The 112,383-nt window shown below is 70.9% G+C and carries 97 protein-coding genes, 2 pseudogenes and 2 riboswitches (1 of these 101 only partly in view); of the genes and pseudogenes, 49 read left to right on the top strand and 50 right to left on the bottom strand.

Annotated elements, in window-relative coordinates:
• A protein-coding gene (locus AAHF99_RS20085) for a DEAD/DEAH box helicase (protein WP_342166242.1) crosses the window boundary here: on the top strand, positions 1-1,453 show its 3' portion. Its footprint begins 191 nt before the window's first position; 1,453 of the gene's 1,644 nt are visible here — the last part of the coding sequence; the start codon falls outside the window, past its left edge; it ends in the stop codon at positions 1,451-1,453.
• Positions 1,454-1,599: 146 nt separating this feature from the next.
• Here AAHF99_RS20085 and AAHF99_RS20080 read toward each other — a convergent pair whose 3' ends face one another.
• The 3 genes from AAHF99_RS20080 to AAHF99_RS20070 form a co-directional block, all read right to left on the bottom strand.
• Positions 1,600-2,760, bottom strand: coding sequence for a hypothetical protein (locus AAHF99_RS20080; protein WP_342166241.1), 1,161 nt, complete (start codon positions 2,758-2,760; stop codon positions 1,600-1,602).
• 32 nt (positions 2,761-2,792) lie between these two features.
• Complete coding sequence (locus AAHF99_RS20075) at positions 2,793-3,212, bottom strand: hypothetical protein (RefSeq protein ID WP_342166240.1); 420 nt, start codon at positions 3,210-3,212, stop codon at positions 2,793-2,795.
• 200 nt (positions 3,213-3,412) lie between these two features.
• The gene (locus tag AAHF99_RS20070) at positions 3,413-4,666 is read right to left on the bottom strand and encodes a sensor histidine kinase (RefSeq protein ID WP_342166239.1); all 1,254 of its coding nucleotides are present in this window, start codon (positions 4,664-4,666) and stop codon (positions 3,413-3,415) included.
• 171 nt (positions 4,667-4,837) lie between these two features.
• On the opposite strand from AAHF99_RS20070, the gene AAHF99_RS20065 reads away from it, so the two are divergent.
• The 5 genes from AAHF99_RS20065 (at position 4,838) to AAHF99_RS20045 (ending at position 9,967) form a co-directional block, all read left to right on the top strand.
• Positions 4,838-5,080 carry a hypothetical protein gene (locus AAHF99_RS20065; RefSeq protein WP_342166238.1) on the top strand — a complete coding sequence of 81 codons (243 nt, stop codon included), beginning with the start codon at positions 4,838-4,840 and terminating at the stop codon, positions 5,078-5,080.
• A 128-nt stretch (positions 5,081-5,208) separates the two neighbouring features.
• A complete protein-coding gene (locus tag AAHF99_RS20060) occupies positions 5,209-5,700 on the top strand; it encodes a (2Fe-2S)-binding protein (protein ID WP_243956785.1) in 492 nt (163 codons plus the stop codon).
• Entirely contained in the window at positions 5,697-6,737 is a 1,041-nt protein-coding gene (locus AAHF99_RS20055; protein WP_342166237.1) for an FAD binding domain-containing protein, read from the top strand. The genes AAHF99_RS20060 and AAHF99_RS20055 overlap by 4 nt, the downstream gene beginning before the upstream one ends.
• 10 nt (positions 6,738-6,747) lie before the next feature.
• Positions 6,748-8,988: a xanthine dehydrogenase family protein molybdopterin-binding subunit gene (locus AAHF99_RS20050; protein ID WP_342166236.1), complete on the top strand. Its 2,241-nt coding sequence runs from the start codon at positions 6,748-6,750 to the stop codon at positions 8,986-8,988.
• 43 nt (positions 8,989-9,031) lie between these two features.
• Positions 9,032-9,967, top strand: coding sequence for a dihydrodipicolinate synthase family protein (locus AAHF99_RS20045; RefSeq protein ID WP_342166235.1), 936 nt, complete (start codon positions 9,032-9,034; stop codon positions 9,965-9,967).
• A gap of 6 nt (positions 9,968-9,973) precedes the next feature.
• On the opposite strand, the gene AAHF99_RS20040 is transcribed toward AAHF99_RS20045, so the two are convergent.
• Positions 9,974-11,230, bottom strand: coding sequence for an efflux RND transporter periplasmic adaptor subunit (locus tag AAHF99_RS20040; protein ID WP_342166234.1), 1,257 nt, complete (start codon positions 11,228-11,230; stop codon positions 9,974-9,976).
• 143 nt (positions 11,231-11,373) lie between these two features.
• On the opposite strand from AAHF99_RS20040, the gene AAHF99_RS20035 reads away from it, so the two are divergent.
• The 4 genes from AAHF99_RS20035 (at position 11,374) to AAHF99_RS20020 (ending at position 15,832) form a co-directional block, all read left to right on the top strand.
• Positions 11,374-12,600 (top strand): oxalate decarboxylase family bicupin, encoded by a 1,227-nt coding sequence (locus tag AAHF99_RS20035; RefSeq protein WP_342166233.1) that lies wholly within the window; start codon positions 11,374-11,376, stop codon positions 12,598-12,600.
• Positions 12,601-12,672: 72 nt separating this feature from the next.
• Positions 12,673-12,972: a hypothetical protein gene (locus AAHF99_RS20030; protein WP_342166232.1), complete on the top strand. Its 300-nt coding sequence runs from the start codon at positions 12,673-12,675 to the stop codon at positions 12,970-12,972.
• 96 nt (positions 12,973-13,068) lie between these two features.
• The gene (purD, locus tag AAHF99_RS20025) at positions 13,069-14,337 is read left to right on the top strand and encodes a phosphoribosylamine--glycine ligase (RefSeq protein WP_342166231.1); all 1,269 of its coding nucleotides are present in this window, start codon (positions 13,069-13,071) and stop codon (positions 14,335-14,337) included.
• A 7-nt stretch (positions 14,338-14,344) separates the two neighbouring features.
• Positions 14,345-15,832, top strand: a complete 1,488-nt coding sequence (locus tag AAHF99_RS20020; RefSeq protein WP_342166230.1) for an MFS transporter — start codon at positions 14,345-14,347, stop codon at positions 15,830-15,832.
• A 4-nt stretch (positions 15,833-15,836) separates the two neighbouring features.
• On the opposite strand, the gene cysG is transcribed toward AAHF99_RS20020, so the two are convergent.
• The 8 genes from cysG to AAHF99_RS19980 all read right to left on the bottom strand — a co-directional run bounded on the left by cysG (position 15,837) and on the right by AAHF99_RS19980 (position 27,113).
• Complete coding sequence (cysG, locus tag AAHF99_RS20015) at positions 15,837-17,306, bottom strand: siroheme synthase CysG (RefSeq protein ID WP_342166229.1); 1,470 nt, start codon at positions 17,304-17,306, stop codon at positions 15,837-15,839.
• A gap of 187 nt (positions 17,307-17,493) precedes the next feature.
• Positions 17,494-20,154 (bottom strand): nitrate reductase, encoded by a 2,661-nt coding sequence (locus AAHF99_RS20010; RefSeq protein ID WP_342166228.1) that lies wholly within the window; start codon positions 20,152-20,154, stop codon positions 17,494-17,496.
• A 17-nt stretch (positions 20,155-20,171) separates the two neighbouring features.
• Complete coding sequence (locus tag AAHF99_RS20005; protein ID WP_342166227.1) at positions 20,172-21,773, bottom strand: sulfite reductase subunit alpha; 1,602 nt, start codon at positions 21,771-21,773, stop codon at positions 20,172-20,174.
• Positions 21,770-23,560 (bottom strand): NirA family protein, encoded by a 1,791-nt coding sequence (locus tag AAHF99_RS20000; RefSeq protein WP_342166226.1) that lies wholly within the window; start codon positions 23,558-23,560, stop codon positions 21,770-21,772. Before AAHF99_RS20000 ends, AAHF99_RS20005 begins: the two co-directional genes overlap by 4 nt.
• A gap of 10 nt (positions 23,561-23,570) precedes the next feature.
• Complete coding sequence (locus tag AAHF99_RS19995) at positions 23,571-24,839, bottom strand: NAD(P)/FAD-dependent oxidoreductase (RefSeq protein WP_342166225.1); 1,269 nt, start codon at positions 24,837-24,839, stop codon at positions 23,571-23,573.
• A 337-nt stretch (positions 24,840-25,176) separates the two neighbouring features.
• A complete protein-coding gene (locus tag AAHF99_RS19990) occupies positions 25,177-25,326 on the bottom strand; it encodes a hypothetical protein (protein ID WP_243956807.1) in 150 nt (49 codons plus the stop codon).
• A gap of 160 nt (positions 25,327-25,486) precedes the next feature.
• Complete coding sequence (locus AAHF99_RS19985) at positions 25,487-26,476, bottom strand: CmpA/NrtA family ABC transporter substrate-binding protein (RefSeq protein ID WP_342166224.1); 990 nt, start codon at positions 26,474-26,476, stop codon at positions 25,487-25,489.
• Positions 26,477-26,525: 49 nt separating this feature from the next.
• The gene (locus tag AAHF99_RS19980; protein ID WP_243956812.1) at positions 26,526-27,113 is read right to left on the bottom strand and encodes an ANTAR domain-containing response regulator; all 588 of its coding nucleotides are present in this window, start codon (positions 27,111-27,113) and stop codon (positions 26,526-26,528) included.
• 257 nt (positions 27,114-27,370) lie between these two features.
• Here AAHF99_RS19980 and AAHF99_RS19975 point away from each other — a divergent pair, with 257 nt between their 5' ends.
• The 7 genes from AAHF99_RS19975 to AAHF99_RS19945 all read left to right on the top strand — a co-directional run bounded on the left by AAHF99_RS19975 (position 27,371) and on the right by AAHF99_RS19945 (position 37,847).
• Entirely contained in the window at positions 27,371-27,997 is a 627-nt protein-coding gene (locus AAHF99_RS19975; protein ID WP_342166223.1) for a hypothetical protein, read from the top strand.
• A 63-nt stretch (positions 27,998-28,060) separates the two neighbouring features.
• On the top strand, positions 28,061-29,920 hold the full coding sequence (locus tag AAHF99_RS19970) for a glycoside hydrolase family 15 protein (RefSeq protein WP_342166222.1): 1,860 nt from the start codon (positions 28,061-28,063) through the stop codon (positions 29,918-29,920).
• A gap of 21 nt (positions 29,921-29,941) precedes the next feature.
• Entirely contained in the window at positions 29,942-32,017 is a 2,076-nt protein-coding gene (gene tkt, locus AAHF99_RS19965; RefSeq protein ID WP_342166221.1) for a transketolase, read from the top strand.
• Positions 32,018-32,086: 69 nt separating this feature from the next.
• The gene (locus AAHF99_RS19960; RefSeq protein WP_342166220.1) at positions 32,087-34,936 is read left to right on the top strand and encodes a bifunctional transaldolase/phosoglucose isomerase; all 2,850 of its coding nucleotides are present in this window, start codon (positions 32,087-32,089) and stop codon (positions 34,934-34,936) included.
• Positions 34,937-34,968: 32 nt separating this feature from the next.
• Entirely contained in the window at positions 34,969-35,949 is a 981-nt protein-coding gene (gnd, locus tag AAHF99_RS19955) for a phosphogluconate dehydrogenase (NAD(+)-dependent, decarboxylating) (protein WP_342166219.1), read from the top strand.
• A 7-nt stretch (positions 35,950-35,956) separates the two neighbouring features.
• Entirely contained in the window at positions 35,957-36,682 is a 726-nt protein-coding gene (gene pgl / locus AAHF99_RS19950; RefSeq protein ID WP_342166218.1) for a 6-phosphogluconolactonase, read from the top strand.
• Positions 36,683-36,764: 82 nt separating this feature from the next.
• Entirely contained in the window at positions 36,765-37,847 is a 1,083-nt protein-coding gene (locus AAHF99_RS19945) for an HD-GYP domain-containing protein (protein ID WP_342166216.1), read from the top strand.
• Here AAHF99_RS19945 and AAHF99_RS19940 read toward each other — a convergent pair.
• Positions 37,840-38,937 (bottom strand): 2'-deoxycytidine 5'-triphosphate deaminase, encoded by a 1,098-nt coding sequence (locus tag AAHF99_RS19940; RefSeq protein ID WP_342166215.1) that lies wholly within the window; start codon positions 38,935-38,937, stop codon positions 37,840-37,842. The two genes, AAHF99_RS19945 and AAHF99_RS19940, sit on opposite strands and share 8 nt — an antisense overlap.
• Positions 38,938-39,153: 216 nt before the next feature.
• On the opposite strand from AAHF99_RS19940, the gene apaG reads away from it, so the two are divergent.
• From apaG to speG, 3 genes are read left to right on the top strand one after another with little or no spacing between them, the layout of a single operon-like run.
• Entirely contained in the window at positions 39,154-39,546 is a 393-nt protein-coding gene (gene apaG, locus AAHF99_RS19935) for a Co2+/Mg2+ efflux protein ApaG (RefSeq protein WP_243956838.1), read from the top strand.
• A 54-nt stretch (positions 39,547-39,600) separates the two neighbouring features.
• A complete protein-coding gene (gene argE, locus AAHF99_RS19930) occupies positions 39,601-40,770 on the top strand; it encodes an acetylornithine deacetylase (protein ID WP_342166214.1) in 1,170 nt (389 codons plus the stop codon).
• The gene (speG, locus tag AAHF99_RS19925) at positions 40,767-41,336 is read left to right on the top strand and encodes a spermidine N1-acetyltransferase (protein ID WP_342166213.1); all 570 of its coding nucleotides are present in this window, start codon (positions 40,767-40,769) and stop codon (positions 41,334-41,336) included. The genes argE (AAHF99_RS19930) and speG overlap by 4 nt, the downstream gene beginning before the upstream one ends.
• A gap of 63 nt (positions 41,337-41,399) precedes the next feature.
• Here speG and AAHF99_RS19920 read toward each other — a convergent pair whose 3' ends face one another.
• The 4 genes from AAHF99_RS19920 to AAHF99_RS19905 all read right to left on the bottom strand — a co-directional run bounded on the left by AAHF99_RS19920 (position 41,400) and on the right by AAHF99_RS19905 (position 45,610).
• A complete protein-coding gene (locus AAHF99_RS19920) occupies positions 41,400-42,317 on the bottom strand; it encodes a nucleotidyltransferase and HEPN domain-containing protein (protein WP_342166212.1) in 918 nt (305 codons plus the stop codon).
• Between the two features lie 45 nt (positions 42,318-42,362).
• A complete protein-coding gene (locus tag AAHF99_RS19915; RefSeq protein ID WP_342166211.1) occupies positions 42,363-43,349 on the bottom strand; it encodes an Hsp33 family molecular chaperone in 987 nt (328 codons plus the stop codon).
• Between the two features lie 64 nt (positions 43,350-43,413).
• Positions 43,414-44,394 carry an ornithine carbamoyltransferase gene (gene argF / locus AAHF99_RS19910; protein ID WP_342166210.1) on the bottom strand — a complete coding sequence of 327 codons (981 nt, stop codon included), beginning with the start codon at positions 44,392-44,394 and terminating at the stop codon, positions 43,414-43,416.
• 25 nt (positions 44,395-44,419) lie between these two features.
• Positions 44,420-45,610 carry an aspartate aminotransferase family protein gene (locus AAHF99_RS19905; protein ID WP_342166208.1) on the bottom strand — a complete coding sequence of 397 codons (1,191 nt, stop codon included), beginning with the start codon at positions 45,608-45,610 and terminating at the stop codon, positions 44,420-44,422.
• 240 nt (positions 45,611-45,850) lie between these two features.
• Between AAHF99_RS19905 and AAHF99_RS19900 the strand changes: the two genes are divergently transcribed.
• From AAHF99_RS19900 to AAHF99_RS19875, 6 genes are all read left to right on the top strand, one after another.
• On the top strand, positions 45,851-46,327 hold the full coding sequence (locus AAHF99_RS19900; protein WP_243956858.1) for a RidA family protein: 477 nt from the start codon (positions 45,851-45,853) through the stop codon (positions 46,325-46,327).
• A complete protein-coding gene (locus AAHF99_RS19895) occupies positions 46,324-47,073 on the top strand; it encodes a glycerophosphodiester phosphodiesterase family protein (protein WP_342166207.1) in 750 nt (249 codons plus the stop codon). Before AAHF99_RS19900 ends, AAHF99_RS19895 begins: the two co-directional genes overlap by 4 nt.
• Positions 47,074-47,146: 73 nt before the next feature.
• A complete protein-coding gene (locus tag AAHF99_RS19890; protein WP_342166206.1) occupies positions 47,147-47,437 on the top strand; it encodes a type II toxin-antitoxin system ParD family antitoxin in 291 nt (96 codons plus the stop codon).
• Positions 47,434-47,739, top strand: a complete 306-nt coding sequence (locus tag AAHF99_RS19885) for a type II toxin-antitoxin system RelE/ParE family toxin (protein ID WP_342166205.1) — start codon at positions 47,434-47,436, stop codon at positions 47,737-47,739. The genes AAHF99_RS19890 and AAHF99_RS19885 overlap by 4 nt, the downstream gene beginning before the upstream one ends.
• Before the next feature lie 59 nt (positions 47,740-47,798).
• A complete protein-coding gene (locus tag AAHF99_RS19880; RefSeq protein ID WP_342166204.1) occupies positions 47,799-49,019 on the top strand; it encodes a GNAT family N-acetyltransferase in 1,221 nt (406 codons plus the stop codon).
• Positions 49,019-50,179, top strand: coding sequence for a M20 aminoacylase family protein (locus AAHF99_RS19875; protein WP_342166268.1), 1,161 nt, complete (start codon positions 49,019-49,021; stop codon positions 50,177-50,179). Before AAHF99_RS19880 ends, AAHF99_RS19875 begins: the two co-directional genes overlap by 1 nt.
• 179 nt (positions 50,180-50,358) lie before the next feature.
• Here the strand turns inward: AAHF99_RS19875 and AAHF99_RS19870 are convergent, their stop codons facing one another.
• From AAHF99_RS19870 to AAHF99_RS19845, 6 genes are all read right to left on the bottom strand, one after another.
• Complete coding sequence (locus AAHF99_RS19870; RefSeq protein WP_342166203.1) at positions 50,359-51,981, bottom strand: TadG family pilus assembly protein; 1,623 nt, start codon at positions 51,979-51,981, stop codon at positions 50,359-50,361.
• On the bottom strand, positions 51,978-52,445 hold the full coding sequence (locus AAHF99_RS19865; RefSeq protein WP_342166202.1) for a TadE/TadG family type IV pilus assembly protein: 468 nt from the start codon (positions 52,443-52,445) through the stop codon (positions 51,978-51,980). Before AAHF99_RS19865 ends, AAHF99_RS19870 begins: the two co-directional genes overlap by 4 nt.
• 114 nt (positions 52,446-52,559) lie before the next feature.
• Positions 52,560-53,669: a molybdenum ABC transporter ATP-binding protein gene (modC, locus tag AAHF99_RS19860; protein ID WP_342166201.1), complete on the bottom strand. Its 1,110-nt coding sequence runs from the start codon at positions 53,667-53,669 to the stop codon at positions 52,560-52,562.
• The gene (modB, locus tag AAHF99_RS19855) at positions 53,666-54,361 is read right to left on the bottom strand and encodes a molybdate ABC transporter permease subunit (RefSeq protein ID WP_342166200.1); all 696 of its coding nucleotides are present in this window, start codon (positions 54,359-54,361) and stop codon (positions 53,666-53,668) included. The genes modC and modB overlap by 4 nt, the downstream gene beginning before the upstream one ends.
• Positions 54,358-55,170, bottom strand: a complete 813-nt coding sequence (modA, locus tag AAHF99_RS19850; RefSeq protein WP_342166198.1) for a molybdate ABC transporter substrate-binding protein — start codon at positions 55,168-55,170, stop codon at positions 54,358-54,360. Before modA ends, modB begins: the two co-directional genes overlap by 4 nt.
• A gap of 93 nt (positions 55,171-55,263) precedes the next feature.
• Positions 55,264-55,476: a hypothetical protein gene (locus AAHF99_RS19845; protein ID WP_342166197.1), complete on the bottom strand. Its 213-nt coding sequence runs from the start codon at positions 55,474-55,476 to the stop codon at positions 55,264-55,266.
• A 206-nt stretch (positions 55,477-55,682) separates the two neighbouring features.
• Here AAHF99_RS19845 and AAHF99_RS19840 point away from each other — a divergent pair, with 206 nt between their 5' ends.
• The 3 genes from AAHF99_RS19840 (at position 55,683) to AAHF99_RS19830 (ending at position 60,694) form a co-directional block, all read left to right on the top strand.
• The gene (locus tag AAHF99_RS19840) at positions 55,683-56,621 is read left to right on the top strand and encodes a 50S ribosomal protein L11 methyltransferase (protein WP_342166196.1); all 939 of its coding nucleotides are present in this window, start codon (positions 55,683-55,685) and stop codon (positions 56,619-56,621) included.
• Positions 56,622-56,661: 40 nt separating this feature from the next.
• Positions 56,662-58,488, top strand: coding sequence for an aminopeptidase P family protein (locus tag AAHF99_RS19835; RefSeq protein ID WP_342166195.1), 1,827 nt, complete (start codon positions 56,662-56,664; stop codon positions 58,486-58,488).
• Between the two features lie 73 nt (positions 58,489-58,561).
• Complete coding sequence (locus AAHF99_RS19830) at positions 58,562-60,694, top strand: protein-disulfide reductase DsbD family protein (RefSeq protein ID WP_342166194.1); 2,133 nt, start codon at positions 58,562-58,564, stop codon at positions 60,692-60,694.
• A 4-nt stretch (positions 60,695-60,698) separates the two neighbouring features.
• Here AAHF99_RS19830 and phoB read toward each other — a convergent pair whose 3' ends face one another.
• The 6 genes from phoB to pstS all read right to left on the bottom strand — a co-directional run bounded on the left by phoB (position 60,699) and on the right by pstS (position 66,127).
• On the bottom strand, positions 60,699-61,394 hold the full coding sequence (gene phoB, locus AAHF99_RS19825) for a phosphate regulon transcriptional regulator PhoB (protein ID WP_243956897.1): 696 nt from the start codon (positions 61,392-61,394) through the stop codon (positions 60,699-60,701).
• Positions 61,395-61,505: 111 nt separating this feature from the next.
• On the bottom strand, positions 61,506-62,219 hold the full coding sequence (phoU, locus tag AAHF99_RS19820; RefSeq protein ID WP_342166193.1) for a phosphate signaling complex protein PhoU: 714 nt from the start codon (positions 62,217-62,219) through the stop codon (positions 61,506-61,508).
• Positions 62,220-62,250: 31 nt separating this feature from the next.
• Positions 62,251-63,066 (bottom strand): phosphate ABC transporter ATP-binding protein PstB, encoded by an 816-nt coding sequence (pstB, locus tag AAHF99_RS19815; RefSeq protein ID WP_342166192.1) that lies wholly within the window; start codon positions 63,064-63,066, stop codon positions 62,251-62,253.
• Positions 63,067-63,102: 36 nt separating this feature from the next.
• Positions 63,103-63,996 (bottom strand): phosphate ABC transporter permease PstA, encoded by an 894-nt coding sequence (gene pstA / locus AAHF99_RS19810; RefSeq protein ID WP_342166191.1) that lies wholly within the window; start codon positions 63,994-63,996, stop codon positions 63,103-63,105.
• 13 nt (positions 63,997-64,009) lie between these two features.
• Positions 64,010-64,984 carry a phosphate ABC transporter permease subunit PstC gene (pstC, locus tag AAHF99_RS19805; RefSeq protein ID WP_342166189.1) on the bottom strand — a complete coding sequence of 325 codons (975 nt, stop codon included), beginning with the start codon at positions 64,982-64,984 and terminating at the stop codon, positions 64,010-64,012.
• Between the two features lie 102 nt (positions 64,985-65,086).
• On the bottom strand, positions 65,087-66,127 hold the full coding sequence (gene pstS / locus AAHF99_RS19800; RefSeq protein WP_342166188.1) for a phosphate ABC transporter substrate-binding protein PstS: 1,041 nt from the start codon (positions 66,125-66,127) through the stop codon (positions 65,087-65,089).
• Positions 66,128-66,448: 321 nt separating this feature from the next.
• On the opposite strand from pstS, the gene AAHF99_RS19795 reads away from it, so the two are divergent.
• Positions 66,449-66,694, top strand: a complete 246-nt coding sequence (locus AAHF99_RS19795; RefSeq protein WP_342166187.1) for a hypothetical protein — start codon at positions 66,449-66,451, stop codon at positions 66,692-66,694.
• A 7-nt stretch (positions 66,695-66,701) separates the two neighbouring features.
• On the opposite strand, the gene AAHF99_RS19790 is transcribed toward AAHF99_RS19795, so the two are convergent.
• The 5 genes from AAHF99_RS19790 to AAHF99_RS19770 form a co-directional block, all read right to left on the bottom strand.
• The gene (locus tag AAHF99_RS19790) at positions 66,702-66,899 is read right to left on the bottom strand and encodes a hypothetical protein (protein ID WP_342166186.1); all 198 of its coding nucleotides are present in this window, start codon (positions 66,897-66,899) and stop codon (positions 66,702-66,704) included.
• Between the two features lie 140 nt (positions 66,900-67,039).
• Positions 67,040-68,707 carry a DNA repair protein RecN gene (recN, locus tag AAHF99_RS19785; RefSeq protein WP_342166185.1) on the bottom strand — a complete coding sequence of 556 codons (1,668 nt, stop codon included), beginning with the start codon at positions 68,705-68,707 and terminating at the stop codon, positions 67,040-67,042.
• Between the two features lie 137 nt (positions 68,708-68,844).
• Positions 68,845-69,966 carry a DSD1 family PLP-dependent enzyme gene (locus AAHF99_RS19780; protein ID WP_342166184.1) on the bottom strand — a complete coding sequence of 374 codons (1,122 nt, stop codon included), beginning with the start codon at positions 69,964-69,966 and terminating at the stop codon, positions 68,845-68,847.
• 25 nt (positions 69,967-69,991) lie between these two features.
• Entirely contained in the window at positions 69,992-71,122 is a 1,131-nt protein-coding gene (locus tag AAHF99_RS19775) for a threonine synthase (protein WP_342166266.1), read from the bottom strand.
• Positions 71,123-71,201: 79 nt separating this feature from the next.
• Positions 71,202-72,461 (bottom strand): D-amino acid dehydrogenase, encoded by a 1,260-nt coding sequence (locus AAHF99_RS19770; protein WP_342166183.1) that lies wholly within the window; start codon positions 72,459-72,461, stop codon positions 71,202-71,204.
• A gap of 66 nt (positions 72,462-72,527) precedes the next feature.
• Positions 72,528-72,643: riboswitch (glycine riboswitch) on the bottom strand.
• 1 nt (position 72,644) lies between these two features.
• A riboswitch (glycine riboswitch) is annotated at positions 72,645-72,746 on the bottom strand.
• Positions 72,747-72,880: 134 nt separating this feature from the next.
• Between AAHF99_RS19770 and AAHF99_RS19765 the strand changes: the two genes are divergently transcribed.
• Positions 72,881-73,348, top strand: coding sequence for a DoxX family protein (locus AAHF99_RS19765; RefSeq protein WP_342166182.1), 468 nt, complete (start codon positions 72,881-72,883; stop codon positions 73,346-73,348).
• Between the two features lie 3 nt (positions 73,349-73,351).
• Here AAHF99_RS19765 and AAHF99_RS19760 read toward each other — a convergent pair whose 3' ends face one another.
• Entirely contained in the window at positions 73,352-73,960 is a 609-nt protein-coding gene (locus AAHF99_RS19760; protein ID WP_342166180.1) for a glutathione S-transferase, read from the bottom strand.
• 75 nt (positions 73,961-74,035) lie between these two features.
• Positions 74,036-75,208: an acetylornithine deacetylase gene (gene argE, locus AAHF99_RS19755; protein WP_342166179.1), complete on the bottom strand. Its 1,173-nt coding sequence runs from the start codon at positions 75,206-75,208 to the stop codon at positions 74,036-74,038.
• 135 nt (positions 75,209-75,343) lie between these two features.
• Between argE (AAHF99_RS19755) and AAHF99_RS19750 the strand changes: the two genes are divergently transcribed.
• Both AAHF99_RS19750 and AAHF99_RS19745 read left to right on the top strand, forming a co-directional pair.
• On the top strand, positions 75,344-75,979 hold the full coding sequence (locus tag AAHF99_RS19750) for a L,D-transpeptidase (RefSeq protein WP_342166178.1): 636 nt from the start codon (positions 75,344-75,346) through the stop codon (positions 75,977-75,979).
• A 133-nt stretch (positions 75,980-76,112) separates the two neighbouring features.
• Positions 76,113-76,343, top strand: coding sequence for a hypothetical protein (locus AAHF99_RS19745; RefSeq protein WP_342166177.1), 231 nt, complete (start codon positions 76,113-76,115; stop codon positions 76,341-76,343).
• Between the two features lie 7 nt (positions 76,344-76,350).
• On the opposite strand, the gene ggt is transcribed toward AAHF99_RS19745, so the two are convergent.
• Both ggt and AAHF99_RS19735 read right to left on the bottom strand, forming a co-directional pair.
• Entirely contained in the window at positions 76,351-78,123 is a 1,773-nt protein-coding gene (ggt, locus tag AAHF99_RS19740) for a gamma-glutamyltransferase (protein WP_342166176.1), read from the bottom strand.
• A gap of 59 nt (positions 78,124-78,182) precedes the next feature.
• Complete coding sequence (locus AAHF99_RS19735) at positions 78,183-79,193, bottom strand: 1-aminocyclopropane-1-carboxylate deaminase (protein ID WP_342166175.1); 1,011 nt, start codon at positions 79,191-79,193, stop codon at positions 78,183-78,185.
• Between the two features lie 142 nt (positions 79,194-79,335).
• Between AAHF99_RS19735 and AAHF99_RS19730 the strand changes: the two genes are divergently transcribed.
• The 12 genes from AAHF99_RS19730 to AAHF99_RS19675 all read left to right on the top strand — a co-directional run bounded on the left by AAHF99_RS19730 (position 79,336) and on the right by AAHF99_RS19675 (position 92,484).
• Positions 79,336-79,815, top strand: coding sequence for an Lrp/AsnC family transcriptional regulator (locus tag AAHF99_RS19730; protein WP_342166174.1), 480 nt, complete (start codon positions 79,336-79,338; stop codon positions 79,813-79,815).
• A gap of 134 nt (positions 79,816-79,949) precedes the next feature.
• Positions 79,950-80,891 carry a glycosyltransferase family protein gene (locus AAHF99_RS19725; RefSeq protein WP_342166173.1) on the top strand — a complete coding sequence of 314 codons (942 nt, stop codon included), beginning with the start codon at positions 79,950-79,952 and terminating at the stop codon, positions 80,889-80,891.
• Positions 80,888-81,814, top strand: a complete 927-nt coding sequence (locus AAHF99_RS19720; protein ID WP_342166172.1) for a glycosyltransferase family 2 protein — start codon at positions 80,888-80,890, stop codon at positions 81,812-81,814. Before AAHF99_RS19725 ends, AAHF99_RS19720 begins: the two co-directional genes overlap by 4 nt.
• Positions 81,815-81,834: 20 nt before the next feature.
• The gene (locus AAHF99_RS19715; protein WP_342166171.1) at positions 81,835-82,602 is read left to right on the top strand and encodes a glycosyltransferase family 2 protein; all 768 of its coding nucleotides are present in this window, start codon (positions 81,835-81,837) and stop codon (positions 82,600-82,602) included.
• A complete protein-coding gene (locus tag AAHF99_RS19710; protein WP_342166170.1) occupies positions 82,599-83,312 on the top strand; it encodes a TVP38/TMEM64 family protein in 714 nt (237 codons plus the stop codon). Before AAHF99_RS19715 ends, AAHF99_RS19710 begins: the two co-directional genes overlap by 4 nt.
• Entirely contained in the window at positions 83,312-84,730 is a 1,419-nt protein-coding gene (locus AAHF99_RS19705; protein WP_342166265.1) for a DUF2142 domain-containing protein, read from the top strand. Before AAHF99_RS19710 ends, AAHF99_RS19705 begins: the two co-directional genes overlap by 1 nt.
• A 60-nt stretch (positions 84,731-84,790) precedes the next feature.
• Positions 84,791-85,207: a DUF4864 domain-containing protein gene (locus AAHF99_RS19700; RefSeq protein WP_342166169.1), complete on the top strand. Its 417-nt coding sequence runs from the start codon at positions 84,791-84,793 to the stop codon at positions 85,205-85,207.
• 74 nt (positions 85,208-85,281) lie between these two features.
• Complete coding sequence (thrC, locus tag AAHF99_RS19695; RefSeq protein ID WP_342166168.1) at positions 85,282-86,694, top strand: threonine synthase; 1,413 nt, start codon at positions 85,282-85,284, stop codon at positions 86,692-86,694.
• 7 nt (positions 86,695-86,701) lie between these two features.
• Positions 86,702-88,000, top strand: coding sequence for a M16 family metallopeptidase (locus AAHF99_RS19690; protein WP_342166167.1), 1,299 nt, complete (start codon positions 86,702-86,704; stop codon positions 87,998-88,000).
• A gap of 119 nt (positions 88,001-88,119) precedes the next feature.
• Positions 88,120-91,017: an EAL domain-containing protein gene (locus AAHF99_RS19685; RefSeq protein ID WP_342166166.1), complete on the top strand. Its 2,898-nt coding sequence runs from the start codon at positions 88,120-88,122 to the stop codon at positions 91,015-91,017.
• Positions 91,018-91,086: 69 nt separating this feature from the next.
• Positions 91,087-91,431 (top strand): hypothetical protein, encoded by a 345-nt coding sequence (locus AAHF99_RS19680; protein WP_342166165.1) that lies wholly within the window; start codon positions 91,087-91,089, stop codon positions 91,429-91,431.
• A gap of 120 nt (positions 91,432-91,551) precedes the next feature.
• Positions 91,552-92,484 carry a ferredoxin reductase domain-containing protein gene (locus AAHF99_RS19675; protein ID WP_342166164.1) on the top strand — a complete coding sequence of 311 codons (933 nt, stop codon included), beginning with the start codon at positions 91,552-91,554 and terminating at the stop codon, positions 92,482-92,484.
• 4 nt (positions 92,485-92,488) lie between these two features.
• Here AAHF99_RS19675 and AAHF99_RS19670 read toward each other — a convergent pair whose 3' ends face one another.
• From AAHF99_RS19670 to AAHF99_RS19645, 6 genes are all read right to left on the bottom strand, one after another.
• Positions 92,489-97,750, bottom strand: coding sequence for an alpha-2-macroglobulin family protein (locus AAHF99_RS19670; RefSeq protein WP_342166163.1), 5,262 nt, complete (start codon positions 97,748-97,750; stop codon positions 92,489-92,491).
• Between the two features lie 83 nt (positions 97,751-97,833).
• Positions 97,834-99,861 (bottom strand): protein meaA, encoded by a 2,028-nt coding sequence (locus AAHF99_RS19665; RefSeq protein WP_342166162.1) that lies wholly within the window; start codon positions 99,859-99,861, stop codon positions 97,834-97,836.
• Positions 99,862-100,002: 141 nt separating this feature from the next.
• Positions 100,003-100,644 carry an SGNH/GDSL hydrolase family protein gene (locus tag AAHF99_RS19660; RefSeq protein ID WP_342166161.1) on the bottom strand — a complete coding sequence of 214 codons (642 nt, stop codon included), beginning with the start codon at positions 100,642-100,644 and terminating at the stop codon, positions 100,003-100,005.
• Complete coding sequence (parC, locus tag AAHF99_RS19655; protein WP_342166160.1) at positions 100,644-102,890, bottom strand: DNA topoisomerase IV subunit A; 2,247 nt, start codon at positions 102,888-102,890, stop codon at positions 100,644-100,646. Before parC ends, AAHF99_RS19660 begins: the two co-directional genes overlap by 1 nt.
• 41 nt (positions 102,891-102,931) lie before the next feature.
• Complete coding sequence (recO, locus tag AAHF99_RS19650) at positions 102,932-103,651, bottom strand: DNA repair protein RecO (RefSeq protein ID WP_243956991.1); 720 nt, start codon at positions 103,649-103,651, stop codon at positions 102,932-102,934.
• A gap of 58 nt (positions 103,652-103,709) precedes the next feature.
• Positions 103,710-103,859 (bottom strand): hypothetical protein, encoded by a 150-nt coding sequence (locus AAHF99_RS19645; RefSeq protein WP_342166271.1) that lies wholly within the window; start codon positions 103,857-103,859, stop codon positions 103,710-103,712.
• Positions 103,860-104,010: 151 nt separating this feature from the next.
• Between AAHF99_RS19645 and AAHF99_RS19640 the strand changes: the two genes are divergently transcribed.
• The 3 genes from AAHF99_RS19640 to AAHF99_RS19630 all read left to right on the top strand — a co-directional run bounded on the left by AAHF99_RS19640 (position 104,011) and on the right by AAHF99_RS19630 (position 106,533).
• A complete protein-coding gene (locus tag AAHF99_RS19640; protein WP_342166159.1) occupies positions 104,011-104,547 on the top strand; it encodes a hypothetical protein in 537 nt (178 codons plus the stop codon).
• Between the two features lie 345 nt (positions 104,548-104,892).
• The gene (locus tag AAHF99_RS19635) at positions 104,893-105,534 is read left to right on the top strand and encodes a DUF47 domain-containing protein (RefSeq protein WP_342166158.1); all 642 of its coding nucleotides are present in this window, start codon (positions 104,893-104,895) and stop codon (positions 105,532-105,534) included.
• Positions 105,535-105,543: 9 nt separating this feature from the next.
• Positions 105,544-106,533: an inorganic phosphate transporter gene (locus AAHF99_RS19630; protein ID WP_342166157.1), complete on the top strand. Its 990-nt coding sequence runs from the start codon at positions 105,544-105,546 to the stop codon at positions 106,531-106,533.
• 31 nt (positions 106,534-106,564) lie between these two features.
• Here the strand turns inward: AAHF99_RS19630 and AAHF99_RS19625 are convergent, their stop codons facing one another.
• From AAHF99_RS19625 to AAHF99_RS19600, 6 genes and pseudogenes are all read right to left on the bottom strand, one after another.
• Positions 106,565-106,822: a hypothetical protein gene (locus tag AAHF99_RS19625; RefSeq protein WP_342166156.1), complete on the bottom strand. Its 258-nt coding sequence runs from the start codon at positions 106,820-106,822 to the stop codon at positions 106,565-106,567.
• Complete coding sequence (locus AAHF99_RS19620; RefSeq protein WP_342166155.1) at positions 106,822-107,094, bottom strand: PepSY domain-containing protein; 273 nt, start codon at positions 107,092-107,094, stop codon at positions 106,822-106,824. The genes AAHF99_RS19625 and AAHF99_RS19620 overlap by 1 nt, the downstream gene beginning before the upstream one ends.
• Before the next feature lie 97 nt (positions 107,095-107,191).
• Positions 107,192-107,851: pseudogene (locus tag AAHF99_RS19615) on the bottom strand (MgtC/SapB family protein); the annotation flags it as partial.
• Positions 107,852-108,030: 179 nt separating this feature from the next.
• The gene (gene glpT, locus AAHF99_RS19610) at positions 108,031-109,371 is read right to left on the bottom strand and encodes a glycerol-3-phosphate transporter (protein ID WP_342166154.1); all 1,341 of its coding nucleotides are present in this window, start codon (positions 109,369-109,371) and stop codon (positions 108,031-108,033) included.
• Positions 109,372-109,601: 230 nt separating this feature from the next.
• Complete coding sequence (glpD, locus tag AAHF99_RS19605; RefSeq protein ID WP_342166153.1) at positions 109,602-111,128, bottom strand: glycerol-3-phosphate dehydrogenase; 1,527 nt, start codon at positions 111,126-111,128, stop codon at positions 109,602-109,604.
• Positions 111,129-111,224: 96 nt separating this feature from the next.
• On the bottom strand, positions 111,225-111,986 hold the full coding sequence (locus AAHF99_RS19600) for a DeoR/GlpR family DNA-binding transcription regulator (protein ID WP_342166152.1): 762 nt from the start codon (positions 111,984-111,986) through the stop codon (positions 111,225-111,227).
• A gap of 313 nt (positions 111,987-112,299) precedes the next feature.
• Here AAHF99_RS19600 and AAHF99_RS19595 point away from each other — a divergent pair.
• Positions 112,300-112,383: pseudogene (locus AAHF99_RS19595) on the top strand (IS5/IS1182 family transposase); the annotation flags it as partial.

The raw sequence follows: 112,383 nt of genomic DNA, 5'->3' as shown, positions 1-112,383 counted from the left end.
CGAACTCGTCGCGCAGAACCTCGCCGAGTTGCAGCGCCATTGGCCGGAGGCGCCGGCTGGGGTGTTTTCCGCCGGGCTCGGGCGGCGGGAGGCGGGGGCGCAGGTGCTGGTCTGCTCGATCCAGTCCGTCGCGGACAGGCTGGATGCGATCGGCCCCCGCGACCTCGTGGTGGTGGACGAGGCGCACCTGATCCCGCGTTCGGCCGAGACCCGCTATGGCCGCTTCCTTGCGGGGCTTGCCGCCCTCACCCCGGCGATGCGCGTCGTGGGCTTCACCGCCACCCCGTACCGGCTCGATTCCGGGCGCCTCGATGAGGGGCCGGGCCGGCTGTTCTCCGGCATCGCCTACGAGGCCGACACGGGCGATCTCATCCGCCGGGGCTACCTCGCGCCCCTCGTCTCCAAGGCGACCCTGACGCAGCTCGACGTGACCGGCGTCGGCCGGCGCGGGGGTGATTACATCCCCAGCGAGCTGGAAGCCGCCGTCAACCGCGACTGGATCACCCGGGCCGCCGTCTCCGAATTGGCCGAGTACGGGAGCGGGCGCCGCTCCTGGCTCGCCTTCTGCGCGGGCCTCGCCCACGCCGCCGCCGTGCGCGACGCCGTGCGGGAGGAGGGCTATTCCTGCGAGACCGTGGAGGGCGGCACGCCGAAGCGCGAGCGCGACCGGATCGTGGCGCAGTTCCGGGCCGGTAAGATCCGCTGCCTCGCCTCGGTGGGCGTGCTCGGCACCGGCTTCAACGCGCCGGAGGTCGACCTCGTGGCCCTGCTCCGGCCGACCCGCAGCACCGGCCTCTACGTACAGCAGGTCGGGCGGGCGCTGCGCCGGGCGCCGGGCAAGGACGATGCGCTGATCCTCGACTATGCCGGGCTGGTGCGGATGCACGGCCCGGTGGACGCGGTCACGATCCGCACGGCCGAGGCGGTGCGCGGCGGGGCAGGGGGCCTGCGTGCCAAACCCTGCCCCGGCTGCGGCGCCCTGATCGCCCTCAACGCCTCCACCTGCGAGACCTGCTGGACCGAGCCGGAGGCCGAGCGCGAGCCCGGCCACGAGGCCAGCGCCGAGGACGAGTTGGCCATCCTCACGGAGGCCGCCCTCGCCCCGGTGCCCACCTCGGACGGCGCGTGGCATCCGGTGACGGAGTGGAGCCTGGAGCCGGTGCCGGGCGGACTCGACGTGGTCCTGGCCTGGGCGGAGGGCGCTTGGCGGGTCCGCCTTCAACCGGAGGGACGCGGCTACGAGCGCGAGAAGGCGGTCCTGTGGTGGCGCGGCCTCGGCGGCGGCCGCGACGCGCCCCTCGACGCGGCCGGCTTCCTCGACGGCGCCGACACCCTCGACGCGCCGGCCTCCGTGCGGGTGATCGACAAGGCGCTGTCGCGGGAATTGTCCTGCCGCGCCGCCGACGGGCGCATCCTCACCGACACCCACCGCCTCGCCGACCGCGCCGCCTGACGCCACGGGGCAGGGGGACCGAACCGCCCTCACCCGGTGACAGGCTATGGTTAACGGCATTAACCATAGCCCTTCCCAGGGGCCGCCCCCACGCCCTCAAGTTCCATAATATATCTTATGCGAAATCCGGATCCGGGTGTCCGGGCCTATGCCAGCCGAGCCCTGAGCCGGGCCCAGAGGTCCCCTCCGGTGTACGGCTTTGGGGGGGGTGGCAGGTGCGGTTCCGCCCCCTGCTCCGGGATCGGCCCCTGGACGAAGCGTCCGCCCGCCGACCAGAACGCGTCGCGGTCGGTGCCGACCATGGCGAGGCCCACCGGCTCGCGCTCCGCATGGGTGAGGCGGCCCGAGGCCCAGACGGGCTGCCAGCATTCGCGCCGGGCGAGGTCGGCGTCCCGGCCGGCGAGCCGCGCATAGCCGGCGGCGGCGAGGACGCGCTCGCCGCCGAAATCCGCCGGGATCCAGACCCAGCTCGAGAACACGTAGATCCCGTTTGGGTCGAAGGCGGACGGGTCCACCATCCGGGTGAAGCCGTTGAAGCCCGCCTCCGGCCGGCGTCCGGCATGGCGCCGCAGGCCACCGGGCAGGGGCATCGCCTCCGGAAAGGCGCCCGCCCCGAGATCCGTGGGGTCCCTGCCCCGTACCAGCGCCCAGGCCCCGTCCACGAGGTGCATCCAGGGCTCCAGATCCACCTCCCAGGCCTGCTCCGTCGGGGCGAAGCGGCGCACCCTCCCCGCGATCAGGCGCTCCCCGATCCGCCGCACCGGCTCCGGCCGCCATCCCGGCCCGGCCTGCGTGACCTTCAGGAGCGTCGAGGGTCCATGCGCCCAGACGGCCTCGGCGAGGCGCGCGAAATCCGCCTCCGGCTCGTAGTCGCCGACCTTGCGCACGAGGATGAGCGCGCCCTCAGCCAACTCGTCGAGCATCTTGCGCTTGAGATGGGCGAGGCGGCCATATTCCCGGGCGAGAAGCGCCTCCGGCTCCGCGGAGCCCGGCGCCTGCCCGGTATTGGCCCAGATGTTGTAGGCCCGGCTGTGGCAGTAATAGGCGCCGCCCTGGCTCACCGAGAGGTGCAGGTCGCCGGGCGCACCGAGATCCGCGAAGCCGCAGCGCAGGCCCCGGATCAGGTCCTCCATCGGCGTGTAGGCGAAGCGCAGCAGGCCGGAGGGCTCGACGCCCCCGTAGCGCTGCACGAAGCCGAACTCGCAATTGTCACCCAGGCTGCGGAAGCCGTGGAGCCGCTCCGCAAGGGAGACGGCCGCCGCATGGTCCATCCCGGTCACCCGTTCCGCGTGTGTCACGGCGTGCATCGGGTGTCCGGGTTGTCTTGTCCAGTGCAGCGCTACCGCACCGAGAGTTTCACATCCGATTCGTAGCCGGTGCCGTCGGCGTTGATGACGAGGATGCGGAAGGTGTCCGCGCCCTCGTAGCCCTCCTCCCCCTCGTAGATCATCCGCTTGCCCGGCACCTTGCGGGTGTTGCACTCGGCGAGCGGCGAGGTGGCGACGAATTGCGGGAAGGATTGCACCGTCTCAATGGTCACACGCCCGTGGCGCGGCGGCGTCAGCAGGCGGATCACCACCGGCCCCTGCGCGGTGCAATCGGGGAAGAGCGAGGCGTAGAAGGCGATGGTCCGCGCCTCCCCCCGGGGGACGATCCGTTCGAGGTTGTAGGTGCTCGGCGCGGGGGCGGGGGGCGGCGGGGCGACGGCCGGGTCTGCGCCGAGGGACGTGGCGAGGGCGGCGGCGAGCCGGATCATCATTTGGGGAGCCTCTTCGGTCGGGGAGGGCTTCCCGATACCGTCCGCATTCCGGCGCCGCCAGATTATCCGCCCCCGAGCCCCCCTCCCCGGCCCGAAAAATTCGCCGGGATCGACATTTCGGCGGGAAACGTGAAGAGCAATGCAATCAGAGGTTTAGAGACCGATCCTCGCGCGGCCTGCGAGCGGTGGCCTCGCGCGAATCAGCCGAGACCCCGCTCCAGCGGCACGACGAGGCGGAAGGTCGTGCCCTGTCCGGTCGGGGGGAGGGTCAGCGTGCCGCCGAGCTGCCGGGCGAGGCTGCCGACGACGCGCATCCCGAGGCTCTTCGAGGCCCGACCGATCTCGAACCCGGCCGGCAGGCCGACGCCGTCGTCGGCCACTTCGACGGTGAGCGTCCCGGCCTCGTGCTCGGCGCGCACGCGGATCTCGCCGCCCGTGGGGAAGCGGTCGATGGGGTAGGCGTATTTCAGGGCATTGGTAACGAGCTCGTTCACCCAGAGGCCGATGGGGATGGCGAGGTCGGCCGAGAGCTTCTGCGGCGCGGTCGTGCAGGTCAGGCGGTGCGCCGGGGCGCCGCTCGCGAGGTTCAGGATTAGCTTGTCGAGGAAGGTGGCGAGGTCGATCTCGCCCGGCACCGCCTCCCCTGCCCCATCCCTGTCCTCGACATCGCCCTGGCGCCACAACTGGTCGTGGACGGTGGCGATGGCCTCCACGCGGCTGCGGGCGTCCTGCAGGGCGGCCGACACGGCGGGCTCGCCCTCGGCGGAGCGCGCCTGAAGGGTCAGCAGGCTCGCGACGATGGCGAGGCTGTTCTTCACCCGGTGGCTCATCTCGCGGGCGAGAAGGTCCTGCCGGGCGAGGGAGGCGCGCAGCAGCTCCTCCGTGCGGTGGCGCTCGATGGCGCTGCCGAGGAGGTTGGCGAAGCCCTGCATGAAGGCGATGTCCGCCTCCTCGAACATGCCGTCGCGGCTGTCGTCCACTTCGAGCACGCCGAAGGCCCCGTCGCGGTTCTCGATCAGCACGTTGATCGCCCGGCGGATGCCGTGGTCGGCCATGAGCTGGGGCGTGCGGAAGCGCGTCTCGTCGGCGAGGTGGTTCGAGATGACCGGCCGTCCGGTCTTCAGGGCGAAGCCGGCGGGCGAGGCGAGGTCGGCGCCGATCGTGGCGTGGCCGATCACGTCGGGCTTCCAGCCGACGCCCGCCCGCACGAGGAGCGTGTCCTCCCGCCGGAGGTATTCCAGCGCCTTGCAATACTCCGCGCCCATGCCCTGCGCGCACAATTCGGTGGCCCGCTGCAGCAGGAGGTCGAAATCCTTGCCGCGCAGGGCCTCCACGCCGAACTCGGACAGGATCACCTGCTGGCGCAGGCGGGCCTCGACCTCGGCCGGAGTCGCGGGCGCGGGGGCGGCCTCCGGCGTCGTTTCGATGCGCGGCTCGTGGGGGCGGGCGGACATGGCGGCGTGAGGGTACCAGCAGGGTGGGGCGGGAGCGATATCGCGGAATGGTGGCGAACTCACGCTCCGCGCGGCGTTTCGTCCTGCCCGGGACCCCTGGCGCGGGAGCGGCGTTCAGCCGGTTCGATCACTCGACCCAGGATCCAGACGACGATGGCCGATGTAAAGGGCTTGTCCGATAACGCACTCTCGATCCTGGCCTTCGCGGCCTACCACCGGCTGGTGAGCGGCGAGCGCGTGACCTCCGTTATCCGCAAGGACGGCGCCGGCCACGAGGCCGACCCGAAGGGCGTCGAGGAACTGACCGAGCGCGGCCTCGCCACGGCGGGCGAGACGGAGATCGAACTCGGCACCGAGGCACAGGAGGCCGTCGAGACGCTGGTCACGGCGCTGCGCGGGACGGTCGGGCGCTGAGCGCCGGGGGCCCATGCCCCCGCCCCCTCCGGTGATCTAACGCACATTTCTCAAACGACCGGGCTCGCCGGTTCGGCTGGCATGTCTACTTGTAACCGTTCCAGCCTGCAGGCCAGCGGATCCGCATCATGACGATACCCATCAGGCTTACCCTGAACGGGAAGCCGCATGCCATCGACCTCGACGATCCCCGCATCACCCTCCTCGACCTCCTGCGCGAGCGCCTTGGCCTGACTGGTGCCAAGAAGGGCTGCGACCGGGGCCAGTGTGGCGCCTGCACCGTCCTCGTGGACGGCAAGCGGATCAATTCCTGCCTGCAGCTCGCCGTGAGCCTCGACGGCGCCGAGGTGCTGACCATCGAGGGCCTGTCCGAGGGCGACGCCCTCCATCCGGTCCAGGCCGCCTTCATCGCCCATGACGGGTTCCAGTGCGGCTTCTGCACGCCGGGCCAGATCATGAGCGCCGTCGGCCTCATCCGCGAGGGTAAGGCCGGGACCGACCCCGAGCGCATCCGCGAGGGCATGAGCGGCAACCTCTGCCGCTGCGGCGCCTATGCCGGCATCCTCGAAGCCGTGAAGGACGCCAGCGGCCGCATGGAGCAACGGGAGGACGCCGCGTGATTCTGTTTGATTACACTCGCGCCGCGACCGTCGCCGACGCCCTCGCCGCCGGCCGCCAGCCCGGCGCCGCCTTCCTCGCCGCCGGCACCAACCTCGTCGACCTGATGAAGGGCGGCGTCACCAACCCCGAGCGGGTCATCGACATCACCCGCCTCCCCGGCCTGTCGGGGATCGAGGCCAAGCCGGACGGCTCGCTGCGCATCGGTGCGCTGGCCCGCAACAGCGACGTCGCCGACGACCCGCATGTGGCCAAGACCTACCCGGTGGTGGCCGAAGCCCTGCTGGCCGGCGCCTCGGCGCAGTTGCGCAACGCCGCCACCGTGGGCGGCAACCTGATGCAGCGGACTCGCTGCCAGTACTTCACCGACGCAGTCTCCCCCTGCAACAAGCGCCAGCCGGGCTCCGGCTGCGCGGCGCTCGGCCATGCGACCCGCATCCACGCCGTCCAGGGGTGGAGCGAGCAGTGCATCGCCACCCACCCGTCCGACTTCTGCGTGCCGCTGGCGGCGCTGGACGCCTCCGTCGAGATCGAGGGGCAGGGGGGCACGCGCAGCGTCAAGCTCACCGAGTTCCACCTGCTTCCGGGCGACCACCCGGAGCGGGAGACGGTGCTGGAGCCGGGCGAGCTGATCACCGCCCTCACCCTCCCCGCCGAGGCGGCCAAGTTCGCGGGCAACGCCCGCTATCTCAAGGTCCGCGACCGCACCTCCTACGCCTTCGCGGTGGTGTCGGCGGCCGCCGCCATGATCCTCGACGGCGGCAAGATCGGGCAGGCCCGCCTCGCCTTCGGCGGGCTCGCCCTGAAGCCCTGGCGGGTCACGGAGGCGGAAGCCTCGCTCGCCGGCAAGGCGCCCTCCCCCGAGGCTTACGCCGAGGCCGCACGGATCGCGCTCGACGGCGCCAAGCCGACCGGCGAAGCCAATGCCTTCAAGATCGAACTCGCCCGCCGGGTGGCGGTGCGGGCCCTCACCCTGGCAGCCGCCGGAACGCCCGCGCGTCTCCCGGCTCTCCCCGCCTCCCCCTTCGGCATCGTCTGAGGATCGCATCATGACCTCGACCATCGAACCGGTCCGCCACGGATCGAGCATCGGCCAGCCCCTCACCCGCCGGGACGGCCCCCTGAAGGTGAAGGGCCAAGCGCGCTTCGCCGCCGACAACCTGCCGCCGGGCACCCTGCACGCGGCGCTCTGCGTGTCGAAGATCGCCCGCGGCCGGGTGAAGAGCCTCGACGTCGCGGCGGCCGAGGCCCATCCCGGCGTCGTCAAGGTGATGACGCCGGAGAACGCGCCCAAGCTCTCCAAGGACCCGGACCTGAAGGACGTGCCCTTCACGTTCCGGATCGACGTGCTGCAGAACGACAAGGTCCGCTACGCCAACCAGCCCATCGCCGTGGTGATCGCGGAGAGCCTGGAGGCGGCGACCGAGGGCGCGCGGCTGCTCGCCCCGACCTACGAGGAGGAGACCCCGCGCATCGGCCTCGATGCCGGCAAGGTCTTCACCCCGGATTCGGTCGGCGTCGGCGCCCCGCCGGAGCAGGTCGATGGCGACGTCGAGGCGGGTCTCGCCTCGGCGGCCAAGACCTTCACCGGCACCTATGAGACGCCCGCCCAGTACCACAACGCCATGGAGCCGCACGCGGCGGTGGCGAGCTGGGACGGCGACAAGCTCCACCTGTTCATGCCGACGCAGGGCCTCGCCATCGCGCAGGGGCGGCTTGCGGGGCTCTTCGGCATCAAGCCCACCGACATCCACATCGACAGCCCCTATCTCGGCGGCGGCTTTGGCTCGAAGGGTGTCCCGGCCGGGCCGCAGGTGCTCGCCTGCATGGCGGCGCGGCTCACCGGCAAACCGGTGAAGCTCGTGCCGACCCGCTCGCAGATGTACGGGCCGATGGGCCATCGCGGCCCGACCCGGCAGACCCTGCGCCTTGGTGCAGACGAGGCCGGCAAGCTCACGGCGCTGGACCACCACGTCCTCACCGCCTCGTCGAGCTTCGACGACTTCTTCGAGCCGGCGGGCCGGGTGACGACCACCCTCTACGCCAGCAAGTCCACCGCCATCCGTCACGAGGCGGTGCGGCTCGACACCGGCACGCCGCTGTTCATGCGCGGCCCCGGCGAGGCGTCCGGCAGCGTCGCCATCGAGAGCGCGCTCGATGAACTGGCCTTCGACCTCAACATGGACCCGCTGGAGTTCCGGCTGGCCAACTACGCCGAGGTCGAGCCGTTCTCCGGCAAGCCGTTCTCCTCGAAGGCCCTGCGGGAATGCTACGCCCAGGGCGCGAAGGCCTTCGGCTGGGCCGGGCGCCCGCTGAAGCCCCGCCAGACCCGCGACAAGGACGGGTTCCTCGTCGGCACGGGTGTCGGCACCGCGACCTTCCCCGCGCTGATCTTCGAAGGCATGGCGCGGGCCGAGATCCGGGCGGACGGCTCCGGCACGGTGGAGATCGGCGCCCTCGACATGGGCCAGGGCGCCTGGACGGCGCTGGCGCAGATCGCCGCCGACGGTCTCGGCCTCGGCATGGAGGAACTGACCTTCAACATGGGCTCCTCCGACCTGCCGAATACCGGCATCGCGGGCGGCTCGGGCCACACCGCCACCGCCGGCAACGCGATCCACGCGGCGGCGCAGGACGTGATCGGCCAGCTCACCGAGTTGGCGGTGAACGACCAAGCCTCGCCGCTGTTCGGCGCGGGCAATGCGGGCGTGACCGCCGCAGGCGGGCGCCTGACCCGCCGGGACGACCCGAGCCGGAGCGAAACCTTCTCCGCGATCCTCAACCGGGCCGGCCGGGCGAAGATCGAGGGCAAGGGCAAGGCCGGGGCGGATGCCGCCGCGCAGAAATCCTACGCGATGCACGCCCACGGGGCGGTCTTCGCGGAGGTGAAGGTCGATCCCGATCTCGGGCAGGTACGGGTGAGCCGCCTCGTCGGCGCCTTCGCCGCCGGGCGGATCATCAACCCGCACCTCGTGCGCAGCCAGTATTACGGCGGGATGATCTGGGGCCTGTCCTTCGCCCTGCACGAGAAGGCGGAGATGGACCCGCGCACCGGCCGGTTCCTCAACGACAACCTCGCCGAGTACCATGTGCCGGTGAACGCCGACATTCCAGCGATGGAGGCGATCCTCATCCCCGAGGAGGATTCGGTGGTGAACACGCTGGGCGTGAAGGGTGTCGGCGAGATCGGCATCACCGGCACAGCGGGCGCCATCGCCAACGCGGTGTGGCACGCCACCGGCATCCGGGTTCGGGACATCCCGATCACCCTCGACAAGCTGTTGGGGTGAGCTTTACTCCTCGGCCCGCCCCCACGGCGAGCCGAGGATCCCCATGCCCCTCACGAGCGACATCTGCGGCGTCGTGCCGATCGCGCCGACGCCGTTCCATCCGGATGGGCGGATCGACGAGACGTCCCTCGACCGGATGGTCGATTATTTCGAGGGCGTGGGCGTCGATGGGCTGACGATCCTCGGCCAGCTCGGCGAGGCCGGGAAGCTCGACCATGCCGAGGGCATCGCCGTCGCCCGGCGGGTGATCGGTCGGACAACGCGGCCGGTCATCGTCGGCGTGACGGCGCCGGGCTTCGCGGCCATGCGCTCGCTTGCCCACGAGGTGATGGAGATCGGCGCCGCCGGGGTGATGGTCGCGCCCCCGAACTCCCTGCGCACGGACGATCAGGTCGCCGGCTATTTCCGCAATGCGGCCGAGGCCTTGGGGCCGGATGTTCCCTTCGTGCTTCAGGATTACCCGCTGACCTTCTCGGTGGTGATGACCCCCTCCGTGATCCGCCGGATCGTCACCGAGAACCCGACCTGCGTGATGCTCAAGCACGAGGATTGGCCGGGGCTCGAAAAGATCACCACCCTGCGCGGCTACGAGGCGGAGGGGTCGATGCGGCGCATCGCGATCCTCGTCGGCAATGGCGGCCTGTTCCTCGACTTCGAGGCCGAGCGCGGGGTCGATGGCGCCAACACCGGCTATGCCTTCCCGGAGATGCTGGTGGACGTGGTGCGCCTCACCAAGGCGGGCCGCCGGGACGAGGCGCACGACCTGTTCGACGCCCACCTGCCCTACCTGCGCTACGAGCAGCAGCAAGGACCGCTGGGGCTGGCGGTGCGCAAGTACGTGTTCATGCGCCGGGGCATCTTCGCCTCGGACGCGCAGCGCAAGCCGTCGCAGGCCCTGAGCGCGGTGGCGAAGGAGGAGGTCGAGTACCTGCTCGCCCGCCTCGCCCGCACCGACGAGCGGGCGCGGCTGCCGCGCTAGGCGGGCTCAGGTCCCGGCCTTGCGCTCCTGGCGGGGCTTGGCCGGGTCGCCGTCGCGCAGCGACGCGGGCGGGGAGACGACGACCTGCTCGCCGCCCTCCAGCCCGGCGTTCAGTTCGAGGCCGCTGTCGCCCTGGCGGACGATCGTCACCGGGCGCATCCGCACCACGAAGGCCTCGTGGCCCGTCGGCTCCAATACCGCCACCCGCGTGCCATGCTGGTCGAAGATCAGGCAATCGTTCGGCACGCTCACCACGGGGGCGGGCCTGGGGATCGAGAGCGTCACCGTGATGTAGAGGCCGGGCTGCAGGGCGTGGTCCGGGTTCGGGATGTCCACCTGCGTCACGAGGATCCGCGAGGCGTAGAGCAGCGCCGAGGACGAGCGCGAGACCGTGCCGGGGAAGACCTTTCCGGGGATCTGCGCCACCTCGATCCGGGCCTGGAGCCCGTCGCGCACCCCATCGGCCGCGTAGAGGGGTACGTTGACCGCCATGCGCAGCACGTCGTCCCGCGCCAGGGTGGCGAGCGGCGTGCCGGTGTTGGTGTCGGCCGTCACGGCGTCGCCGATATCGACGTTGCGGGTGGTGACGACCCCGTCGAACGGCGCGCGGATCTCCTCGAAGCTCGTGAGCACCTTCAGCCGGGCGACCTGCGCCTCCTGCGCGGCGATGTTCGCCTCCGCGACCTTCACGTTGGCCTGCGCAGCGGCGAGGTTGGCGCCCTGCGTCAGCACCCCCGCCCGCGCCGTATCGGCGTTCTGCGCCGTGGCGATGCCCGTGCCGGCCAGCGTCGTGGTGCGCTTGTTGTTGACGTCGGCGAGGTGCCGGTTCGCCTCGGCCTGATCGACCATCGCCTTGGTCTGGGCGAGGGCGGCCTGCAATTGCACCACCTGCGATTGGGCCTGCGCCAGTTGCTGGTCGAGGTCCGGGGCGCTGATGCGGAACAGGAGGTCGCCCTTGCGCACCCGCGAGCCGATATCGACCCGCCGCTCGGCGATGTAGCCGGTGGCACGGGGATAGAGGCTCGCCGTGTCGAAGGCCTGCGTCGTGCCGGTCTGGGTGAGGTCGAGCCTGTCGCCGGCCCGCTTGGCGGCGGCGACGCGCAGGGTCACGGGGCCGCGCTGCGCGGTCTCCGGCGGCACGTCCGCCCGCGAGGGCTCGGACCATGTCCGGTAGCCGACGAAGCCCGCCCCGGCGAGGGCGGCGAGGACGAGCCACGACGTGCCGCGCCATCCCTTCCCGCCGGTTGCCCCGTGGTCCGCCATCGTTCCCGCCGCTGTGAATCCAAGAGTCCAAGATAGGGCAGGCGTGTTTCCACGCGGTGTCCGCGACGAATTTGCCCCGCGCCGAACCGGGATGGGGGCTCGGCCGTTTCCGGGCCTTTCGCAGAGAAGCCACGGATCCCCCCATGACCAACCTGTCCCGACGCGGCCTGATCGCCGCCGCGGCCGGAACCGCCCTGGCCGCAGGCCCGGCCGGTGCGCAGGCCCCCTCCCCCGCAACGCCCGTGCCGGAGCGCGGCGGCAAGGGCGCCGACATCCTCGGTCCGAAGAACGGGCCGCGCGAAGCGGAGGACCCCTACACCGTCGCCCCGCCGACCACCGACCACGGCACGATGCCGAACCTGAAATGGTCCTTCGCGGACAGCCACATGCGGCTGGAGACCGGCGGCTGGGCCCGCCAGACCACCACCCGCGAGTTGCCGATCTCGAAGGCGATGGCCGGCGTGAACATGCGCCTCAAGGCCAATGCGGTGCGCGAGATGCATTGGCACAAGGAGGCCGAGTGGGCCTACATGATCAAGGGCCGGGCGCGGATCACCGCCGTCGACCAGGACGGGCGCACCTTCGCCGACGACGTGGGCGAGGGTGACCTCTGGTACTTCCCCTCCGGTATCCCCCACTCGATCCAGGGCCTCGAAGGGCCGGAGGACGGGTGCGAGTTCCTGCTCGTCTTCGACGATGGCGGCTTCTCGGAGGATTCGACCTTCCTCATCACCGACTGGCTGGCGCATACCCCGCGCGACGTCCTCGCGAAAAATTTCGGCTTGCCGGAGAACGCCTTCGACGGGATTCCCGAGAAGGAGCTTTATATCTTCCCCGGCCCGAAGCCGGGTCCGCTGGCGGACGACAAGCTCGGCGGCGCCGGCCCGGTGCCGAAGGCGTTCAGCCATAAGATGCTCGCGCAGGAGCCGATCCGCACCAAGGGTGGCACGGTGCGCATCACCGACTCGTCCAACTTCCCCGCCTCCCTCACCATCGCGGCGGCGCTGGTGGAGATCGAGCCGGGAGGAATGCGTGAGTTGCACTGGCACCCGAACGGCGACGAATGGCAGTACTACCTGTCGGGCAAGGGCCGCATGACGGTGTTCGGCTCCGAGTCGAAGGCCCGCACCTTCGATTATCAGGCGGGCGACGTCGGCTACGTGCCCTTCGCCATGGGCCATTACATCGAGAACACCGGCACCGAGACGCTGACCTTCCTGGAAATGTTCAAGAGCCCGCGTTACGCTGACGTCTCGCTGACCCAGTGGATGGCGCTCACCCCGCACGCCCTGGTCCAGGCGCACACGAAGATGGACAGGGCGCAGATTGATGGCCTGCCGACCCAGAAGCACCCCGTCGTGCCCGGTTGACGCGGCCCGGAACCCGGGGCGGCGCGGTGGCGTCGTCCCGGTATGAACGCCCTCTCGTCGCGGGAGAAACCCATGCGCATCCCCCTCGCCCTCGGCGCCGCCCTGCTCGGTCTCACCGCCGGGCCGGCCCTCGCCCAGGTCCAGCTGTCGAACCCCAACGCCGCCAACGAATCCTTCGCCCTGCAGAGCCAGTTCCGCACCCTGAACCAGCAGCAGACCTCGCAATTCAACGTCCTGAACATGCAGGCGCAGCGCAACGTGCAGTTCGCCCCGCCGGCCCCCTTCGCGGGCGGCTATCCGGTGGTGCGGCACGGCCATGGGTCGTTCAAGGCCCGGCGCGGCCTCAACACCAGCATCTGCACCGGCTGCTGATCTGGAGCCGTTCCGGCGCGGGGCGGGACAAGTCGCGATTTTCCCTTCCCTCGCCGGCGCGATCGGTTCAGAACCGGGTGCGATGATGGCTCGCACATGAAAATCCTCCTGATCGGTTCCGGCGGCCGCGAGCATGCTCTCGCTTGGCGCCTCTCGCAGAGCCCCCTCTGCGCCCAGCTCTTCACCGCCCCCGGCAATCCCGGCACGGCCCGCCACGGCACCAACCTGCCGGACCTCAAGGTCGCCGACCATGCGGCGGTGGCCGCGTTCTGCCATGCCGAGCGGATCGGCCTCGTGGTGATCGGCCCGGAGGCGCCCCTCGTGGCGGGCCTCGTGGACGACCTGACGGAGGCCGGCATCCGCGCCTTCGGCCCGACCCGCGATGCCGCGCGGCTCGAAGGCTCAAAGGGCTTCACCAAGGACCTCTGCGCCGAATACGGCATCCCCACCGCCGCCTTCGCGCGCTTCACCGCCCTCGAGCCGGCGCTCGCCTATGTCCGTGAGCGCGGCGCGCCCATCGTGGTGAAGGCGGACGGCCTCGCCGCCGGCAAGGGCGTGACGGTGGCCGAGAGCGTCGAACAGGCCGAAGACGCGCTGAACGCCCTCTTCGCCGAGCCCGGCGCCGAGGTGGTGGTGGAGGAATGCCTGTTCGGCGAGGAGGCGAGCTTCTTCGCCCTCTGCGATGGCACCCGTGCCATCGCCATCGGCACCGCCCAGGACCACAAGCGCGTCTTCGACGGCGACCGCGGCCCGAACACCGGCGGCATGGGCGCCTACGCCCCGGCCACGGTGGTGACGCCGGCCATCGAGGCGCGGGTGATGGCCGAGATCATCGCCCCGACGCTCGCCGGGATGCGCGCCAAGGGCTGCCCCTTCACGGGCATCCTCTATGCCGGGCTGATGCTCACCGAGGACGGCCCGAAGCTCATCGAGTACAACACCCGCTTCGGCGACCCCGAGGCGCAAGTGCTGATGCCCCGCCTCGCCTCCGACCTCGTCCCCGCCCTGCTCTCGGCCTGCGACGGCGACCTGACCGGCGTGACGCTCGAATCCGACCCCAGCCACACCGCCCTGACGGTGGTGATGGCGGCGGCCGGCTATCCCGGCGCGGTGCTGCGCGGCTCGGTCATCCGGGGCATCGAGGCCGCCGAGGGTGAGGGCGTCCACGTCTTCCAGGCGGGCACCCGCGCCGAGGGCGACCGGATCCTCGCCGATGGCGGGCGCGTTCTGGCCGTGACGGCGTTAGGCGACAGCGTGACGGAGGCCCAGGCCCGCGCCTATGCCGCCGTCGCGCGGATCGACTGGCCGGAGGGCTTCTGCCGCCGGGACATCGGCTATCGCGCCGTCGCCAGGGAAGCCTCATAAGGATCAGATGGCGGACCAGACGACGGGGACTAACGCGGCCGGCCGGTTGGCCCGCCACGAGATCCGGGCGATCGTCGCCGGCCTGATGGCCGCGATGCTGCTCGCCGCCCTCGACCAGACCATCGTCGCGACCGCGATGCCGACCATCGGCCTCGACCTCGGCGATGCCGTCAACCTGCCCTGGATCGTCACCGCCTATCTCCTCGCCTCGACGGCGGTGACGCCCCTCTACGGCAAGCTCAGCGACATCCACGGGCGGCGGGTGATGCTGCTCATCGCCATCGTGGTGTTCAGCCTCGGCTCGCTCGCCTGCGCCCTCGCCCCGACGATGATCGCCTTGGCGCTGGCCCGCGCCCTTCAGGGGATCGGCGGGGGCGGGCTGATCGCCCTGTCGCAGACGATCCTCGCCGACATCATGACCCCGCGCGAGCGGGCCGGGTATCAGGTCTACATCGCGGGCGTCTTCGCCGCCGCCTCGGTGGCCGGGCCGCTCCTCGGCGGCGTGCTGGCCCAGCATTTCCACTGGTCGCTGATCTTCTGGATCAACCTGCCCATCGGCTTCCTGGCCTTCTGGCTCACCAACGACAAGCTGAAGCTGCTGCCGCGCAACGAGCGCAGCCACCGGCTCGATTATCCCGGCGCGGTGCTCCTCGTGCTGGGCTCCACCGCCCTCCTCCTCGCCCTCAGCCGGGGCGGCGTCCACGAGCCGTGGACCTCGCCCCTCGTGCTCGGCCTGCTCGCGGCCTCCTTCGTCTTCAGCGGCGGGTTCGTCTATCGCCTCGCGACGGCGGCCGAGCCGCTGATCCCGGCGGCGGTGCTGGCCGACCGGGTCGTCGCCTGCGCGACGCTGGCCGCCTGCTTCGCCATGGGCACCTTCATCGGGCTGACGATCTACGTGCCGATCTTCCTCGAAGGCGTGGTCGGCCTCAGCGCCAGCCAATCGGGCCTCGCCCTCGTGCCGCTCATGGTCGGCACGGTGACGGGCGCGACCCTGTCGGGCCGGTCCATGCTGTATTTCCGGCACTACAAGCGCGTGCCCCTGGTGATGATGGGCGTCAGCTTCGCCGCCTGCCTGACCCTCGCCCTCTACGGCGCCGGCCTGCCGTTCTGGCTGATGGAGGTGGCCCTGGCCTTCCTCTCGATCGGCCTCGGGACGATCCTGCCGCTCTCGACCATCACGATCCAGAACGCGGTGGCGCCGCACCAGCTCGGCATCGCGACGGCGGCCATGAACTTCTTCCGCTCGCTCGGCGGCGCGCTGATCGTGGCGGTGTTCGGCACCATCGTGCTCGGCGCGGCGGCGGGGGGTGCGACTACCGACGTCGAGAGCCTGCTGCGCGGCGCCGACCCGGCGCTGCTCGCGGCCACGTTCCGCCACGTCTTCCTGGCGGCCTGCCTGTGCCTGATCCTCGCCTTCGTCTTCCTCGCGCTGTTGGAGGAACGCCCCCTCGGGGAGCGGCCCACGCGGGCGGCGCGGGAGGCGGCGGCCGAGTGAGCGCCTAGCTCGCGACCCGCTCCGCCTCGGCCACCCGCCCCTCCTCGGCCTCGGCGAGCGCCCGCCCGACCATGAGCAGGGCGGGGCCTTCGAGACCGGCCGCCTCCACCTTGTCCGCGAGGTCGGCGGCGGTGCCGCGCACCACCGCCTGGTTCGGCCGCGTGGCGTTGAAGACGAGGAGCGCGGGCGTCTCGGGCGCCAGCCCCTCCTCCACCGCGCGCGCGAGCAGGGCACCGAGGGTGCGCTTGGGCATGTAGACCACGGTGGTGACGCTGGAATCGCCCAGCGCCGACCAGTTCAGATCCTCCGGCAGGCCGCCCTTGCGGTCGTGGCCGGTGACGTATTGCAGCCGTCGCGCCGCGTCGCGATGGGTGAGCGACAGGCCCAGCGAAGCCGCAGCCCCCTGTGCCGCCGAGACGCCGGGCACCACCGTGACCGGGATGCCCGCCTGTCGGCAGGCCTCGATCTCCTCGCCCGCCCGGCCGAAGACCAGCGGATCGCCCGACTTCAGCCGCACCACCTGCTTGCCCGATTTCGCGAGCTGGACCATCAGCGCGTTGATGTCGTCCTGGCGGCAGGAGGGGCCGTGCCCGGTCTTGCCGACGAGCATGGTCCGCGCCTCGCGCCGCGCGTAGTCGAGGATCGCCGGGGCAACGAGGTCGTCGTAGAGGATCACGTCGGCGTTGCGCAGCGCCCGCAGCGCCTTGAGGGTCAGGAGTTCGGCATCGCCCGGCCCGGCGCCGACGAGGGTCACGGCCCCGCCCTTCGGGGCGGCCTCGGTCTGCCCGAGGAGTTCGGCGAGGTCGCCGGCCTCCGGCGTGCGGTCGGGCTCGGCGAAGGCGCGCTCGGTGAAGCGCTCCCAGAAGAAGCGCCGGTCGGCGAAGCCGGGGAAGCGGCCCGTGACCTGCTCCCGCCAATCCCGCGCGGCCGCCATCCAGCGACTGAACCCACGCGGCAGCATCGCCTCGATCCGGGCGCGGACGGTCTGGCCGAAGACCGGGGCGGCGCCCTCCGTCGAGATGCCCACCACCAGCGGCGAGCGGTTGACGATGGCGCCGAACTTCACGTCGCAGAGATGCGGGCGGTCCACCGCGTTGACGATGGCGCCGGTGGCGCGGGCGGCGGCGACGAAGGCCACCGCGTCCACCTCGTCCTCCATGGCGCCGACGCAGAACGCCGCGCCCCAGAGGTCGTCGGCGGTCCAATGGCGCTCGTGCAGGGTGACGGTGCCGTCGACGATCTCGCCGGGCACGCCGCGCAACTCGTCCGAGGGCTCGGGGGCGTAGACGTCGACATGGGCGCCGGCGGCGGCCAGCACCTTCACCTTCCACGGCGCCCCGCCGGAGGAGCCCGCCAGCACCACGCGCTTACCGCGCAGCGGCACGAAGACCGGCAGCACCGCCAGCGGTTCGAGCCCGGCGGACCGGGTCTCGCGGGGGGCACGGGTGGGGCGGGGGGTGGAGGGATCGCTCACTGGTCTTTGTCCGGATCCTCGTCCCATCCGCCTCCTCATCCTGAGGTGCTGCGCAGCAGCCTCGAAGGAGGGCTCCAGGGATCGCGGTGGATGCTGGAGGTCTCCTTCGAGGCCCGCTGACGCGGGCACCTCAGGATGAGGTTCAGAGGGGGACGAGCGTGTCTTTCAAAATGAAGTCTACCACCAATCACGCCGCTTTTGGGGTCTCGACGGTCAGCAGCTTGCGGATCTCTGGGATGCACGAGCCGCAATTCGTCCCGGCCTTGCAGACGGCGCCCACCGCCTCCACGCTGCCCGCCCCGGCGCGGATCGTGGCAGCGATGACGTCGAGGCCGACTCCGTGGCAGGCGCAGACCACCGGCCCCGCGCCTTCCGTCGCCGCCCGGCCCGAAAGCAGCGCCCGGCGCTCGGCCACCTCCGGCTCCGTTCCGGCGAAGAGGGCCTTGGCCGCCTCCCAATCGGGCCGCGTCTCGTAGGGCCCCACCGCGATGCTCGCGACGAGCCGCGCCCCGTCATAGACGGCACAGCGGTAGCGCCCGCGGGCGTGGTCGGCGTATTCCGCCACCTGATAGCCGGCCCCCTGGACCAGCCCGCGCAGGGCGAGCGCCACTTCGCGGGAACCGTCCTGGGTCGCGAATTGCACGCCCCAGCCGCCGGGGATCGCGGCCTTGGCCCACCACCAGCCCTCGGGCATCGGCACCGCCTCGCGCGAGAGCACGAAGCCCCGCGCCCGGTAGGACACGGCCGCGATGGCGGCGGGCGTCGCCTTCAGTTCGGGCTGGCCGGAGACCGGATCCGGCACGCCGCGCACCAGCGCGCCCACCCGCGCCGTCGAGGCGTAGGCGGCGTTCCAGTGCATCGGCATGAACAGCTGGCCCGGCGACACCGCATCCGTGACCGTCACCTCAAGCTCGGCATGGCCGTGCACGGTGGCGACGCGGGCGATCCCGCCCTCGTTCAGCCCAAGCTTTCCCGCGTCGTCCGGGTGGATCTCCACGAAGGGCACCGCCCGGTGGGCCGAGAGGCGCTGGCTCTTCCCCGTCCGGGTCATGGTGTGCCAGTGGTCGCGCACCCGGCCGGTGTTGAGCACGAAGGGGTGCTCGCCGCCCGCCGCCTCGGCGAGACCGGGGGGCTGCACCGCCACGAAGCGGGCGCGGCGGTCGAAGGTGTAGAACCGCCCGTCCGCGAAGAAGCGCGGCTTGCCCTGCCGCCCGCCCTTCCGGGGCAGGGGCCATTGCACCGGCGGGGCCGCGGCGTAGGCCGGGTCCGCGATGTCGGTGAGCGCGCCGATGTCGAAGTCGCGAGTGCCGTTGTTCTCGAAGGCCGAGAGGCCGGCATGCTCGCGGAACACGGCGGCGGCGCTCTCGAAGGCGAAGGCCTTTCCGTGTCCGAGCCGCCGGCCGACCTCCGCTAGCACCGCCCAATCGGGCCGCGCCTCGCCGGGGCTCGGCAGGAAGCGGCGCTGGCGCGAGATCCGGCGCTCGGAATTCGTGACGGTGCCGTCCTTCTCGCCCCAGCCCTGCGCCGGCAGCAGCACCGTGGTGCGGGCCCTGGCCTTGGCCGTGTCGGCATCGGCCATGATGTCGGAGACAATCAGGAGGTCGAGGCCTTCCATCGCCGCGCGGACATGGTTCGCCCGGGGCATCGACACGAACGGGTTCGTGCCCATCACCCAGAGGGCCTTGATCTTGCCGCTGCGCACCGCCTCGAACAGGGCGACCGCCTTCATGCCCTCGCCGGTGACGATGCGCGGCGCGGCCCAATAGCGGCGCACCCGGTCGACCTCCTCGGGCGCGAAATGCATGTGCGCGGCGAGCATGTTCGACAGGCCGCCGACCTCGCGCCCGCCCATGGCGTTGGGCTGGCCGGTGAGGGAGAACGGCCCCTGCCCCACCCCGCCGATCCGGCCGGTGACGAGGTGGCAATTGATGATGGCGTTGCCCTTGTCGGTACCCTGCACCGACTGGTTCACGCCCATCGAGAAGGCGGTGACGACCCGCCGCGTCCGGGCGAAGAGATCGTAGAAGGCGGTGATATCGGCCTCCGTGAGGCCCGTCGCGGCGGCGATTGCGGCGAGGTCGGGGGCGATCTGGCGGGCGCGGTCGAGGGCGCCGTCGAGGCCCGCCGTGTGCTCGTCCACGAAGGCGCGGTCGCGGAAGCCGTTGTCGGCGAGGTGGACGAGGAGGCCGGAGAACAGCGCCACGTCGCTGCCCGGCGTCAGCCCGAGGAACAGGTCGGATTCCTGCGCCGTCTGGGTGCGGCGGGGGTCGATCACCACGAACTGCGTGCCCCGCCGCGTCTTGGCCTCGGCCATGCGGCGGAACAGGACGGGGTGGCACCACGCGGTATTCGAGCCGACGAGGACGATGAGGTCGGCCTCGTCGAGGTCTTCGTAGCAGCCGGGCACCGTGTCCGAGCCGAAGGCCCGGCGGTGGGCCGCCACCGCGCTCGACATGCACAGGCGCGAATTAGTCTCGACATGCGGCGTGCCGACGAAGCCCTTCGCGAGCTTGTTGGCGACGTAGTAATCCTCGGTGAGCAACTGGCCGGAGAGGTAGAAGGCGATGGCCTCCGGCCCGTGGGCCTCGGCGATCCGCGCCATCTCCGAGGCGACGGTGCCGAGCGCGGCATCCCAGGAGACCCGCGCCCCGTTGAGGTGCGGGTGGAGCAGCCGGTTCTCCAGCGACAGCGTCTCGCCGAGCGCCGAGCCCTTGGAGCAGAGCCGGCCGAGATTGGCCGGATGCTCCGGGTCGCCCGCGATGGCCGCGCCCCCCTGCCCGTCCGGCGTCGCCAGGACGCCGCAGCCGACGCCGCAATACGGGCAGGTGGTGCGGACCTCAGCGGTCATGGCGGGTTCCTCGCGCGTCAGTACACGTCGGCTTGGTAGCGTCCGGCCTTCTTGAGGGCGCCGAGATAGGCGACCGCGTCCTCGGGGCTCTTCTGGCCGTGGGTGGCGGCGACGTCGATGATCGCGCGCTCCACGTCCTTGGCCATGCGCTTGGCATCGCCGCAGACGTAGAAATGCGCCCCGCCTTCGAGCCACTTCCACAGGTCGGCGCCGTTTTCGCGCATCCGGTCCTGGACGTAGGTCTTCTCCGACCCGTCGCGGGACCACGCGAGCGACAGGCGGGTCAGCACCTTGTCGTCCTTCAGCTTGGTCAACTCGTCCTTGTAGAAGAAGTCCGACGCCTGCCGCTGGTGGCCGTAGAACAGCCAGTTCCGGCCGGGGGCCTGCGTCGCCGCGCGCTCGCGCAGGAAGGCCCGGAACGGCGCGATCCCGGTGCCGGGGCCGCACATGATCACGTCCTTCGACAGGTCCGCCGGCAGGCCGAAGCCGTGCGCCTTCTGGAGGTAGATCTTGACCTTGGTCTGCTCGGGCAGACGCTCGCCGAGATGGGTCGAGGCGACGCCGAGCCGCAGCCGCGAGCGGTGGTTGTAGCGCACGGCATCGACGGTGAGCGACACCCGGCCGACATCCATCTTCGGCGAGGACGAGATCGAGTAGAGCCGGGGCTGCAACTCGTCCAGCGCCTCGAGGAAGACCTCCGCGTCGGGCCGCGCGCCCCGGAACTTGTGCAGGGCGCCGAGCACGTCGAGATAGGCGGCATCGCCATCCGGATCCTCGCCGGAAGCGAGCGCCTGCGCCTTCTTGCGCGCCTCGCCGGAGGTGAGGAGCGACAGCAACTGGTAGAGGTTGTCCGGCGCGGCGCCGAGCGCATAGTTGATGAGCAGATGGTCCCGCAGGGTCCGCTCGCCGATCATCCGCTCCGGCCGGGCGCCGAGTTCGGCGATCACCGCATCGACCAGCGCCGGGGCGTTGGCCGGGAAGAGCCCGAGGGAATCGCCGACCTCGTACTGGATCGGCGTGCCGTCGAGGCCGATCTCGATGTGCCACGTCTCCTTCTCGCCCCCCGGATCGTTGAGGCGGCGGCGGGAGAGGAACAGGGCCTCGACCGGGTTCTCGCGGCAGAGCCCGAGGGGGCCGATCTCCAGCGCCTTCGCCTCGGCGGCGGGCGCGTCGGACGCCGGAGCGGAGCCGCTGGCCGCGCCGAACTCCTCGTCCAGCTTCTTGAGCATCCGCAACGTCTCCTTGCCGCCGGGCTGGCAGAGGTTCAGTCGCGCCTCGTTCTTCAGGAAGATCGCGTTGGCATAGTCCGCGCAGTTGTAGCCGCACTGGCCGCAATCCTGCTGCGCCATCGCGGCCATCAGCTTCTGGGGCTCGGGCCGCTCCTTGGCGAGGTTCATCCGGTCAGGCAGCGGCATCGACGGGTCGTGCCAGGGCGCGTCGTCGTTGTCGGCGAGCTTGGGGCCGGACGCGGGTGCCTCGCCCGGCGCCAGCGCCGTGGCGCCCTCGACGGCCGGGCCGAGCAGGGCGGCGAAGTAGCCCGAGAGCCACGCCCGCTGGTCGGGGTCGAACGGGGCGGTCTCGGGGATCAGGACGAGCGGGGGCGAGACATGCTGGGTCATGCGGCTTCCCTCAGGGCGGGAACGGATTCGGCGGCGTCGCGCAGGGCCTCCGGTCCGGTGCGGGCGGTGAATTGCTGGAAGGTCTCGTCCGGGCCCTGGCGGCCGTCGAGATAGGTGCGCAGCAGCGCCTCGACGCGCAGCGGCGCCTCCTCGGCCTTCACGGCCTTCCAGATCTCAGTACCGATCTTCGGGGTCTCGGCGAAGCCGCCGCCGACCACGATGTCGTAGCCCTCGACGGTGTCGCCCTCCTCCGAGACGACGACCTTGGCGCCGATCAGGCCGATATCGCCGATGTAGTGCTGGGCGCAGCTATGGTGGCAGCCGGTGAGGTGGACGTTCACCGGCACGTCCAATTCCTTCACCGTGCGCTCGACATGCTCGGCGATGAGCATGGCATGGCCCTTGGTGTCGGAGGCGGCGAACTTGCAGCCCCGCGCCCCGGTGCAGGCCACGAGACCCGCCCGGATGCCCTCGGCCTTGATCGACAGGCCGAGCGCCGCGACGCGCTCCTCCACCTCGGCGAGCTTGGAATCCGGCACGCCGGAAAAGACGAAGTTCTGCCAGACGGTGAGGCGGATCTGCCCGTCGCCGCACTCCTGGGCGATCTTGGCGAGCGCCCGCACCTCGTCGCTCAGCATCTTGCCGACGGGGAGCACGACGCCGACCCAGTTCAGGCCTTCCTGCCTCTGCTTGTGCACGCCGACATGCGCGTAGCGGTTCGTCGGCTTGCGGGGGGCGATATGGGCCGGATCGACCCGCTCCAGCTTGCGGCCGAGCTTGTCCTCGACGGCGGCGAGGTACTTGTCGAAGCCCCAGGCGTCGAGGACGTACTTCATCCGCGCCTTATTGCGGTTCGTCCGGTCGCCGTTCTCGATGAAGACGCGGATGATCGCGTCGGCGACCTGATTGCACTCCTCCGGCTTGAGCACCACGCCGGTATCGCGGGCAAGGTCCTTGTGGCCGGAGATGCCGCCCAGCACGAGGCGCATCCAGATGCCCGGCGCGACGGCGGCGCCCTCCAGCACCTCGACGGCCTGGAAGCCGACATCGTTCGTCTCCTCCAGCACAGCCATGACGCCGCCGCCGTCGAAGGCGACGTTGAACTTGCGCGGCAGGCCGTAGAGCGAGCGGTCGTTGACGATCCAGTTGTTCCAGGACTTGGCGAGCGGCCGCGTGTCCAGGATCTCCTGCGCGTCGATGCCGGCGGTGGGGGAGCCGGTGACGTTGCGGATGTTGTCCGCCCCCGCCCCCTGCGCGCCGAGGCCGATATCGGCGAGCCCGTCGAGGAAGGGCTGGGCGTGCTCCGGCGTGATCTCGCGGACCTGCAGGTTCGCGCGGGTGGTGACGTGGACGTAGCCGCCGCCATGGGCGTCGGCGAGGTCGGCGACGCCCGCGAATTGCCAATGGTGCAGCACCCCGTTGGGGATGCGCAGGCGGCACATGTAGCTCACCTGATTGGGGGCGACCCAGAACATCCCGTGGTAGCGCCAGCGGAAATTGTCCTCCGGCTTCGGGGCCTTGCCCTGGGCGGCCTCGGCCTTCAGCCGGTTGTGGCCGTCGAAGGGGCTCTCGGCCCGCTTCCACTTCTCCTGCTCGCAGAGCTTGCCGCCGGCCTTCACCGTGGCGTCCTGCGCCTTGAGGTGAATCGCGTCCGGGCCGGTGGGCTCGGGTGCCGGGGCGCCAGCCCCCTGTCCACCCGCGAGGCCGCCTGTCACCCGCGCCGCGCCGATGCCGGCCGCGAAGCCTTCGAGGTAGCGCCGCTGCTCGGCGTTGAATTCGTCCGCCATGCCGGTCTCCTTACGCCGCGAGGGATTGGGGCGCCGGGCGCCCGAACATGAGATCGTCCACGTCGCCGACCGGCTCGCCGGAGCGGATCAACGCCTTGCAGGAGGCCTGCTCGGCGATGTCGCCGACGAAGACCGCGCCGACGAGGCGACCCTCCCGCAGCAGCAGCTTGCGGTAGAGGCCGGCGCCGGGATCGAAGAGGGTGACGGCCTCGGCATCGGCCGGGGTGTCCACGAGCCCGGCCGAGAAGACCGGGAGCCCCGAGATCTTGAGGCTGGTGGCGAGGTGCGTGCCCTCGTAGGCGGCAGGTTGCCCGGAGAGGTGGCGGGCCAGCGTGTCGGCCTGCTCGTAGGACGGCTCCACGAGGCCGTAGACGAGGCCCCGGTGCTCGGCGCACTCGCCCAGCGCGAAGATGCGCGGGTCGGAGGTCGCCATGCGGTCATCCACGAGGATGCCCCGGTTCGTCGCGAGCCCCGCGCCCTGCGCCAGCGCCAGGGACGGGCGCACGCCCACCGACATCACCACGAGGTCGGCGGGCAGGATTGTGCCGTCCGCCAGACGCAGGCGCTCGACCCTGCCGTCGCCCTCGACGGCGGCGGTGTCGGCTCCGAGGATCACGCGGACGCCGCGCTCCTCCATGGCCCGGCGGACGAGGCCGGCGGCCTCGTGATCGAGCTGGCGCTCCATCAGCCGGTCCATGACGTGGAGGAGCGTGGTGTCGATGCCGCGCTTGGCGAGGCCGGCGGCGGCCTCCAGGCCGAGCAGCCCGCCCCCGATCACGATGGCCTTGGCATGTTCCACGGCGGCCTTGCGGATCGCCGCCACGTCGGAGAGGTCGCGGAAGGTGATGACTCCGGGCAGGTCCATGCCGGGCTTCGGCAGGCGGATCGGCAGGGAGCCGACCGCGAGCACCAGCGTGTCGAAGGGCAGGACATGCGCGTCGCCGACGATCGCCCGGCCGTTCTCCCGGTCGATGGCGGTGACGGGGGCGCCGGTGATGAGGCGGATGCCGTGGCTCTCGTACCAGTCGAGGCCGCGGAAGGCGGTGGCGGCCTCGTCGATCTCGCCGCCGAGCAGCGAGGAGAGGAGCACGCGGTTGTAGGCGGCCTGGGGCTCGGCGCCCACGCAGGCCACGTCGTAGAGACCGGGGCAGCCCTCGGTCAGGCGCTCCAGGAAGCGGAGCGAAGCCATGCCGTTGCCGACGACGACGAGGCGCTTGCGCCCCTGTGCGTCCGTCGCCCGCGAAACCGGCAGTGCGGAATCCCTATGGTCAGTCGGCATCGTTCGGTCGCGTCTCGAACCTCGAATCCAGGGATCGTCGGCGGACCGCCCACGAAAAAGCCGCTGCCGGGTCATGGCCCGGGGCAGCCGGTCGGGAGCCCCAGGAGAACCGGATCAGCGGCCTCGCTGACGGCGCTGCCCGTCGCCGTTGACGGACGCGAGGTGAATTGCAGGACCCGTGCCAAATGCCGGGACCGTCGCGCGAAGGTCGCCGTCCGCTCTTGGCGGGTCCGGTCAGGCTTCAAGCGAAACGGGAAAGGCGGGCTGCTTCGCGCTGCACAAAAAGCAGGCGGCTGACTGCCGAACGATCAGCGGGACGCTGAGCGGAGAAAAACGGTCAGAGGAGGGTCGAGAGGGCGACGAGCAGGCCGACGGTCGGCATGGCGCCGACGACGATAGCCCAATACCAGCCACTCGGCGCGCTGAGGCGGCGGTTGTCGTTGGCGGCGCGGGGAGCGCGGCGTCCGGTGCGGACGTAACGCTGCAACTCGACCCTTTCGGGAAGAGCGGGAGGGAGCGACGCTGCGTCGAATTTGCGGCAACCGGGCATGGTAGCTGCTCAACGGCGCAAACCGCCGGCTGTTCCGTGCGCGTCACGCATAACCACGGCGCCAGCCCGCCACCCGACGCGGGGCGGGCGGTGCCCGTTACGCAAGGGGTCGGTAGAGCGCCCGCGCGGCCTCCTCCTGGGCCGGATCCGCATCGATCTGACCGGCGGCGCGCATTTCTCGCAGCAGCCAGTCGATCCGTTCCGGCGCCTGGGCCTGGGCCGCCTCGCCGAGGTGCAGGTGGCCGAGAGCGCGGCCGGTCCCGTCCGTGCCCTTGCCCTCGAAGGCGCGGGCGACGAGGCCGAGTTCCCGGTCGCGATGGGCGCGGCGCCCGAGCCGGTGGATGAGTTCGTCGCGGTGATCGGGATCGGCGCACCACAGCCCCGCCCGCGCGACGGCCCGGACCAGGGGCGCCCCGGCCTCGCCGACGCGGCCGGAGACGGCGAAGACCTTCTCGGGGGCGTCCGGGGCGATCTCGGCGCCCAGCGCGACGACCCGCCCGACGCCCGCCGCCATCGCGACCTCGTTCCAGGGCGCCCCCGCGCAGAACCCGTCCACGAGCCCCCGCGACAGCGCCTCGACCCCGTGCTGCGGCGGCACGACGACGGTGCGCAGCGCCGCCGGATCGAGCCCGCCCGCCTGGGCGAAGAGCCGCACCTGATAGGTGTGGCAGGAGAAGGGATGGACGATGCCGAGCGTCACCGGCTTGCCCGCCTGCCGCCGTGCGGTCGCGACGCGGGCGAAGGCGCGGGCGACGCCGCGCCAGTCGCCGCCGAACCCGTCCTCCCCGGCGACGGCCGCGCTCAGGGCGTTCGACAGGGTGATGGCGTTGCCGTTGAGGCTGAGCGGCAGGCCGATGGCGAGGTCCGAGGGGGGGCCCGACAGGCCGAGGGCGCTGGCGAGCGCCAGGGGCGCGAGCATGTGGGCGCCGTCGAGATGGCCGAGCGCCAGCCGGTCGCGCAGGGTCGCCCAGGAGGGCTCGGCCGAGAGGTCGAGGTCCAGCCCCTCCTCCCGCGCGTAGCCGAGTTCCTGCGCCAGGATCACCGGCGCCGCGTCGCAGAGCGGGACGTAGCCGATCTGGAGCCTCATCACGGCGCTCCCCGGCGGCCTGCCCCGGCCGCGCCTGCCACGATCACGTTCATCCCAGGAGGTCCGCCGTGGTCACGATGGCGCGGGCGATGTCCGCGATCTTACGCTTCTCGTTCATCGCCTTGCGCCGCAATTGCCGATAGGCCTCGTCTTCCGAGAGCCCCTTGAGGTTCATGAGGATCCCCTTCGCCCGCTCGATGAGCTTCCGGTCGGCGAGCTCGCCCCGCGCCTCGGAGAGTTCCCGCTGCAGCCGGGCGAAGGCGTTGAAGCGCAGGATCGCGATGTCGATGATCGACTTGATCCGCTCGGGGCGCAGGCCGTCGACCACGTAGGCCGAGATGCCGGCATCCACGGCGGCCTCCATCATCGTGGTGTCGGAGCGGTCCACGAACATCGCCACGGGCCGCCCGGCATGGCGCGAGACGCCCGACATCTGCTCCAGGATGTCCCGGCTCGGGCTCTCCAGATGGATCACCACCACGTCCGGCTTGAGGGCGCTCACCCGCTCCTGAAGGTCGGCGGTGTCGGGCAGGACGACGATCCGCCCGATGCCGGCGGCGCGCAGCCCCTCTTCGAGGATCGCCGCGCGGGCCTGGCTCGGATCGATCACGGCGACGGTGAGACTCGATTCGGTCATCGCGGCCCGTTCTGGGGCGGGGTTCACCCGTGCCCTACGGATGCGGGGCCGCGCTGACGGACGCAAGGGACATGCCTTCGGCCAAGCTTGGCGCGTTGTCGCTGGCGGATACCCACAGGCAAAGATCCGGTCTAGCTTCTGCCGCAATGTCGCGGCCTTGTGTGACCTTCGGAGCGTGAGAGAGGGTCGAGAAGCGGATGCGCGGGCCTGATCGTACTTCGGTGGCGACGCCTTGCCGGCCTCAGGACCGGCCGGCCATGGCCGATACCGGCGGCCGCGTGACGATGCCGTTCCTGCCCACGCTGGCGACCGTCGTCGTCCTGGCGGCGGCCTCCCTCCTCTGCCCCAAGGGCGATGCCCCGGCGCCGGGCGCCGCCGCGCGGATGATCCCCGCCTCCGGCGCGGCGACCCTCGCCATGTCGGCGCCGGCCACGCCCGCCGCCGAGCCGGCCCCGCGCCCTCCCGCCGTGATCGCCTTCGGGGAGATCTTCCCCCTGACGGCCGATCCGAGCGTCACCTCCGCCCTCCCCGCGCCGTCGCAGAGCGCCGCCGCGACGCAAGCGCCGCGCCCGGCCCGCCGGATCGCCTCCTCCGTGCGCCGCCCCTGCCCCGGCAAGCGCTGCCAGGAGACCGCCCCCCACGACGCCATGGCGCAGGACAACCCCTTCCGGGCGGCGCGCACCGCCTCCGAGGAGCCGGCCACCCCGTCCACGGTGCCGACTGCCCTCCCCTTCGCCGAATCGGTGGTCGAGGCGGTGGTGCCCGTCGCCCGCGAGGTCGGCGCGCGGGTCGAGCGGATCTCCGGAAGCGCGGGCGATCTGGTGCGCGGCGGGCAGGCCGTCGTGAAGGGTTCCGTCGCGGTGCTGACCGACCGCCTGTTCTGACGCCCCTGGATACCGCGCCGCATCATCCTAGTTCGCGCTCAATCGCGGACCGGGGGTAGGCCTGTGGCCGAACGTATCGAAGACTATGCGCTTATCGGCGACGGCCGCACCGCCGCGCTGGTGAGTCGGACCGGCAGCGTCGATTGGCTGTGCTGGCCGCGTTTTGACGCCGCCGCCCTGTTCACCGCCCTCCTCGGCACCAGGGATCACGGTTTCTGGGAGATCCGCCCCGAGGCGGCCCATGTCGAGACGAGCTGGGCCTATCGCGAGGGCAGCCTCGTCCTCGAGACGCGGCACAAGACCCGCCAGGGCGAGGTGCTCGTCACCGATTTCATGCCGACCGGCGACGGGCCGCACCTCGTGCGCCTCGTGAAGGGAATCCACGGCCGGGTCGCCATGCGCTCCGAGATGGCGGTGCGGTTCGATTACGGCTCGGCGGTGCCCTGGGTCTCGCATTCGGAACTCGGCGACCTGCGGGCCATCGCGGGACCGCACAAGGTGGTCCTGCGCACCGATGTCGACCTGCACGGCACCGACCGGCAGACGACCCTGGGCGAGTTCACGATCCATGCCGGCGAGCAGCGCCGCTTCGTCCTGAGCTACGGGGCCTCGCACGAGCCCGACCCGCCGCCGATCGAGCCGTGCCAGATGCTGGCCGACACCGACCGGGCGTGGCGCGACTGGTCGAAGCGCTGCGCCAAGGGCACGCCCTGGGACGAGCTGCTGCAGCGCTCCCTCCTGACCCTCAAGGCGTTGATCTACCATCCGACCGGCGGCATCGTCGCCGCGCCGACCGCCTCCCTGCCGGAAGGCTTGGGCGGCGAGCGGAACTGGGATTACCGCTTCTGCTGGCTGCGCGATTCGACCCTGACGCTCATCGCCCTGATGGACGGCGGCTACATCGAGGAGGCGCGCAACTGGCTGAACTGGCTGCTGCGGGCGGTGGCCGGCAACCCCGAGCAGGCGCATATCCTCTACGGTATCGCGGGCGAGCGGCTCCTGCCGGAGATCGAGCTCGACTGGCTGCCGGGCTACGAGAATTCCCGCCCGGTGCGCATCGGCAACGCGGCGGCCGCGCAGTTCCAGCTCGACGTCTACGGCGAACTCTTCGACGCGCTCTATCAGGCCCACGCCCGCGGCCTGCCGGTGAGCGAGGACGGGCGCCGGGTCGGCCTCGCCCTCCTCGGACACCTGGAGAAGGCGTGGCGCAAGCCCGACGAGGGCATCTGGGAGGTGCGCGGCGGCTCGCGCCACTTCGTCCATTCGAAGGTCATGGCCTGGGTCGCCTTCGACCGGGCGCTGCGGATGCACGAACTCGACGAATCGGGCGCGACCCACGAGCAGGCCGAGCGCTGGCGGGCGATCCGCGACGAGATCCACGCAGAGGTCTGCGAGAAGGGATTCGACCGCGATCTCAACAGCTTCGTGCAATATTACGGGGCGAAGGCGCTGGATGCGAGCCTGCTGCTCATCGCCCATACCGGCTTCCTGCCGCAGCACGATCCCCGCGTGGTCGGCACCGTCGATGCCATCGGCAAGGGACTGATGCGCGACGGCTTCATCCTCCGCTACGAGACCCAAGGCTCGGCCACGGACGGATTGTCGGGCAACGAGGGAGCCTTCCTGCCCTGCACCTATTGGTATGCCGACAACCTCATCGGCCTCGGCCGTCGCGAGGAGGCCCGCGCGTTGATCGACCGCCTGATCGGGATTTGTAACGATCTCGGCCTCGTGAGCGAGGAGTACGACGTGCAAGCCAAGCGTCTTGTGGGTAACTACCCGCAGGCGTTCACCCACGTGGCCCTCGTCAACACGCTCCTCAGCTATGCCCATGGCGAGGGGCCCGCCGAGAAACAGGGCGCTAAGTCTGATGGGGCGCCGCCCGCGGTCCACCGCCACCAGGCGGCCCAGCGGTCGCGCTAGAGAACAGGACGACGTGATACCATGAGCGGAGCCGACACACCCGCCCGCGCCGAGCTTGCCGAAATCGACAAGCTCAGCATCGACACGATCCGCACGCTGGCGATCGACGCCGTGCAGAAGGCGAATTCGGGCCATCCCGGCGCGCCGATGGCGCTGGCCCCCGTCGCCTACACCCTGTGGAACCGCTACCTGCGCTACGACCCGGCGCATCCGCACTGGCCGAACCGCGACCGGTTCGTGCTGTCCTGCGGCCACGCCTCGATGCTGCTCTACGCGCTGCTGCACCTCGCCAACGTCGCGGAGAAGGACGGCGGCAACGCGCCGGCCGTGAGCCTCGACGAGATCAAGCGCTTCCGGCAGATCGACAGCCGCACCCCCGGCCACCCGGAATACCACTTCACCACCGGCGTCGAGACCACCACCGGGCCGCTCGGCCAGGGTGTCGCGAACTCCGTCGGCATGGCGATGGGCGGCCGGTTCCTGGGCCGGCACCTCAACCGGCCGGGGCTGAACCTGTTCGACTACAACGTCTACGCCATGTGCTCGGACGGCGACCTGATGGAGGGCGTCGCCTCGGAGGCCGCCTCCATCGCCGGCCACCTGCGGCTCGCGAACCTCTGCTGGATCTACGACGACAACACCGTCACCATCGAGGGCCACACCGAACTCGCCTTCGGTGAGGAGGTCGCCACCCGCTTCCTCGCCTATGGCTGGCAGGTCCTGCGCGTCGCGGACGCCAACGACCTCCACGCCATCACGGCGGCCCTGGACACCTTCGTCTCTAGCCAGGACCGGCCGACGCTCATCATCGTGAAGTCGGTGATCGGCTTCGGCGCCCCGAAGAAGCAGGGCACCTCGAAGGCCCACTCGGACGCGCTCGGCGAGGACGAGGTGAAGGGTGCCAAGCGCGCCTACGGCTGGCCGGAGGATTCGCAGTTCCTCGTGCCCGACGGCGTGCACGAGAATTTTCGCGATGGCATCGGCAAGCGCGGCGCCGCCCTGTACGACGAATGGCAGGCGCTCTTCACCCAGGCGAAGGAATCCGACGCCGCCCACGCGGAACAGCTCGACGCGTTCCTCGAAGGGCGTCTCCCCGAGGGCTGGGACAAGGACATCCCGGTCTTCGAGGCGGACGCCAAGGGCGTCGCCACGCGCGAATCGTCGGGCAAGGTGCTGAACGCCATCGCCCAGCACGTCCCGTTCCTGCTGGGCGGCTCGGCCGACCTCGCCCCGTCGAACAAGTCGAACCTGACCTTCGAGGGCGCGGGCTCGCTGACCCCGCTCAACCCTGGCGGGCGCAACATCCATTTCGGCGTGCGCGAGCACGCGATGGGCTCCATCGTGAACGGCCTCGGCCTCGTCGGGCTTCGGGCCTACGGCGCGACCTTCCTCGTCTTCGCCGACTACATGCGCCCGCCGATCCGGCTCGCCGCGCTCATGGAACTGCCGATCTTCCACATCTTCACCCACGACTCCATCGGCGTGGGCGAGGACGGGCCGACCCACCAGCCGGTGGAGCAACTGCTCTCCCTGCGCTGCATCCCCGGCCTCGTGACCATCCGCCCGGCGGATGCCAACGAGGTGGCGGAAGCCTACCGGGTCATCTTCTCCCTGAAGAACCAGCCCGCCGTGCTCGCCCTGTCGCGGCAGGCGCTGCCGACCCTCGACCGGTCGAAGTACGGCGCCGCCTCCGGCACCGCGAAGGGGGGCTACGTGCTGGCCGATTGCGAGGGCACGCCGGAGGTGATCCTGATGGCCTCTGGCTCGGAGGTGCAGCTGTGCCTCGGCGCCTACGACGCCCTGACGGGCGAGGGCGTGAAGGCCCGCGTCGTGTCGATGCCTTCGTGGGACCTGTTCGAGCGGCAGGACGAAGCCTACCGCCACACGGTGCTGCCGCCGGCGGTGAAGGCCCGCGTCGCGGTCGAGCAGGGCAGCGTGATCGGCTGGGACCGCTATGCCGGCTCCGAGGGCGCGATCATCGGCATGAGCACCTTCGGCGCCTCGGCGCCCCTGAAGGATCTCCTGACCAAGTTCGGGTTTACCCCCGAGAAGGTTCTGGAGGCCGCGAAGGCGCAGGTGGCCAAGCACAGGGGGTAATCATCCCCCCTCCTCTCCTCCCCGTCGCGGGGAGGAGAGCGCGAACCAATCGGACAACGAGGCTCGGACATGAACGCGCTCAAGGCCCTGCACGACCAACAGGATCAGGCCGTCTGGCTCGACTTCGTCGCCCGGGGCTTCATCGAGAAGGGTGAACTCAAGAAGCTCGTGGAGGAGGACGGCCTGCGCGGCGTCACCTCCAACCCGGCGATCTTCGAGAAGGCCATCGGCCACTCGGAGGAATACGATGCCAGCCTCAAGGCGGTGCAGGAGACCGGCGACAGCCGCGTCATCGACCTCTACGAAGGCCTTGCCATCGCCGACATCCAGGCCGCCGCCGACGTGCTGCGCCCGGTCTACGAGGCGAGCGACGGCGCCGACGGCTACGTGAGCCTCGAAGTCTCGCCCTACCTCGCCCTCGATACCCAGGCGACGCTGGACGAGGCCCGCCGCCTCCACAGGGCGGTCGCCCGCGACAACCTGATGGTGAAGGTGCCCGCCACCCCGGAGGGCATCCCGGCGATCAAGCAGCTGACCGCCGAGGGCATCTCGATCAACGTCACCCTGCTGTTCTCGCAGGAGGCTTACGAGACCGTGGCCCGCGCCTTCGTCGCAGGCCTCGACGAGCGGGCGAAGGCCGGGCACGACGTCTCGCGCATCGCGAGCGTGGCGAGCTTCTTCATCAGCCGCATCGACGCCCTGGTCGACAAGATGCTCGATGAGAAGATCGCGCAGGCGAACGACCCGGACGAGAAGATCGCGCTGACCTCCCTCAAGGGGAAGGTCGCCATCGCGAACGCCAAGCTCGCCTACCAGCGCTACAAGCGCATCTTCGCCGAGCCGACGTGGCAGGCGTTGGCGGAGAAGGGCGCCAAGGCGCAGCGCCTGCTCTGGGCCTCCACCGGCACCAAGAACAAGGCCTATTCCGACGTGCTCTACGTCGAGGAGCTGATCGGCCCGAACACCGTCAACACCATGCCCCCCGCCACCATGGCCGCCTTCCGCGACCACGGCGAGGTCCGCCCGACCATCGAGGAGGACGTGCCCGGCGCCGAGGCGGTGATGGCGAGCCTCGCCCGCGCCGGCATCGACATCGAGGCGGTGGCGCGGCAACTGGTCGAGGAGGGCGTGCAGCTCTTCATCGACGCCGCCGACAACCTCCTCGGCGCGGTGGCCGGCAAGCGCGCGGCCCTGCTCGGCGCCCGCCTCGACCCGCTGGCGCTGGCCCTCGACGACGCCCTGGCCGCCGACGCGAAGAAGGCCGTCGAGGCCTGGCGGGCGAGCGGCGCGATCCGCCGACTCTGGGCCCGCGACGCCACGGTCTGGACCGGCGCCGATGAGGCGAGCTGGCTCGGCTGGCTCCACATCGTGGAAGAGGAACTGGAGAAGGCCGCCGACTACGCCGCCTTCGCCGAGTGGGTGAAGGCGCGGGGCTTCACCCATGCGGTGGTGCTAGGCATGGGCGGATCGAGCCTCGGCCCGGAGGTCCTGAGCCTCACCTACGGCCAGCGGCCGGGCTTCCCGGCGCTCCGCATCCTCGATTCCACCCATCCGGACGAGGTGCGCGCCGTCGAGGCCGAGATCGACCTCGCCAAGACGCTGTTCATCGTCTCCTCGAAGTCGGGCTCGACCCTGGAGCCGAACGTTTTCCGCGACTACTTCTACGACCGCATGAAGCAGACCGTCGGTGACAAGGTCGGCGAGCATTTCGTCGCCGTCACCGATCCCGGCTCCGACATGGAGAAGGCGGCCAAGGCCCAGAACTTCGCCAAGATCTTCTATGGCGTGAAGCAGATCGGCGGGCGCTACTCGGTGCTCTCGGCCTTCGGCCTCGTGCCGGCCGCCGCCATGGGCCTCGACGTCAAGGACGTGCTCGAGCGCGCCCGCATCATGGTCCGCTCCTGCGGTCCCGCCGTGCCGCCGCATGTGAACCCCGGCGTGCTGCTCGGCACCGCCATGGGCGCGGCGGCGCTGAAGGGCCGGGACAAGGTGACGGTGATCGCCTCCCCCGGCGTCGCGAGCTTCGGCGCCTGGGCCGAACAGCTGATCGCCGAGTCGACCGGCAAGGTCGGCAAGGGCCTGATCCCGGTGGACGGCGAGCCGGCGGGCGTGCCGGCGGTCTACGGCCACGACCGGTTCTTCCTGTACCTGCGCCTCGATTCCCAGGCCGACCCGGCCCAGGACGCCGCCCTGTCGGCCTTGGAGAAGGACGGGCACCCGATCGCCCGGATCGGCCTCGACGGCGTCGAGCAGTTGCCGCAGGAATTCTACAGGCTGGAGATCGCCACCGCGGTCGCCGGCGCGCTGCTGGAGATCAACCCGTTCGACCAGCCCGACGTCGAGGCGAGCAAGATCGAGACGAAGAAGCTCTTCGCCGAGGCCGAGCGCACCGGGGCGCTGCCCGACGAGACGCCGCTCTTCGAGGACGAAACCCTCGCCCTCTACGCCGATGCGAAGAACGCCGAGGCCCTGCCGCAGGCGGTCGATGGGCTCGATGCGGCGATCAAGGGGCATCTCGCCCGGATGAGGAGCGACGATTACGTCGCGCTCCTCGCCTACCTGCCGCGCAACGAAGCGCACCACGCCGTGTTGCAGGAAGCGCGGCTCACGGTGCGGGACGCGCGCAAGGTGGCGACCTGCCTCGAATTCGGGCCGCGCTTCCTGCACTCGACGGGGCAGGCCTACAAGGGCGGGCCGAACAGCGGCGTGTTCCTGCAGATCACGGCCGACGCCGCCGAGGACCTGCCGATCCCCGGCCGGTCCTTGGGCTTCGGCACGGTGGTCGCGGCGCAGGCGCGGGGCGACTTCGCCGTGCTCGCCGAGCGCGGGCGCCGGGCCCTGCGCGTCCACCTCAAGGCCGGACAGATGGAAGCCGGGCTGAAACGTGTCGCGGCGGCGCTGAAGGCGGCCGTCGCCTGAACTCAGAGTCACTGGCTGCGGAGGCCACCACGATGCAACTCGGCATGATCGGCCTCGGCCGGATGGGCGGCAACATCGTCCGCCGCCTTCTGCGCGGCGGGCATACGGCCGTGGTGTTCGATCAGAACGCCGAGGCCGTCGCCTCCCTCGTGAAGGAAGGCGCGGTCGGCGCGACGAGCCTGGAAGATTTCGTCTCCAAGCTCGACGTGCCGCGCACCGCCTGGGTGATGCTCCCGGCGGGCAAGATCACCGAGGAGACGGTGCAGGCGCTGGGCAAGCTGATGCAATTGGACGATTGCATCATCGACGGCGGCAATTCCTTCTTCGGCGACGACGTGCGCCGGGGCGGGGAACTGAAGCCGAAGGGCATCCACTACGTCGATGTCGGCACGTCCGGCGGCGTCTGGGGCCTGGAGCGCGGCTATTGCATGATGATCGGCGGCGATGAGTCCGCCGTGGACCGGCTCGATCCGATCTTCGCGACCCTCGCCCCGGGGATCGGCGACGTGACCCGCACCCCCGGCCGCGAAGGGCGCGACGCCCGTGCCGAGCACGGCTACATCCATGCCGGGCCGACCGGCGCGGGCCATTACGTGAAGATGGTCCATAACGGCATCGAGTACGGGCTGATGCAGGCCTACGCGGAAGGGTTCGACATCCTCCGCCACGCCAATTCCGAGAACCTGCCGGAGGAGCGGCGCTTCGACCTCAACCTCGGCGACATCGCCGAGGTCTGGCGGCGTGGCAGCGTGGTCTCGTCCTGGCTCCTCGACCTCACCGCCCATGCGCTGGCCGGCGACGAGGACCTGACCGACTTCTCCGGCTGGGTCGAGGATTCCGGCGAGGGCCGCTGGACCATCAACGCCGCCGTCGAGCAGGCCGTGCCGGCGACCGTCCTCTCGGCCGCCCTGTACCGGCGCTTCCGCTCCCGGGAGGACGCCTCCTACGCCGACAAGCTCCTCTCCGCGATGCGCAAGGGCTTCGGCGGCCACCAGGAACCGAAGAAGTCGTGAGGGCCGCATGGTGCGGGTGCCGAAGGGCGCGCAGGTCCTGCCCGATGCCGAGGCGGTGGCCCGCGAGGCCGCCGAACGGCTGATCGCGGCCTGCGGCGAGGCGCAGGGGGAGCGGATCGCGATCTGCCTCTCCGGCGGCTCGACGCCTAAGCGCCTCTATGCCCTGCTCGCCGGCCCCGACTACGCCGCGCTTGTGCCGTGGACGAGGATCCATTGGTTCTTCGGGGACGACCGGGCGGTGCCGTGGGACGACGCCCGCAGCAACGTGCGCATGGTCCGCGAGGCCTTCGGCCACGGCAGCGAAATCCCGCCGACGCATCTGCACTTCATGCCGTCGGACGAGGGAATCGAGGCCGGCGCCAAGGCCTATGAGCGGACCCTCCGCGATTTCCACGGCGCGGACGCCCTCACGGCCGAACGGCCGCTCTTCGACCTTGTGCTGCTCGGCCTCGGGGACGATGGGCACACCGCCTCGCTCTTCCCCGGCAAGCCGGAGGCGGGGGAAGCGACCGCTTTGGCCGTGCCGGTGCCGGAGGCGGGGCTGGAGCCCTTCGTGCCGCGCATCAGCCTCACCGTGCCGGCGCTGACCTCCGCCCGGCACGTGCTGTTCCTCGTGACCGGCGCGGGCAAGCGCGCACCGCTGGCCCGCCTCGCGGCGGGCGAGGATCTGCCGGCCGGGGCGATCCGGGGGCCGCAGGTGGTGTGGCTCCTCGACGAGGCGGCGGCGGGCTGAGCCGCCGTTACGCCTTGGCAAGGTAAAACGGGTATTGTCGGATTCGGAGTCGCAGGGCCCGACCGGCCGTCCCTGGAGAGCCATGCAAGAGGGCACGCTCGTATTGTTCACCGACCGGGCGACGCAGCGCCTGGATCTCGTGCGGGCCCTGGACGAGGTCGTCCCCTGCCACGTCCGCGATGCCGCCTCGGTGCTGCCGGCCGGCGATTGCGTGGGCTTCGTCGCCGATATCGACCTGTTGCAGCCCACCCAGTTGAGGGGCCTGCGCGCCCTCATCGCGGAGGCGCCGCAACTGCCCCGCCTGTTCCTGATGCGCAGCATGGGCGAGCGCAGCCTCTCCACCGCCCGCAGCCTCGGCGCGAGCCTCTGCCTCCCCTTCGACACCGCCGCCGACACCGTCGCGGAGGCGATGCGTGTCCACCTGACGAACCCGTTCCCCGGCATGGTGCGCGTCCCCGCCCCCGAGCGCGGGCGGCCCCTCGTGATCGCCAAGGCCGCCGACGAGGCGGGCGCCGTGCTCGCCGGCCTCCTCGATTCCGCCCGGCAGACCGGCACGGTCGATCCGCGGCTGGTCGATCACGGGCTCGATCCGATCCTCGGTGCCGTGGGCGAGGCCGGGCTCGGGGCGTGGCTCGACACGGTGCGCGCCTACGACGACGCCACCTACCAGCATTGCCTGCTGGTGGCGGGGCTGGCCGCGACCTTCGCCATCGATCTCGGCTTCAGCCAGCGGGACCGGGAGCACGTCGTGCGCGCCGCCCTGGTCCACGATGTCGGCAAGGCGCGGATTCCGCTCGCCATCCTGAACAAGGCCGGGCCGCTCGATCCGGCCGAGCGCGCGACCATGCGCACCCATGCCGCCCTCGGCCACGCGATCCTCGTGGACGCGGGCGGGTTCGACGCGGCGATCCTCGCCGTCGTCCGGCACCATCACGAGTTGCTGGACGGCTCCGGCTACCCCGACAAACTGGTCGGTGACGCGATCCCCGACATCGTGCGGATGATCACCGTCTGCGACATCTACGCGGCCCTGGCCGAGCGTCGGCCCTACCGCACGCCGATGCCCGCGCCGGAGGCGTTCCGCATCCTGCGCGGCATGGAGGGCAAGCTCGACATGGCCCTGGTGCGCTCCTTCGAGCAGGCCGTGTCGAAATCCTTCAGATGAAGTGCTTGGAGAGCTTCAGGCCCTGGGCCTGATAGTTCGAGCCGGCTCCGGCGCCGTAGAGGGTGGCGGGAACCTCGCTCATGCGCTCGTAGACGAGGCGCCCGACGATCTGGCCATCTTCCAACAGGAACGGCACGTCGCGGGAGCGCACTTCCAGCACCGCCCGCGCGCCGGTCCCGCCCGCCGCCGCATGGCCAAAGCCGGGATCGAAGAAGCCGGCGTAATGCACCCGGAACTCGCCCACCAGCGGATCGAACGGCACCATCTCGGCGGCATGGTCCGGCGGCACCTGCACCGATTCCTTCGAGGCGAGGATGTAGAACTGGCCGGGATCGAGGATCAGGCTGGCGCTGCCGTCCGAGGGCAGGCGCTCCCAGAAGGCGTCGATGCCGTGCTGGCCCGGTGCGTCCACGTCCACGAGGCCGGTGTGGCGCTTCGCCCGGTAGCCGATCAGCCCGTCGAAGCCCGACAGGTCCACCGACACCGCGACGCCGCCCTGCAGCGAGGGCGCGGCGACGTTCACGAGCGGCGTCCGGGCATGGAGGGCGGCCAGTTCCGCCTCCCCGAGGCGCGGCTGGCCGGAGCGGAAGCGGATCTGCGACAGGCGCGAGCCCGTCCGCACCAGCACCGGGAAGGTGCGGGGGGAAATCTCCGCGTAGAGCGGGCCGGTATACCCGGCCGCCACCTGATCGAACGCCTCCGCCCGGTCGGTGATCACGCGGGTGAACACGTCGATGCGGCCGGTGGAGCTCTTCGGGTTCGCCGAGGCCGCGAGGCCCGGCGGCAGGGCCAGCGTCTCCTGCAATTCCGCGATGTAGACGCAGCCCGTTTCCAGCACGGCGCCCGGCCGCAGGTCGATGGCGTGGAGCGACAGGCGCTCGACGCAGGCCTCGACCGTGCGCGAGCCCCCCGGCAGGAAGCTGGTTCGCACCCGGTAGGCGCGCTGCCCGAGCCGCAGGTCGAGGCTCGCGGGCTGGATCTGGTCCGACGCATAGGGCGTGGCCGGCAGGATGCCGCCCGCGCGGGTGAGGGCGTCGATCGCCTGGGCCGGCAGAATGCCCTCGCCCGTCCTGTTCGCGCCCGCCCGCATCGCCTGCTCCGTTCGCGCGGCGGTGGACCGCGCCCTGTCTTGTCCGCCACAGGCACCTAAGGCCGGTTTAATACCACATGACTTGGCCCGAGCCGGCCGCGCGACGTAATCCGCCGCAATTGACGCCGATTCACCTGCGAATTACCACCGGGGCTCATGGCGCGGCCAAGGCCGGGCGGGTCGAATCGCTGTAGTCCTCGGGGGCGATCAAAGGCAATGTACAGGGCCGAGACGCGCGGAATAAGCGTGACTGTACAGCCGCGCTTCGTGGAGGAAGAGTCTTCCCCCAACGAAAGTCGCTATTTCTTCGCCTACACGGTCGAGATCGTGAACAACGGCGAGGAGCAGGTACAGCTCCGCTCGCGCCACTGGCGCATCATCGACGGGCGCGGCTCATGCCAGGAGGTGCGGGGCGTCGGCGTCGTGGGCAAGCAGCCGGTTCTGGAGCCCGGCGAGTCGTTCTGCTACACGAGCGGCTGTCCGCTCACGACACCCGACGGGCTGATGGCCGGCAGCTACACGATGGCGACGGTGGCCGGCGAGAGCTTTGAGGCCGAGATTCCCGCCTTCTCCCTCGACAGCCCGCACGTCCGCCGCAGCCTGCACTGACGGCGGCCGCGTCACCGGCGGGGAGCGCGTGAGCCGGGCGGCCCCGGAGGGATCATGGCTTTGAACGGCGAGCGGGTGTCCCCGCTCGAGATGCTGGCCCGCCTCGTCGCGTTCGACACCGAGAGCGACAAGCCCAACCTCGCGCTGATCGATTCGGTCTGCGCCTATCTGGACGGATGGGGCGTGCCCGTCCGCCGCTTCCCCGACGCCACCGGCACCAAGGCCGCGATCCTCGCGACGCTCGGGCCGTCGCGCGACGGCGGGATCGTCCTGTCGGGCCACACCGACGTCGTGCCCGTCGCCGGCCAGCCCTGGACCTCGGACCCCTTCACCCTGCGCGTCGCGGGCGGCCGGGCCTACGGGCGCGGCGCCGTCGACATGAAGGGCTTCTGCGCCACCGCGCTCGCCCTGGTGCCGGAGATGCTGAAGGCCGACCTCGCGCGGCCGATACACCTCCTCCTCTCCTACGACGAGGAGACCACCTGCCTCGGCCCGATGGACGCCATCGCCCGCTTCGGCGAGGACCTGCCCCGCCCCGGCGCCTGCATCGTCGGCGAGCCGACCGGGCTCGACGTGGCGGACGCGCACAAGAGCATCGTCACCTGCCTCACCACGGTCCATGGCCGCGAGGCGCATTCCTCCCGGCCGGAACTCGGGGCCAACGCGGTCTCGGCGGCCTGCGATCTGGTCGCCGCCCTCAACCGCATCGCCGACCGGATGATCGAGCGCGGCGACGCCTCCGGCCGGTTCGACCCGCCCGCCACGACGATCCATGTCGGCACCATCCAGGGCGGGACGGCGCGCAACATCCTGGCGCGGGAATGTCGTTTCCACTGGGAGTATCGCGGCCTGCCCGATCTCGACCCAGCCGAGATCCCCACCCTGTTCCGCGCGGCGGTGGCCGAGGTGACGGCCCGGCGCCTCAACCGCTACGGCGAGTTCGGCCGGATCGACACCCTGGAGGAGGTCGACATCCCCGGCCTCGCCCCCGATCCGGGCTCGGAGGCCGAGCGCCTTGCGCTGCGCGTCGCCGGGCGCAACCGCACGGTGGCGATGCCCTACGCCACGGAGGCCGGACGCTTCCAGGGAGCGGGTATTCCGACGGTGGTCTGCGGCCCCGGCGACATCGCCCAGGCGCATCAGCCCGACGAATACATTACTCTCGATGCGCTGAAGGCGGGCGAGGATTTCCTGCGCCGGCTGATCGCGGAGTGCGCGTCATGAACCCGGTTCGGGCCAACGAGTATGTGAAGCTGCGGCCGCTGGAGCGCGAGGATCTGCGCTTCGTCCACCAGTTGAACAACAACGACAGCATCATGCGCTACTGGTTCGAGGAGGCCTACGAGTCCTTCGCCGAACTGCAGCAGCTCTACGAGCGCAACATCCACAACCAGACCGAGCGCCGCTTCATCGTCGCCGCACCGGACGGCGAGCCGGCGGGGCTGATCGAGCTGGTGGAGATCAACCATCTCCACCGCCGCTGCGAGTTCCAGATCGCGATCCACCCGTCCTTCCAGGGGCGGGGCTATGCGTGGCGGGCGACGCGGATCGTGATGGATTACGCGTTCAGCGTGCTCAACATCCACAAGCTCTACCTGCACGTGGATCGCGAGAACCAGCGGGCGGTGCGGATCTACGAGCAATGCGGATTCCGCCCCGAAGGCGTGCTGAAGGACGAGTTCTTCGTGAACGGGCGCTACCGCGACGCGGTGCGCATGTGCCTGTTCCAGCCCGACTATCTCGCCGCGCGGGGCGGCGGCGATCCGAACGAGCCGGTGCTGAAGACCTGAGGAGGGGCCGGGCTCTCCCAGAATTCCTTCGCTCCTCTCGCGAGGAGGACGAGGCGGGAGGCGTCAGGGCGTGGCCGGCCGGGGGCCGAGGTGCTCGTGGCATACGTCGTGGACGATCCGCTGGAGGATCCCGATGCGCCCGGCGAGCCAGTCCAGTTCCTCGGTCGTGATCGTGTAATGCGGCGAGTAGCGGGCCTTCACGTAGGCATCGTGCAGGAGATTAAAGTGGCGCCGGCTGACGCGATCGTTGCGCGGCCATGCCTCCACCAGCCGGCGGTCGATGCCCTCGGCCATCGGGCGAAGCCGTCGCAGGGCGTGAAGTTTCGGGCTGTACAGCGTTAGAACGAGCAGGACACAGTGATACAGTCCTTCGGCGGCTTGATGCAGTTCGAAAGCAGCAATGGCCAATTGTTCGTGCAATGAAGAATAGCGGGCGAGGTCGACGCGGAAGATCGAGCTTGCATACCATTTGTCGAAGTGCAGCCACGCCTCCTCGTTCCGAACCTCAGTCGTGAGTGGGCCGGGCTTAGCGAGGGGAAAGCCGTCCGCCTCGTAGAGAACGAGGGCATCCCGGTCGATGTCCACGAAGAACGGCCGTCCCCGGGCGAGTTGGTCGTTCACGTCCTGATAGCTGTGAACGATGAAGCTCACCGTGGAGCGGCGGGCCGAACTCACCAGTTCGATCTGGTCGAACCGGTCGCGGATCGTCTCCCACAGGTCGAAATCCTCCACGAGATCGTCATGGTTCACGATGACGAGCAGGTCGTAGTCGGAGAAGTAGCCCGAGATCCGGTCCTCGACCCAATCACCCCGCGCGTGCGATCCGTAAAGCAGCACCTTAAGGATGCGCCCGCTCTTCTTCCTGTCGGAGAGCTTGCCCTTGCGGGCCTCCTCGAACTCCTCGAACAGGATCTTCACCGCGCGGGTCAGGTCGCGGCGCTTGCGGGCGGGCAGGTGGGCGAGGCGGTCTTCGAGCGTCATGGTCGCCCGCCGGTAGAGCACGACGGGTCGCCGTTTCGAAACCCCCTACGAGCCCTGCGCGATCTCCGCCTCGACCTCGGCCGGGGCGAGGTCGTAGCGGCGGGAGCAGAATTCGCAGGTGATCACGATGCGCCCGTCATCGGCCACCATGTCCCGGCGCTCCTCCGGGCTGAAGGAGCGGATCATGCCCATCACCCGCTCGCGGGAGCAGCGGCAGGTCTCGTGCACCGGCTGGCGGTCGAAGACGCGCACGCCGCGCTCGTGGAACAGCCGGTAGAGCAGCCGCTCGCTCGACACGTTGGGATCGACGAGCTCGTGGTCCTCGATGGTAGCCGCGAGCGAGCGCGCCTCGACCCAGGCATCGTCCTCCGGCGCATCGGGCCCGAGATGGGCGTGGCCCTCGGGGATGTCGCCCGGCGGCAGGTCGGCGAGGCGCGCCCGGTCGATGGACTGGGGCAGGAACTGCACGATCAGGCCGCCGGCCCGCCAATGCCCGTCCCCCTCCCCGAGGGATTCGGCGACCGCGAGACGCACCACGGTGGGGATCTGCTCGGATTGCCGGAAATACTGGTGCGCCGCCTCCTCCAGGCTCTGGCCCTCCATCGGCACCACGCCCTGGTAGCGGCTGGCGACGCTGCCCTGGTCGATGGTCATGGCGAGGTAGCCGTTGCCGATCAGGTCGGCATCGCGCACGGGGGCGCTGCCCAGGGCCGCGACGCGCTCGGCATCGAAGCGGGCGGTGGCGCGCAGCCGGTCGGGCGCCTCGAAGTCGACCACGATCATCTCGACCGGGCCGTCGGTCTTCGTCTGGAGCTGGAAGCGGCCCTCGAATTTCAGGGACGCGCCGAGGAGGACGGTGAGCGCCGCCGCCTCGCCGAGGAGGCGCGCGACGGAATCCGGGTAGCCGTGACGGCGCAGGATCGTGTCGATGGACGGCCCCAGGCGCACCACCCGTCCGCGCACGTCGAGGGCCTCGACGGCGAAGGGCAGCACCGCGTCATCGACGCCGGGGGTCTCGGTTCCTGCGGTCATGGTCTCTCCGTGAAGTCCCCCATCATATGGTGACTCGGCATGGGGTTCCCAAAGGGCCCGGCCCTCAGGCGCCGGCCGCCTGCAGGCACCATGCGAGGATGCCCTTCTGCGCATGCAGCCGGTTCTCGGCCTCGTCGAACACCACCGATTGCGGCCCGTCCATCACCTCGGCGGTGACTTCCTCGCCCCGGTGGGCCGGCAGGCAATGCATGAAGATCGCATCGCGCTTGGCCGCCGCCATCAGCGCGGCATCGACGCGGTAGGGTGAGAGCAGGTTGTGCCGGTGGCTCTCGTCGTCGTCGCCCATCGACACCCAGCAATCGGTGACGACCGCGTCCGCCCCGTCCACCGCCGCGCGGGCGTCGGTGGTGACGTTGAGCCTCGCCCCCTCACGCTTCGCCCAGGCGATCAGCGAGGCGGGCGGCGCCAGCTCCGGCGGGCAGGCGACGTTCATGGTGAAGTCGAGCCGGGCGGCGGCATGGACCCAGCTCGCCAGCACGTTGTTCGCGTCCCCCGACCACGCGACGGTGCGACCCTGGATCGGCCCGCGATGCTCCTCGAAGGTCAGCACGTCGGCCATGATCTGGCAGGGGTGCGAGTGCTTGGTGAGCGCGTTGATCACCGGCACCGTGGCGTTCTCGGCCAGTTCCAACATCTGCCCGTGGTCGAGGATGCGGATCATGATCGCGTCCACGAAGCGCGAGAGCACCTGCGCCGTATCGCCGATGGTCTCGCCCCGGCCGAGCTGCATCTCGGAGCCGGTGAGCATCAGCGTCTCGCCCCCGAGTTCGCGCATCGCCACGTCGAAGGAGACGCGGGTGCGGGTCGAGGGCCGGTCGAACACCATCGCCAGGGTCTTGCCGACGAGCGGGCGCTCGGCCGCGCGCTCACCCTTCCGGCGCCGGGCCTTCATGGCGGCGCTGGAATCCAGCATGCGGCGGATCTCCCCCCCGGAGAAATCCGAGAGGTCGAGGAAGTGGCGGGGCTGGGCAGCGGCGCCGGGACCGGCCGTGGCCGTTGCCCGGCCGTTGGTTTGGGTGGTCATGGGTCAGGGACTTTCCGGCGGCGCTTTACTCGGCCGCCCCGCGCAGCGCCGAGAACCCGTTCGCGGCGGCATCGAGCCGCCGGACCGCCTCTTCGACGTCCGACTCGGTGACGATCAGCGGCGGAATTAGCCGCACGACGTTGTCGCCGGCCGGGATCACGAGGAGGTTGGCCTCCCGCGCCGCCGCGGCGAATTCGGTGTTGGGCACGCCGAGCTTGAGGCCGATCATCAGCCCCTCGCCGCGTACGTCCTGGATCACGCGCGGGTGCCTGTCGCGCAGGGCCGCGAGCTTCTGCTTCAGCACCAGCCCGGTCCGGGCCACGCGGTCGAGGAAGCCGTCGGACAGGATCACGTCGAGCACGGCGTTGCCCACCGCCATGGCCAGCGGGTTGCCGCCGAAAGTCGAGCCGTGGCTGCCGGCGACCATGCCCCGCGCGGCCTCCTTGGTGGTCAAACAGGCGCCCAGCGGGAAGCCGCCGCCGATGCCCTTGGCCGCGCTGAGGATGTCCGGCGCGATGCCCGACCACTCATAGGCAAAGAGCTTGCCGGTGCGGCCCATGCCGGTCTGCACCTCGTCCATGATGAGGAGCAGGCCGTGCTCATCGCAGAGGTCGCGCAGGCGGCGCAGGTCGGCGGGGGGGATGACGCGCACGCCGCCCTCGCCCTGTACGGGCTCGATCATCAGGGCGGCGGTCTCGGGGCCGATCGCCTTCTCGAGCGCCGCGAAATCGCCGGTCGGCACCTGATCGAAGCCCTCGACCTTCGGGCCGAAGCCGTCGATGTACTTCTGCTGCCCGCCCGCCGCGAGGGTGGCCAGGGTCCGCCCGTGGAACGCGCCCTCGAAGGTCACGATCCGGTAGCGCTCCGGGTGGCCGCCCGCCGCATGGTACTTCCGCGCGATCTTGATCGCGGCCTCGTTCGCCTCGGCGCCCGAATTGCAGAAGAACGCCACCTCCGCGAAGGTCGCCTCCACGAAGCGCCGGCCGAGCCGCTCGCCCTCCGGGATCTGGTAGAGGTTCGACACGTGCCAGACCTTCGCCGCCTGCTCCTGCAGCGCGGCGACGAGGTGCGGATGCGCGTGGCCCAGCGCGTTCACGGCGACGCCGGCCCCGAAATCGAGGTATCGCTGCCCGTCATGCGTGAAGAGCCAAGCACCCTCACCGCGCTCGAACGCGAGGGGGGCGCGGGCGTAGTTCGGCAGAAGGGCGGATGTCACGGTCCGGTCTCCGTCGCGCGAGGTTTCGGCGGCACCAAATGAAAGTGCCGCCTCGATCACCGGGCGGCACGCGCGCGATTACTATGAATCGGGTCGGCGCTGTCAATCGCGCAAGGGCTGTGCCGCACGCGCGGCAGGTGCGTCCCGGGCCGCGAAAGCCTGTCCGCAACGGGGCCCCTCCCCTTGCGCGGGCCGCCCCGCCCGTGTTCCAGAACCCCGGATTCCGGTGGAGATTCTCACATGAGCACGGTCAAGGAACGTCTGGCGGCCCTGGGGCTGAGCCTGCCCAAGGCGGCGGCCCCCGTGGCGAATTACGTGCCGTTCGTGCGCACGGGCAACCTCGTGATGATCTCCGGTCAGGTCTGCTTCGGCGCCGACGGCAAGATCGCCTCCACCCACACCGGCAAGGTCGGCGGCAACGTCTCGCCCGAGACCGGCAAGGAGGCCGCGCGGCTCTGCGCCCTCAACCTGCTGTCGCAGCTCGAGGCGGCGGTGGGCGATCTCGACCGCGCGGTGGTGCAATGCGTGCGCCTCGGCGGCTTCATCAACAGCGCCCCCGGCTTCTCGGCGGTGGCCGGGGTGATGAACGGCGCCTCGGACCTGATGGTCGAGGTGCTGGGGGATCGCGGCCGGCACGCCCGCTCGACGGTGGGCGTCGCGGAACTGCCCCTCGACGCCGCCGTCGAGGTCGAGGGCCTGTTCGAGGTGAAAGGATGACGGGGTTCGGCTGGCTCACCGCCCGGCCGATCGCCCATCGCGGCCTGCACGACCGCGCGGCGAGCCGCCCGGAGAACACGCTCGCCGCCGCCCGCGCGGCGGTGGCCGGCGGGTTCGCCATCGAGTGCGACGTGCAGATCAGCGCGGACGGCGAGGCGATGGTCTTCCACGACCCGGCGCTGGGCCGCCTTACGGGGGCGAGCGAGCGGGTGGGCGAGACGAGCGCGCAGGATCTCGGCCGGCTGACCGTGGCGGGCTCGGCCGAGCGCATCCCGACCCTGCCGGATTTCCTGGCGGCGGTGGGAGGCGCCGTGCCTGTGATCGTGGAGATCAAGTCGGCCTATGACGGCGACCTGCGCCTCGCCCGCCGCACGGCCGAGATCGCCGCCGCCTATGACGGCCCGGTGGCGCTGAAATCCTTCGATCCCGAGATCGTCGCAGCGCTCCGCGAGGGACTGCCGACCCGCATCCCGCGCGGGATCGTGTCGGAGACGCGGCAGGACGATCCCGTCTACGCGACGATGACGGAGAGCCGCCGCCGCAGCCTGCGCGACCTCCTGCATTTCGAGGCCACGCGGCCGGACTTCCTCTCCTGGCGGGTGGACGACCTGCCTTGCGCGCCGACCTCGCTCTGCCGCCTCCTCGCGGGGCTCCCGGTCATGGCCTGGACGGTGCGCAACCCGGACCAGCGCGCCAACGCCGCCGCGCATGCGGACCAGATGGTGTTCGAGGGGTTCGTGCCCTGAGAACCCAACCTGCATGGACCTCGGATGGACAGTGATTTTCACTGCGTGGCATAAGCAGCCGAGGAGGCCCGCCATGCCCACGCCCCGCGGACAGATGACCGTGACGCTCACGGACGAGTTGGAGAAGTTCGTCCGGGACAAGGTCCGCGAGGGGGCTTTCGCCACGCCGAGCGAGTACATCCGCGATCTGGTCCGCACCCGCTATCTGGCCGAGCATGACCGGGCCGCGAGGCTGAAGGCGCTCGATGCCGCGCTGGCCGAGGGCTTGGCGGATGCCGAAGCCGGCCGGCTCGTGCCTGTCGGCGAGGCATTCGCCCGGGTCCGCGCCGCCCTGGGAATCGCCGACGAGGATACGATTGCGTGAGAGTCGTCCTCTCCGAGAGGGCGATCGACGACCTCATCGCGATCGGCACCTATATCGGGCGGGACAATCCTACCCGCGCCGTTAGCTTCGTGGCCGAGTTGGAGGCCCGTTGCGTGACCCTGGGCGACATGCCGAAGGGCTATCCGCTGCTCAGCGGTTATGAAGCCAGCGGCATCCGGCGTCGCCCATTCGGCGACTACCTGATCTTCTACAGGGTGGATGAGACGGCCTCGCGCATCGACGTTCTGCGCGTGCTCAGCGGCGCGCGGGACATCGACGCGATCCTCTTCCCGTCCGGCTAATCCCCGCCTGCATCGATCCGCCGCTTGCCCCGTCCCCGGCGGCCGTTAGACTGGCGGGCATGAAGCAAGCCTCCGCGCCGCCGCCGGACGCCACCGCCCTCACGGTGAGGGCGCTCCCCGGCCTCAAGGAGATCGGTGCGCAGGCCTGGGATGCCTGTGCCCTGTCCCCCGAAACCCTGGCGGCGGGGGACGAGACCTACAATCCCTTCGTCGCCCACGCCTTCCTCTCGGCGCTGGAGGAATCGGGCTGCGTCTCGCGCCGCACCGGCTGGCTGCCGGTGCATGTCGTGGTGGAGCGCGAGGGCCAACTGCTCGCGGCCGCGCCCTGCTACCTGAAATCCCACAGCCAGGGCGAATACGTCTTCGACCACGGCTGGGCCGACGCCTTCGAGCGGGCCGGCGGCAGCTATTATCCGAAGCTGCAGGTCAGCGTGCCCTTCACCCCCGTGACCGGGCCGCGCTTCCTCATCGCCCCCGGCACCGATCCCGACGAGGCGACGGCGGGGCTCGTCGCGGGCCTGCGCGCCCTGCGGGGCGAGGTCGAGGCGTCCTCGATCCACGTCACCTTCATGCGCGAGGCCGAATGGGAGCGCGCCGGGGCCGCCGGCTTCCTGAAGCGCACCGACCAGCAATTCCACTGGGAGAACGACGGCTATTCCAGCTTCGACGGCTTTCTCGAAGCCCTCTCCTCCCGCAAGCGCAAGACGATCAAGCGGGAGCGCCGCGACGCCCTGGCGCCCGGCATCACCATCGAGCACCTCACCGGGTCCGACCTGACCGAGGCGGTGTGGGATGCGTTCTACGGCTTCTACATGGACACCGGCGCCCGCAAATGGGGCCGCCCCTACCTGAACCGGCGGTTCTTCTCGCTGCTCACCGAGCGGATGGCGGAGCGCGTGCTGCTCATCATGGCCAAGCGGGAGGGCCGCTACATCGCGGGCGCCATCAACATGATCGGCGACACCGCCCTCTACGGGCGCAACTGGGGCTGCGTCGAGGACCACCCGTTCCTGCATTTCGAGGTCTGCTACTATCAGGCCATCGAGTTCGCCATCGCGCGCGGCCTGAAGCGGGTCGAGGCGGGGGCGCAGGGGGAGCACAAGCTCGCCCGCGGCTATCGCCCGGTGCTGATGCACTCCGCCCACGACATCGCCGACCCCTCCCTGCGCAAGGCGGTGGCCGATTACTTGCAGCGAGAGCGCGCCCACGTGGCCGAGGCTGTCGATGTCCTCGACACCCTCACCCCCTTCCGGCGCGGCACCCCCGACGAGCAGGCATGATGAACCCGATCGAGCGTATCCAAGGCTTCTCCGACGAACTCACCGCCCTGCGGCGCGACCTCCACGCCCATCCCGAGATCGGTTTCGAGGAGGTGCGCACCTCCGGCATCGTCGCCGACCTCCTGGAAAAGTTCGGCTGCGAGGTCCATCGCGGCATCGGCGGCACGGGGGTCGTCGGGCTCCTGAAGGGCCGCAGCGACAACGGCCGCCGGATCGGCCTGCGCGCCGACATGGACGCCCTGCCCATCGAGGAGGAGACCAACCTCCCCTACCGCTCCACCGTGCCCGGCAAGATGCACGCCTGCGGCCATGACGGGCACACGACGATGCTGATCGGCGCGGCCCGCTATCTCGCCGAGACCCGCGACTTCGACGGCACGGCGGTGTTCATCTTCCAGCCCGCCGAGGAGGGCCTGGGCGGGGCCCGCGCCATGCTGAAGGACGGGCTGTTCGAGAAGTTTCCCTGCGACGAGATCTACGGGCTGCACAACCAGCCGGGCGGGCGGCACGGGCAGATCAAGCTCTGCCCCGGCCCGATCATGGCGGCGGCGGACTTCTTCGACATCCGCATCCGGGGGCGCGGCATCCACGCGGCGCAGCCCCACCGGGGCAACGACCCGATCATCGTCGCCACCGGCCTCGCCCAGGCGCTGCAATCCATCGTCTCGCGCAACGCCGACCCGCTGAAATCGATCGTGCTCTCGATCACGCGAATCGCGGCAGGCTCGGCCTACAACGTCATCCCCGAGACGGCGCACATGGCCGGCACCGTGCGGACCTTCGACGCCGAGGTGCGCAAGCTCGCCGGCACGCGCATCCGCGAATTGGCGGCGGGCTTCGCCGCCGCCTACGGCGCGGAGATCGAGGTCGACCTGCAGGACGTGTTCTCGGTGCTGGAGAACGCGCCGGAGCAATCCGCCGCCGCGACGGACATCGCCACCGAACTGCTCGGCGCCGAGAACGTCGATCCGCACGCCACCCCGCGCATGGGCAGCGAGGATTTCGCCGACATGACGATGCGGGTGCCGGGCGCCTATGTCTGGCTCGGGGCCGGGCCGGGGCCCGGGCTGCACAACGCCGCCTACAATTTCGAGGATTCGATCATCCCCATCGGCAGCGCCTTCCTGGCGCGGATGGTGGAGCGCCGCACGGCGGCGTAAGCTCGACGGAAACCGGGGCCGGTGGACCTTCCACCGGCCACCAGATCAACAGGAGGGAGACGCGATGTCGTCCGACATGCAGGAATCGCGAGCGAGCCTGATCTTGCTCGGCGTCTCCGTCGCGGCGGTGCTGATCTTCGGCGCCCTCACCCTCCTGACGCAGCTCGGCTGAGCCCCGCCTACTGCACCAGCACGGCCTGTCCGCACAGGGTGCCGTCGACGCCGAAATCGGCATAGCCGAGGCGCAGGCCGACCACCTTCAGCACCGTGTTGAGGACGAGATCCAGGGCCGGGGCCGCCGCGCTCAGGGTGAGGGTGAGCGCGGGCTGGAGCAGCGGCCCGGCGCCGATCCCGTTCACCGACAGGACGAGGCCCCCGAGCAGGCTCCCCGTCAGGGATTGCGCCACGTTGCCGGAGGAGATGCTGCGCAGGGTCTTCGCGGTGATGTCCGCATCGGTGAAGGTGAGCGATTGCGTGCCGGTGCCGAGCGTCATCTGCGCCCGGCCCGTGACCCGCACCAGCGGCAGGGCCAGCAGCGTCGCGGGCTGCGACAGGTCCGGCCCGGTGTCGGCGGTCGTGATCGCGCTGCGCGGCACTTCGGCGATGGCCAGCGTCGCGATGCCGGTCTGGCCGTCGATCACCACCTGCCGCCCCCCCGACGACGAGCAGGTCAGGCTGCGCAGCGTGCCCTTGGCCGGGGCGACCTGAACGAGAATCGGGAGAGCGAGCTGCCCGAGCCCGAGGGGCGCCGTCAGGCTCGTCTCGATCAGCAGGCGCGTCTGCGCCGTGCGCACGGTGGCGTTGGCGGTGCCGGGGCGGACCCAGCCGGAGCTGCGTCGCCGCTCGCCGATGGCCAGCGTCAGCTTGGTCGAGAGCAGGCCGGGGATGGTCGCCCCGAGATCGATCGCCACCGGGTTCTGGCCGTTCGCAATGGCGGCGGCGGCGCTTACGAGCCCCATCACCGGTACCGCAGGCCCGGCGAGGCCCTTGCCCGGCGCGAGGGCCGCCGCATCGGCCAGGGCATCGAGCCGGCTCACAGGCACGAGGTTCCCGGCATTGGGCAGGGCGTTGAGGAGGCCCGTCAGCGCCGAGACGGCGGGCCCGTTGCCCTGCGCGCCGACCCGGAGCGCCATCAGGATCTGCCCGACGCTGGCGTTCGCCTGGAGGATCTGCGTGTAGCTTCCCGCCTGCAGGCCGAGGCTGGCGCCCAGCGCGTCGAGGACGCGCAGACCGTCCACCCGCGCCCCGAGCAGGGCGTTGTAATCCATCACGCTCAGGGAGAGCTTGGCGCCGAGCAGGGCGCCGAGGACGCCGTTGGCGATCCCGCCATCCAGGGATGCGAGCCCCGAGCCCACGCTGAAGGCGGCGAACTGCGCCGTCGCGGCGGTGGCCGTGACGGCGATCGGCACCGAGCCCGGCATCCCGATGACGCGGGCGAAGGTCGCGGGCGCGGCGGCGGTGAGCCTCACCCGCACGGCGTTGCCGGTGCCGCCCGTGGCCTCGCTGTAGCGCGCCCCGTTCGCCGCGGACGAATCGTAGGTCCCGGTGCCGATGGTCGCCTGGGAGGCGGCATAGCCGTTATCCGCGAGGGACCGGCGCGCGAGGTCGCCGGCATGGCCGACATCGATGGCCGCCAGCATGGCGGCGACGTCCGCCGCGCCCTGCGCCTTGCGCTTGGTCTGGACCGCGACGCCGAGATCGATCCCGACGGCGCCGACCGCCATCAGCATCGTCGAGCACAGGGCTACGAGGATCGCGACGTTGCCGCCCCGCGCCCGTCCGAAATGCCGTGCGGCCCTCACAGCCCGCCCCGGCGTACGCTCACCGTGCTCGACAGGACGGTCGGCAGTTGCGGCAGGATGCGCCCGAACAGGCCGAAACCCAGGCTCGTGGCGTCGAGGGTCACAGTCACGACCGTGACGTCCGGATCGCCGGAATCGGCGCCGACCTGCACGATAACGCTGCCCGGCTTGAACATCGCGCCGTGGCTGAGGCTGCGCATCACCGTGTCCCGGACGAGGGTGGCCCGCTCGGCATCGGTGGTGCCGGCGATGGAGGCGCGGGCCGCCTCGGCCGCCACCAATCGCAGGTTGTGTGACGCGCCGAGGAAGATCCCGAACACGGTGATGCCGAAGAACAGGGTGACGAGCATCGGCGCCACCAACGCGAACTCCACGGCCGCGCCGCCACGGGCGCAGGACGCCCATCGACGCCAGCGGGTCCGGGCGGATACAGTGCGCCGGGAGGGGGAATGGACGAGGAGCATGGGTCGGATCCGGCCGGGGCTCGGGGACGAGATACAACCCAGGGTAGAAATCTAAAACCTAATTTATAGTTGTATTTGCGACTACAACGTTGCGATATCGTGCAGCCTGCGGCGTCAGATCGCGATGGTCGGACGGCCCGTCCCGAAGCCGGCCGGGTCGAAGGCCGCGCTCTTGACGATCGCCACGACCTCCCGACCGGGGGCGAGGGCGAGGTCGCGCACGGCGGCCTCGGTCAGCCGCGCGAGCAGGATCGCGCCGTGGCAATCGATCTCCACCAGCACCCCCGTCCCGGCGGGGACGAGGCCGGCGACCCGGCCCGGCAGGGCGTTGCGCGCGGAGAGCCCCCGCGGCGGCGCGGTGGCGACGAGCACGTCGCGGGCGGGGATGCGCACGCGCAGGGGCGTACCGGGGGGCTTGGCGAGGTCGGGCACGAGCAGCGGACCCGCCTGCCCCGTCAGGCGGGTGAGGCCGGTGGCGGCGTCGGTGCCCTCCACCACCATGTCGAGGAGGGCGCCGGGCTCCCCGTGGAGGGGGATCAGGTCGGCCCGCCGCAGGAGGGTTTCGGCGGGGCCGGTCGCGGCGACGCGGCCCGCATCGAGCACCACGAGGGTGGCGGCGAGCCGCGCCACCTCCGCGACGGAGTGGCTGACATAGACGATGGGCACGCCCGCCTCGTCGCGCAGGCGCTCGATGTAGGGCAGGATCTCGGCCTTGCGCGCCTCGTCCAGGGCGGCGAGCGGCTCGTCCATCAGCAGGAGCCGGGGCTTGGCGAGCAGCGCCCGGCCGAGGGCGACGCGCTGGCGCTCGCCCCCCGACAGGCCCGCCGGCTGCCGGGCGAGGAGCGATTCGATGCCGAGCATCCCGGTGATGGCGGCGAACTCCGCCGGATCGTGCGGCAGGCGGGCGAAGACCCGGCCATAGGCGAGGTTCTGCGCGACGCTGAGATGTGGGAAGAGCCGCGCATCCTGGAACACTACGCCGACCCGGCGGCGGTACGGCGGCAGGAACCGCCTGGCCGCAATGTCCACGAGGACATGGCCGCCGGCCACGATCCGCCCCCGGTCGGGCCGGGCGAGGCCGGCGATCAAATCGATCAGCGTGGTCTTGCCGGAGCCCGAGCGTCCGAACAGGGCGGTGAGCCCCGGACCGGCGGCGAAGGACGCCTCCAGCGTGAACGCCCCCCGCCGGAGGGCGACATCGACGGCGAGGGCCGGCTCCGTCATCCCGCCCCCAGCCGGCGCCCGGCGCGGGCGGCCAGAGCCTCCGAGACGAGGAGCGCCGTGATCGACAGGGCGACGGAGACGAGGGTGAGGCGCAGAGCCGGCCCCTCCCCGCCCGGCACCTGGGTGAGGGTGTAGATCGCCGAGGGCAGGGTCTGCGTCTGCCCGGGGATGTTCGAGACGAAGGTGATGGTCGCACCGAACTCGCCCATCGCCTTGGCGAAGGCGAGCACCGCCCCGGCGAGGCAGCCGGGCAGGCTCAGCGGCAGGGTGACGGTGAGGAACACCATGAGGGGCGAGGCCCCGAGCGTCCCGGCCGCGTCCTCCAGGCGGGCATCGACCGCCTCCAGGGAGAGACGCATCGCCCGCACCATCAGGGGGAAGCCCATCACCGCGCAGGCGAGCGCCGCCCCGGTCCAGCGGAAGGCGAAGACGATGCCGAGTTCCGCGAGCGGCGCGCCGAACACGCCCTTCCGGCCGAAGGCGAGGAGGAGCAGGTAGCCGGTGACGACCGGCGGCAGGATCAGCGGCAGGTGGACGAGCCCATCGAGGAGCGCCCGCCCCGGAAAGCGCCGCCGCGCCAGCAGCCACGCCACCCCGAGCCCGAGGGGCAGGGAGACGAGCGTGGCCAAGGTCGCCACCTGAAGGCTGAGCAGGACGGCCTGCCACTCCTCCGGGCCGAGGCCGAAGGTCAATGCCCGCTGCCGGGCGCGCCGATCACCGTGAAGCCCTGCCGCTCGAAGGCCGCCCGCGCCGGAGCGCTCTTCAGGAAGGCCAGCAGCGCCTCCGCATCCGGGTTCCGCGACTCCTTCGTCAGGGCCGCCGGGTAGACGATGGGCGGGTGGCTGTCGGAGGGGAAGGTCGCCACCACCCGCACGCTGCGGTCGGCGGCGGCGTCGGTGGCGTAGACGATGCCGAGCGGCGCCTCGCCCCGGGCGACGAGGAGCAGAGCCGCCCGCACGTTCTCGGCCTGGGCCACCTGCCCCTTCACCGCATCCCAGCCGCCGAGCTTGTCCAGGGCCGCCTTGCCGTACTTGCCCGCCGGCACCGCCTCGGTGTTGGCCATGGCGAGCTTGCCGCCGGCCAGCGCCTTGGACAGCGTCGTGCCGAGGTCCGGCGCCAGGGCGATCTGCGGGTCCGACCCCGCATTGGCCCCCGCCGGGGCGATCAGCACCAGGGCGTTGCGCAGGAAGTTGAACCGGCTGCCGGGCCGGATCGCCCCGGCCTTGTCGGCATAGTCCATCCAGGCCTCGTCGGCCGAGATGAACAGGTCGGCCGGCGCCCCGGCCTCGATCTGCTTGGCCAGCGCGTTCGAGCCGGCATACGAGATTCGCGCCGTCTTGCCCGTGTCCTTCGTCCAGAGGGCGGAGGCGTCGTCGAGGGCGTTCTTGAGGCTCGCGGCGGCGAAGACCACCACCGGCTCCGCCGCCCGTGCGGGCGGCCCCGACACCAACGGCAGCGCCGCCAGCACCGCCGCAAGCCAGATGCGTCGTGTGATCGCCATGGAGACACCCCTCGCCGGCCGAACCGTTATATCCGGCCGGCTATCGCGATGATCTTATGACCGGAGCGAAATCCGGCAAGGGGTGATGTGCAGTCAGGCCTCGTCGGAGGTCTGCCCGGCGGCGAGGGACGGGGTGCCCTCGGCGCGGTGGAGGCGGCTGAGGGCCACGAGCAGGCGGCCCGGCAGGGGCGAATCCGGCAGCGGCGCGCCATAACGGGCGTCGCGTCGGGCCTTGGCCGACTGCGCCAGAACGATCGGCCCGAGCGGGCCGGATTGGCCAGGGAGGGGACGACGCGAACGCTTCACTCTTACGCTTCCCTTGAACGACTTCGTGACGAAGCTCCCGAAAACGTCGGCACCCTGCGCGGGTTCCGGGCTCCTGTGGTCAACGCCTGTCCTCGATGCCGCAATCCTGTGCATGGCTGTGAAAGAATCGCGGGAGCGTGTCCGAACCGGCACGATTTCGCGCCAGCCCCTGTGCCGCGACGGGCGGGCGCGCTAACAGGGCGATCATGCTCGAAGGCCTGCCGCCCCACCGCCCGACTCACGTCCTCCGCCTCGACACCGACGAGAAGTCGGCGCGGGCGATGACCGACTTGCTGGGCGAGATGTTCGATCCCACCGAGACGGCGGTCGCCGCCTTCGAGGACGAGGACGGGAAGACGTGGCGCCTCGAAGCCTATTTCGCAGACGAGCCCGACGAGGCGTTCGTCCGCGGCCTGATCCGGCCGGTGATCGGCGCGCAGGCCGATGAGGCCGAGTTCCGCACCATCGCGGAGCAGGATTGGGTGCGCTCCTCCCTCGAAGGGCTGAAGCCGGTGCGCGCCGGCCGCTTCCTGATCCATGGCTCCCACGACCGCGAGGCGCGGCGGGCGAACGACCTCGCCATCGAGATCGAGGCGGCGCTGGCCTTCGGCACCGGCCATCACGGCACGACGTTGGGGTGCCTGCGGGCGCTGGTGGCCGAGCGCAAGCGCCGCCGGCCGCGCCATGTCCTCGATGTCGGCACCGGCACGGGCATCCTGGCCTTCGCCGCCGCCAAGGACTTGCGCCGCCCGGTCGTGGCGGGCGACCTCGACGGCGAGGCCGTGACCACCGCGCGGGAGAATGCCCGCCTCAACGGCCTCGGCCCGTGGCTGAAGCTCTACCATGCCGGCGGCACCCGCCACCGCATGGCGGCGCGCGACCGGCATTTCGATCTCGTCTTCGCCAACATCCTTGCGCGGCCCCTGCGGCTCCTCGCCCCGAGCCTCGCCCGCGTGGTGGCGCCGGGGGGCACGCTGGTCCTGTCGGGCCTGATCGAGCGCGACGTGCCGAGCGTCCTCTCGGCCTATCGCCACCAGGGCTTCGCGCTGTCCAAGCGCGGCGTGATCGAGGGCTGGGTCCACCTCGTCCTGCGCCGGGGCGGCGCCGCGCCGCGCCATCGGACGAACTCTGTCCGGACGCCGTGACCCGTTGCGGGCCGAGCCTCGCGGGCGATAGGCTCCGCGCATGACCGAGTCCCGCCGCCGCTTCCAGACCTTCGACGATCCCGGCCACCGCAAGGGGCCGGAGCGGATCGCGGCCCTGCGCGCCGCGCTGCGCGAAGCGGGGGTCGACGGGTTCGTGGTGCCCCGCGCCGACGAGCACCAGTCGGAATACGTCCCCGCCGATGCGGAACGCCTCGCGTGGCTCACCGGCTTCACCGGCTCGGCCGGCACCGCCGTGATCCTCACCGACGCCGCCGCCCTCGTCGTGGACGGGCGCTACACCCTGCAGGCGCCCGCGCAGGTCGATACCGGCGTGGTGAGCGTGGTGCCCCTGGCCGAGACCAGCGCGGAGGCCTGGATCGGCGAGCATCTCGGCCGCGACCGGGTGCTCGCCTACGACCCCTGGCTGCACACGCCGGACGGGATCGCGCGGCTCGAACGGGCGGTGGCCAAGGCCGGCGGTTCGCTCCGGGCGCTGCCGGAGAACCCGGTCGATTCCTGCTGGGCCGGGCGACCGAAGCCCCCCTCCGGCCGGGTCGTGGCGCAGCCTGAATCCCTCGCGGGCGAGGCGGCGTCCGACAAGCTCGGCCGGGTGCGCGCGGCGCTCGTCGCCGATTCCTGCGACGCGCTGGTGATCTCGGACCCGCACAACCTCGCCTGGGCGTTCAACCTGCGCGGCGGCGACGTCGGCCATACGCCCCTGGCGCTCGGCTACGCGATCCTGCCCCGCGAGGGCCGGGCGCGGCTCTACCTCGTCTCCGGCGACATCGACCCGGCGTTGCGCGCGGCGCTCGACCCCATCGCGGAGATCGGCGCGCGCCTCGACCTCGACGAGGGCATCGCCGCCCTGTCCGGGGCCCGCGTGCGCCTCGACGGAGCCACGGGCGCCGTCGCCCTCAAGGAGCGCGTGGAATCGGCCGGCGGCACGGTCGATGTCGGGAAGGACCCGATCACCGCGATGAAGGCGGTGAAGAACGTGGCCGAGATCGCCGGCACCCGCGAGGCCCACCGCCGCGACGGGGCGAGCGTGGTGCGCTTCCTCGCGTGGCTCGACGGCGCGGCGGCGCGGGGCGACCTCACCGAGATCGCCGCCGTCGAGGCGCTGGAAAATTTCCGCGCCGAGGGCGGCGACCTGCGCGACGTCTCCTTTCCGACCATCTCCGGCTCCGGCGCGAACGGCGCCATCGTCCATTACCGGGTGACGCGGGAGACCGACCGGGCGGTGCGTCTGGGCGAATTGTTCCTCGTGGATTCCGGCGCGCAATACCCCGACGGCACCACCGACATCACCCGCACCCTCGCCATCGGTGAGCCCACGGCGGAGATGCGCGACCGCTTCACGCGGGTGCTGCAGGGCCACGTCGCCATCTCCCGCGCCGTGTTCCCCAAGGGCACGAACGGCGCGCAGATCGACGGCTTCGCCCGCCTGCCCCTGTGGCGGGCCGGGCTCGATTTCGACCACGGTACCGGCCACGGGGTCGGCGCCTTCCTCTCGGTGCACGAGGGGCCGCAGCGCATCGCCAAGACCGGCACCGTGGCCCTGGAGCCCGGCATGATCCTCTCGAACGAGCCGGGCTATTACGCCGCCGGGCGCTACGGCGTCCGCATCGAGAACCTCGTCCTCGTGGAGCCCCGCGCGGTGCCGGGCGGCGAGCGGCCGGTGCTCGGCTTCGAGACCCTGACGCTTGCGCCCTACGACCGACGCCTCATCGACACGTCCCTGCTGGAACCGGGCGAGCGCGCCTGGATCGACGCCTACCACGCCCGCGTGCGCGCGGCCCTGTCGCCGCTCCTCGACGCGCCGACGCGGGGCTGGCTGGAGGCCGCGACGGAACCCCTCGGGGCGTAAGGCCCGCCCCTGCCCCAATTAAGCCGGTGCGGAGGCCGAGAAACCCTCCGCCGCCCGGCGCGAAGAGTCCCGCATGATCGCCCGCCTTCTCCTGATCCTCGCCTGCCTCGGTTGCGGCCCCGCTTTGGCGCAGGGTTTCCGCGTGCCGGCGGACCTCGTGCGGGCGAGCCTCGTGGCCGAGCCTTCGGCGGTGGCGGGCGGCACGCCCTTCACGCTTGCCGTGCACATGAAGCTCAAGCGCGGCTGGCACGTCTACTGGCGCAACCCCGGCGATTCCGGCCTGCCGCCGGAGGTGACGTGGACGCTGCCCGCCGGCTTCGGCACGGGGGCGATCCGCTGGCCGGCGCCGCACCGCATCCCCATCGCGACGCTGATGAACTACGGCTACGAGGACGAGGTGACGCTCCTCGTCCCCGTCACGCCGCCGCCGAGCCTCGACCCGGCCGAGCCGGTGCGGATCGCCGGCAAGCTCACCTACCTCGTCTGCGAGACCGAATGCGTGCCGGGCGCGGCCGACCTCGCCCTGACCCTCCCCGTGGGCAAGCCGACGCCGGACCCCGCCAACGCCGCCCTGTTCACCCGCGCGCGGGCGGCGCTCCCCGTCGCCCCGGTCTGGCCGATGCGCCTGTCCCGCGAGGGCGACCGCATCCGCCTGGACTTCGCCACGAGCGGCCTGCGGGCGGACTCGATCAAGTCGGCCGCCTATTTCCCCTATGGCGAGACCGCCCTCGAGAACGCCGCCGAGCAAACTCTCAGCGTTGATGACCAGGGCTTGCACCTGAGCCTGACACGGGGCGACGACAAGACCTTCCCCCTCTCCCTGCCCGGCGTGCTGACGGTGGAGGAGGACACTGGCAACGGCCTAGTCCGCCTCGCCTTCGCCTATGGCGACGAGCCGGCGCAGGTGCCCTCCGCCGCCGTCGCCCCCCCGGCGGCGGCCGGCGCCCTGCCCGTCCCGGCGGCGGACCAGCCGACCCTGCTCGCCGCCATCGGCCTCGCCCTGCTCGGGGGGCTGATCCTCAACCTGATGCCCTGCGTCTTCCCCGTGCTTTCGATCAAGGTGCTCGGCCTCGTGCGCCAATCGGGCGAGAGCCGGACCCGCGTGCGCCTGCACGGCCTCGCCTACACGGCCGGCGTGCTGGCGAGCTTCCTCGCCCTCGCCGGCCTGCTGATCGCCCTGAAGGGCGGCGGGGCGAGCCTCGGCTGGGGCTTCCAATTGCAATCGCCGCCGGTCGTGGCGGGGCTCGCCTATCTCCTCGTCGCGGTGGGCCTGAGCCTGTCGGGGGTGTTCAGCCTCGGCGGACGCTTCGCCGGCCTCGGCGACGGCCTCGCGCGGCGTTCGGGGCTGCCGGGCTCGTTCTTCACGGGCGTCCTCGCGACCCTCGTCGCCACCCCCTGCACCGCGCCGTTCATGGGCGCGGCGGTGGGTTTCGCCCTGACGCAGGGGCCGGCCATAGCGCTGGCCGTGTTCGCGGCCCTGGGGCTCGGCCTCTCCCTGCCCTTCCTGGCCCTCACCCTGTGGCCCGGCGCCGTGCGGGTGCTGCCGCGCCCCGGCGCGTGGATGGAGACGCTGAAGCAGGCCCTGGCCTTCCCGGTCTACGCCACGGCGGCGTGGCTGATCTGGGTGCTGGCGCAGCAGGTTGATGCGCGGGGGCTGTTCGCGGCCCTGATCGGCGTGGTGCTGGTGGGCTTCGCCGCCTGGGCCTGGGAGCGCAGCCGGGGCGCGACGGCCCTCGGGGAACGCATCTTCCAGGGCCTCGCGGGTCTCGCGATCATCGCCGTGGTGACGCTCGGCTTCGGGCTGGCGCAGCAGCGGGCCATGCCGGCGGCGCAGGCCGCCGCCGAGGGCACCGAGCCCTACAGCCAAGCCCGCCTCGACACCCTGCGGGATGCGCGCCGGCCGGTCTTCGTGAACCTGACGGCGGCGTGGTGCATCACCTGCGCCGTCAACGAGACCACCTCGCTGTCGCGGCCGTCCGTGCAGGCGGCGATGCGGGCGAAGGGCGTGACCTACCTGAAGGGCGACTGGACCAACCAGAACCCCGAGATCACCCGCCTGCTGGAGCGACACGGGCGCAGCGGCGTGCCGCTCTACCTGCTCTACGCGGGCGGCGGCGACCCCACGATCCTGCCGCAGATCCTCACCGAGGGCACGGTGCTGGAGGCGCTGGCCGCGATCCCCGACCGCACGGCCGAGGCGCGCTGACCTCTCACGGCTCCAGCGAGAAGGTCTCGTCGAAGGCGTAGCCCGAGCCGCGCACGGTGCGGATCGGATCAGCCTGACGCGGGCCGTTCAGCGCCTTGCGCAGGCGGCCGACATGCACGTCCACGGTGCGCTCGTCGATGTAGACGTCGTGCCCCCAGACCCCGTCGAGCAATTGCTCGCGGGAGAAGACCCGGCCGGGGCTGAGCATCAGGAATTCCAGCAGGCGGAACTCGGTCGGCCCGAGATGCAGCTCCTGGCCGCCGCGCCGGACCCGGTGGCCGGTGCGGTCGAGCTCGATGTCCCCTGCCGCCAGCCGGTCGGCCACATGGGCGGGCTTGGCCCGGCGCAGCAGCGCGCGGACGCGGGCGAGCAGTTCCGGCACGGAGAACGGCTTGACGATGTAGTCGTCCGCCCCCGTGCCTAGGCCGCGCACGCGGTCCCCCTCCTCGCCCCGGGCGGTGAGCATGATGACCGGCATGCGCTCGGTCTCGCGGCGGGCGCGGATGCGGCGGCACAGTTCGATGCCGGACAGGCCCGGCAGCATCCAATCCAGAAGGACGAGGTCCGGGGTGCGCTCGGCGAGGAGCAGTTCCGCGTCGTCCCCGCGCGCGGCGGCATCGACGCTGAAGCCCTCCGCTTCGAGGTTGTACCGCAGGAGGGTGGTGAGCGCCTCTTCGTCCTCGACGATCAGGACACGCATGCTCGGGAGTCCATTCCACGCCCGTTCCCCCCGGCCGGGCTCGACCGAGGGTGGCGGGCAACACTGATACGCCGAAGCCGTCACCGCCGGGGAGGCGATGACGGCGATGGTTCACGCGCCGGGGGTGACGGTCGCGTAGTTCGAGGCGTCGTTCTTCGGCCGGTCGCCCATGAAGATCTCGCCCGTGGCGAGGTAATGGATCGTCTCGGCGATGTTGGTGGTGTGATCGCCGATCCGCTCGACGTTCTTGGCGCAGAACAGCAGGTGTGTGCAGAACGAGATGTTGCGCGGGTCTTCCATCATGTAGGTCAGGAGTTCGCGGAACAGCGAATTGTAGAGGGCGTCGATCTCGCCGTCGCGCTCCCACACGTCATGCGCCGCCTTGGTGTCGCGGCTGGCATAGGCGTCGAGCACGTCCTTGAGCTGCCCCTCGGCGAGGTCGCTCATGTGGCGCACGCCGAGCACGATCTTCTGCGCCGGCGATTGGTCGGCGATGGCCGTGACGCGCTTGGCGACGTTCTTGGCGAGGTCGCCGATCCGCTCCAGATCGCCGGAGACGCGGATCGCGGAGATGGTCTCGCGCAGGTCCACCGCGAGCGGCTGGCGCCGGGCGATGAGAAGGACGGCCTTCTCCTCGATCTCGCGCTGGAGCGTGTCGAGGCGCTTGTCGGCGATGATGACGGTCTGGGCCAGGGCCTCGTCCTGCCGGGCGAGGGCGAGGGTCGCCTCGCCGGTCATCTTCTCCGCGACGCCGCCCATCTCGGAGATCGAGCGGCGCAGGTCTTCCAAGTCCGTGTCGTAGGACGTGACGATGTGGCCGGGCATGGCGAGACCTCTGCGGTTCGTGGTCGGTGGCTCAGCCGAAGCGGCCGGTGATGTAGTCCTGCGTCTTGCGCTCGTTCGGGTTCATGAAGATCTTGTCGGTCTGGCCGAACTCGACCAGCTCGCCGAGATACATGAACGCCGTGTACTGCGAGATGCGGGCGGCCTGCTGCATGTTGTGCGTGACGATCACGATGGTGAACTCGTCGCGCAGCTGCTCCATCAGCTCCTCGATGCGGCCCGTGGAGATCGGGTCGAGGGCCGAGGTCGGCTCGTCGAACAGGATCACCTCTGGCTTCTGGGCCACGGTGCGGGCGATGCAGAGGCGCTGCTGCTGGCCGCCGGAGAGGCCGGTGCCGGGCTGCTTGAGCTTGTCCTTCACCTCGTCCCACAGGGCGGACTTGCGCAGCGATTCCTCGACGCGGACGTCGAGGTCCGCCTTGGGCAGCTTCTCGTAGAGGCGCAGGCCGAAGGCGACGTTGTCGTAGATCGACATCGGGAAGGGCGTCGGCTTCTGGAACACCATGCCGATGCGCGAGCGCAACTCGTTCAGGTCGACGTTCGAATCGAGAACGTTGCGCCCGTCGAGGAGGATCTCACCCTCGGCGCGCTGCTCCGGGTAGAGGCTGTAGATGCGGTTGAAGCAGCGCAGCAGGGTCGACTTCCCGCAGCCCGAGGGGCCGATCAGCGCCGTGACCTTCCGGTCGTAGAAGTTGAGGTTGACGCTCTTCAGGCCGTGGAACGACCCATAATAGAAGTTGAGGTTCTTGACGGCGATGCGGACGGCCCGGTCGGTGGCGGCGTTGCCACGGCTGAGGTCCCCGGTCGGCAGCGCGGAGGCGGCGTTCATCGTCATGTCCTCGTGATGGGTTCGGACGTCACGCCCTCAGCGGGCGTTCTGCGGCTTGATCACCAGGCGGGCGATGATCGACAGGGCCAGGATGGTCGTGGTGATCAGCAGGGCGCCGGCCCAGGCGAGCCCCTGCCAGTTCGGATAGGGCGAGAGGGCGAACTGGTAGATCATCACAGGAAGGTTCGCGACGCCGCCCATCAGGTTGGGGGAGAACCAGGAATTGTTGTTGAGCGCCGTGAAGAGCAGCGGCGCGGTCTCGCCCGCGATGCGGGCCAGCGCCAGGATGATGCCCGTCACGATGCCGGAGGAGGCGGCCCGCCACGTCACCGAGGTGATGACCTTGGACGCCGGGGCACCGAGCGCCGCGCCGGCCTCGCGCAGGGTGCCGGGCACGAGCCGCAGCATGTCCTCCGTGGTGCGCACGATCACCGGGACGGCGATGATCGCCAGAGCGACGCCGCCGGCCCAGCCGGAATAGGTCCCCATCGGCCGCACCATCAGGGTGTAGACGAACAGGCCGATCAGGATCGACGGCGCCGAGAGCAGCACGTCGTTGAGGAAGCGGATGATGTCCGCGAGCTTCGAGCCCCGCCCGTATTCGGCGAGGTAGGTGCCCGCCATCACGCCGACCGGGGTCGCCACGACGATGCCGATCGTCGTCAGCACGAGGCTGCCGAGGATGGCGTTGGCAATGCCGCCGCCTTCCGAGCCGGGGCCGGGGGTCGGCTGCGTGAACAGGGTCGGGCTGAGGCCCCGGATGCCCTCGACGATGAGCATCAGGAGGATCGAGCCGAGCACCACCGCGCCGACCACCGTCGCGACGAGGCAGGAGATGCGCAGGGCCCGGTCCGCCACCCGGCGACCGGGGCGGACGCGGCTGGCGCGGAGGGGGGACGGGGTCGTCACCAAGGGGTTCGTGGCATCCATCGGGATCGGCTCCTCAGGCGGCCCGGACGCGGCGGGTCAGCAGCCGCGCGACGATCAGCACGATGAAGGTGATGACGAACAGGATGCAGCCGAGCGCCATCAGGGCGTTCAGTTGCAGGCCGTCCGCCTCGTTGAACTCGTTGGCGATCCGCGAGGCGATGGTCGAGGACGGGTCGAAGATCGAGGCCGAGAGCCGGTTGGCGTTGCCGACCACGAAGGTCACCGCCATCGTCTCGCCCAGCGCCCGGCCGAGGCCCAGCATGATCGCGCCGATGATCGACACGGCGGCCTGCGGCACGAGGACGTGGCGCACCACCTCCCAGGTGGTGCAGCCGATGCCGTAGGCGCTCTCGCGCAGGACCGTGGGGATCTGGTCCAGCATGTCCCGGGCGATCGAGGCGATGAACGGCACGATCATGATCGCCAGGATGATGCCGGCGGTGAAGATGCCGACGCCCGAGGGCACCCGCGCATAGAGCAGCGTGCCGACCACCGGGAGCCCCTCGACGAGGTTCGAGAGGGGGATCTGCACGAAGCGCGCGAAGATCGGGGCGAAGATGAACAGGCCCCACATGCCGTAGATGATGCTCGGCACGGCGGCGAGCAGTTCGATCGTCATGGCGACGGGCTTGCGCGCCCAGCCGGGGCAGAGCTGCGTCAGGAAGATCGCGATGCCCAGCGAGACCGGCACGCCGATCAGCAGCGCGATCACCGCTGAGGCGAGGGTGCCGATCACCGCGACCAGGGCGCCGTATTGCTCGGTGCCGATGTTCCAGGCGCTGGAGGTGAGGAAGCCGAAGCCGAATTCGCGGAAGGCGGGCCAGCCGCCGTAGAGGATCGAGCCGAGGATGCCGGCCAGCACCAGCAGCACGAGCAGGGCGGCGGCGTAGGAGCAGGTACGGAACACCGCATCGAGCCCACGGCTCGGACCCCGGCGCGGGGTGGAGCGCGTCTCGGCGATGGCGATGGACTGCGACAAGGCGGGCATCCGCGATTCTCTGGAATGGACGGACTTCTATCGTGGCGGCACCCGCGATGCGAGGGAGGGGGCCCGAAGCCCCCTCCCCGCGCGGGATCTAAAGTCCCAGGATCACATGCCGAAGACGGGCTTGCCGTCCTTGCCCTTGATGGTCTTCCACTCGTCGTGGATCAGGGCGACGACGTTGTCCGGCAGCGGGACGTAGTCGAGGTCCGAGGCGAGCTTGTCGCCGTTCTTGTACGACCAGTCGAAGAACTTCAGCACGTCGGCGGCCTTCGCCGAGTCGGCCGGCTCCTTGTAGACGAGGATGAAGGTCGCGGCGGTGATCGGCCACGCATCCGCACCCGCCTGGTTGGTGAGCGAGATGCCGAAGCCCGGAGCGGCCTTCCAGTCGGCGCTGGCGGCGGCCGCCTGGAACGCCTTGTCGGTCGGCTCGGGGAACTTGCCGTCCTTGTTCTGGATGAGCGTGTAGGCCAGCTTGTTCTGTTTGGCGTAGGCCGATTCGACGTAGCCGATCGAGTTCGGGACCTGCTTCACGGTGGCGGTCACGCCCTCGTTGCCCTTGCCACCCTGGCCCACGGGCCAGGAGATCGTCGTGGCGGCGCCGTATTCCTTCTTCCACGCCTCGGAGGCCTGGGAGAGGTAGGTCGTGAAGATGTTCGTCGTGCCCGAGGCGTCGGACCGGTAGACCGGCGTCACGTTCGCGTCGGGGAGCTTCACGCCCTCGTTCAGCTTGGCGATGCGCGGGTCCGACCACTTGGCGATCTTGCCGGCGTAGATGTCGGCGATGAGTTCGCCGGTCAGCTTCAGCTTGCCGGCCTCGATGCCGGGGATGTTCACCACGGTGACGACGCCGCCCATCACGGTCGGGAACTGGATGAGGCCGTCCTTGGCGAGCTGCTCACCCTTCAGGGGAGCGTCGGTGGCGCCGAAATCGACGGTCTTGGCCTGGATCTGCTTGATGCCGCCGCCGGAGCCGATCGACTGGTAGTTCAAGCCGGTGCCGGTCTCCTTGCGGTAGGCTTCCGCCCACTTGGAATAGACCGGGAAGGGGAAGGTGGCCCCCGCTCCCGTGATGTCGGCGGCGAGCGCCGCGGAGGCGAGCTGGGCCGTCGCGAGGCCGAGGGCGAGCGCGTAAGCGAAGGGTCTCAAGGGTGTCTCCGTCTCGGTCGGCTGCGCCGCCGGGCCCCGGGGCGATACGGCGCAGATCCAAGGGGCACGGAAGGGTCCGGCCGGCGCTCGGGGCGGTACGCCGGTCGTATGACAGGGCTATGACAACCCCGGCGCGCACACCCTTTTGCGCTGCGGTAAGAACCTGATTTCTCGAATCGATCCGGCCCGGACACAAATCAGCAACGGAGCCTCGGAGACCTTCCTCCAAGGCGATGGCACGGGATGGCGGCCGGCTGCGTTGATGTCGCATCGATCCGTTGCCCGGAGGCACCGGGCGATGGGGCCGAAGGGATCGTGGACGTGGTGACAGGGCCTGCGAGGGAGGGCGACGATCCGGACGCGGCCTGGCGTGAGCTTCACGAGGAGCGCGAGGCGTTGGAGCGGGCGCTGTCCCTCTGCCAGACGCGGCAGCGGGTGGCGCGGGACGCGGCCGAGGCCGGCGAGGCCGCGCGCGAGGAGGCGGACCTGCTCCTCAGCCTGGACCGGGTGCTCACGCGGATCAGGGCGGCGGAGTACGGGCGCCAGCCCGGCGCCCGGCGGTGGTGAGCGCGCGTCAGAGGGCCTGACGGCGGTCGCGCTCCTTGTGGCGCAGGCGCAAGAGCAGATCGATCTGCGAATCGGGGATCGGCTGCGTGTCGATGCTGTCTTCGTAGACGCGGCGCAGGCTCTGGCCGAGATGGCCGGTATCGACGCCATTCCCCGGCTTCGCGGACGCGATGCGTGTTCCTGCCATGGCAGCAGTCCGGCTCATGGTCCTCTCCGATACCGAAAACCGGCTCGACCGACGATGACGGGACGAGCGATGGCGACACTCCACTAACTTGGTTAACTACGCGTTACCGTCAACCTATCGTTAAGCTTGCGGCGGAACCTGCGACAATACTGTCCGGTTCAGACACCCAGTAACAATCGGGCGGCGGCGGCGCGGGCCTCGTCCGTCACCGTGGCGCCGGCGAGCATCCGGGCGATCTCCTCGCGGCGGTCTTCCACCGGCAGGGTCGAGACGCGGGTCGCCACCCGCCCCGCGCCCTTCACCGGCGCCTTGGCGATCAGGAGGTGCGTGGCCGCCCGCGCGGCGACCTGCGGCGCGTGGGTGACGGCAATGACCTGCACCGTGTCGGCAAGCCGCGAGAGGCGCAGGCCGATGGCGTCGGCCACCGCGCCGCCGACCCCCGTGTCGATCTCGTCGAAGATCAGGGTCGGGGCCGAGCCCTTGTCGGCGAGCACCACCTTCAAAGCCAGCATGAAGCGGGACAGCTCGCCCCCCGAGGCGACGCGCATCATCGGGCCGGGCTTCGTGCCGGGGTTGGTCTGCGCCCAGAACTCCACCCGGTCGATGCCGGCGGCGTCGCGGGAGGCGGGGTCGGTCGCGATCTCGGTGATGAACCGGGCGCGTTCCAGCTTGAGGGGCGGCAGTTCGGCCTGCACCGCCGCGTCGAGCTTGCGCGCCGCCTTCCTGCGGCCGGCGCTCAGGGTCTCGGCGGCGGCGGCATAGGCGGCCTCCGCCTTCCCCTGCGCGGCTTCGAGGGTGGCGAGTTCGGCCTCGCCCGCGTCGATGGCGGCGACGTCGGCGGCGAAGCGCCCGGCGAGGTCGGCGAGGTCGTCGGCGGCGACGTTGTACTTCCGCGCCGCCGCGCGCAGGGCGAACAGCCGTTCCTCGACGCGTTCGAGTTCGCGCGGATCGAATTCCGCCTCGGCCACCGCGTTCTCGATGGCGGCCCGCGCCTCGTCGAGGGCGACGAGGGCCGCGTCGAGGGCGTTGACGCAGGGCTCGACCAGGGCCGGCAGCAGCGCCGCCCGGCGTTCCAGCTTGCGCAGGGCGGCCGAGAGGTGCGGCACGCCCGAATGCGGCCCTCCGGCCGCGTCCAGCGCCTCGTTGAGTTCGCGGGCGATCTTTTCCGATTGCTGCATCACCGTGCGGCGCTCGGCGAGGCTCGCCTCCTCCCCCGGCAGCGGGTTCAGTTCGCCGAGTTCCTCGACGGCGTGCCGGAGGAAGTCGGCCTCGCGCCGGGCGGTCTCGACCCGCTCCTTGTGCTCGCTGAAGGCGGTGCGGGCGGCGCGCAGGGCGCGGGCGGCGGTGCCGACCTTGGCCGCCTGCGGCTGGAGCCCGCCGAAGGCGTCGAGGATCGCCCGGTGCGAGGCGGGATCGGCCAGCGCCCGGTCGTCGTGCTGGCCGTGGATCTCCACCAGGGCTGCGCCGATGGCCCGCAGCACCTGCACGCCCACCGCCTGATCGTTGACGAAGGCGCGGGTGCGCCCGTCCGCCATCTGCGTGCGGCGCAGGATCAGGTCGCCCTCGGTGTCGAGTTCGGCCTCGGCGGCAATGCGCCTCGCCGGGTGGTCGAGGGGCACGTCGAACACCGCCGTCACGCCGCCCTGCGATTCGCCGGAGCGCACGAGGCGGCCGTCGCCGCGGCCGCCGAGGGCCAGGGCGAAGGCGTCGAGCAGGATCGACTTCCCCGCGCCCGTCTCACCCGTGAGGACGCTGAGCCCTTCGCGGAAATTGAGTTCGAGCTTGTCGATCAGAACGATGTCGCGGATCGCGAGCTGCGCGAGCATGCTGCGGCGGGGCATCCCAGGGGGCGGAAGGGACCGGGAGCACACCGCCGCGACCGGCGGCGCGCTCTCGGGAACGGAGTGCGTACATAAGCCGGCCGCCCCGGCGATTCACCCTAAAAGTTCGCGGCGTGCCGCCCCTACAGGAGCGCCCCCCGCGCCGTAACCGGCCACAGGGCCTCGACGCGGCCGTTGCGGACGCCCACCAGCCAGTCGTGGACGTTGACGGTCGGGTCGCAATGGCCGGGGATCAGGCGCAGCCGGTCGTTGAGCCGGAGCACGTTGCCGGGATCGGCGATCACCCCGTGCTCGTCGGAGGCCTTCAGGTACTCGACGTCGCTGCGGCCGAACACGATCGGCATCCCGCTGTCGACGCTCTGCGCCTTGAGGCCGGCATCGCAGATCGCGACGTCTGCCTTCGCCTTGCTCATCACCGAGGTGAGGATGAACAGGCTGTTCTCGAACTCCGAGATCGGCTTGTCGCCGGCATCGCGGACGCGCTGGTAATCGGCGTCCATGAAGACGTAGGAGCCGCATTGCAGCTCGTTGTAGACGCCGCTCGCCCCCTCCATCTCGAAGCTGCCGGTGCCCGCCCCCGCGACGATGGCGCAGGACAGGCCCTCGGCCTTCAGGAGATCGATGGTGCGCTTCGTGTCGTCGATGGCCTTCTGGATCAGGTCCCGGCGCTCGTCGTGGTCGCGCACATGCTGAGCCTTGCCCTGGTAGGCCTGGAGCCCGGCGAATGTCAGGCCTGGCCGGTCGGCGATGCGGCGGGCGATGGCGACCGCCGGCTCGCCCGGCGCGACGCCGCAGCGGCCCGCGCCGACATCGATCTCCACGAGGCATTCGAGGGTGACGCCGACCTTCACCGCCGCCGCTGAGAGGTCGTCGACGTTGCCGAGGTCGTCGACGCAGACCAGCACCCGGGCGCGGGTGGCCAAAGCCGCCAGCCGCTCGATCTTCTTGGGCGCGACGACCTGGTTCGAGACCAGCACGTCGCGGATGCCCGCGCTCACAAGGGCCTCGGCCTCGCTGACCTTCTGGCAGCACACGCCGCAGGCCCCGCCCCGCTCGATCTGGATCATCGCGATGTCGGAGGACTTGTGCGTCTTGGCGTGCGCCCGGTGGCGCAGGCCCTTCTCCTTCATGTAGCGGCCGAGCTTCTCGACGTTGCGCTCGAAGGCGTCGAGATCGACCACGAGGCAGGGGGTGTCGACCTCATCGACCGGCATGCCGATGGCGGCGGGGAGCGTGTTGGCCATGGGGTTCCTCCTTTGTTGTTGTGTCTCAGGCTCGGGCGTCGAGCAGGTCGGCGATGCGGGGCGTGGCCTTGATGCCGGTGCCGGTGAGGACGACGACGCTCGTTTCGTCGGCGCGGATGGCGCCGCGTCCGGTCAGGTCGCTCAGCGCCGCCGCCGCCGTGGCGCAGGTCGGCTCGACATAGAGGCCCGACCGGGCCAGCTCATGCAGCGCCGCCTCGATGGCCGCCTCGGACACCGCGACGGTGCCGCCGCCGGAGCGCCGCAGGGCCGCCAGCACCTCCCGCCCGCGCACCGGCCGGGCGATGGAGGCGCCCTCGGCGAGCGTCGGGCGCGGGTCGATGGGCAGGGCGTCCTCCGCTCCCGCCGCGAAGCCGGCATGGAGCGGCGCGCAATGGGCCGGCTGCACCGCGTAGAGGCGCGGCAGGCGGGCGATCTCGCCCCGGCGCAGCAATTCGCCAAAGCCGATATCGCAGCCGAGGATGTTGCTGCCCGCCCCACAGGGGATGATGACGCAATCCGGCGCGCGGAAGCCCAGATCCTCCCACAATTCGTAGGCGAGCGTCTTGGTGCCCTGAAGGAAATGCGCCTGCCAGTTGTGGCTGGCGTAGAAGATCGACTCGGCCTGGGCGACGGCCGCGTCGGCGGTATCCTGCCGGGTGCCGGGGATCAGTTCGATATCGGCGCCGGCCGCGCGCATCTGCACGGTCTTGGCCGGCGAGGTCGAGGCGGGTACGAGGATCTTGGCCCGCATCCCGGCGGCGGCCGCATAGGTTGCCACCGCCGCGCCGCCGTTGCCGGAGGAATCCTCCAGCACCGCGTCGATCCCCTGCTGCCGCAGGATCGAGAGCATCACCGAGGCGCCCCGGTCCTTGAAGCTGCCCGAGGGCGCGAACCATTCGAGCTTGAAATGGGCGTGCCCGCCCCGCCAGGGCCGGCGGACGAGGGGCGTGCAGCCCTCGCCCAGGCTGATCGGGTCGGAGACCGCCACCGGCAGGGCGCCGGCATAGCGCCAGAGCGAGCGCGCGGCGGTGTCGATCCCGTCCCGCCCGATGCCCGGCAGGTCGGTGATCATCAGCGGTCGACCCGCCTCGGAGCGCCAGCGGGGCGTGTCGATCGGGTAGGTCGTCCCGTCGATGGGATCGACATAGGCGGGCATCGTCATGGTCGAGCCTCTCTCGGATGATCGTAGCGCGGCGTGAACTTTATTCAAAATTCAACGCGCGCTGCGGGGTGCCTCACGCCGCGAGGCGCAGGCCCGCCGTGCCGGGCTCGTGCTCGGCCGCGACGGCCTCGGCCACGAGTTCGGCGGTGGCGCCCGAGAGGGTCCAGCCGAGATGGCCGTGGCCGGTGTTGTAGAACACCCCCGCCCGGCGCCCGCGCCCGACCTTCGGCAGCATGTTCGGCAGCATCGGCCGCAGGCCGCTCCAGGCGATCACCCGGTCGGTGGCGATTCCGGGGAACTGCTCGCGGGTCCAATCCACCAGGGGCTGGATGCGGTCGTGGCGGATGTCGCGGTTGAAGCCGTTGAACTCGGCGGTGCCGGCCACGCGGAAGCGGTCCTCGCCGAGCCGGCTGGTGACGATCTTCGTGGCCTCGTCGAGGATGCTCACCTGCGGCGCCGCCGCCTGAGCCTCCGGCGTGTAGAGGTTCACGGTGATCGAGTAGCCCTTCACGGGGTAGATGTTCACCCGGTCGCCCAGCATCGCCGCGAAATGGCGGCTCGCCGTGCCGGCGCAGATCACCACCGCGTCGAAACTCTCCTCTTGGGCCTCGCCCCTTCCGGCTTCCCGCCAGCCGACGACGTGGCCCCCCTCCCCGCCCGGCTCGATCGAGGCGACGGCGGCGTCGTGGACGAAGCGCACGCCCCTGCGGGCGCAGGCGGCGGCGAGACCCCGCGTGAACTTGTGGATGTCGCCCGTGGCGTCGGAGGGGGTGAAGAACCCGCCGTAATACGAGCCCGCCAGCGTCGGCTCGATGGCGCGGATCTCGTCGGACGTGACGGCATGGCGCTCCAGCCCGCCCTCGCGGAGCAGGGTGTTCACGCTTTCCGCCTTCCGGAAGGCGGCCTCGTCCCGGTAGAAATGCAGGATGCCGCGGGTCTTCAGGTCGAAGTCGATCCCCTCGGCGCGGGCCATGGCGAACAGGGCCTCCCGCGCCTTGATCGCGAGCCGCACCGTCTCGACGGTGTTCGCCCGGTAATGGGCGATCTCGCGGACGAACTCGGCCATCCACGACAGCTTGTGCCAGGACGGGGCCGGGTTCATCAGCAGCGGCGCGTCACGGCGGGTCATCCAGCGCAGGCCCTGGATCACCGTCGAGACCTTGTTCCACACCTCGGCATTGCAGGCCGAGAGCTGGCCGCCATTGGCGAAGGAGGTCTCCATCGCGGCGTAGCGGTTGCGGTCGAGGACGGTGACGCGATACCCCCGCGTGGCGAGGGCATAGGCTGTCGTCACGCCGGTGATGCCGGCGCCGATCACGGCGACATGGGTCATGGGTTTGGGACTCCGGGCCAAGGGGACGCATGGGACCGGATTCGAGTGAAGCCGGCCGGTCGCGCCCCATCTGTCCCGGTGCCTGAGAGTTTGATCCGGCGCCGCCTTGGCAGGGCGGTGAGCACGGACGTCCCCTTCGGCGGGTGCCAGCGGACGAATCCGCCGCACCGCTCTCCAGATTGCCCCGACGACACGGTTCTGGTGCCTGAGAGTTTCCGGGGCGGTTGCTCCGTCGGCGCCGGGCGGCCTCTGTCGGGCCGTCCCGGTCTCTCCCGCATCGTCGTAATGGGCCCTGCGACATTAGCGCAGGCGACCCCGTCCACCCAAGCCCGTTTTCGGGGCATCGCGCCCGACTTCCTTGCAATCGGCGGCGCCTGTCACACCTGCCCCCACGACGCCGTCATGGAGCCCACGACCGGATGCCAGCCCTGAGCCTCGCCATCGCCTTCGGCACCCGCCTGCTCCTCGTCCTGCTGTTCCTGCCCTTCAGCGCCCTCGACAAGATCGTGAACTTCAAGGGCGCGGTCGGTCAGGCGAAGCAGGCGGTGCATGCCACCGCCCCGGCCGTGGTGCTCATCCTCGTCGGGCTCACCGTCGAGATCGGCATGTCGGCCTGCATCCTGACGGGGGCGTTCGACCGCGCCGCCGCCTTTGTGATGGCCGGCTATTGCGGCGTCACGGCCCTCCTGTGGAAGCAGTTCTGGGCGCCGGGGGACTTCTGGTCCGGCGGCAAGGGCCGCGAGCTGTTCTGGGACTTCCTAAAGAACTTCGCGCTCGCCGGGGGCTTCCTGCTCATCACCTTCGGCACGGGGGCGAGCACGGTGGAGAACTTCTTCGCCGACCCGCTCGCCTCCTCGCACCCGTACGAGACCGCCTCGCCGCGCTGAGCCTCAGCCCTGCGGCGGCACCGTCGCCGTCATCGACGGGCGGCCCTCGAACACCGCGTACCACGCCGCCGTCGCGGGGCGGCCGTCGCGCCACGCGAGGTCGGGGAAGCGGAAATCGAGGTAGCCGAGGGCGCAGGCGATGGCGATCGTGCCGATGTCGAGCACCGGCATGTCGGCGACGAAAGTCTCGATCCGGTCGAGCCCCGCCACGATCTTGGCGATCTGGCCGGCATCCCAATCCTGCCAGCGCAGGGGCTCGGGGCGCATCACGCGCTCGTAGCGGGTGATGAGCGCCGCATCGAGCATCCCGTCCGCGAGGGCCTGCCGGGTCAGGGCGTCCCAGCGCTCGGCGCCCTCGGGGAAGAGGTGCGCGCCCTCGGAGCGCATGTCGAGGTATTCGCAGATCACCCGGCTGTCGAACAGGCAGGTGCCGTCTGCGAGGATCAGCGCCGGCACCTTGCCCAGCGGGTTGTGGGGCGAGACGTCGGGCGCGCCGGCCACGGGCGAGGTGCCGGCGGTGACGACCTCGATCGCGCCGGCTTGGCCGGTCTCGTGGGCCAGCACCAGCACCTTGCGGGCATAGGGTGAGGCGGGGGAGTAGAGGAGCTTCATCGGCCTGTCCCGGCTGTCACGGTCGAGGGGCACAACGCACCGTTCCGGCCGGGAAATCCAGCCCCGGCGCGGCGCCTATCCGCGGCATTCACCGATCAGGCGGCGGAGGAAGCCGGCGCAGGCGTCGAGCTCGCCGCGGGTGACGTACTCGTCCGCCCGGTGGGCGCGGGCGATGGAGCCGGGGCCGATCACCACGCTCGGCACCCCGGCGGCGTCGAACAGCCCGGCCTCCGTCCCGTAGGAGACCTTGGCGTGGGCGTTCCGCCCGGCGAGGCGCTTGGCCAGCGTCGCGATTGCCGCCTCCGGCGCGGTGTCGAGGCCGGGATAGGCGATGAGCGGCTCGACCGCGATCCCGCAGGCGGGGTCGGCGGCGCGCATGAGGGGAACGAGGTGCCCCTCGGCATAGGCGACGGCCGCCGCCGTGAGGGCGCCGGCATCGTCGGCGCCGATGGCCCGCACCTCGAAATCGACGCTGCAGGTATCGGGCACGATGTTGAGCGCCGAGCCGCCGCGCACCACGCTCGACAGGGCGGTGGTGTGGGGCACGTCGTAGAGCCCATCGCGGGCGCCCTCGCGGGCCAGCCCCTCGGCCATCAGCCGGACATGCTCGATGAACCGCGCGGCGTATTCCACCGCGTTGACCCCCTGCGGCGCCAGGGCTGAATGGCAGGCGCGGCCGGTGAACGTCACCCGCGCCGCCGACTTGCCCTTGTGGCCGAGGACGACCTCCATCCCCGTGGGCTCGCCCACGAAGCAGCCGAGCGGCTTCGGGAATAGGTCGCCCATCCGGGCGATGAGCGGCCGCACCCCGAGGCAGCCGACCTCCTCGTCGTAGGAGACCGCGATGTGCAGCGGCACGGCCAGGGGCTCCGCCGCCATCTCCGGCAGCAGGGCGAGGCACACGGCCAGGAACCCCTTCATGTCCGAGGTGCCGCGCCCGTAGAGCCGGCCGCCCTCCTCCCGCAGCCGGAACGGGTCCGAGCTCCAGGGCTGGCCGTCGGCGGGCACCACGTCGCTGTGGCCGGAGAGCACGTAGCCCGGCCGGTCCAGGGGACCGAGGCCGATCCACAGCCCCGCCTTGGTGCCGGTCTCGTCGGACACCCGCGTCACCGCCGCCCCGTGGCGCCGGGCGAACTCCTCGATCCAGTCGATCAGCGGAAGGTTCGAGCGGTCGCTCACCGTGTCGAAGGCGACGAGCGTCGCCAGGATCTCCGCCGCGTCCACCGTCTCTACCCCGTTCCCGGTCATACCCTTGGTCCCTTACGTGCCCCTCGACAACGCACGGAAGTCTTACTACGCGCACCGGGAACCGGAGAGCCCCAAAGGCGTAGCTCGGCTGAACGCCTCGCGGTCTTCCGCCAACGTGGCGTCAGGGATTCATCGATGCGCGTCCGATCCGCCGCCCTTCTCACCAGCCTGCTCCTCGCGCTCGGCGCCGCCCCGGCCCGCGCCGACGTGGTCATCACCGTCGACAAGGATGCCCAGCGCATGTCCGTCGTCGTCGACGGCACGCCGCGCTATTCCTGGCCGGTCTCGACCGGCGCGGCGGGCTACGACACGCCCTCGGGGAGCTTCCGCCCGTTCCGCATGGAGCGCACGCACTTCTCCAAGGAGTTCGATGACGCGCCGATGCCCTACGCGACGTTCTTCACAAACCAGGGCCACGCCATCCACGGCACGAACCACGTCCGCAGCCTCGGCCGCGCGGTCTCGCACGGCTGCGTGCGCCTGTCGGTGCGCAACGCCGCGACCCTGTTCACCCTCGTGAAGGCGCAGGGCATGAACCGCACCCAGGTGCGGATCGAGGGCGAGGGCGCCGCCATGGCCGAGAATGGCTCCCGCACCCGCACCATCGCGCGCGGCCGGGGCACCGGATACGGCGTCGAATCGTTCGACGACGACCAGACCGGCGCCCGCACCGTCTACTACGCCGTGCCCGCCCGGCGCCCCGTCGCCATCGACCCGCGCGGAATCGACGGCGGCGGCTACGGCCCCGCCGGCTTCTACGACGGCTACTGAGAACTCAACTCCTGCGGGAATGCGCAGGCGTTAACTCTTCTTCTAAGTGAAGCGTTTACGGGCGGTCGCGATGGTGTTCCCCGCACCCGCGCCGCCCGTGGCGCGAGGTTGGAAGAGGGGGGACGATTCGATGATGCGGCTCGCTGCATTCTCCACCGCGTGCCTCATGCTGGCGACGCCGGTCCTGGCGAGCACCGCCGAGGGCGTGGTCTCGACCCGGGGTCCGCGCCTCGACGCATGGCTACGCGGCATCGAGCCCGGCACGACCGGCTCGGTCCAGCCCGCCCAGGCCGCGCCGGCCAAACCCTCCTGCCCGCCCGAGCGCCGGGTCGGCACGGGCGCGGGCTTCTGCCTCATCAACTGAATCCGGCTCACTCGCCGATCGCCGCCCCCGCCGGGCGGCGGTTGTCGTTGGCGCCGTAGAGCAGGCCCGGCCGCATGGATTGCGTGCGCGAGGCGTCGTTGCCTGAGGATGGCGCGCTCGGCTCCGCCGGCACCGCGCCGCTCGTGGCGATGAGCTCCTGCGCCCCCCACGGCACCTGCACCTGCACGCTGTGGCCCATGCCCTTGAGGATCGCGAGGGTGTCCGCCGAGAGGGCGAAGGGCTCCGCGTAGACCGTGTCCGGCAGCCATTGGTGATGGATGCGCGGGGCGTCGACCGCCTCCTGCGGCTGCATCCGGAAATCGAGCATGTTCATGATCGCCTGCGCGTTGATCGTGATGATCCGCGAGCCGCCGGGCGAGCCCACCACCATCACCGGCTTGCCCTCCCGCAGGACGATGGTCGGCGCCATGGAGGAGAGCGGGCGCTTGCCCGGCGCGATGGCGTTGGCGCTGCCCTGGACGAGGCCGAACAGGTTCGGCACCCCGACCTTGGTGGTGAAGTCGTCCATCTCGTTGTTGAGGAAGAAGCCCGTGCCCGGCGCCATCGCCCCGGAGCCGAAATAGCCGTTGATCGTGTAGGTCAGCGAGGCCGCGTTGCCCGCCCGGTCGAGGACGGAGATATGCGTGGTCTCGGGCCGCTCGCGGGGCGGCTGCAGCGCCGGATCGGGGCGGATGTCGGACGAGGGCGTCGCCCGGTCGAGGCGGATCCCCTCCCGGAGGGTGCGGGCGTAGTCGGGCGAGATCAGCCGCGCGACGGGGTTGTCCACGAAGGCGGGGTCGCCGAGCGTCGCGTTGCGGTCGGCATAGGCCCGCCGCATCGCCTCGACCATCAGGTGCACCGTCCGCGCCGAGTTGAAGCCGGAGGCGGCGATGTCGTAGCCGTCGAGGATCGTCAGCGTCTCGCACAGCGTCGTGCCCCCCGAGGAGGGCGGCGGCGCCGAGAGGATCGTCGCCCCCCGGTAGGTGCACGAGAGCGGCCTGTCGTCGGTGACGGTGTAGTCCGCGAAATCCCGCGCGGTGAGGATCCCGCCCCCCGCCGACGAGGCCGCCTCGACGGCGCGGGGAATCTCACCCTGGTAGAAGGCCGCCTGCCCGCCCTCGGCGATGGCCTGGAGGGTCTTGCCGAGGTCGGCCTGGACGAGCCGGTCCCCCGGCCGGAACGGCGTCCCGTCCGGCCGCAGGAAGATCTTGGCCACCGTCGGATCGCGTTCGAACTTCTTCGTGCCGGTCTCGAGGATATCGGTGTCGCCGCGCGTCAGCACGAACCCGTCCTTCGCGAGCGCGATGGCGGGGGCCATGATCTTGGCGAGGGGGAGCGTGCCGTAGCGGGAGAGCGCGGTGGTGAGGCCGAGCACCGTGCCCGGCACGCCGGCCGCCTTCCAGCCGCGCAGGGTCGAGAACGGCACGAGGTTGCCGTCCGCGCCGAGATACATGTCGCGGCTCGCGGCGCCGGGGGCCTTCTCGCGGAAGTTGACGAAGCGGCTGCGCCCTTCCGCCGTGTGCAGCACCAGAAAGCCGCCGCCGCCGAGATTGCCGCAGCAGGGGTTCACCACCGCCTCGGCGAAGGCCACCGCCACCGCCGCATCGACGGCGTTGCCCCCCGCCGCCAGGATGTCCGCCCCGACCTGCGAGGCCAGCGCCTGGGACGAGACGACCATGCCGTTCCGGCCCTCGACCGCCGGGGCCGAGGCCCCCCGCGCGAGGCCCGGCAGGGCCAGGGCGCAGGCGACGACGAGGGCACTCCGCCAGCGTGTGTGCATTCCCGGCCCTTCCGATCCCGTCCGATGACAGGGGGGATCTAGGCCGGGATGCGCCGGAATCAGCCGTTGCGGAAGGTGTAGCTGTAGCCGTTCAGCGCCGGGGCGCCGCCGAGATGGGCGTAGAGCACCTTCGAGCCCTTGGGGAAGAAGCCCTTCTGGATGAGGTCGATCATGCCCTGCATCGACTTCCCCTCGTAGACCGGGTCGGTGATCATGCCTTCGAGGCGGGCCGAGAGGCGGATCGCCTCCACGGTCTCTTTCGAGGGCACGCCGTAGACCGGGTAGGCGTAGTCTTCCTTGATGACCACGTCCTCGTCCTCGACGCGGGCGGCGCCGATCAGTTCGGCGGTGTTGCGGGCGATGTCGAGCACCTGGGCGCGGGTCTGCGCCGGGGTGCAGGAGGCGTCGATGCCGATCACGTTACGGGCGCGGCCGTCCGCGCCGAAGCCGACCACCATGCCGGCATGGGTCGAGCCCGTCACCGTGCAGACCACGATGTAGTCGAAGCGCACGCCCATCTCCTTCTCCTGGGCGCGGACCTCCTCGGCGAAGCCGACATAGCCGAGGCCACCGTACTTGTGCACCGAGGCGCCGGCCGGGATCGCGTAGGGCTTGCCGCCCTCGGCTTCGACCTCGGCGAGCGCCCGCTTCCACGAATCGCGGATGCCGATGTCGAACCCGTCATCGACGAGCTGGGCCTGCGCGCCCATCAGGCGGGAGAGGAGGATGTTGCCGACGCGGTCGTACACGGCGTCCTCGTGCGGCACCCAGGCTTCCTGGATCAGCCGGCACTTGAGGCCGATCTTCGCCGCCACCGCCGCCACCATCCGCGTGTGGTTCGACTGCACGCCGCCGATGGAGACCAGGGTGTCCGCGCCCGACTTCAGCGCGTCCGGCACGATGTATTCGAGCTTGCGCAGCTTGTTGCCGCCATAGGCGAGGCCGGAATTGCAATCCTCGCGCTTGGCGTAAATCTCGACCTCGTTCCCAAGATGGGCCGAGAGCCGCTTCAGCGGCTCGATCGGCGTCGGGCCGAAGGTAAGGGGATAGCGCTCGAACTTTTCCAGCATCGGGTCTGTCTCCGGGTCTTGGACGCGCAGCCAAGGTAGCAAACGCCGAACGGAAGGTGCTCTCGATTTTGCTCTGTCGATGTGCTTCTGGTTTCCCGAAATTACCACTTCCCGCCCTTAGCTTCCGCATCGGCCGTCGAAAATGAAAGAATCCACCGATCCGCCTGCGCTCGACCGCACCGATCTCAGGATCCTGCGCCTGCTCCAATCCGATGGGCGGATGGGCAATGCCGAGATCGCCAAGCGGGTGAACACCAGCGCCGCCACCTGCCACCGCCGGCTCCAGGCGCTGTTCGCCGGCGGCGTGGTGCGGGCGGTGCGGGCGCTTATCGACCCCGCGCGGGTGGGGCGCGGCACCCTCGTCATCGTCGGCGTGGTGCTCGACCGCTCGACCCCGGAAGCCTTCTCCGCCTTCGAGGCCGCCGTGCGCGGGATTCCCACCGTCCTCGATTGCCACCTCGTGGCCGGCGACTTCGATTACTTCCTGAAGATCCGGGTCTCGGACATGGCGGATTTCAACCGCCTGCACAGCACGACCCTGCTCGGCCTGCCGGGGGTCCGCCAGCTGCGGACCTTCTTCGTGATGAAGGAGGTCATCGACAACGCGCCCCTCGATCTCTAGACACGCCCCATGGCGTGGGATTTTTGCCCACATATTGGGTCGGGACGGGCGGCCCCCGCGCCGGCCTCATGAAAACCGCATTGGAATCGTCACCAGCCCAGCCTGGAACATCGCTTGTCCGGATGAAGCCGCCCATGCCGCCCCCGCACCCGGAGACGGCGACCGCCGCCCCCGCGCCGGGGCTCGCGCGGATCGCCGCCGGGATCACCCTCTTCCACCCGACGCCGGGCCAGGTCGCGGCCCTGCCCTCGCGCCTGCCCGACGGTCTCGGGGCGCGGCTCGCCTATGCCAACTCCCCCCTCGACGGAGAGACGCGGGACGCGCTGGCGCGGGCGGGCTTCACCCTCCTCGGCGACGGCACGAATCGCGGCATCGCGGAGGCCCTGAACCGTCTCGCGGCGGCGGCCCAGACGGCGGGGGCGGAATGCCTCTACCTCCTCGATCAGGACGCCGCCGCCGCGCCCTCCCTGCCGGGGGCACTGCTCGCCGGTCGGGATCACCTGCGGGCACAGGGCTTCGCCCCGGCGGTGGTCGGCCCCACCGCCTCGGCCGCGCCGGGCCACAAGGCGCCTGCCTACCCGGCGAGGGCCGGCGAGGCCGCCGTGGCGGGCCTGAGCCCCGTGCAGTTCGTGGCGACCTCCGGCACGCTCCTCGACCTCGCCGCCTTCGCGCGCACCGGCCCGTTCCGGGCGGATTTCTTCATCGACGGGGTCGAGCTCGAATGGTGCTTCCGCGCCTGGAGCCTCGGCCACGGCACCTATTGCGACCCTAGCGTCTGCCTGCCCCACCGGGTCGGCGGCGGGACGATCCGGCGGCTGGGTCTCACGATGCCGCGCCAGCCCCTGTTCCGCATGGCGACCTACCTCAGGAACAGCGTCTACGCGTGGCGCCTGCCGCACCTGCCGCTCTCGTGGAAGCTCGCTCAAGGGCTCTACCTGCCCGTCCAGGCCCTCCTCTACTGGGCCGATTCCGGCTGGCGCCCCGCCGTGCTCGGCCGCCTCGCGGGCGCGGCGCGGGACGGGCTGATGGGCCGCCTTGGGCCACCAAGAGACTTGCCAAGGGATCTGCCGCGATGAGCGATCTCGACGTGGTGATCGTCAACTGGAACGGCGGCGCCCTGCTGCGCGATTGCCTTGCCGGGCTCGCCGCCTCGGAAGGCGCGGACCGCCTCGCCGTGACCGTGGTGGACAACGCCTCCACCGACGCGTCCCTCGACCACCTGCCCGCCCTGCCCTTCCCGTTCCGGGTGATCCGCAACGCGGACAATCTCGGCTTCGGCCGCGCCTGCAACCAGGGCGCGGCGGCGGGCACGGCCCCGGCGATCCTGTTCCTGAACCCCGACGCGCGGGTCGAGCCCGACGCCTTGCCCCGCGCCCGCGCCGCGCTCCTCGGGGAGCCGGGATGGGGCATCGTCGGCGCGCGGCTCGTCGAACCGGACGGGCAGACAGCCCGCTCCTGCGCCCGCGCCCCCCGCCCGCTCGCGATGCTCGGCCGGGCCTTCGCCCTCGACCGGATCGGCCTCGTGCCCCCGCATTTCCTGCGCGACTGGGACCACGGGCAGGACCGCGCCGTCGATCAGGTGATGGGCGCCTTCCTGATGATCCGGCGCGACCTGTTCGCTGCGCTCGGCGGCTTCGACGAGCGCTTCTTCGTCTACTATGAGGATGTCGACCTGTGCCTGCGGGCGCGGCAGGCGGGCTACGCCGTGCGCCACCTCGCCGGCCCCGCCGCCCGCCATCTCGGCCAGGGCACCACCCGGCAGGCCAAGGCGCGGCGCCTGTTCTACATCCTGCGGAGCGAAATCCTCTATGCCGCCAAGCACCACGGACGGCTCGCCGCCCTCGGCCTGACCGCCGCCGCCTTCTGCGGGCAGATCCCCCTGCGCCTCGCGCAGGCGCTCGCCCGCCGCTCCGTCACCGAGGCCGGCGAGGTGCTTCGCGCCGCCCGCCTCCTCGCCGCCGCCCTGCCCGAGATCGCCCCGGCGATCCTCCGGGCCTGACCCGTTCGAAGACCCTGCCGATGCTCCACGGACACCGAATCGCCGTCGTCCTGCCCGCCTACAACGCGGCGGCGACCCTGGAACGCACCCACCGCGAGATCCCCTTCGACATCGTCGATGACGTGATCCTCATCGACGACGCCAGCCGGGACGCGACGGTGGCGGTGGCCGAGCGGCTGGGCATCCACACGGTGCGCCACGCCAGGAACCTCGGCTACGGCGGCAACCAGAAGACCTGCTACCGCACCGCCCTGGATCGCGGCGCCGACGTGGTGGTGATGCTCCACCCCGATTACCAATACGCCCCGCGCCTCGTGACCGCGATGGCCTCCATGATCGTCTCCGGCGAGTACGATGCGGTGCTGGCCTCGCGCATCCTCGGCAACGGCGCGCTCAAGGGCGGGATGCCGCTCTACAAGTACGTCGCCAACCGGGGGCTCACCCTCGTTCAGAACTGGCTGATGGGCCACAAGCTCTCCGAATACCATTCGGGCTACCGGGCCTGGAGCCGCAGGGTGCTCGAAGCCCTGCCCCTCGACCGCTGCTCGGACGATTTCGTCTTCGACAACGAGATGCTGGCGCTCGCCATGCACCAGGAGTTCCGCATCGGCGAGATCTCCTGCCCGACGCGGTATTTCGACGACGCCTCGTCCATCAACTTCCGGCGCTCCTGCATCTACGGCCTCGGCGTCCTGCGCACGAGCCTCGCCTACCGTCTGCACCACGCCGGCCTGAAGGCGGACCCGCTCTTCGCGGACGCCCCCGCCCCCGTGGAGGCGCGTCCGTGAGGCGTCCCCCGCTCCGCCGCCTCGCCGGCCTCGCGCTGCTCGCGGGGCTCGCCGCCGCGCCGCTGGCGGTGGGTGTTCTCGCCCCCGACGCCGCCGAGCGGCTGACCGCCTCGCTGCGGGGCCTCGGCCCGGCGGGGCCGGCGATCATCCTCGCGGTGCAGGCGCTGGTCGCCGCCTCGGGGATCGTGCCGGCCTCCGGCGTCGGCATCGCGGCGGGGGCGCTCCTCGGGCCGGTCGAGGGCTTCTGCGTCGCCGCCCTCGGCACCATGACGGGCGCGCTCATCACCTTCGGCCTCGCGCGGACGATGCTCGGCGCCCGGACGCTCGCCCGGTTCGGCGGACGGCGGCTCGCCGCCCTCGACGGCGCCCTCAAGGCCGAGGGCTGGCGGCTCGTCTGCCTGATCCGGCTCTCGCCGATCATGCCCTTCGCGCCGACGAGCCTCGCCCTCGGGGCGAGCGCGGTCCCTCTACGCGACTACGCCCTCGGGACGCTCGCCGCCCTGCCGGCCCTGTTCGCCTACGTCGCCCTCGGGGCGCTGGGGCGCGGGGGCGGCCATCTCCTCTCCGGCGCCGGGCCGGCGGAATGGCTGCGCCTCGGCATGCTCTGCGCGGGGGCGGTCGCCACCGTGCTGCTGATGCTGCGCCTGCGCCGGATCCTCGGCGACGCCCTCCCGCCGGAGAGCCTGCCGGACGGGGACATCCCCGCGTGATGCGCCTGCCCTCCGGCCCGCGCTTCTGGTGCCTCGCCTATCTGGTCCTGTGCGCCCCGGTCTGCATCGCCCTCGCGCTGATCGTCCCGCCGGGCGAGGTCGCCGACGAGGGCGCGCACCTCGCCCGCGCCGCCGCGCTGATCCAGGGCGACATGGTCGGCCACCGCGAGAGCGTGCGCTATTCCGACGGCTCGACCCATCTAGCGGCGGGGGTGCGCCTCGACCCGGTCTGGGACCGGATCGGCCGCTCCCGGCCCAAGGATTTCGGCGGCGCCATCTCGGCGGTTGAGAGCGAGCCCGACGCGCGCGGCCGGATCTTCGTGCCGCTCTATACGGTCGGCACCTATCCGCCCTTCCTCTACCTGCCCGGCGCGGCGGGGCTCGGCATCGCGCGCGTCCTCGGCCTCGCGCCGGAGGTCGGCTTCTATCTCGGGCGGCTCGGCAACGCGACGGCGACCCTGGCGATCGCGCTCGCCGCCCTGGCGCTCGCCCATCGCGGGCGGGTCGCCCTGTTCGCCGTCCTCGCCCTGCCGATGACCCTGTCGCTGGCGGCCTCGTTCAACCAGGACGCCCCGATCATCGCCCTCGCGGCGCTCGCCGCCGCGCTGCTCACGCCCCGGCCACTCATCGGAGCGGGCGCCCGCTGGCGGCTGTCCGGCGCAATCCTCAGCCTCGCCCTCGTGGTGCTGGCCAAGCCCCCCTATGCCGGGCTCGCCGTCATGCTGCTGGTGCCCCTGCCCCCCCGGGGCGAGTGGATGCGCCACGCCGCCCGGCGCCTCGCGGCGGCATTCCTCGCCGTGCTGCCCGCCATCCTCTGGACGGCGGCGGCGACGGCCTATGTCGCGACGCCCGTACCCCGCGCCGCCTACGAGGCCGGTCCGCTCTGGTCCGGCCCCCGCCCGGCGACCTTCACCGCCACCGATCCGAAGGCGCAGGCGCAGGTCCTGCTCGAAAGACCCGCCCGGCTCGCGACCCTGCCGGGGCATTTTCTCGGCACGGTCAAGCACCTGACCATCCTGTACAAGGGTGCCATCGGCATCTTCGGCTGGCTCGACAGGCCGCTGCCGGGCGTCCTCTACGGGCTCTGGGCCGTGGCCCTGCTCGTGCCGCTCGTCCTGCTGCGGCAGGGCACCCCGCCCCCTTGGGCCGAGCGGCTGATCCTGCCGGCGGCGGCCGTCGCCTGCCTGTGGCTGGTGGTGATCTCGCAATACCTCACCTGGACGAATGTCGGCGAGAACCGGATCGACGGCCCGCAGGGGCGCTACCTCCTGCCCCTCGTGCCGATGCTCGTCCTCGCCTTCGCCCGCACCCGGCGGGAGGAGGCCGGGCGCTGGCCGGCGATGCTCCCCGTGGCGGCGGCGGCGGTCGATGTCGTCGCCCTGCCGCTGGCGGCCCTGGCGATGACGATCCCCGCCTGACGCTTGCCGGGATCGCGCAGCCGCCTACAATTCATGGTTGCTCCACCGGAGTGACCAGCCATGCGCGCCCTGTCCTGCCTCTTCCTTCTTCTGGGATGCCTCGGGTGCCAGGCGTGGGCCGGCGAGGCGGAACAGGCGGCGGCCCGCGCGGTCATCACCCGGCAGGCCGAGGCCTTCGGCCGGGACGACGCCTCGACGGCCTATGCCCAGGCGGCTCCGGCGATCCGCGACATCTTCCCGAACCCGGACCTGTTCCTCGGGATGGTGCGCAACCAGTACCAGCCGGTCTACCGCCACCGCAGCTTCGTCTTCGGCACCGCCCGCGACGTCGGCGAGACCTCGGTGAGCCAAACGGTGGCGATCCAGGACGAGAACGGCACCGACTGGACGGCGGAGTACACCCTGGACCGCCAGCCCGACGGCGAATGGCGCATCACCGGCTGCCGCCTCATCAAGGCGCCGGGGATCAGCGCGTGAGGGATCGCATGCGATCCGGTTTCGACACGCAAGCCCGCATCGTGTAGAGGGACCGCCTTCCCACGGAGGCCCCTGTGCTCCACGTCTCGACCCGCGGCGAGGCCGCGCCGCTCTCGTTCTCGGATGCGCTGCTCGCCGGATTGGCCCGCGATGGCGGCCTCTACGTGCCTCAGACCTGGCCGCGAATCAGCCGCGACGAGATCGCCGCGCTGGCCGGCAAGCCCTATGCCGAGGCCGCCAAGCGCGTGCTGCGCCCGCTGGTGGACGGCGAGATCGCCGATGCCGACCTCGACCGGATGATCGACGACGCCTACGCCACCTTCCGGCACCCGGCGATCTGCCCAATCACCCAGCTCGACGACAACCTGTTCCTGCTGGAACTCTTCCACGGCCCGACGCTCGCGTTCAAGGACGTGGCGATGCAGCTGCTCGGCCGGCTGATGGACCACGTCCTGCGCCAGCGCCGCAGCCGGGCGACCATCGTCGGCGCCACCTCCGGCGACACCGGCTCCGCCGCCGTCGAGGCGTTCCGCGGGCTCGATCAGGTCGACGTGTTCATCCTCTACCCGCACGGGCGGGTCTCGGAGGTGCAGCGGCGGCAGATGACCTCCGTGGACGCCCCGAACGTCCACGCGCTCGCCATCGACGGCACGTTCGACGATTGCCAGAACATCGTCAAAGCCCTGTTCCAGCACGGCGATTTCGCCGACGAGGTCCGCCTCTCCGGCGTGAACTCCATCAACTGGGCCCGCGTCGCGGCGCAGGTGGTCTATTACTTCACCAGCGCCGTGGCGCTCGGCGCCCCGCATCGCGAGGTCTCCTTCGCGGTGCCCACCGGCAATTTCGGCGACATCCTCGCCGGCTGGGTCGCCAAGAAGATGGGCCTGCCGATCAAGCGCCTGATGATCGGCACCAACGCCAACGACATCCTCGTGCGCACCCTGGAGCACGGCGCCTACGAGTTGCGCGGCGTCGAGCCCACCACCTCGCCCTCCATGGACATCCAGATCTCCTCGAATTTCGAGCGGCTGCTGTTCGAGGCGCTGGGCCGGAACGCGTCGAGCCTGTCGCGGCTCATGGCCGGGCTGAAACAGTCGGGCGGGTTCCACCTCGACGACGCGGTGCTCGCCACGATCCGCGGCGAGTTCGACGCCCACGCGGTGCCGGAGAGCGCCGTGATGGAGGAGATCGCCTTCAGCCACGCGGCCACCGGCGTGACCCTCGACCCTCACAGCGCCATCGGCGTGAACGCGGGCCGGCGCTTGCTGGAGAAGGACCCGGCGACGCCGGTCGTGGCGCTGGCCACCGCCCATCCGGCGAAGTTCCCGGATGCGGTCGCCAAGGCGACGGGCGGCCGGCGCCCCGCCCTGCCCCCGCATCTCGCCGACCTGATGGACCGGCCCGAGCGCCTGACCCGCGTCGCCAACGACCAGGGAGCCATCGAGCGCCTCATCCGTGAGCGCGCCCGCATCACGAAGGGCGGCTGAGCCACCGATGAACCAGCATTTCTCGACGCACGCCGCCTCCCCGACCCTCCGCGTCACCCGCCTGCCCAACGGGGTGAGCGTGGTGACGGAGCCGATGCCGGGGGTGGCGACCGCGAGCCTTGGCGTCTGGGTCGGGGCGGGCTCCCGCCACGAGCGCCCCGACGAGAGCGGCCTGACGCATCTCATCGAGCACATGGCGTTCAAGGGCACCGCCCGGCGCACGGCGCGGGGCATCGCCGAGGAGATCGAGAATGTCGGCGGCGAGATCAACGCCGCCACCTCCACCGAGACGACGAGCTACACCGCCCGCGTGCTCGGTGAGGATACCGGCCTCGCCCTCGACGTGATCGGCGACATCCTCACGAGCGCCACCTTCGACGAGGGCGAACTCGCCCGCGAGAAGGGCGTGATCCTGCAGGAATACGCGGCCATCGAGGATACGCCGGACGACGTGGTCTACGACGCCTTCACCGAGGCCGCCTTCCCCGGCCAGCCGGTGGGGCGCCCGATCATCGGGCGGCCGGAGACGATCCAGAGCTTCGACGAGGCGGGCATCCGCGCCTACCTCGCCCGCGAATACACCCCGGACCGCCTCGTGGTGGCAGGCGCCGGCTGCGTCGAGCACGAGGCCATCGTGGCGGCGGCCGAGCAGCATTTCGGGAGCATGAAGGCCGTCGAGGCGCCGCCGATGGAGCCCGGCCGCTACGGCGGCGGCGAGCGGCGGATGAAGCGCAAGCTCGAACAGGCCAACCTCGTGATCGGCCTGCCCGGCCTCTCCTTCCGCGACGAGGGCTATTACGCCCTGCACATGTTCGCGCAGGTGCTCGGCGGCGGCCTGACCTCGCGCCTGTGGCACGAGGTGCGCGAGACGCGCGGCCTCGCCTACGAGATCCAGGCCTTCCACTGGCCCTTCTCCGATTGCGGCCTGTTCGGCATCGGCGCGGGCACGGCGGGCTCGGACGTGGCCGAACTCGTGGACGTGACCCTGGAGGCCACCACCCGCGCCGCCCGCGACCTCGACGAGACCGAGATCGCCCGCGCCAAGGCGCAATTGAAGGTCTCGCTGCTCTCGGCGCTGGAGACGCCGGGCGGGCGGATCGAGCGCAACGCCCGCCAGATCCTCGCCTGGGGCCGGGTGATCCCCGCCGCCGAGGTGATCGCCAAGGTCGATGCGGTGACGGTCGAGGACGTGCGCCGGGTGGCGGCGACGATGCTCGCCGGCTCGCCGACGCTCGCCGCCATCGGCCCCATCGCGGGGTTGCCGTCCCTGGAGCGGATTGCGGCGGGGCTGTCGGGCGGGCGCTGAACCGCCTTCAACTTGATTTGGCCGCAAAGGGGCGCGATCCGCGAACGGTGGACCGGCGCGCCCTCGGCCTTGCCGGGTCTTCACGCCGTCTTTACCAATCGAGGCCGCCAGGGCGGCCGATGCAGACACCCCCGGCCGGACACGTCAGCCCCTTGCGCATCCTCGCCCTCCTCCTGATCCTGGTCGGCGGCCTCGTCTCGGTCGGCCCCGCCCGCGCCGTGGAGGCGGTCCGGGTCGGCCTCGACCAGCCGGTGATCGACCTGACCGGCGCCATCGAGCGCTACCGGTCGGACGGCGACCTCGTTCAGATCTCCACCGCCGCCGGCAAGGACGGCATCAAGCGGCGCATCGTCGTGAAGGCCCGCGATGCGGGCGCCCGGCCCGACTGGATCGCCTTCGCGCTCACGAACGACACCGACGAGCAGATCGACCGCATCCTCATCGCCCCGCATTTCCGGCTGGTCGGCTCCGGGGTGATCTGGCCCGATCTCGGCGGCTCGCGCATCGCCGCCATCACCGCGAGTCAGGGCATCCGCCCCGAGCGCGACGAGAACCCGGACGCGGACCAGTTCACCATCACCCTCGATCCCGGCACGACGGTCACCTACGTCGCCGAGTTGCGCAACGCGAACGTACCGCAACTCCACCTGTGGGATCAGGATGCCTACCGCCGGAAGACGGCGGGCCTGACGCTCTACAAGGGCATCATCATTGGCATCAGCGGGCTGCTCGCCCTGTTCCTCACCATCGTCTTCGTGGTGAAGGGCGCGATCATCTTCCCCGCCGCCGCCGCGCTGGCGTGGTCGGTGCTCGCCTATGCCTGCATCGATTTCGGCTTCCTGCAGCGGGTCTTCCCCGTCACCGAACTGGCGGAGCGGGTCTATCGCGCTTCCGCCGAGGCGGTGCTCGGCGCGACGCTGCTGGTCTTCCTGTTCGCCTACCTGAACCTCGCCCGCTGGCATGTGCGCTACAGCCACGTCGCGTTCTTCTGGCTCGCCTTCCTCGCGGGCCTCGTCGGGCTCGCGGTGTTCGATCCGCCCGTGGCGGCGGGCGTGGCGCGCATCTCCATCGCGGCGGTGGCCGGCATCGGCCTGCTGCTGATCCTCTACCTCTCCGTCCACAACGGCTACGACCGGGCGATCCTGCTGGTGCCGACCTGGCTCCTGCTGATGATCTGGGTGACGGCGGCGGGCTTCGCGGTGACGGGCCAGATCGGCAGCGACCTCGTCCAGCCAGCGCTGATCGGCGGCCTCGTGCTGATCGTGATGCTGATCGGCTTCACGGTGCTCCAGCACGCCTTCGCGGGCAGCGGCCTCTCCCACGCCCTCGTCTCCGACACGGAGCGCCGGGCGCTCGCCCTGACCGGCGCAGGCGACGTGGTGTTCGACTGGGACGTGCCCGCCGACAAGATCTTCGCCGGCCCCGAGATCGAGGCGCAGCTCGGCCTGTCGCGCGGGGCGCTGGAAGGCCCGGCCGCGAACTGGCTCGGCGCCCTTCACCCGTTCGACGTGGAGCGCTACTCGGCGGCCCTCGACACGGTGATCGAGGAGCGGCGCGGCCGCATCGTCCACGATTTCCGCCTGCGCTCGTCCGCCGGCAGCTATTTCTGGTACCGGCTGAAGGCCCGTCCGGTGATCGGCGCCGACGGCGAGGTGATCCGCGTGGTCGGCACCATCGCGGACGTGACCGAGGTGAAGACCGCCGAGGAGCGCCTGCTGCACGATGCCGTGCACGACAGCCTCACCGGCCTGCCGAACCGCGAGCTGTTCGGGGACCGGCTGGACGCGGCCCTGGCCTTCGCCGGGCAGGACGCGCGGCTCAAGCCCACGATCCTCGTCCTCGACATCGACCGCTTCACCGGCATCAACGACGCGATCGGCCTTTCGGCGGGCGATTCGATCCTGCTCACCCTGTCGCGGCGGCTCGGGCGGCTGCTCCGCCCGCAAGACACCCTGGCCCGCCTCTCCGGCGACGAGTTCGCGGTGATCCTGCTCTCCGAGCGTGACCCGGACCGGATCCTCGCCTTCGCGAGCATGATCCAGCGGGCCATCGCCACGCCGATCACCTATGCCGACCGGGAGATCTTCCTCACCGTCTCCATCGGGCTCGCCCTCTATGAGGGCGGCCAGAAGCGCGACGAGGTGCTGAAGAACGCCGAAGTCGCGATGATCCAGGCCAAGCGGCAGGGCGGCGACCGGATCGAAGTGTTCCGCGCCCACATGCGCGCCGAGCGCTCCGACCGGGTGATGCTCGAAGGGGATCTGCGCAAGGCCATCGAGCGCAACGAGATGCGGGTGCTGTTCAACCCCGTCGTGCGCCTCGACGACCGCACGGTGGCGGGCTTCGAGACGGTGCTGCGCTGGGACCACCCGAAGCTCGGGCGCATCCCGGCGGCGACGTTCCTGCCGCTCGCCGAGGAATGCGGCCTCATCGTCAACCTCGGCATCTTCGCCCTGGAGCGCACCGCCCTGGAACTCGCGGCGTGGCAGCGCTCCCTCGAAGTCGAGCCGCCGATCTTCGCGGCCTGCAACCTGTCCTCGCGGCAGCTGCTGCGCCACGACCTCCTGCACGATGTGAAGACGGTGCTCGCCCGCTCCGGCGTGCTCCCCGGCTCCCTGAAGCTCGAATTCAGCGAGAGCCTCGTGATGGAGAACCCGGAATACGCCGCGCAGATGCTCTCGCGCATCCACGACCTTGGGGCGGGCCTGTGCCTCTCCGATTTCGGCACCGGCTACTCGGCGCTCTCCTACCTGCAGCGCTTCCCGTTCGACACGATCAAGGTGGACCGCGACTTCGTCCGCCAGATCGCCTCGGGCCAGACCGGCATCCTGCGCTCCATCGTGAAGATGGCGAGCGAACTGAACCTCTCCATCGTCGCTGAGGGCTGCGAATCGGAGGCCGACGCCGTGGCGCTGGTGGAACTCGGCTGCGAATACGCCCTCGGCCCGGCCTTCGGCGAGCCGATGACCATGCTCCAGGCCCGCCAGATCGTCGGCGCGGCGCCCGAGGCGGCGTAGGTCCGGTTAAGCCCGCCTTAACCACGTTCACCCAGAGTCATCCACAGGTCGCGTGTGGGGGATGAGCGGATGGCCGAGGCGGCGAGGCGTTTCCAACCGGCGGGCAGCCCGGATCTCGTGCGCCGCATGATCGCCCGGCCGGTGCGGCTCGCGCATCAGTCGCGCACCCGCCTGCCCGAGCGCGAGGCCACCCCCGTCCAGGCGCCGGCCATGGCCCGCGCCGAGGCCGCCATCGCCCGGCTCGAAGCCGAGCTCGGGGTGATGAAGGCGGTGGTGCGGGTGCAGCGGCAGGAGATCGAATCCCTGCGGGCGCAGCGCCGGCTGCTCACCGAATCCTCGCCCGACGACGACGTGCGGGCGACCCGCGAGCGCTGGGCCGACCTCGTCGATTCCCTGCTGATCCGCGCCCGCTGAAGGCATCCGGCCGGCCCTCGCCCGTCCGTTCCCGTCCAGGATGAACCAGTGTCGCACGATGTCCGCGGGAACACCGATCCCTTCCTTCCGCATCGTGCCGTGAGACGCGAGGGTTCCGCCATGCGCGCGCGCTGCTCGCTCGTCGTCAACGGCCGTGCCGTCCGCTGCTCGCCCGGCGACACGCCCCTCGAAGCCGCCCTGGCCGAGGGGATGATCGCGCCGGTCCCCGGCCTGCACGGCACGCATCTCCTCGGCCAGGGCGCCGCCCCGGCTGCCCGCCGCAGCCAGGGCCGCCGGGCCCGCGAGGCCCCCGCGCCGCTCTCCGAGGTGCCGGAGAGCCGTTCCGGAGAGGCCGTCCCGGCCCCCGCCCCGCAGGAGCGCGCCCGCCAGACCCTGAAGGGGACCGTGACGCAGGTGCGTCGCCTCGGCCCCGGCATCCTCGAGGTCGTCGCGACCCTGACCCGCCGGCCGCTCCACGAGCCCGGCCAGCATTACGCGGTGAGCCTGCCCGGCCTGCCGACCCAGACTCTGTGCCCGACGCTCCGCGTCGATGGCGCGGCCGAGATCAACGAGGCGGTGTTCCACCTGAACCGCGAGGCGGAGGGCGACGCCCTCGACGCCCTCGCCATCGGCCGCGAGGTGAAGCTCAAGGGCCCGATGGGGCGCAGCCATTACCGGCCGGGCGGCGGACGGCTGGTGCTGGCCGCGTCGGAGGCCGGGTTCGGGCCGATCTGGGCCATCGCCCGGGCCGCGCGCTACATCGAGCCGGACCGCGACATGGCGCTCGCCATCGGCGCCCGCGATGCCCTCGACCTCTACATGCGCCAGAGCCTCGACTGGCTGCGTGCCACCGGGGTCGGGCGGATCGTGCTCTGCGCCGAGCGGGGCCGCCAGCGCCCGCCGGACGTGCGCCCCGGCCCCGTGGGCGCCCATCTCCCGCCCTTGCGGGCGACCGACGTGATCCACGTGGCCGGCGACATCGCCACCGTCGGCGCCGTGCAGGCGCTGGCCGGCGCAGTGGGCGCGCGCTGCTACCCGATCGTGGTGGAGTAGCGCCTCACTTCCCCTCCCCCACCGTCAGGCTCCCCGTGCCCGTCCGCCCGTAGCGGGCGGGGCGGTACATGTCCTCGACGCTGGCGCCGGGATGGACGTAGGTCCCCGGCGAAACCGCCCGCACCGCATAGGCCACGGAGAAGACGGCCGGCTGGCTCGGCTCGCGGGTATAGGCCGCCACGAAGCGGTCGTCGCGGAACTCCGTATGGACCGGCTGCACGTCGGACTTCGCGAAGGCGAGGCCCTTGAGCGCGTCCGCGTCGAGGAGCTTCGGGTTGTCGATTTCCAAGCCGGCGGGGAGACGGTCCACAAGGAGGAGCCGCGCCGCCTCGGCCTTGGCCTCCGTCACCGTGAGCACCACCACGAGGCGGTCGTTCTGCCGGATGCCGGTGGCGGGATCGACCACGCTGCCGTCGAGCCGGTGCAGGCTGCGCTCCACGCTATAGCCACGGGACTCGGCGGGTTCGGGACTCATCGGGTTGCCCGACACGCCGAGCGACACCTGGACCGGCGCCGCCCCCGTGTTCACGAGCACGCGGCCCCCGCCCGCCAGATCCGCCTCGCGGAACGATCGGGCGAGCGCGCCCTGCTGGGCCGCCCCGTCGAGGGTGAAGGAGAGGCCCTTCGCCTCGTCCGCCAGCCCCTGCGCGGCGAGCACCATCCAGGCGTTCTCCTGCGTGCTGGTCGGGCGTCCGTCGGCGCGCTCCTGGCCCAGAGCCGCGCTCGCGGGGGCGAGGGCGCCGTGGGTGAGGCCGGTCTCGGCGGCGAGCGCGATCAGCCCGGCCCCGTCGCGCAGGCGCGAGCCGTAATCGGCCCGGTAGGTGCCCCTGTCCCGCTCCGCCGCGAGCGAGGAAACCGCCGCCTCCATCACCCGCGCCGCCCGGCCCCGGTCCCCGAGAAGCGCGAGGGCGGCGGCGAGCTGCGCCCGGCCGAGCGCCGTGCGGAAATCGCCGAGGCGGGAATCGGCGAGGTAGCGCAGGTCGCCCATCACCGGGCGACCGTTGCGAGCGAGCACATAGGCCGCGTAGGCGAGGTCGGCGCCGCCGTCGCGGACCTCGCTCGCGTTGGCGACCGCGTTGCGCAGCCGGTCCAGGGCGAGCGCGAACGGCCCCTGCGGCACGGCGAACTTGCGCTCGCGGGCACGGGTGAGGAAGTCGGCGACGTAGGCATCGAGCCACAGGTCGTTCGACCCGTCCGCCGACCACAGGCCGAAATCGCCGCTCGAATCCTGGCGCGAGAGCACCCGGTCGATGGCCTCGCGCACCCGGCCGTCCACGTCCGGATCGAGGGCGAGCTGGTCGAGGCTGGCGCGCCGGTTCACGTAGAGCAGCGGCATCGCCCGGCTCACCACCTGCTCCGAGCAGCCATAGGGATAGCGGTCGAGGGCCTGGAGGAGGGCCGGCACATCGACGCCGGGCAGCGTCGAGGCCGCCAGCGACACGCGCCCGGTGCCGGGGATCACGTCGGCCAGAAGGTCGGACGTGACCGAAAGGCTCTCCCCCGGCGCGAGGGTGCGCACCGACCGCCGCAGCAGCGCCCCGGTGCCGGGGGCGATGCCGAGGCTGAGGCTGCGCGACAGGGGCGCGGCCAGCCCCGGCCCGGACAGCGCGACATCGAGCCGGGCCACGCCCGGCCCGGCCGCCGTGAACGGCACGGCGAAGCGGGCCTGCCCGTTGGTGGCAAGGCGCATCGTGGTGCGCAGGGCCTGCGCCCCCACGAGGACCGGCCCCGAGGGCACGATGTCGGCCACGTACTCGCCCGCCGGGCCCTCGACGTTGTCGAGGGCGACGAACAGGCGCGAGCGGTCGCCGATGTCGAGGAAGCGCGGCAGGGTGGCGCTCACCACCACGGGGTCGCGGATCGTGACGTCGGCCTGCGCCTGACCCACGCGGGTGCCGCTCCAGGCCGTGACCATCACCCGGCCGGTGCCGTTGAAGGCGGGAACGGGGAAGGTGACGCGGGCCGTGCCGTCCGGCCCGACCTTCACCACGCCGGAGAACAGGGCCAGCGGCGCCTCGGTCGGCGGCGCGTCGGCGAGTTCCGCCCCGCCCGCGTCGCCGCCGGAGCGGATCGCCCCGGCCCTGCCCTGCATCCCGTCGATCAGGTAGCCGTAGACGTCGCGGAACTCGGGGCCGAGCGCCCGCTGGCCGAGGAAGTAGCGGGTCGGGTCCGGGGCGGCGTAGCGGGTCAGGTTAAGGATGCCGACATCGACCATAGCCACCGTGATCCGCGCCTCCTCGCCCGGGGCGAGGCCGGCGAGCGTCACGGGCAGGGTCAGGTCCTGCCGGGGCCGCACCTTCTCCGGCGCGGCGACGGAGACGGTGAGGGCGCGCCTGTCGCGATCGACCGAGAACCACGCGAGGCCGAGCGCCCGCCCCGGCTGGCGCCGGGCCGCCTGATCGAGGGGCCGGTAGGCCGTCGCGACGAGGTAGGCGCCCGCGCCCCATTCCGCCTTCACGGGCAGGCGGATCGTGGCGCCGCCCTCCGGCACGCTGACCTCGCGGATTTCGTGAACCCGGTCGCTCACCACCATCACGCTCGCCTGGCCGGCGAATTTCGGCCCGAGCTTGGCGCTCATTGTCTCGCCCGCCGCGTAGGCCGCCTTGTCGAGAGTGAGGTCGAGGAGGTCGGGGGCCTGCGCCGTCTCCGAGCCCGCCCAGCCGACCTCGAAGCCGAGGCTCGCCGCCGCCTCGGCGAGGCCGGGCGCCGTCACGTCGAGGCGGTAGGCGCCGAGCCCGACCGGCGCCGCGATGCGGCCCAGCGCGTCGGCGGCGAGGTCCAGCGTGCCGCTGGCGATCCGCTTCGTGGTCTTGGCCGCCTCGAAGGACCAGCGCCCGTCCGCGCGGTACCATTGGTAGGTTTTTTCGATTTTGTTCAGCGTCCAGGATACGCCGGCCTTCGGGACGCGATGCCCGTCCGGCGCCGCCATCACCACGTCGAAGGCTGCGAGGTCGCCCTCCTTCAGCTCGGAAAAGCCCTTGCGCAGGGCCAGCACCGGGCCCGACGGCAGGATCGGCAGCGTGACGCTGCGGGATAGCGCCCGCCCGCCGGGCTCGCCCACCGCGAGGGTGATCTTCGCCTCCAGCGGACGCGGGGCGACCACCTCCGGCACCGGCACGGCGACGCTCGCCGCGCCCTGCGCGTCGGTGGTGGCGTGGGCGGAGAGTTCCCGCGTCGTCGCCTCCACGGCCTCGTCGTCGAGGCCCACCGTGAACCCATCGAGGCCCTTGATGCCGCTCGTGGCGGCGGCCTGCACGGTGACGCTGCCCGACACGTCGAGCCCCGCCCCCGGCGCGCCGTAGAGGTAGCGCGCGGCCACCGCCACCTGCGCCGGCTCGCCCCGCTTCAGGCTCGGGCCGGCGGGGGTGAGGGTCACGTCCAGCCGCTCGGGGACGTAATCTTCGAGCAGGAAGCTCGCCTCCCCCACCGGGGGCGCCTTCGGATCGGTATAGGCCGCGATCCGCCACGTCCCGTGCATCGCCCCCGAGAGCAGCGGCAGCGGATAGGCCCGCCCGCCGAGCCCTTGGTCGGCCACCGAGACCCGGCGGTATTCCACGCCATCGGGGCGCTTCACCACCAGGGTGAGGGGCAGGTCGGGCACGGCGTTGCCGCGCGCGTCCCGCAGGAGGGCGGCGACCTGCACCGTCTCGCCGGAGCGGTAGACCCCGCGCTCGGTGAACAGGTAGGCGTCGAGCCCGCCGCCCTCGGGACGGCCCTTCACGCCCCGGTCGGTGAGGTCGAACGCGCCCTGGTCGAGGTCGAGGAAGCCGTAATCGTCGCCCATCTGGGCCACGACGAGGCTCGGGGCGGTGCCGCCCTCGCCCCGGCTCAGGCCCGCCTCGAAGGCGGCGTGGCCCTGCGCATCGGTCTTGCGGGTCGCCAGCACCTCGTTGTCGCGGGCGACGAGGCGGATCTCGGCCCCCTCCGTCGCCTTGGCCGTGCCCAGAGAGCGCAGCACCACGTGGACGCCGTCCCGCCCCTTGGTCGCCGTCAGGCCGAGATCGGAGACGACGAACCATTGCGTCGCTTGGGTTTCGTAGCTCTCCTCGTCCGGCGCGGCGGTGCCGGAGGGCCGGGCGATCATCACGTACACGCCGGGCTCCAGCTTCCCCACCGCCTGAAGCACGGGGAAGGCGGTGACGCTCTCCTGGTTGATCTCGGCCTTGGCGGTGTCGAGGCTGCCCTTCCAGACGCGCACGCCCTTCTGCGCGGCGATGCCCTTGGCGGTCGATCCGCTGAGCTGGCCGAGGAAATCCTCCGAGCGCAGGGTCGGCAGCAGGCCGCGATCCCCGATGCGCAGCACCTCGACATCGAGTTTCGGCGCGTTCACCGCGACGAGGGGAATGCCCGCCTGACCGGTGCGCGGCAGGACGTAGTTGCGGCCGGTGAAGCGCGCCTGGGGGGCGCGGTCGCGGACATAGATCTCGTAATCGGCGGCCTTGAGCAGGGTCTCGCCGACCGACGAGGGCAGGCCGGGCCGCAGCACCACCGCGTAGCGGGTGCCGTGCTTCAGCCCATCGACGCAGACCTGCGACCCCTCCCCCGTCACCGCCGCCGAGGCGCTGCCGGAGACCGCGACGAAGGGCGCGAACTCCGCCTTCGGCGCCACCGGCTCCGAGAAGGTGAAGCACAGGCGCGGGGCGGCGGCGTCGGAATCGACGGTGTAGTTGAGGATGCGGAAGCCATGCTCGGCGCGCAACGCCTCGTAAGTCGCGCGGGTGGTGGCATCGTCGGCGAGCGCGAGGCTCGCGGCATAGGCATCGAGCGCCGGGCGCCACTCCTCCTGATCGGCGGCGTTGGCGCCGAGCAGCGCCAGGGCGGCGGCGGCGTCCGGCGCGAAGCGGGCGCGCTCGTAGGCCCGGTAGGCGGCGGCGAGCGCCTGACCGCGCAGGCGCGTGCGGCCCTGGTAATCGTTCTCCTCCGTCTCGCCCGCCGCCGCTTCCGCCGCGCGGGCATAGGCGCGCCAGTTGGCCGGATCGCCGGGATCGGCCGCGACGGCAGCGGCCAGCGGCGCCAGGGCCTCGGCGGGCTTGTCGGCTTCGAGCAGCCCCTCGCCCTTGCGGCGGGACTGCGCGGCGGGGACGAGCGAGCCGCCGGCCTCGGCCTTCAGCGTGGCTTCGAGGCGGATGGCATCGCTGGCGAGGCCGGGGCGGGTGAAGCTCCGCGCGAAGGCGGCGGGTGTCGGCTTCGTCTGCGCGAGCGCCGGCACCGCCAGGAGCAGGGCGGCGAGGCCGCCCGCGACCGCTTGGATCCACCACCGCGCCATGGGCCCCTCCCCCGCCGCCGCGACGCGAATCGCGGCGGACCCGCGAGGGGGAGATTACAGGGCGGGCGGGGGAAGGGAACCGCTCAGTAAACCTGAGCCGGCTCCTCCTGCGGGCGGTTCGTCTGGCCGTCCAGGGTCTTCTCGATGACCTTGGCGAGGCCGATCATGATCTGGTCGATGGCGTAGTCCTTCGGCGTGTAGACCGCCCGCACGCCCATGTTCTTCAGGACCAGTTCGTCGTCCGGCGAGATGATGCCGCCGACGACCACCGGGATGTGGTCGAGCCCGGCTTCGCGCATCTTGGCGCGCACCTCCCGCACCAACGGGACGTGGCTGCCCGACAGGATCGACAGGCCGACCACGTGGGCGCCCGTCTCCTTCGCCTTGGCGACGATCTCTGAGGGCGTCTGGCGGATGCCGTCATAGGTCACATCGAAGCCGACGTCGCGGGCGCGCAGCGCGATCTGCTCGGCGCCGTTCGAATGGCCGTCGAGGCCGGGCTTGCCGACGACGAGCTTCGGCTGTTCGCCCAGGCGCTCGCCGAGGTCGGCGATGAGGAGGCGCGCCTCCTCGGCCGCCCCCGCCGAGACGGTTTCCGTTGTGACGCCGGTGGGCGCCCGGTACTCGCCGAAGACCTCGCGCAGACAGGAGCCCCACTCGCCGGTCGTGACGCCCGCCTTCGCCGCCGCGATGGAGGCCGGCATGATGTTGGCCCCCGAGCGCGCCGCCTCTTCCAGGCCGGCGAGCGCCGCCCGCACCGCCGCCGCGTCGCGGGTTTCGCGCCAGGTCTTGATGCGGCCCGCCGCCTCCATCTCCACCGTCTCGGAGACGGAGAAGATCGCCCCCTCCCCCGCCGTCAGCGGCGAGGGCTCGCCGTGCTGGTACTTGTTGACGCCGACCACGATCTGGTCGCCCGCCTCGATGGCCGAGATGCGCTTGGCGTTCGATTCCACCAGGGCGCGTTTCAGGGCGCCGGTCTCGACAGCCGCCACCGCGCCGCCGATCCCGCCGATCCGCTCCAGTTCGGCGCGGGTCTCGGCCTTCAGCGCCTCGACCTTGGCCTCGATGACATGGGAGCCGTCGAAGATGTCGTTATATTCGAGAAGGTCGGTCTCGAAGGCCAGGATCTGCTGCATCCGCATCGACCATTGCTGGTCCCACGGGCGCGGCAGGCCAAGCGCCTCGTTCCAGGCCGGCAATTGCACGGCGCGGGCGCGGGCGCGCTTCGACAGGGTGACGGCCAGCATCTCGATGAGGATGCGGTGGACGTTGTTCTCGGGCTGCTGCTCGGTCAGCCCCAGCGAATTGACCTGCACGCCATACCGGAAGATGCGCTTCTTCGGATCGTCGATGCCGTAGCGCTCCTGGGCGATCTCGTCCCAGAGTTCCGAGAACGCCCGCATCTTGCAGATTTCGGTGACGAAGCGCAGGCCCGCGTTCACGAAGAACGAGATGCGCCCGAACACCTCCGGGAAGCTCGCCTCGTCGAAGGCGGGATCGTCGCGCACCGTGTCGAGGACGGCGATGGCGATGGCGAGCGCATAGGACAGTTCCTGAACCGGCGTCGCCCCCGCCTCTTGCAGGTGGTAGGAGCAGACGTTCATCGGGTTCCACTTCGGCACTTCCTTGGTCGTGAACAGGATCACGTCCTTGGTGAGCCGCAGCGAGGGGGCCGGCGGGAACACGTAGGTGCCTCGCGACAGGTATTCCTTGATGATGTCGTTCTGGGTGGTGCCCTGCAGGGCGCTCAACGGCGCGCCCTGCTCCTCGGCGACCGCGAGGTAGAGGGCGAGCAGCCACGGGGCCGTGGCGTTGATCGTCATGGAGGTGTTCATCTGCGCCAGCGGGATGTCCTGGAACAGGGTCCGCATGTCGCCGAGATGCGCGATCGAGACGCCGACCTTGCCGACCTCCCCACGCGAGAGTTCATGGTCGGGGTCGTAGCCGGTCTGGGTCGGCAGGTCGAAGGCGACCGACAGGCCGGTCTGGCCCTTGGCGAGGTTGCCGCGGTAGAGTTTGTTCGACTCGGCCGCGGTGGAGTGACCCGCATAGGTGCGGATGATCCACGGCTTGTCGCGCTTCACCTCGGCGATTTCGGCGCTCGCGCCCATTCCACCCACTCCGTGACGACTTTTGATGCCGCGCTGAGAACGCCGCTTGCGGCGCAGCGTAGCCGAGCCTCATGCCGCCGTCATCCAGGGTGGGTTGCACGAAAAATCGGGGTTGACGGTGAAGGGAATTTGAGACGCCCCTCACCCCAGCAGCGTCGCCACCTCCCGCGCCGCCGCGCCGTAATCGGCGAGGTGGACGCCGTCGCTCAGCGCCCCCGGCCGGGCGAGCCCTCCCCGCCCCTCGCGCAAATCGGAAAATGGGTCGGCGAAGGCGCAGCCATGCGCAGCCGCGATCCGGGCGAGGCGGGTCGAGTAATCCTCCACCGCCGCCAGCTCGCGCTCCTGGCCCGGCACCGGATCCATCGGCGGCAGGGCGAGCACCACGACCCTGTCCGCGTGGTCCCGCAACCCACGGACGAGCGACGTCGCCGCAGCCTCGAACCGGGCGACCGCCTCCGGCGAGAGGGGGCGCCCCCGCACCGAGAGGTCGTTGCTGCCGGTGACGAGCACCGCGACTCCCGCCCGCTGGACCGGAAGCAACTGCGGCAGGCGCTCCGCGTAGCCGCCGGTCGAGATCCCGCCGATGCCGGCGTTCACCACCGGCCGGGAGCCGAGGGGGTGCGCGCACAGGAACTCGGCATGGGAATCGCCGACGATCCAGGCGAAGCCCGGCGGCGCCGCCGCGAGGTCCCGCCGGATCTGGGGGATGCGCATCGCGATGCGCTCCCGGCAGATCCGGAGGAAGCGCCGCCGCCGAAGCCGCCGCGCCAGCCAGCCGAGCATCAGCGCCCGAACCGCTCGAATTTCGGGAAGCTGCGGGCCATCATCAGGCCGACCTCCGCCCGGTGGCCGAGCCACTTCTCGAGGATCGACGCGTTGGCGAGCCGCCCCTCGGCCGAGCCGTCCTGCCAGGGCAGGCCGTCCTCCAGGCGGAAGACATGGGCCTGGGTGAGCTGCCCGCTGCGGCAGCGCTGCAGCCGCACGCCCTTGCCGCGCGACAGTTCGGCGACCTCCGTGACGGGGAAGACGAGGAGCAGCCGCTCGGTGTTCACCACCGCCACGTGGTCGCCGTCCGCCGGCACCATCACCGTGGCGGTGGCGTCGCCGTCGAGGCCGAGCACGCCCTTGCCCTTGCGGGTGTTGGCGACGAGGGCATCGGAGGGCGCGACGAAGCCCCGGCCGTCCGAACTCGCGATCAGCAGCTTGGTCTCCGGCCGGTAGGGCAACGCCGCCACCACCTCGGTGCCGTCGTCGAGATCGACCATCAGCCGCACCGGATCGCCGAAGCCGCGCCCGCCCGGCAGCTTCGCGGCGTCGAGGGTGAAGATCTTGCCGTTCGAGGCCAGCAGCAGGATCTTCTGCGTCGTCTCGCTGGGGAAGGCGATCTTGAGCCGGTCGTCGCCCTTGAAGGCCACGCCCGACAGGTCGGCCACATGGCCCTTCAGGGCGCGGATCCAGCCCTTCTCCGAGACGATCACCGTGATCGGCTCGCGCTCCACCAGGGCCGCCGTCAGGTCGACGCCGGCCGTGTCCGGCGGGTTCTCCAGGCTGGTGCGGCGCTTGCCCAGCTTGGTCTCCGGCCCGAACGTCTTCTTCACCGCGCGGATCTGCGCCTGGATCGACTTCCACTGTGCCGGCTCGGAGGCGAGCAGCCCGTCGAGTTCGGCCTTCTCGGCGGTCAGGGCGTCGAGCTCGCGCTTCAGTTCCATCTCCTCCAGCTTGCGCAAGGAGCGCAGGCGGGTGTCGAGGATGGCGTTGGCCTGCACCTCGGTCAGTTCGAAGCGGGCCATGAGGGCGGGCTTCGGCTCGTCCTCCTCGCGGATGATGCGGATCACCTCGTCGAGGTCGAGATAGACGATGAGCAGACCGCCGAGGATTTCGAGGCGGCGGTCGATCTGGCCGAGGCGGTAGCGGGAGCGGCGCTGCAGCACCACCCGGCGGTGATCGACCCATTCCCGCAGGCATTCGGCGAGCCCGATCACCTTCGGCACGAGGCCGCCGACGAGAACGTTCAGGTTCAGGGAGATCCGCGCTTCCAACTCGGTGAGGCGGAACAGGGATTCCATCAGGATGACGGGATCGACGCTGCGCGAGCGCGGCTCCAGCACCACCCGCACGTCCTCGGCGGATTCGTCCCGCACGTCGGCCAGCAGCGGCAGCTTCTTTTCCTGCAGCAGCTCGGCCATCTTCTCGATCAGCCGGCCCTTCGGAATGCCGTAGGGGATCTCGGTGACGACGATGTTCCACGTCCCCCGGCCAAGGTCCTCCTTGTGCCAGCGGGCGCGGACCCGGAACGCCCCGCGCCCGGTGCGGTAGGCCTCCGCGATGGACTCGGCCGAGTCCACGAGGATGCCGCCGGTCGGGAAATCCGGCCCCTGCACGAACTTGGCGAGCTGGCCCGAGGTCGCCTCGGGGTGGTTGATCAGGTAGAGCGCCGCGTCGCACAGTTCGGCCGCATTGTGCGGCGGGATCGAGGTCGCCATGCCGACCGCGATGCCCTGGCTGCCGTTGGCGAGCAGGTTCGGGAAGGCCGCCGGCAGCACGACCGGCTCCTCCTTCTCCCCGTTGTAGGAGGGCCGGAAATCGACCGTGTCCTCGTCGATCCCGTCCAGCAGCAGGCGGGCCACCTCGGTGAGGCGCGCCTCGGTGTAGCGGTAGGCGGCGGGGCCATCGCCGTCGATGTTGCCGAAGTTGCCCTGGCCATCGACCAGCGGATAGCGCTGCGCGAAATCCTGGCTGAGGCGCACTAGCGCGTCGTAGATCGCCTGATCGCCGTGGGGGTGGAAGTCGCCCATCACGTCGCCGACGATCTTCGCGCATTTCTTGTGCGCGGTGTTCGGGTCGAGCCGCAGGAGGCGCATGCCGTAGAGGATGCGCCGGTGCACCGGCTTCAGCCCGTCGCGGGCATCGGGCAGGGCCCGGTGCATGATGGTCGAGAGCGCATAGGCGAGGTAGCGCTCTTCCAGCGCCGACTTCAGCTCGACGCTTTCGATGCCGTCGCCGGACGGCGGCTCGAAGGGCTGGCCCATGGTGGTTTCCGGCTTTCAGACTGGAACGTAACGCGAACAGATTAACCTTCGGCGACGCCGAGCGCAACGAATCGCGCCCGCTCCTCCGGTGGCGTGAGGCCGCGCGGACCCCAGACGTGCCGGTCGAGGAAGTATCCCGTCAAGGTAAACCCTTGCGCAACGCCGTCGGGGCCGGGCGCCCCGCCCTCGCGCAGAAAGGTCGGCAGGGCGAGGAGGCGGTCCTTGTAGGGCTCGCCGGCCGCCGCGCTCACCGCGCGGCCGGTGCGGGGAGAGACGTAGGCGAGGCGGTCGTTGCCCCCGGTGGCGGCGCAGGCCGAGAGATCGAGGCCGAAGCCGAGTTCGGTGAGCACGGCGAGTTCGAACCGCACCATCAGCGGCGGGGCGATGGCGGGGTCGTCCAGATGCTCCACGAGGATGCCGGCGGCTTCGTAGAGGGCCGGATGCGGGTCGCGCTCGGGCAGGAGGCGCAGTAGCGCGCCGAGGGCCCCGAGCCCGTAGAGGGCGAGCCCCGAGCCGATCATCCGCGAGACCTCGGAGGCCAGGGGCTCGACGGCGAAGGCGCCGAGGCCTTCGTCGAGCCGCGCCCGCCACGTCACGCGCACCCGGTTGCCCGGCTGGAGCACCGGCTGCATCCGGCGCGAGCGCCCGCCATGCACGAGGCCGAGATGGCGCCCGTGTTCGGCGGTCATGGCTTCGAGGATGACGCCGCTCTCCCCGTGCCGGCGCAGGCCCAGCACCAGGGCGTCGTCCGTCCATTGCATGGGAGGGATATAGGCGATTTCCGCGTCGCTGCATCCGCCGCGCGGCGTGGCCGTCGCGTCAGACCCACGCCCGCTTCGTCGCGACGATGTTGCGCGCGCCGGCATGTTCGGCGTCGGGGTTGCGGAGTTCGCGGAAGCCGGGCGCCCGGCCGTCGATGAGATACACGACGAGCATGAGGACGAGGGTGATCTTGATGCGCATGGCCACGCCTGAGGACCTGAGCGTGGCGGTGTAGGATCGATCGCTTTTGAATGAGTTGCTGCAGCGCACATTAACCCTGGATTGGGAGCCCCTTTCCTTCTCCCGTGGTAAAGCGACCCTTCCCGGCCGCGCGGCGGCGTTAACGGATCAGGCTCCCATGCGGATCGTCGCCCCCGCCCTGGCTCTCGTTCTTTTGGCCTCCCCCGTTCGGGCGGAGGAGGTGGGCTTGGTGGGCGAGGCGACGATTGGCGGCGCGTCCCGCCACGTCACCCTGCGGCTCGCCTGCGATCCGGCCCATGCGGGGCTCTCGGCGGCGCTGACGATCCCGCGCTTCGCGGATCTCGCCGCCACCTTCGCCTTCGACGCCTTCGAGGGGCCGGGCGGCACGGGCAAGCCCCTCACCGCGATTCGGGTCGCGGGGGCGAACGGCGTGCGCAGCATGATCGCCCCGGCGAGCGGCGCGGTGGCCGCCGATCCGGCGACGAGCTTCACCCTGACCGTCGCCGGCCCGAGGCGCACCGAAAGCCCGCTGCGGGGGATCGCGCCGGGCCTCGCGGAGGCGAATGCACGGATCGTCTGGACGCAATCCAGCCCGCGCGCCGGGGATGCCGCGATCATCGCGACCTTCCCCGTCACCGACGCGGCGGTCATGCGGACGGTGATCGAACCCTGCGTGCCGGGCGCGCCCTCCTGAACGCGTGCTTCGCCCGAAACCTGTTTCGCGGGGGCTGCTTTCGACCCAACCCGGCCATCCGGACAGCCGTCAGTGCTTCTCAAAAGCGGTCATCCGCCCTTTGCCGATGGAAGGCTAGGATCCCCTCGGCGACGCCATCGGACCGCATTGGGCCTCAATGGCGGCAGCCGCCACGGCGATGGGGGTCGTCCCGCTGATGCTCGCCCTGGCGCCCCGGCTGCCGGGCCAACTTCCCACCGCCACGGGGCTGGCCCCATGCCCCCCACATCCCGGGGGAACTGTCCCGGGGGAGACTTATTATCCCGGCTAAGGTTTGGCGTTTTCCTCCGTCAATGAGAGCGCGGCATGCTGGGTTGGTTCCGGGCGCTGATGCCGAAGGAAGATCGGTTCTTCGACCTCTTCGAGCGACACGCTGCGACGCTGGTCGACGGTGCGGCGGCGCTGCGAAGCCTGCTCGACGGCACGCAGGATCTCGCCGCGGCCTGCGCGGCCATCGCCGGCCATGAGGACAGGGCCGATGCCATCACGGGGGAGGCGCTCCAGGCGGTGCGAAGGACCTTCATCACGCCCTTCGACCGCAGCGACATCCAGGCCCTCGTCGGATCCCTCGACGACGCCATCGACCAGATGCTCAAGATGGCCAAGGCGGTCCGCCTCTTCGAGGTCACGCGCTTCGAGCCAGAGATGCGCGAGATGGGTGTCATCATCCAAGAGGCCGCCTCGGTGGTGGCCGAGGCCATGCCGAAGCTGCGCTCCCTCAACGAGAACGCGAAAGCCCTGAACGCCCTGACCGAACGCGTCATCCGGTTGGAGGGGCGTGCGGACGACCTGCACGAGGCTGGCCTGAAGGCCCTGTTCCGGGCCTCCCGCCAGGATCCGATGGCCTTCATCGTGGGGTCCGAACTCTACGACCATCTGGAGAAGGTCATGGACCGATTCGAGGACGTCGCGAACCAGATCAGCAGTATCGTGGTCGAGCACGTCTGAGCGGCCACCGTGACGCTCCTGATCTGCCTCATCGCCGTCGCGCTGTTCTTCGACTTCCTGAACGGCCTGCACGACGCGGCGAACTCGATCGCCACCATCGTCTCGACGCGGGTGCTCGCGCCGCATTATGCCGTCGTCTGGGCGGCCTTCTTCAACTTCGTGGCGTTCCTAGTCTTCGGGCTGCACGTCGCGGGGACGGTCGGCTCGGGCATCGTCGATGTCACGGTGGTGGACGACCGGGTAATCCTCGGCGCCCTCGGCGGCGCCATCACCTGGAACCTGCTGACGTGGTACCTCGGCATCCCCTCTTCCAGCTCGCACGCGCTCATCGGCGGGCTGCTCGGCGCCGGTCTGGCCAAGGCCGGTCTCGGGGCGGTGGTCTGGCCGGGGGTCATCACCACGAGCGCGGCCATCGTGCTCTCGCCGGCGCTCGGCTTCGTGCTGGCCCTCCTTCTCGTGCTGATCGTGTCGTGGCTGTTCGTTCGCGCCACGCCGTCCGCCGCCGACGGCGTCTTCCGCAAGCTCCAGTTCGTCTCCGCCTCGCTCTACTCCCTCGGCCATGGCGGCAACGATGCGCAGAAGACCATGGGGATCATCGCCGTGCTGCTCTATGCCCACGGGCAGGAGAGCGGCGCGTTCCATGTGCCGCTCTGGGTGGTCCTATCTTGCCAGTCCGCCATGGCGCTGGGCACGCTCCTCGGCGGCTGGCGCATCGTCCACACGATGGGTTCGAAGATCACGCGGCTGTCGCCCATGCAGGGCTTCTGCGCCGAGACCGGGGGGGCGCTCACCCTCTTCGCCGCGACGGCGTTCGGGATCCCGGTCTCGACCACCCACACCATCACGGGGGCGATCATCGGCGTGGGGGCAGCGCGCAGGATCTCCGCGGTGCGGTGGAACGTGGCGCAGGGCATCGTCGTCGCCTGGGTGGTCACGATGCCCGCCGCGGCCCTTGTGGGGGCGTCGGTCTATGCCCTCTCCGGCTTCGTCCTCTCGTAGAACGGTCTCCCCGTCCGGCGTTCCCGGGCGATCAGACCAAGCGGATCTGCCCGAGCACGAGGCCGAGCTGCCGCGCGAGGTTGCGCGACAGGCTGCCGACGATCTCGACCTTCATGGCATCCGTCGCCAGAGCGGCGACCCGCGCGACAGCGAGGGCCGCCGACACGTCCATAACGGCATAGACGCGCACGGGCTGGCGCTTCTGATGCACGGCGATCAGGTACGCCGTGCGCTTGCCCTTCTTACCAGTCTTGACCTCCGCAAAAGGGAGGTACGTGGTTCTGTCCATCAGTCCTTATCGGGCTTTTCCTTGGTGATGGCGCCCGTCTTGGGATCGACGTGGAATTCCATCTTTACGCCGTTCTTCATGCCCTCGCCTTCCCAATGGCCGTCATCGGCCTCCAGTTCGGTGATGCTGGAGTAGCCCGCTTCCATCAGCTTCTGCTTCACCTGCTCGGCGGGGATCCAGTCCGCCCCCGGCTTGTCGCTCTTGGCGACGGCTGAGCCGGCGAAGCCCAGGGTCAAGGCCAGCGCGATGGGCGCAAGTTTCTCGAATTTCATTAGCCGCCTCCGTTTCCGTGGTGCCGGTCAACGGATCGCATGGGTATCGGTTGCGCAACCATCGATGACGCGGCCACAGGTGACCATCGACATTCTCGACGCTGGCGACGCCGGGGTGCGCGCGGAGACCCTTGGCAATCTCTGCAACCGACTGACGGGACAGTCGCGCGAACGAAATCAGTATTTCGTCCTGTCCTGGATCGGCACCCCGTTGCACGACGAATTGGCGAACACGGGATGCACGCTGGCCGGCGATCCCCTGCAGGGTATCGAACGTGACCGAGCCCGGCTCGGCCAGGACGCGAAGCGGACGGACGCGCAGCCGGTCGTGATAGCGTTCCTGGAGTGGCTTCAGTCCGGCGAGGATCGCCAGAAGGATTGCGGTCGTCGCGACGCCGACGACGTAGAGGCCGCTGCCGACCGCCAAGCCGATTGCGGCGACGGCCCAAAGGCTCGCTGCGGTGGTGAGCCCTTTGACGACTTCGCCGCGAAGCAGGATCGTCCCGGCCCCGGGGAAGCCGATACCTGAGACGACCTGCGCCGCAATCCGCGAAGGGTCGAGGACGACGTTGTGCGCGCCGAGCACGTCGCTGAAGCCGAACGCCGAGACGATGACGATGAGGCAGGCGCCAACCCCGACGAGCATATGCGTCCGAAGGCCCGCCGCCCAGAGTAACCGTTCGCGCTCCACCCCGATCAAGCCGCTGAGGACGGCGGTAAGCAGAAGTCGAGACAGAATTTCCAGATTGCCGAGCATGTTCTCGTCAAGCCTGTCGAGCGACTGCAGGCTGAAATATAATCAAATTGACATGATCAAGTACGCGAACGGCCTCTTCAAATCAGCGTGCCCGGCATCCGAAACCACCTTACCGAAGCAGATGATTGAAAAAACGGCCCGGGGATATCGAGCTCCCCTGGGCCGCATGACGGCGCCGATCAGGCGGGCCGTCCGTGAGCCGGACCCTTGTGGCTCAAGGTCAGGGCCAGGAAGAGGATGGCGAGGACGCACGCCCCGATCAGGAGGATAAAGGAGCCGTTCCAGCCATAGTGGTCCGTCGTGTAGCCCACCAGCGCGCTCGCCGCGACGGAGCCGCCGAGGTAGCCGAACAGGCCGGTGAAGCCCGCGGCCGTCCCAGCCGCCTTCTTGGGCACCAGCTCCAGGGCCTGGAGGCCGATTAGCATCACGGGTCCGTAGATCAGGAAGCCGATGCAGATGAGCGCCGCGAGGTCGATGCCCGGGTTACCTTCGGGGTTGAGCCAGTAGACCAGCGTCGCCACGAGGACGCCGATCATGAACACCACCCCCGTGGCGCCGCGATTGCCGCGGAAGAGCTTGTCCGACAGCCAGCCGCAGAGGAGCGTCCCGGGAATGCCGGCCCACTCGTAAAGGAAGTAGGCCCAGGAGGTCTTATCGACCGAGAAGTGCTTGGCTTCCTTTAGGTAGGTCGGCGCCCAATCCAGCACGCCGTAGCGCAGCAGGTAGACGAACACGTTGGCGAAGGCGATGTACCAAAGGAGACGGTTCTTCAGGACGTGCTCCACGAAGATCTCCCGGGTGGAGAACTCTCGCTCGTGGTTGGCGTCGTAGCCCTCAGGGAAATCGTTCTTCCACGTTTCGACGGAGGGAAGGCCGCAGGATTGCGGCGTGTCCCGCATGGTCACGAAGGCGAAGACCGCGACGGCGAGCGCCACCACCGCGGGCACGTAGAAGGCCGAGTGCCAGTCGTTGAACCAAGCCAGTCCGAGCAGGAAGAGCGGGCCGATCAGACCGCCGCCGACATTGTGCGCTACGTTCCAGACTGAGACGACGCCGCCGCGCTCCTTCTGCGACCACCAATGCACCATCGTGCGCCCGCTCGGCGGCCAGCCCATGCCCTGGAACCAGCCGTTGAGGAACAGCAGGACGAACATGATGCTCACGCTGGACGTCGCCCAGGGCGCGAAGCCGAACAGCAGCATCACCATCGCCGAGAGTACGAGGCCAATCGGCAGGAAGTAGCGGGGATTCGAGCGGTCCGAGACCATCCCCATCAGGAACTTGGAGAGGCCGTAGGCGATGGCCACCGCGGAGAGCGCCGTGCCGAGCTCACCGCGGCTGTAGCCCTGCTCGACCAGGTAGGGCATCGCGAGAGAGAAGTTCTTTCGCAGCAGATAATAGCCGGCGTAGCCGAGGAAGATGCCCGCGAAGATCTGCCAGCGCAGCCTTCGGTAGGTCGGATCGACGCGATCCGCCTGGATCGGAGGCCTGTGGGCCGCTGGAGCGAGAAAGCCAATCATGGCGCGCCTTCGTGGGTGAGACCGCGGCATAGATCCGGGCCTCGTCTTGATGGGACCTGTGGTGAGGGGCGGAATTCAGCGGCGCTGCGGCGCGGCTTCCGAAGGCACTATCCGCGGGGGCGAACCCATCCGGGGTCGTTGGCGGGTCGCAAGGTCCCGTCGAAGCATAGTGTCCTCCCTTAGAGACGGCGTGTTCCGGTTGGACCGGCCCGCCTTCTTCGTTGATGGCCTCACGCCCTTTCGCGGCGTTCGGTCCGGCCGGCGGGTATCGCGACGTCGGAGTTGCTGGTCATCGCGGCGACCGCCGTTCCCAGCGCCCTGGCCTCGTCCGCCGTGAAGGCGAGCCCGAGCTTGGACCGCCGCCAGAGCACGTCCTCGACGGTGCGGGCCCATTCATGCTCGACCATCCAGCGCAGCTCGCCTTCGTGGAGGCCGTGGCCCAGGTCGGCGCCGAGGTGCTCGGCGATGCGCAGCGCGTCGGTTCCGTAGGCCGCCACCATGCGCTCCACCGTCGAGGCGGCGAGGTGGGGCGCGGCCCGTGCTAGGCGCGCTTCGAGCGCGGCCACACCGTCCACCGCGAAGTCGCCGCCCGGCAGAGCGGTGTTTCCGGTCCAGGGCCGGCCCCGCGCGCCGATGCGCCGGCCGATCTCCTCAAGGGCATCCTCGGCCAACTTCCGGTAGGTCGTAATCTTACCACCGAAGATGTTGAGCACCGCTGCCTCGCCGGCTGCGCCGTCCGGCTTCAGCACGTAGTCGCGCGTCGCCTCCTGCGCGGCGGAAGCGTGGTCGTCGAAGAGCGGGCGCACACCGGAGAAGGTCCAGACAATGTCCTCTCTGCGCAGAGGCTCCGCGAAGTATTCGCTGGCGGCATCGAGCAGGTACGCGGTCTCCTCCTCGGTGATCGCCACCTCGGCAGGGTCCCCGGAAAAGTCTCGGTCGGTCGTCCCGACGAGCGTCGTATCGTTCGCGTATGGGATGGCGAAGATGATCCGCCCGTCCGCATTCTGAAAGATGTAGGCCCGGTCATGGTCGTAGAGCCTGCGCACCACGATGTGCGAGCCCTGGACGAGGCGCACGTGCCTGTCCTCACGCCGACCGAGGGGCCCCTGAATGACGCGGTCGACCCAGGGCCCGGCCGCATTCACGAGGAAGCGTGCGGCGATCTCTTCCTCGCGTCCGCTTCGCAGATCGCGGCGCACGATCCGCCATAGGTCGCCCTCCCTGCGGGCGGACACGACGCGTGTCCCGACCGCGATCTTGGCACCGCGCAACTGGGCATCGCGGGCGTTGAGAACCACGAGGCGTGTGTCGTCGACGCGGGCGTCGGAATACTCGAAGCCGCGCCGGAAGTCAGGCTTTAGCGATGCACCGAGGGGGCCTGTCAGGTCGACGGAACGCGTTCCGGGCAGGCGCTTCCGGCCGCCGAGATGATCGTAGAGGAAGAGGCCCAGCCGCAGCAGCCAGGCCGGGCGCAGGCCCTTGTGCAGCGGCAGGACGAAGCGCAGTGGGCGCACGATGTGCGGCGCGATCCCCCAGAGGACCTCGCGCTCGGCAAGCGCCTCGCGCACCAGGCGGAACTCGTAATGCTCAAGGTAGCGTAGGCCGCCGTGAATCAGCTTCGTCGACCAGGAGGAGGTGCCGCTGCCCAGGTCGTTCTGCTCGGTCAGCGATACGGAATAGCCACGGCCGGCCGCGTCACGCGCGATGCCGCATCCGTTGATCCCCCCGCCGATGACGGCGACGTCGAACGTGCGCATGATCCTCCCCCTTTCGTTTCGCGCCGTAAGATGCGCGATTGCGAAAGCGCAGCCATTCAGTACGAAACAAAAGGAAAGTCAACCGAAAGTCGGCCGTCAGCGCCCGGTTTCGATAATTCGCACGCCCGATGCTCTGCAAAGGTCGCGAAGACTATCGCTGGGGCAGTGATCGGTGACGAAGGTGCCGATTTGGTTGAGCTGAGCGAGGCGGACCGGCGCGCTTCGCTCGAACTTCGTGGAGTCCGCGACGAGCACGACATGGCGCGCATTGGCGATGATCGCCTGCGCCACTCGCACCTCGCGGTAGTCGAAGTCGAGGAGCGATCCATCCTCGTCGATGGCCGAAGCGCCGATCACCGCGAAGTCAACCTTGAACTGGCGGATGAAATCCACGGCGGCCTCACCGACGATGCCGCCGTCCGACCGCCGGATCAGACCGCCCGCCACGATGCACTCGACTTCCGGGCTGGGCCGCAGGGCGTGCGCCACATTGAGGTTGTTGGTGATCACCATCAGCCCGGAATGGCCCAGCAGCGCCCTGGCGACCGCCTCGGTGGTCGTCCCGATGTTGATGAAAAGCGACGAGCGATCAGGGATCAGGTCGGAAACGGCGCGTGCGATGGCCGATTTCTCCGATGACGCCAACGCATTGCGTGCGTCGTAGTCGAGGTTTTCGGCGCCGGCTCCCAGGACCGCCCCGCCGTGCATACGCGACAGAAGTCGAGCCTCGCACAGGTCGTTGAGATCCTTCCGGATGGTCTGGACGCTGACCGCGAAACGACCGGCCAACGCCTCAACGAGGACGCGCCCATCGCTTCGCGCGATCTCCATGATGGCGTTCTGACGATCCGAAAGCATGCCGTTACATCACTACCTGGAAAAGCGAGGGAGAAGGCGAACGCGAAACTGCAAAAAAGGAAGCTTGGATCGGCTGCGATCCACGCAAGACGCACTCACAGGGAGCGGCTCATTACAAATGGCATAGGCGTGTTCCGCTTCGCACTTTCGTTCGCGAGAACATGGCACCCGTGATCCCGTTCACCCAAGCCGTGGTGCTCTCGAACCTTCGCATCCCCGTCGGAGGACGGCGAATGCGAAAACTGGCAAGCGTTGGCGCGGGCGGACACCCTTAGAGGCTCTAACAAAACCGGGTTTGGCGCGTTGAGTGAAGATGGCGAGACCGCTCCTTCCCGATGGCCTGTGGGCCGAGATCGCACCGCTGCTGCCGCCTGAACGGGCCAAGCCGAAGGGCGGT

Source organism: Methylobacterium litchii, from assembly GCF_038442315.1.
In the GTDB taxonomy this organism is placed as follows: domain Bacteria; phylum Pseudomonadota; class Alphaproteobacteria; order Rhizobiales; family Beijerinckiaceae; genus Methylobacterium; species Methylobacterium litchii.
Note: the sequence above shows the minus strand (reverse complement) of the source record. Positions and strands in the feature narration are given on the sequence as shown.

What these genes read in the sequence shown, in the direction of transcription:
- AAHF99_RS20080 (WP_342166241.1), bottom strand. Translation starts at nt 2,760, where the DNA reads ATGCACGCCGTGACACACGCGGAACGGGTGACCGGGATGGACCATGCG.
- AAHF99_RS20075 (WP_342166240.1), bottom strand. Translation starts at nt 3,212, where the DNA reads ATGATGATCCGGCTCGCCGCCGCCCTCGCCACGTCCCTCGGCGCAGAC.
- AAHF99_RS20070 (WP_342166239.1), bottom strand. Translation starts at nt 4,666, where the DNA reads ATGTCCGCCCGCCCCCACGAGCCGCGCATCGAAACGACGCCGGAGGCC.
- AAHF99_RS20060 (WP_243956785.1), top strand. Translation starts at nt 5,209, where the DNA reads ATGACGATACCCATCAGGCTTACCCTGAACGGGAAGCCGCATGCCATC.
- AAHF99_RS20050 (WP_342166236.1), top strand. Translation starts at nt 6,748, where the DNA reads ATGACCTCGACCATCGAACCGGTCCGCCACGGATCGAGCATCGGCCAG.
- AAHF99_RS20045 (WP_342166235.1), top strand. Translation starts at nt 9,032, where the DNA reads ATGCCCCTCACGAGCGACATCTGCGGCGTCGTGCCGATCGCGCCGACG.
- AAHF99_RS20040 (WP_342166234.1), bottom strand. Translation starts at nt 11,230, where the DNA reads ATGGCGGACCACGGGGCAACCGGCGGGAAGGGATGGCGCGGCACGTCG.
- AAHF99_RS20035 (WP_342166233.1), top strand. Translation starts at nt 11,374, where the DNA reads ATGACCAACCTGTCCCGACGCGGCCTGATCGCCGCCGCGGCCGGAACC.
- AAHF99_RS20030 (WP_342166232.1), top strand. Translation starts at nt 12,673, where the DNA reads ATGCGCATCCCCCTCGCCCTCGGCGCCGCCCTGCTCGGTCTCACCGCC.
- purD (WP_342166231.1), top strand. Translation starts at nt 13,069, where the DNA reads ATGAAAATCCTCCTGATCGGTTCCGGCGGCCGCGAGCATGCTCTCGCT.
- AAHF99_RS20020 (WP_342166230.1), top strand. Translation starts at nt 14,345, where the DNA reads ATGGCGGACCAGACGACGGGGACTAACGCGGCCGGCCGGTTGGCCCGC.
- AAHF99_RS20010 (WP_342166228.1), bottom strand. Translation starts at nt 20,154, where the DNA reads ATGACCGCTGAGGTCCGCACCACCTGCCCGTATTGCGGCGTCGGCTGC.
- AAHF99_RS20005 (WP_342166227.1), bottom strand. Translation starts at nt 21,773, where the DNA reads ATGACCCAGCATGTCTCGCCCCCGCTCGTCCTGATCCCCGAGACCGCC.
- AAHF99_RS20000 (WP_342166226.1), bottom strand. Translation starts at nt 23,560, where the DNA reads ATGGCGGACGAATTCAACGCCGAGCAGCGGCGCTACCTCGAAGGCTTC.
- AAHF99_RS19995 (WP_342166225.1), bottom strand. Translation starts at nt 24,839, where the DNA reads ATGCCGACTGACCATAGGGATTCCGCACTGCCGGTTTCGCGGGCGACG.
- AAHF99_RS19985 (WP_342166224.1), bottom strand. Translation starts at nt 26,476, where the DNA reads ATGAGGCTCCAGATCGGCTACGTCCCGCTCTGCGACGCGGCGCCGGTG.
- AAHF99_RS19980 (WP_243956812.1), bottom strand. Translation starts at nt 27,113, where the DNA reads ATGACCGAATCGAGTCTCACCGTCGCCGTGATCGATCCGAGCCAGGCC.
- AAHF99_RS19975 (WP_342166223.1), top strand. Translation starts at nt 27,371, where the DNA reads ATGGCCGATACCGGCGGCCGCGTGACGATGCCGTTCCTGCCCACGCTG.
- tkt (WP_342166221.1), top strand. Translation starts at nt 29,942, where the DNA reads ATGAGCGGAGCCGACACACCCGCCCGCGCCGAGCTTGCCGAAATCGAC.
- AAHF99_RS19960 (WP_342166220.1), top strand. Translation starts at nt 32,087, where the DNA reads ATGAACGCGCTCAAGGCCCTGCACGACCAACAGGATCAGGCCGTCTGG.
- gnd (WP_342166219.1), top strand. Translation starts at nt 34,969, where the DNA reads ATGCAACTCGGCATGATCGGCCTCGGCCGGATGGGCGGCAACATCGTC.
- pgl (WP_342166218.1), top strand. Translation starts at nt 35,957, where the DNA reads ATGGTGCGGGTGCCGAAGGGCGCGCAGGTCCTGCCCGATGCCGAGGCG.
- AAHF99_RS19945 (WP_342166216.1), top strand. Translation starts at nt 36,765, where the DNA reads ATGCAAGAGGGCACGCTCGTATTGTTCACCGACCGGGCGACGCAGCGC.
- AAHF99_RS19940 (WP_342166215.1), bottom strand. Translation starts at nt 38,937, where the DNA reads ATGCGGGCGGGCGCGAACAGGACGGGCGAGGGCATTCTGCCGGCCCAG.
- apaG (WP_243956838.1), top strand. Translation starts at nt 39,154, where the DNA reads ATGTACAGGGCCGAGACGCGCGGAATAAGCGTGACTGTACAGCCGCGC.
- argE (WP_342166214.1), top strand. Translation starts at nt 39,601, where the DNA reads ATGGCTTTGAACGGCGAGCGGGTGTCCCCGCTCGAGATGCTGGCCCGC.
- speG (WP_342166213.1), top strand. Translation starts at nt 40,767, where the DNA reads ATGAACCCGGTTCGGGCCAACGAGTATGTGAAGCTGCGGCCGCTGGAG.
- AAHF99_RS19920 (WP_342166212.1), bottom strand. Translation starts at nt 42,317, where the DNA reads ATGACGCTCGAAGACCGCCTCGCCCACCTGCCCGCCCGCAAGCGCCGC.
- AAHF99_RS19915 (WP_342166211.1), bottom strand. Translation starts at nt 43,349, where the DNA reads ATGACCGCAGGAACCGAGACCCCCGGCGTCGATGACGCGGTGCTGCCC.
- argF (WP_342166210.1), bottom strand. Translation starts at nt 44,394, where the DNA reads ATGACCACCCAAACCAACGGCCGGGCAACGGCCACGGCCGGTCCCGGC.
- AAHF99_RS19900 (WP_243956858.1), top strand. Translation starts at nt 45,851, where the DNA reads ATGAGCACGGTCAAGGAACGTCTGGCGGCCCTGGGGCTGAGCCTGCCC.
- AAHF99_RS19895 (WP_342166207.1), top strand. Translation starts at nt 46,324, where the DNA reads ATGACGGGGTTCGGCTGGCTCACCGCCCGGCCGATCGCCCATCGCGGC.
- AAHF99_RS19890 (WP_342166206.1), top strand. Translation starts at nt 47,147, where the DNA reads ATGCCCACGCCCCGCGGACAGATGACCGTGACGCTCACGGACGAGTTG.
- AAHF99_RS19880 (WP_342166204.1), top strand. Translation starts at nt 47,799, where the DNA reads ATGAAGCAAGCCTCCGCGCCGCCGCCGGACGCCACCGCCCTCACGGTG.
- AAHF99_RS19875 (WP_342166268.1), top strand. Translation starts at nt 49,019, where the DNA reads ATGAACCCGATCGAGCGTATCCAAGGCTTCTCCGACGAACTCACCGCC.
- AAHF99_RS19865 (WP_342166202.1), bottom strand. Translation starts at nt 52,445, where the DNA reads ATGCTCCTCGTCCATTCCCCCTCCCGGCGCACTGTATCCGCCCGGACC.
- modC (WP_342166201.1), bottom strand. Translation starts at nt 53,669, where the DNA reads ATGACGGAGCCGGCCCTCGCCGTCGATGTCGCCCTCCGGCGGGGGGCG.
- modA (WP_342166198.1), bottom strand. Translation starts at nt 55,170, where the DNA reads ATGGCGATCACACGACGCATCTGGCTTGCGGCGGTGCTGGCGGCGCTG.
- AAHF99_RS19840 (WP_342166196.1), top strand. Translation starts at nt 55,683, where the DNA reads ATGCTCGAAGGCCTGCCGCCCCACCGCCCGACTCACGTCCTCCGCCTC.
- AAHF99_RS19835 (WP_342166195.1), top strand. Translation starts at nt 56,662, where the DNA reads ATGACCGAGTCCCGCCGCCGCTTCCAGACCTTCGACGATCCCGGCCAC.
- AAHF99_RS19830 (WP_342166194.1), top strand. Translation starts at nt 58,562, where the DNA reads ATGATCGCCCGCCTTCTCCTGATCCTCGCCTGCCTCGGTTGCGGCCCC.
- phoB (WP_243956897.1), bottom strand. Translation starts at nt 61,394, where the DNA reads ATGCGTGTCCTGATCGTCGAGGACGAAGAGGCGCTCACCACCCTCCTG.
- phoU (WP_342166193.1), bottom strand. Translation starts at nt 62,219, where the DNA reads ATGCCCGGCCACATCGTCACGTCCTACGACACGGACTTGGAAGACCTG.
- pstB (WP_342166192.1), bottom strand. Translation starts at nt 63,066, where the DNA reads ATGAACGCCGCCTCCGCGCTGCCGACCGGGGACCTCAGCCGTGGCAAC.
- pstA (WP_342166191.1), bottom strand. Translation starts at nt 63,996, where the DNA reads ATGGATGCCACGAACCCCTTGGTGACGACCCCGTCCCCCCTCCGCGCC.
- pstC (WP_342166189.1), bottom strand. Translation starts at nt 64,984, where the DNA reads ATGCCCGCCTTGTCGCAGTCCATCGCCATCGCCGAGACGCGCTCCACC.
- AAHF99_RS19790 (WP_342166186.1), bottom strand. Translation starts at nt 66,899, where the DNA reads ATGAGCCGGACTGCTGCCATGGCAGGAACACGCATCGCGTCCGCGAAG.
- recN (WP_342166185.1), bottom strand. Translation starts at nt 68,707, where the DNA reads ATGCTCGCGCAGCTCGCGATCCGCGACATCGTTCTGATCGACAAGCTC.
- AAHF99_RS19780 (WP_342166184.1), bottom strand. Translation starts at nt 69,966, where the DNA reads ATGGCCAACACGCTCCCCGCCGCCATCGGCATGCCGGTCGATGAGGTC.
- AAHF99_RS19775 (WP_342166266.1), bottom strand. Translation starts at nt 71,122, where the DNA reads ATGCCCGCCTATGTCGATCCCATCGACGGGACGACCTACCCGATCGAC.
- AAHF99_RS19770 (WP_342166183.1), bottom strand. Translation starts at nt 72,461, where the DNA reads ATGACCCATGTCGCCGTGATCGGCGCCGGCATCACCGGCGTGACGACA.
- AAHF99_RS19765 (WP_342166182.1), top strand. Translation starts at nt 72,881, where the DNA reads ATGCCAGCCCTGAGCCTCGCCATCGCCTTCGGCACCCGCCTGCTCCTC.
- AAHF99_RS19760 (WP_342166180.1), bottom strand. Translation starts at nt 73,960, where the DNA reads ATGAAGCTCCTCTACTCCCCCGCCTCACCCTATGCCCGCAAGGTGCTG.
- argE (WP_342166179.1), bottom strand. Translation starts at nt 75,208, where the DNA reads ATGACCGGGAACGGGGTAGAGACGGTGGACGCGGCGGAGATCCTGGCG.
- AAHF99_RS19750 (WP_342166178.1), top strand. Translation starts at nt 75,344, where the DNA reads ATGCGCGTCCGATCCGCCGCCCTTCTCACCAGCCTGCTCCTCGCGCTC.
- AAHF99_RS19745 (WP_342166177.1), top strand. Translation starts at nt 76,113, where the DNA reads ATGCGGCTCGCTGCATTCTCCACCGCGTGCCTCATGCTGGCGACGCCG.
- ggt (WP_342166176.1), bottom strand. Translation starts at nt 78,123, where the DNA reads ATGCACACACGCTGGCGGAGTGCCCTCGTCGTCGCCTGCGCCCTGGCC.
- AAHF99_RS19735 (WP_342166175.1), bottom strand. Translation starts at nt 79,193, where the DNA reads ATGCTGGAAAAGTTCGAGCGCTATCCCCTTACCTTCGGCCCGACGCCG.
- AAHF99_RS19730 (WP_342166174.1), top strand. Translation starts at nt 79,336, where the DNA reads ATGAAAGAATCCACCGATCCGCCTGCGCTCGACCGCACCGATCTCAGG.
- AAHF99_RS19725 (WP_342166173.1), top strand. Translation starts at nt 79,950, where the DNA reads ATGCCGCCCCCGCACCCGGAGACGGCGACCGCCGCCCCCGCGCCGGGG.
- AAHF99_RS19720 (WP_342166172.1), top strand. Translation starts at nt 80,888, where the DNA reads ATGAGCGATCTCGACGTGGTGATCGTCAACTGGAACGGCGGCGCCCTG.
- AAHF99_RS19715 (WP_342166171.1), top strand. Translation starts at nt 81,835, where the DNA reads ATGCTCCACGGACACCGAATCGCCGTCGTCCTGCCCGCCTACAACGCG.
- AAHF99_RS19705 (WP_342166265.1), top strand. Translation starts at nt 83,312, where the DNA reads ATGCGCCTGCCCTCCGGCCCGCGCTTCTGGTGCCTCGCCTATCTGGTC.
- AAHF99_RS19700 (WP_342166169.1), top strand. Translation starts at nt 84,791, where the DNA reads ATGCGCGCCCTGTCCTGCCTCTTCCTTCTTCTGGGATGCCTCGGGTGC.
- AAHF99_RS19690 (WP_342166167.1), top strand. Translation starts at nt 86,702, where the DNA reads ATGAACCAGCATTTCTCGACGCACGCCGCCTCCCCGACCCTCCGCGTC.
- AAHF99_RS19685 (WP_342166166.1), top strand. Translation starts at nt 88,120, where the DNA reads ATGCAGACACCCCCGGCCGGACACGTCAGCCCCTTGCGCATCCTCGCC.
- AAHF99_RS19680 (WP_342166165.1), top strand. Translation starts at nt 91,087, where the DNA reads ATGGCCGAGGCGGCGAGGCGTTTCCAACCGGCGGGCAGCCCGGATCTC.
- AAHF99_RS19675 (WP_342166164.1), top strand. Translation starts at nt 91,552, where the DNA reads ATGCGCGCGCGCTGCTCGCTCGTCGTCAACGGCCGTGCCGTCCGCTGC.
- AAHF99_RS19670 (WP_342166163.1), bottom strand. Translation starts at nt 97,750, where the DNA reads ATGGCGCGGTGGTGGATCCAAGCGGTCGCGGGCGGCCTCGCCGCCCTG.
- AAHF99_RS19665 (WP_342166162.1), bottom strand. Translation starts at nt 99,861, where the DNA reads ATGGGCGCGAGCGCCGAAATCGCCGAGGTGAAGCGCGACAAGCCGTGG.
- AAHF99_RS19660 (WP_342166161.1), bottom strand. Translation starts at nt 100,644, where the DNA reads ATGCTCGGCTGGCTGGCGCGGCGGCTTCGGCGGCGGCGCTTCCTCCGG.
- parC (WP_342166160.1), bottom strand. Translation starts at nt 102,890, where the DNA reads ATGGGCCAGCCCTTCGAGCCGCCGTCCGGCGACGGCATCGAAAGCGTC.
- recO (WP_243956991.1), bottom strand. Translation starts at nt 103,651, where the DNA reads ATGCAATGGACGGACGACGCCCTGGTGCTGGGCCTGCGCCGGCACGGG.
- AAHF99_RS19640 (WP_342166159.1), top strand. Translation starts at nt 104,011, where the DNA reads ATGCGGATCGTCGCCCCCGCCCTGGCTCTCGTTCTTTTGGCCTCCCCC.
- AAHF99_RS19635 (WP_342166158.1), top strand. Translation starts at nt 104,893, where the DNA reads ATGCTGGGTTGGTTCCGGGCGCTGATGCCGAAGGAAGATCGGTTCTTC.
- AAHF99_RS19625 (WP_342166156.1), bottom strand. Translation starts at nt 106,822, where the DNA reads ATGGACAGAACCACGTACCTCCCTTTTGCGGAGGTCAAGACTGGTAAG.
- AAHF99_RS19620 (WP_342166155.1), bottom strand. Translation starts at nt 107,094, where the DNA reads ATGAAATTCGAGAAACTTGCGCCCATCGCGCTGGCCTTGACCCTGGGC.
- glpT (WP_342166154.1), bottom strand. Translation starts at nt 109,371, where the DNA reads ATGATTGGCTTTCTCGCTCCAGCGGCCCACAGGCCTCCGATCCAGGCG.
- glpD (WP_342166153.1), bottom strand. Translation starts at nt 111,128, where the DNA reads ATGCGCACGTTCGACGTCGCCGTCATCGGCGGGGGGATCAACGGATGC.
- AAHF99_RS19600 (WP_342166152.1), bottom strand. Translation starts at nt 111,986, where the DNA reads ATGCTTTCGGATCGTCAGAACGCCATCATGGAGATCGCGCGAAGCGAT.